Origin of the sequence: Aureimonas sp. Leaf427, from assembly GCF_001425485.1 — a bacterium.
Taxonomy (GTDB): domain Bacteria; phylum Pseudomonadota; class Alphaproteobacteria; order Rhizobiales; family Rhizobiaceae; genus Plantimonas.
In genome coordinates, this window is the sequence record NZ_LMQW01000034.1 from 1 (window position 1) to 113,533 (window position 113,533).

Genomic DNA, 113,533 nt, shown 5'->3' on the forward strand with positions numbered 1-113,533 from the left:
TGTTTGATCCCAGGCTTTGATGGTGCAGTCTTCACTCACGAGTGGAAGGAGGCACTATGGGCCAAGTTCACCACGGGAGCGCCACGACGACTGCGGCAGTCCGTCGAGCGATACAACATAGTCAAGAGAGCCTGAGAGCTCTGGCCAAGCGCTACGGGATCAACCCGAAGACCGTCGCGAAGTGGAAGAAGCGAACCTCGACAGCCGATCGCAAGACCGGACCGAGCGAGCCGCACTCCACGGTGCTGTCAGTCGAGGATGAGGCCGTCATCGTAGCCTTTCGGCGCCATACGCTCCTGCCGCTCGACGACTGCCTTTATGCGCTTCAGGCCACGATCCCGCATCTGACGAGGTCATCGCTGCACCGCTGTCTCCAGCGCCACGGCATCTCCCGGCTGCCCGACGTCGAGGGTGACAAGCCCAGGCGATCGAAGTTCAAACGGTATCCGATCGGGTACTTCCACATCGATATTGCCGAGGTGCGGACCGCAGAGGGCAAGCTCTATCTCCTCGTGGCCATCGACCGTACGACCAAGTTCGCCTTCGTCGAACTGCACGAGAAGGCGACTCGCCGTGTCGCCGGCGATTTCCTCCGAGCTCTTGCCGCCGCCGTTCCCTACAAGATCCACACGGTGCTGACCGACAATGGCACACACTTCACCGAGCCTTCCGGCGAAACCTGGACACCAGCCGAGATTAAGCAGATGCGCGCCGACAAGGTTCTCTTTCGTTGCCATGCCTTCGAGGGCGCCTGTGCCCACCTCGACATAGAGCACCGTCTGACCAAGCCGCGTCACCCTTGGACAAACGGCCAGGTCGAGCGGATGAACCGCACGATCAAGGACGCGACCGTCAAACGCTTCCACTACGACAGCCACGATCAGCTCCGGCAGCACCTCGGCGACTTCGTCGGCGCCTACAACTTCGCCCGCCGACTGAAGACCCTACGCGGCCTCACGCCGTACGAGGCGATCTGCAAAGCCTGGACGGAAGAGCCGGCCAGGTTCACCATCGATCCACACCACCAAATTCCGGGACCAAACATCTAGCCGGCCTCACGCCGTACGAGGCGATCTGCAAAGCCTGGACGGAAGAGCCGGCCAGGTTCACCATCGATCCACACCACCAAATTCCGGGACCAAACATCTAACGAACCGACGGCAAACGACAGTCGCCGACGCGCGATCGTATGAAATCGATCGAGCCATCGCTTTTGCCATTAAAACTGTGGCACCGCCGAACGGCTGCTACGGCTTTCGCTCAGTGTTGACACGGCGGCTCAAAACGAAGGTGCGAAAACCAATGGTCGAGCGGGAGACTTCGCCATAGTTGTTTAACGGAGATGCCTCAGCTGGCCATGGTTCTTTTGTCCACGGGTCCGCGTAGTATGCAATTGCATCCGGTGGTTCCTTAGTCAAAAACGCGGTCCATTTTGCACGCGCCTCTGGACCGGTCTCTCTGCTGGCGGGCCATGTCGAGATGCCGTGTGGAATGCCGTCCGTCAGAAGATAGAGACCCGCCACAGGTCCGAAGACCGTTACGGTCTCGTTGGTTGATACGTGCTGGGCAAATTCGTCCGACACGGTGTCGATGTATGCCTTCAAATCGGGCGACGTTCTGAGCCCAAGAAAGGGGCCGCTTTCCACCCGTTCCGCATCCGCGGATAAATAGCCAGTTGCCTCCCCGTAAATGCGGAACATCGTAAGGGTGCCTACGGTCGCGAGGCACAATGCGAGTGGAGCTATACGCCACAAAGTCGTGCGCTCGACAGGCCGTCCTGCGAACGAAGCCAACCCGATAGCGGCCGATACGAAGCCACCGATTGCTAGATTGTAGATACTGTACAGCGCTGTATACGCAGTGATCATGCTGCAGACCAATCCGCTCATTACGATCACTCGCACTAGGATAATCGCTGATGATCTGGCGTCTAATCCCGAAAAACAATGAAGCGAGAAGATAAAGCAGAGAATGATAACATCATGTGATTTGATGTAAGCAACAGGGCCAGCGGCCATAATGCAGCAAAAGCAAATTACAAAAAGCGCGCTCAAGCTTGAAACGAACCTCGCGGCTTCCAGCCGCAAGAGACCTAACGGTATCAAAGCCATTGCCGCAAAGGCCGTTGTAGCGAGCGGTTCGGCTGCCAAGCGTTCCAGAACGAAATCGATCTTCCAGGTGAACCTACCCCCGAGCTGCGCGGACTGGCTCGTATAGGCAAGCATCGAAAGCAGATGATCGATACCGAAAACGAGCAGCAGGACAGACGCTCCCACGACACCCCAGGCCGCAATGAGCCCCATATAGGTTATGATAAGGCGCCGTGTATGCGGGATACAGATGAAGGCCACGCCAGCGGACATCGCTGGCGCTATAACGAGTGTCGGATAGCATATCCCGACGACAACCCATATGAGAGCCGATAGATTGAGGCGCAGAAGAGCCGATCTCAACCTTGCATCTGCGGATGCGTTTAGGAGCGCGCTTCCCAGTAGGCATAGCGCCGACGCTGATCCCAGCATCGCGATCGTGTTGTAGGACGGCGCAGGCAACCCGAATGGAATGAAGGCTATGGCAAGCAGGCCCGCCGGCACTGCGATCGAACGAGGCCCGATGCGGCGTGTGAAGTCGTAGAGTGCGAGCGCCGTTCCCACCGCTAGCGCGGCATAAGTCCAACGAAGCGCGAGAATAATGCCCTCAAGCCCACCGTTCCACATCATCCAAAGGCGAACGACGGGAAAGGTTGGAAGAGCCGAGAGTTGTTGAATATTAAGGTTCGTACTGCCCGCAAAACCTTTGCGAATCCATTCGACGGCATGCGTGACGTAGTAAGCCTCATCGGTGATGTCGACGCCGCGCGGCAGCCGAACGGCGAAGTACAAGAGTCCGATTGCTACGATCGCAGATGCTGCTACGAGATCGAGCCGCCGGTCCGACCGAGGAATGGCTGACGAATCCGCCACGATTTAGGTCGACGCGCCCAGCGCGGTCAGAGCGACGCCAGCAAGGATAAACCCCATGCCAGCAATCTGTATTCCACTGATCGGCTCGCCCAAGAGTAGTCGTGCGGCGACCGGCACGATGACGAAGCTCAAAGCCATGAAGGGATAAGCAAAGGTAAGCCCCGCTTTCTCAAGTGCCAAAGTCCAGCAAACGCTTGCAAACAGCGCTGCGGCCATCGCCGACAGAACAGCAATGTCGGTGTACATGGCGAAGAGATAATCGATCTTACGACCCGACAGCATCGTGCTATGCTGAAGAGCGCGTGCTTTTACGATGAGCTGTCCGTATGCGGTCAGGCCGAGGGTGAGGGCAATGAAGAGATACTTGTCCATGAGACTCGCTAGCTTGTTCCAGCAAAGCCATTATCAGGCCCCATCCACCCGATCCACTCATGAAATCCGCCGCGACTGACAGCATGGGGAAGGTGTGCTATTTGAGCGTCGATAGCAGGTTCGGGTTGGAGTTGGCATGGTAGGACAAGCGGCGAAACAGTCGATCGTGATCTTCGGTGCGGGCGACATCGCAGAACTTGCCGATGTCTATTTTACCGAAGACTCTGCGTTCGAAGTTGCGGCCTTCGCGGTCGATGCGGCGTTCAAGTCGGGTGATACGTTTCGTGGCCGTCCGCTGGTCGAATTCGAGTCCGTGGAACAGAGCTATCCCGCCGATCGATTTCGTTTTTTTGTTGCTCTCAGTTACGTCAGGCTCAATGCGCTACGGACAGAGAAGGTCGCTGCCGCGCGAGCTAAGGGCTATGAACTCGTGAGCTATGTGAGCAGCCGCGCGACGATCTTTTCCGACTTTGAGATCGGAGAGAACTGCTTCATACTCGAAGACAACACGATCCAGCCGTTCGCTCGCGTGGGAAACAACGTGACCCTCTGGAGCGGCAACCATATCGGGCATCACTCCGTGATCGAGGACGACGTGTTCGTTGCGTCGCACGTGGTTGTGTCCGGTGGTGTTCGCATCGGCCGAGCAAGTTTTGTCGGGGTGAACGTGACCATCCGTGACCATGTCACCGTCGGCGAGCGCTGTGTCCTCGGGGCCGGGGCTTTGGTGCTGGAAGACCAACCCGATCTTGCGGTCGTTGCCCCTCGAGGAACGGAACGAGCCAAGGTTCCGAGCACTCGATTGAGAGGTATTTGAAACGTATGGGGTGGGATCGCCTTGGCGTTGCGTTCGCTCCATCGGGTCATCAGGCTTTCGCGATCAGTCACGCTGCTCTGCCCACTCCCGTTTCTCTAGGCGAAGATTTATTCCGCATTTTCTTCAGCAGTCGCGCCGCAGACAGCCGTTCTTCCGTTGCCTATGTCGACGTCTCGTTGGGTGGGGAGGTCAGGCTCCAGAGCGATGTTTGCCGGGCGGCGCTCGCGCCCGGCAGTGATGGCAGTTTCGACGATAATGGAGTTGGCATCGGGTCGATCGTGCCTTTCGACGATGGGCATCGCCTTTACTACATGGGCTGGAACCTCGGGGTGCGGGCTCCATGGCGCAATTCGATCGGCTTGGCTGGATCCGACGAGCAAGCTCCGACGCAGTTCCACCGCGTTTTCGCCGGCCCGCTCCTCGATCGATCGCCGGAGGACCCCTATACTCTATCTTATCCGTGGGTTCTTCGGTTGGCCGAAGATAACTGGCGCCTTTGGTATGGGTCAAACCTTAGCTGGGGTGCGAGCAGTGCTGACATGAGTCATGTCGTCAAGGTGGCTCGTTCTCGGGACGGAGTTCGATGGGAGCGAGACGGGCGAACCGTGATCGGTTTTGCCGACCGGGATGAGTATGCGATTGCTCGTCCTACGGTCGTGCCGATCGGCGGCGGTTTTTTGATGGCTTTTGCATGCCGCGGCGAGCGATATCGCATCGGTGCGGCAGTCAGTCTGGACGGCGAGACTTGGCAGCGCGCTGACGATGTCTATGGTCTTCTTCCCGATGGGGCGGGATGGGATGGAGATGCAACCTGCTATCCGGCGTTGTTTTGGCATCACGGTAGGCTATGGCTGGCGTATAACGGCAATGGATACGGCGCTACTGGTTTCGGCTTTGCAGTCTGGCGAGGCGAGGTTCCTCGCGTATCCTGAGTACCGTTTCACGCAGCAGATGGGGAAACGCCGCGACTTTCAGAGTTCGGGTGGACGATGCTCGTTCTTCGGAGGCATCGAAATCTTCACCAAGTCTACCGAAGAATGCCTATAGGTTTCGATCCATCCGTCGCTTTTGCCTATACCGATGGCGTCGATCGCTTTCCTTTGCGTTTATAACACGATGGCTGTGCAGGATTCCCATGGAACGCTCGAAACGGGAAAAATGGTCGGCAATGCTTCCGAACGCCGACCCAATCATTCCAATGGTGCCGGCGGTTTTAACGATGACAGTGAGCTTGCCCTAACCAAATCGTGCAAAAATCAGCCTGTGCCATGGCGCGAACAGCTTCAAATTCATCCAACGGAAACGTCGTTGCCCCAATGGTCCTTCCTATAAAGTCTGCCCGTCCGACGGGCTGCATCCGGAGGACCTGCGCCCCATGGACGCCCGCGTCATACACGTTGAACGGCCGATCTACGTCGATCTCGACGGGACGCTCATCAAGACGGATCTCCTCTGGGAGTCGCTGTTTCTGCTCGCGCGGCAGGCGCCGGCGTCTCTCTGGCGGGTGCCGTTCTGGGCGGCGAAGGGGAAGGCTTGTCTGAAGGCGGAGATCGCCAAGCGGGTGGAGTTCGAGGCGGAGCTTCTGCCCTACCGGGAGGAGGTCGTGCGCGAGCTCACGGCCGCGCGGGCCAGCGGGCGGCGGGTCGTGCTGGCGACGGGGGCGAACGAGCGGTTCGCCCATGCGGTGTCGGAGCATCTCGGACTGTTCGACGAGGTGATGGCGAGCTGTGACGACGTCAATCTGACGGCGTCGCGCAAGCTCGAGCGGATCGAAGCGCGGGGCGACCCGGGCGGGTTCGAATATTACGGCAATTCCCACGAGGACGTCTGCCTGCTCGCGGCCGCTGCCGAGGCGACGGTGGTCGCGCCCGACCGCACGGCTGCCCGCTGGCAGCGCAAGGCGGGGGCGCAGCTTCTGCCGGCGCCGAGGAACGGCCTTCTCAAGGGCTGCATCAAGGCGATGCGGCCGCATCAGTGGGTGAAGAACATCCTCGTCTTCGTGCCGCTGGTCCTGACGCACGAGTTCCTCGATCTCGATATGGTCGTGAAGGGGCTGACGGCCTTCTTCGCCTTCTCCTTCGCGGCCTCGTCCGTCTATATCCTCAACGATCTCCTCGATCTCTCCGCCGACCGGCGGCACAAGACCAAGCGCCGGAGGCCCTTCGCCTCCGGCCTCGTGCCGATCCCGACGGGCCTGATGCTGGGGCTCGGGCTTCTCGCGACCGCCGTGGGATTGGGGGCGACGCTGCCGGTCGAGTTCATGTGGGTGCTCGGCGGCTACATGCTGGCGACGACGGCCTATTCGTTCTTCCTCAAGCGAATGCTCCTCATCGACGTCCTGACGCTCGCCGGCCTCTACACGGTGCGCATCGTCGCGGGCGCCACGGCGGCCGATGTCGACGGGTCCTTCTGGCTCATGGCCTTCTCGGTCTTCTTCTTCCTCTCTCTCGCCCTCGTGAAGCGCTACACCGAGCTTATGGATTTCGGCATCGGCGCGGAGCGATCCACGACGGGGAGGGGGTATCTCGACGTCGACATCGACATGCTCGGCCAGTCCGGCATCGCATCCGGCTTCGCCTCGGTGCTGGTTCTCGCGCTCTACATCGACAGCGTCGAGGTCCGTAGGATGTACGATGTGCCCTGGCTTCTCTGGCCGCTCTGTCCGCTCGTCCTCTACATCGTCGTGCGCATCTGGATTCTGGCGCGCCGCAACCAGATGCACGAAGACCCCGTCGTCTTCATCCTGCAGGACTGGCGCAGCCAGATCATGATCGCCGCGGGCGCCGCTCTCTTCGCCGTCGCCGCCTTCGTCTGACGGCGGCTCTCGGAGCCCCAGGCTAAGGTCCGGTTGACTCTATCCGAACATCCTTGATGCGGCCGCTTTGTCATACCGACTTCCTTTACTCGCTACGCGTGTTTTGGAGCTAGACGTTTTCCCGGACCGACAGTTTGAAAGACCTCGAATGTCGAAATTTCTGCCGTTCATCTTGTTTACCGTGTTCACCAATGCGGCGGCTCAGCTGATGCTGAAGTACGGCATGATTCAGCTGGGGCCTCTGTCCTTCGCCGGGGTCAATCCGGTTCTGAAGATCCTGCAGATCGTCTTCAGCCCCTTCGTGTTTCTGGGCCTTTGCACCTTCGTCGTCTCGATGGCCTCGCATCTCTTCGTCCTGTCGAAGGTCGAGCTGTCCTACGCCTATCCCTTCCTGTCGCTCGCCTACGTCGCCGTCGCCGTCTTCGCGTACCTCCTCTTCAAGGAGGACCTCAACGCCTACCGCATCGGCGGCATCGCGTTGATCTGCGTCGGCACGGTCTTCATCGCGCAGGGCGGCTCCACCATCCATGGCGAGGACGACCTCGCCGCGCTCTCCTCCTCGAACGGTGAGGTTTCCCGATGAAACATGTGATCTTCGGCGGCGACGGTTTCGTCGGCCGTCATCTCGCAGCCCGGCTCGTCGCAGACGGCGAAGAGGTCGTCGTCGCCGACATCGCCAAGAGCGGGCTCGCCCACTACGCCGAGTGCCGCCACATCCACACCGACGTCACCGATCCGGCCGCCATCGCCGCCGTGCCGATCGCGCCCGACGATATGGTCTACAACCTCTCGGCCAAGATGCTCTCGCCGTTGCAGGTGCGGGCGAAGCGCCACGAGTTCTTCTTCCCCGTGAACTACGACGGCACGAAAAACATCATCGAGGCGATGGACCGGGCGGGCGCGAACCGGCTCGTGCACTTCACCACCGACATGATCTACGGCCACACGGTTGTCTTCCCGATGACCGAGGAGCACCCGGTCGCACCGCTCGGCGAGTACGGCCTGTCGAAATGGCGCACGGAGGAACTCGCCCACGACTGGCGCGAGCGCGGCATGAAGATCTCGCTCTTCCGCCCGCGCCTCATCATCGGGCCCGGCCGCCTCGGCATTCTGGAGAAGCTCTTCAAGCTGATCGACGCGAATCTGCCGGTGCCGATGATCGGCTCGGGCAAGAATCCCTATCAGTTCATCTCCGTCTTCGACTGCGCGGAGGCCGCGCGCCTCTCCTGGAAGGCGGGCGTTCCGAACGAAGCCTACAATCTCGGCTCGCTCAACCCGCCGCCGGTCCGCAAGCTGCTGGGCGATCTCATCCGCCATGCCGGCTCGCGGTCGATCCTGATCCCGACGCCTGGCTGGGCGGTGAAGAAGACGCTCGATCTCCTCGACGCGCTGAACCGGCCGCTGATGGACCCCGAGCAGTATCTCATCGCCGACGAGAACTGCGTGCTCGACGTGACCAAGGGCAAGCTCCAGCTCGGCTGGGTGCCCCAGTATCGCGACGAGGACATGCTGATCGCCGCCTATAGCGAATATCATGCCAAGAAGGGCGGCGCCGAGGGCGTCTCGACCTTCGCGCAAGCCGCGGAATAAGGAACCTCGCCATGCTGGACCGACCGACCGTTTCCGCGCCGCGTCTCGACGACGGCATCCGCCACGGGCCGCCGAAGCCGAACCTTCTCACCGTCGACGACGCCAAGGCGATGGACGTCTCGACGATGGCGGACCTCTTCAAGGACCACATCAACCCCGGTCAGTTCCATTTCATGAAGCTGCTCGGCTTTCACAAGGTGAAGGTCGAGCGCGCCGAGGGCATGTACTACATCGACCAGAACGGCCGGAAGATCCTCGACTTCTTCGGCGGCTTCGGCTCGCTCGCCTTCGGCCACAACCATCCGCGCATCACGGGCGCGCGCCGGCAGTTCCAGGAGGAGAAGCGCCACGAGATCGCGATCGCGTTCCTGTCGCAATACGCCTCGGCGCTCGCCAAGAACTTGGCAACGATCAGCCCCGGCGATCTCGACATGGTGTTCCTCGGCTCCTCCGGCTCGGAGGCCATGGAAGCCGCGATCAAGGTCGCCGAGCGCGCCTCCGGCCGGAAGAGTTGCAAGATCGTCCATGCCGAGAACTCCTTCCACGGCAAGACGAAGGGCGTTCTCTCGATCACCGACTCGCCGCTCTACCAGGGCGAGTTCAAGCTGGTGGAGAACCGCTACAAGGTGCCCTTCGGCGATCTGGAGGCGCTGACGGCCTGCATCGAGCGCGATCCCGAGATCGGTGTCGTGGTGCTCGAAACCGTCCAGGGCGGCGGCGGCATCATTGAGGCGTCCACCGACTACTGGAAGGGCGTGCGCGCCCTCTGCGACAAGCACAAGGTGATCTGGGTCGCCGACGAGGTCCAGTGCGGCTACGGCCGGACCGGCACGTTCTACGCCTTCGAGCGCCATGGCGTGATCCCGGACGTGACCGCGCTCGCCAAGAGCTTCGGCGGCGGCAAGGCGGCGATGGCGGCGATGATCGCGCGCCGCGAGGTCTACATGAAGGCCTATGGCACGCCGAAGACGGCCATGATCCACGCGGCCGCCACGTTCGGCGGCATCGGCGAGGGCTGCGTCACCGCCATCGAGGCGCTGAACACGCTCTACGACGAGGATCTGATCGGCAATTCCGAGATCGTCGGCACGCATCTCCTGACGCGCCTGAAGGCGCTCCAGCAGAAGTACCCGACGCTGGTCAAGGAGATCCGCGGACGCGGGCTGATGGTCGGCATCGAGTTCCAGGACTTCTCCCGCACGCTGCCCTTCGCGCTGCGCCCGATGGTGGCGCTGCTCGACGACAAGCTGAAGGGCTCGCTCTCCGGCTTCATCGGCGCGCTGATGCTGCGCGATCACGACATCCTCGTCGCCTTCACCGAGTACAATCGCAACGTCATCCGCCTGGAGCCGCCGCTGATCTGCACGGAGCAGCAGGTCGATCAGTTCGTCGATGCGCTCGACGAGCTGCTCGGGCGCGGCATCGTCGGCATCGTCAAGGATTTCATCAAGACGCAGCTCGGCTGAGGGCGGAGCCAGGGACGCGGCCGCCGACGAGGCCGGGTCACTGGATCGTCGGCTTCAGCCAGCTTTCGCCGAGGTTCGACAGGAGGCCGGGTGTCCAGGACGCCCGGCCTTCGTTCTGTTGCGTCCGCCGGCTCTGGCGCTCGGCTTTCAGGTAGCCGATCCAGCATTTCGAGATGCGGACTTCGCGGCGGCCTTCGAGGCCGGCCGCGTAGATGGTTCGAAGCGCGATGTTGGCGGTGGTGATGGGGCAGGTCGGGTAGAGGATGAGGTCGGCGGCCCGGACGCTCTCCAGCTCCTCGCCGTCCGGCGCAGGCACGGCGCGCGAGGGATCGGCCCCGATCGCGATGTGAAGGGGCGCCTGCCGATCGAGGAGATAGGGAAAGGGGTTCACGAAGTTCAGCGACATGATCGTCTGGAACCTCACCCCGTTCGCCGCCTCGTAGGCCAGGATGCCGGCCACGGCCTCGTCGATTTCCATCAGCCATCCCGCCTGGAAGTCGAGCTCCGAATAGATGGTGAAGGTCGGCAGGAGGTCCTTGGCCGCGATGGCCGCGAAGGTCTCCGGGAACTCGGTATAGATCGCGTTCATCTTTTCGGCGCGCTCGATGATCTCCCGCCGCTGCGTGACCGAGCCGAGATTGCGCAGATGCGTGTGCGGCAGGTCGACATATTGCATCTGCCCGATGATGGCGCGCGTGAAGCGGCCGAGAACGTCGACGAAGGGCGGCATCGCGGTCGCGGCAACCAGCGTGATGACGAGGACCGCCTGCCGCGCCCGGAGATGCGTCGCTGAGACCGTGATGTGGAGGAGGATCGGCCATAGGAGGATGAAGGCCTGGCCTCCGGTGTTCTGCGTTTCGAAGAAGAGGCCGACGAAGAGGGTGACGGCGAGCCAGACCATGTCGCGGTCGAGAAGCTTGGCGAGGGCGGAAAGGCGAGGGCGCTTCAGGAGATCCGTCGCGTCGCCGAGAGCCGGGCGAAGGCCGATCGCGGCGACGGCGGCGAGAAGGCAGAGGGCCGTGCCGAAGATGCCGAAATGGATGGAGGCGGCCTGGAGGAAGCGTGTGGCGAGCACGCCTTCGTTCATGGCGACGAGCTGCAGGATGCCGCCGACATAGGCGCTGACGAGGCCGAGCGAGGCTTCGAGGCCGCAGAGCACCGCCACGAAGAGCGCGAGCGCGGCAAGGGCCGTGCGCAGGGCGATCCGGCCGGCCGCGAAGGCGAAGGCGCAGAGAAGCCCGGCGCTGATGAAACCGGTGATCTTCAGGAAGAACAGGGCCGTCACGCACCAGGCGATGGCGAAGGCCAGGACCCGCTGCCGCCGCTCGAAGACCAGCACCGTCGTGAGGACGTAGAGCACCTCCGCGACCTGCCGGTTGTAGATGCCGTAGCCGTCGACGGACGGGTAGGTCGAATACTGTTCGACGTTCATCGGCAGCATCTGGAACACGGCGAAGGGCACGAGCAGCGCGAAGGCGAGGCAGCGCGACCGCGTCTCCACCGAGCGCAGCACCGGCAGGAGCGGCGGCAGGGTGACGACGAGAAGCATCCACTGCGCCAGAAGCAGCGGCTGCGCCTCGGGGAAGAGCTTGAGGCCGGCGGCGAAGAGCCAGTAGCCGAGCGCCCCGACGGGCGCGAAGAAATCGACCGAGGGGATCTGTCCGCTCAAGACCCGCTGCGCCCCGTCGAAGAAGACGACGAGGTCCCAGTACATCGGCCCGAGCGGCAGGGTCAGCTTCAGGCAGAGAAGAAGCGCGGCGAGGACGGGGAGGGCGAGCGCGAAGGTCGTCGGCGCGGCGAGACGGGCAAGACCCGAGAGCGCGGGCCTCCGGGAGGCTTCTGAAAGAGATGACACGGCGAGGACGCTTCCGGCTCGGGAGTTCGGCGGTCCCGCAGTCTTCTCCCAACAGGGTGAATCGACCTTTAATATTGGCTGCAATCGCAGGATGCGCAGCGGCATGGGCCCGAGATCGGCCCGACGGGCGATGTCGCAAAGAGACTGCGGGGCCGGCGAGGGCTCGACTAGTCTTCGCCCTGTCCGACGATCCGGGCGGCCGGCCCCGGCGGTCGGGCGCCCTCGCGTCGGCCGCTCTCGATCCTGCCTGCCCCGTCCCGCTTTCCCAGGAGTTTCCCATGCAGAGCCGTGCCCGTGCCGTCGTCGTCGGAGGCGGTGTCGTCGGTGTGTCGACGCTCTACCATCTGGCCAGGAAGGGCTGGACGGACAGCGTCCTCATCGAGCGCAAGGAGCTGACCTCGGGCTCCACCTGGCACGCCGCCGGTCTCCTGCCGCTCTTCAACATGAGCTATTCGGTCGGCCAGCTGCACCGCTATTCCGTGCGCTTCTACAAGGAGCTGCAGGAAGAGACCGGCATGAATGTCGGCTTCTCTAACGTCTCGAACATCCGTCTCGCCCGCACCAAGGATCGCTGGGACGAGTTCATGTACTATGCCGGCATCGCCGAGACGATCGGCGTCAAGGTCAAGCTCCTGACGCCGGGCGAGCTGAAGGAGATCTGGCCTCTCGCGGAGACCGACGGGATTCTCGGCGCGATCCAGCATCCCGAAGACGGCTATATCCAGCCCGCCGACCTCACCCAGGCGCTCGCGAAGGGCGCGCGGGATTTCGGCGCCAAGATCCATCGCAACACGACCGTCACCGCGATCGAGCAGCTCCCCTCCGGCGAGTGGAAGGTGTCCACCGACCAGGGCGACATCGTTTGCGACCACGTCGTGTCCTGCACCGGCAATTTCGCCCGCCGCACCGGGCGGATGGTCGGGCTCGACGTGCCCGTCATCCCCGTCGAGCACCAGTATATCGTGACCGAACCCCATCCCGCGATCGTGGAGCGCAAGCGCCAGGGGCTGCCGGAGATGGGCGTTCTGCGCGAGAGCGATTCCGCCTGGTACATGCGCGAGGAGAATGGCGGCCTGCTGCTCGGCCCGTACGAGAAGGGCGCGCCGTGCTGCTACATGGACGGGCCCGACGACGAGAGCGAGTACGAGCTGTTTCAGGAGGAGCTCGACCGGCTGATGCCCCATATCGAGACCGCCATCGAGCGCGTGCCAGCCTTCGGCGAGGTCGGCATCAAGAAGGTCTATAACGGCGCGATCGCCTATACGCCGGACGGATCGCCCATTGTCGGCCCCGCGCCGGGCCTCAAGGGCTTCTGGCTGAACGAGGGCCATTCCTTCGGCATCACGGCGGCCGGCGGCGCCGGCTGGCAACTGGCCGAGTGGATGGTGGACGGCGAGCCGACGGTCGACATGGCCGGCGTCGATCCCCGGAGGTTCGGCCCCTATGCCGGCGAGGGCTATCTCAAGGCCAAGAACGAGGAGGCCTATGCCAACGTCTTCACCTGCCACTATCCCGACGAGGAGCGCTCCGCCGCGCGCCCGCTGAAGACCTCGCCCTCCTACGAGCGGCAGAAGGCGCTGGGCGCCGTGTTCGGCTCGGTCTACGGCTGGGAACGCGCCAACTGGTATGCGCCCGCGGGCTACGAGGTGCCCGCCGCCGAGCTCGATCTCGGGGCCGACGTGCTTCTGAAGGACAATCATGCGCCGGCCGATCACACGGGCAAGATCCGCGAGAAGTGGTCCTTCCGCCGCTCCAACTATTTCGAGCATGTCGGGAACGAGGTGAAGGCGGTGACGGAGGGCGTCGGCCTTCTCGACATGAGCGCCTTCGCCAAGGCGCTCGTCACCGGCCCCGGCGCGCGCGCCTGGCTGGATTCGGTTCTCGCCAACCGCATCCCGAAGAATCGCGGCCGCGTCGCGCTCTGCCATCTCCTGACGCCGGCCGGCGGCGTGCGCTCGGAGTTCACCGTCTACGAGCGTCGCCCGAACGAGTTCTATCTCGTCTCCGGCGGCGCGCTGGAATCGGTCGATCACGACACGATGAAGAAGCTCCTGCCGGCCGATGGCAGCGTCTCCTTCCGCACGATCACGCAGTCGACCGGCGTGCTCGTTCTCGCCGGCCCGAAGTCGCGCGATGTCCTCGCCAAGCTGACGCGCGCCGACCTCTCCACCAAAGCCTTTCCCTGGCTGACGGGCCAGTCCATCTCGGTCGGCCCCGTCACGCTCGATGCGCTGCGCGTCAACTTCGTCGGCGAGCTCGGCTGGGAGCTGCATCATCCGATCGAGATGCAGAACGCGCTCTACGACCTCCTGATGGAGGCCGGCGCCGAGTTCGGCATCAAGCCCTTCGGCATCCGCGCCATGGGCGTCATGTCGATCGAGAAGTCCTATCGCCAGATGGGCCGTGAACTCTCCATCGAATACAATGCCTTTGGCTCCGGGCTCGATCGCTTCGTGCACCCGAACAAGGGCGCGTTCATCGGGCGCGACGCGGCAGCGGCCGGCCGGGCGGCGGGGCTTTCGGCGCTCTTCGCGACGATGGAGGTGCATGGCGTCACGGATGTCGACGCGCGCGGCTCTGAGCCGATCTATCTGGACGGCGCGCTGGTCGGGCGCGCCACGAACGGCGGCTACGGCTGGCGCGTCGGCAAGAGCCTGGCGCTCGCCATGCTGCGGCCGGATCTGGCCGTCGAGGGCACGCGGCTGCAGATCAAGATCCTCGGCAAGCTCTTCGATGCGACCGTCATCGGCGAGAGCCCGTTCGATCCGGAAAACGAGCGCCTGCGCGCCTGAGCGGCAGGCCTCCGCCGGCCCCCGCGCGCCAGATCGGCGCGCCTGTATCGGACTATGACGGGCTTGTGACTTGCGGCGGTGCGTGATCGGGGAAACGATCCCCTCATGCGCCGCCGGATCGTCTGGTTCCTCGCCTGTGTGCTGCCTTTCGCTCCCGGTTCCGTCCGGGCCGCGGAGGAGATGCCGGTCGATGTCGAGCTTGTGCTGGCGGTCGATGCGTCCTGGTCGATGGATTCCGGCGAGCAGCGAATTCAACGAGACGGCTATGTCGCCGCCTTCCGCAGCGCGGAGGTGCAGGAGGCCATTCTCGGCGGCGGCCACCAGAAGGTCGCCGTGACCTACGTCGAATGGGCCGGCGAGTTCTCGCAGAGCGTCATCGTTCCCTGGACGCTGATCGACTCCAAGGCCTCCGCCGAGGCCTTCGCCTATCGCCTCTCCGAAGAGGAGCCCGAGCGCGCGCGCCGAACCTCGATCTCGTCTGCGATCGACGTGGCCGCGCCGATGTTCGACGCGAACGGGTTCAAGGGCCTGCGCCGGGTCATCGACGTGTCCGGCGACGGTCCGAACAACCAGGGGCGCCTCGTGACGGAGGCCCGCGACGCCGCCGCCCGTCGCGGCATCACCATCAACGGCCTGCCGCTGATGACCTCCGGCGCCTCGGAGGGCGCTGCGTCCTGGGGCTCGATCCCCCATCTCGACCGCTACTACGCAACCTGCGTCATCGGCGGCCCCGGCGCCTTCATGATCCCGGTCAACGACTGGGCCCAGTTTCCCGAGGCCGTCCGACGCAAGCTGGTGATGGAACTCGCCGGCGGCTGGCCGCTGCCGAAGGTCGAGGACGGGGAGCGGCCGGTGCGGATCGCCGCCGATGCCGACGCGGTGGACTGCCTGATCGGCGAGCGGCAGTGGCAGGACCGGCAGTTCCGCTGGCCGACGGACCGCTGAGCGCCGCCGCCGCGGCCGCCATCCTCGAATGCCTCGCTTGGGGTTGAGGCACAGGAACCGTTGCCGCCCCGACGGATCATCGGGGCTCGGGAATGGAACTTCGAAGGCGGATTTTCGTCAGGCGGCGGCCGTGGTTCCGACCAATGCGCGGGCGGCGCGTTCCTGCTGCGGGGAGCGTCCGTAGAGTTCGCGGTAGCATTTGGAGAAATGCGACGCGGAGACGAAGCCGGAGGCGACCGCGATCTCGACGATGGGCAGCGAGGACTGGAGGAGGAGGTGCCGGGCCCGGTCGAGCCGGATCTCCAGATAGTAGCGCGCGGGCGAGCGGCCCATTTCCTTCTCGAACAGACGCTCCACCTGCCGGCGCGACAGCTGCACGCCCTTGGAAATCTCGACCAGCGAGAGCGGCTCGCCGAGATTGGCCTCCATGATCTCGATGATGGCGAGGACCTTGGTGTGCTGGACGCCCAGCCGGGCGCGCAGGGGCAGACGCTGCCGGTCGTGGCTCGCGCGGACGCGGTCGGTCAGCGCCTGTTCGCAGATCCGGTTCACGACGTCCTCGCCGTGATCCTCGCCGATCAGCGCCAGCATCATGTCGAGCGCGGCGGTGCCACCGGCGCAGGTGAAGATGTTGTGGTCGATCTCGAAGAGGTCGGCATGGACGTCGGCGCGCGGAAAGGCCTCGGCGAAGCCCGGCAGGTTCTCCCAATGGATCGCGCAGCGCCGGTCCGCCAGAAGTCCGGCGCGGGCGAGAATCCAGGCGCCTGTGCAGAGACCGCCGATCGAGACGCCGCGCCCATGCGCCTCGCGCAGGAAGGCGAAGCTCGACCGGTCGTTGAAATCCTCGACGTAGACGCCGGAGCAGACGAAGACCATGGACGGCCTGCGCTCGCCCTGAAGCTGCTTGCGCTCGTCCTCGACCGAGGAGCCCACCGCGATCTCGACGCCGTTGGAGGCGAAGATCGGGTTTCCGTCCGGCGAGACGAGGCGCCAGCGATAGGACTCGTAGCCGAGGATTCGATTGGCGATGCGAAGGGGCTCGATCGCCATCGCGAAGGCGATCATCGAAAAGTTCGGTGCGAGGAGGAACACGATGCTGCGCTTCAGCGCAGGCGTTTCCTTCGCGACGGGTCGAATGGCGGCATGATGCATGAACGCTCGGCTGGTTTCGCGTTACGGCCTTAGCGAACTTGCGCGTTTCCTGGAACGGTTTCAAGCTGAGATGGACGCCGCCCCACGGACTTCCTTCGTATTTCTGGTATCGGGGCGCGAAAACCTGTTCAGGTGGAAAGCCGCTTGCGGTTCGCCGTGACGCGCGAACTGTAGGGCTTCAGCGCTGCAGTCAGGATCGTGTCGACGTCGTTGTGCGTCTGGCGAACCGTGCCGGTCGCCGCTGCCGCCGCGCTCTGGATGGCCAGCCCCGTCACGGCCATGTTGACGGCCATCGCGCTCTCGCCGACCGCCTGCATCTTCTCGGTGACCATGCGAACGGTCTCGCGTCTGGACTTTGCGGTGGGGGAGGCGGCCGTCAACCAGAACTCCGTCATCCGGCTGGCGATGACCAGCGGAGACAGCATCACGAGGGTCGAAATCTCCACGGCAGCATTGTTCGTCGGCTTCTGCATGGCTGGCCTCGCTCGGGGCCCCCGGGAGCGGGGCCATGCGAACCTAGCACCGGCCGGTTGGTACAATCTTTCAAGTGTCTAACGTTTGAAAATTTCTTCACCGTCCTGTGACATCCGGCGGAACCATAGGGAAGGCTCGCCGTTTTTTGGCCACATGACGTCAACGGAGTAAGCCCATGTCCCGCCGTATCGCCGCTCTCTCGCTCGCCATCGCCGCTGCTATCACCCTTTCCGCCTGCGCCAACACGGTGCGCGGCGTCGGCCGCGATGTCGGCAACACGGTCGATGCGACCGGCGCAGCCGTCAACGACGTCGCCCGCTAAAGGCAGCGACGCGCCGGAGCGCTCGTTCCGTCGTCGAGACGGCGGCTTCTCCCCATCCGACAGAACGAACGGATCGGCCGTCATGACCGGTCCGTTCGTTTGCCTGAACGTTTAACCGGCTCTTAAGCCGGTTCCGACCATCATCCGCACCTGTCGACCGGGAGGGTGCCATTTGATCGGTTCATCGTTTTCCAGCCACCAGAGCGAGCATGAGCGCGAGATCGGCGCCGTCGCGGCGCTGGTGAAGCTCCTGGCCGATAGCGGCTTCAAGCCGAGCCGCATCGAGGCTGCTCTCGTAAAGCCCGCGACCGCCGCCAATCACGGTCACATCTCGGATTGCTACGCCGCGGCCTCGCCGCATGGGCGCGGTCGCCGGCCGCGCGCCGCCTGATCCTTCCGCATCTCCTTTTTCTTCCAGCAAAGAATGGCCGCCCGGTTCGCGTCGGGCGGCCTTCTCGTTCGCGTCTCGGCGTCCGGCGGGCTTAGTTGTCGAAGCGCTCCTTGCGCAGGCTGCCGTCGGTGTTGAGCTCCACGACGACCGTCTTGCCAGCCTTGTCTTTGGCCTCGACCTCGACATGCTCGCGCCGGGCCTCGAAGTCGCCTTCATAGGTGTAGCCGAGCTTCTCGACGGCGGACTTGGCTTCGGCCTCGGTCATCTCGGCCTTGTAGGGCTCGCGCTCGGCGATCTCGCCGTCGTCGTCGACCTTCACGCTCCACTCGGCACCGGCCGCATCCTTGGCGCGGAACTCGGCATGGCGAGGCCCGGTGTCGACGAGCGAGACGTCGCTGTAGCCGGCGTCCGTCACCGTCTTGGTGGCTGCGGCCTCGTCGACGCCGCCGGAGAACCAGCCGAGAACGCCGCCCTTTTCATCGTCCTTCTCGGCGCGCGGGCCGTCATGGTGCTTCTTGTGGTGGCCGGGGCCGCGCGGGCCGTCGCGACCGTCCGGTCCATCGCGGTCGGCGCGGCGGTCGCCATCCTCGCGCCCGTCGCGGCCGGGGCCGCGGGGATCGCGCAGGGCCTCGCGGCGGCCGTCCTCGTGGACGATGGCTGCCGCCTGGAACGTGCCTCGGCCGAAGCGTCCCTCGACGGTGACGGTCTCGCCCACGGCGACCTTCGCGCCGCCCTTGCGGCCAGGGCCGGTCTCGACCAGGGCGCGGCCGCTGGCATCCTCGACGATGAACGTGTCGCCGAAGACCTCCGCGACGCGGCCCTTGATGGCGATGCGGCTCATGTCGCGAAGCGCGCCGATCTCGAGCGTCTCGGGTGCATCGGCGGCCGGGGCCGGCGGCGTCGCGGCGGTGGCGAGCGGGGCCGCGGGAGCGGCCGGGGCAGGCGTGCCCTGAGCGAAGGAAAGCGAGGTTCCGGCCAGGATCGGCAGGGCGATCGCTGCGGCGGCGAGCGCCTTAGCGGTGCGGCGGGTGATGGAAAGCGTCATCGATCTGTCCTTTGTTGCGTCGATGACCGAGGTTCTAGCGATGGCCGCGCAACCTCCTCTGAATGGGTTGGTTCAGGTTCCGTTCAGCCGGGCGGCGTAGCCCGAAGCCCTCAAGCCGCGAGCGCGGAGACGGACCCCTTCATGCGCATTCTCCTTGTCGAGGACGACCTTTCCCTCAGCCGCGAGATCCAGGCGGCGCTCCGCGCGGAGAACTTCGCCGTCGACACCGCCTTCAACGGCGAAGATGCCGCCCATCTCGGCGAGACCGAAGCCTTCGATGCGGCCGTGCTCGATCTCGGCCTTCCCAAGATCGACGGCTTCGGCGTCCTGAAGGCCTGGCGCGTGGCGGGGAAGGGGCTTCCCGTGCTCATTCTCACCGCGCGCGACGGCTGGAGCGACAAGGTGCAGGGCTTCAAGGCGGGCGCCGACGACTATCTGGTGAAGCCCTTCCGCATCGAGGAGCTCGTCATGCGTCTGCGCGCGCTGGTGCGCCGATCGCGCGGCCATGGCGATGCGCGGATCGTCTGCGGTCCGATCGCCTTCGACGCGCAGATCGGCACGTTCGAGAAGGACGGCCTGCCGATAAAGCTGACGGCGCTCGAATGGCGCGTCCTCTCCTGTCTCATGCTGCGCAAAGAGATCGTCGTGCCGCGCGCCGATCTCATCGAGCGGGTCTACGAGGGCGATGCCGACGTCGATTCCAATTCCGTCGAGGTCATCATCGCGCGCCTGCGCCGCAAGATCGGGCATGCCATGATCGAGACCGTGCGGGGGCTGGGCTATCGCATCACCGCCTCGGCGGAGGCGGGCGCTTGAACCTTCGCCGAGCCTTCGCCGGCTTCTCGCGCTCGCTGCGCGGACGCCTCGTTCTCTCGGCGACGGTGTTCATTCTCCTCTCCATGCTCGTCGTCGGCCTCGTCGTCGGCAAGGTGTTCGAGCGCTTCGTGCGCGGCGAGGTCGAGGCGCGCCTCGAGACGCAGATCGCCGATATCCTGGCCACCCTGCCGCCCAACCGGCCGCCACGGCGCGAGCGTGGCGGCGAGCGCGAGGAGGATCGCCCGCCGCGGCCCCTGCATCCCTGGATCGAACGCGCGCGCGATCTCGACCGCCCGCCCTTCGACCGCAAGGGCTCGGGCTGGTACTGGCAGGTGGAGGGGGCGGACGGACCCATCGCGCGGGCCGCCTCGCTCGGCGACGAGATCCTGCCGGGCGATCTTGCCGCCGAAGAGGGCGGGCGACGGGGGCGGGGGCGTGCGCCATCGGCCGCGGCCGAGGAGGCGGGGCTGATCGTGCGCAGCCGACGGGTCGAGGCGGGCGGGCAGTCGCTTCTGATCCTGGCGACGGCGCCGAAGACGGCGGTCAGCCGCCCGCTCCGCGACGCGAGCCTTGCGGTCGCCCTGCCGATCGGGCTGTGCGGGCTGCTCCTCGTCGGCGCCATCGCGCTTCAGGTCCGCTTCGGCCTCGCGCCGCTGGAGGCGCTGCGGGCCTCGCTGGCGGCGGTGCGCTCGGGCGAGCGCGACCGGGTGCCGCCCGTCGAAGCCGCCGAGCTTCGGCCCCTGGTGGAGGAGCTGAATGCGCTGATCGAGCAGGATGCGGCCAACCTCAGGCAGGCGCGCCGCCATGTCGCCAATCTCGCCCATGGCCTGAAGACGCCGCTCGCCACACTCTCCGCAGCGCTCGAGCGCCTGCCCGGCGCGGCCGAGCGGCGTGACCTCAACGGTTCGATCGAACTCATGGATCGGCGTATCCGCCACCATCTGCGTCGGGCGAGGGCCGCCGCGCTCGATGGGCACGCGCGCTACCGCACGGACCTTGCCGCCCATGCCGAGGATCTCGGCGCCGTCATCGAGCGCCTCAGCGCCGGGCGCGGCCTTTCCGTTTCGATCGCCGTGCCGAGCGGGCTTCTCGTTGCTGTGGAGCCGGAGGATCTCGACGAGATGCTCGGCAATCTCCTCGACAATGCCAGCCGCTTCGCGGTCTCCTCCGTTCGCCTCACCGCCCTCCGCGAGGGCCGGATGGCCGTGGTCGCGATCGAAGACGACGGGCCCGGCCTGTCCGATCCGGACATCGAGGCGGTGATGCAGCCCGGCCGGCGGCTGGACGAGACTGCGCCCGGCCATGGCTTCGGCCTGCCCATCACGTCGGAACTCGCTGAACTCTATGCCGGGAGCCTCGTTCTCGAACGGGGCGCGAGCGGCGGCCTGCTTGCCCGGCTCAGCCTTCCCGCCGCGCCGCCGGCCGCGAGCTGAGCGGCGGTCAGGCGCCGACCGGCGCCTGCTCGTGCTCGGCCGGCGAAACCATGGCGGCGATCACGCCCTGGAGCGTCACGCGGCCGAGCGGCTTGCCCGCGGCGTCCACGATGCGGGCGGCGGAGACGCCGTGGCGGGTCATGGCGCGCGCGGCCTCCTCGATGACGGCGCCGGTTTCGATCGCGGGGCCGTCGATGCCGGCCTCGCCCGGCTCCATGATCGTCTGAACCTCGATGACGCGCCCCCGGTTCACCTCGCGCACGAAGGACTGGATGTAGTCGTCGGCCGGCTTCAGCACGATCTCCTGGCCCGTTCCCTGCTGCACGATCTCGCCGTCGCGCAGGATCGCGATGCGGTCGCCGAGCCGCAGGGCCTCGTCGAGGTCGTGGGTGATGAAGACGATCGTCTTCTGCAACTCCTCCTGCAGATCGAGGAGAACGCTCTGCATGTCGCTGCGGATCAGCGGATCGAGGGCGGAGAAGGCCTCGTCCATCAGGAGGATGTCCGCATTCGTCGCGAGCGCGCGGGCCAAGCCCACCCGCTGCTGCATGCCGCCCGAAAGCTGCGCGGGATAGCGGTCCTCGTAGCCTTTCAGGCCGACGCGTTCGATCCAGCGATGGGCGGAAGCGCGCTGCTTGTCGGCTGCGACGCCCTGGATGGCGAGGCCGTAGACGACATTGTCGTAGATCGTCTTGTGCGGCAGAAGGCCGAAGCGCTGGAAGACCATGGAGATCTTGTGGCGGCGCAGGTCGCGCAGCTTGCCCGGCGACATGGCGAGGACGTTCTCGCCGTCGATCACGATCTCGCCGCCGCTCGGCTCGATCAGCCGGTTGATGTGGCGGATCAGGGTCGACTTGCCGGAGCCGGACAGGCCCATGACGACCTGGATGCCGCCCTTCGGCATGTCGATGTTGATGTCCTTCAGGCCGAGGACATGGCGATGCTCCGACAGAAGCTCCGCCTTGCCCATGCCGGCGCGCACGGCCGCAACGAGCTCCCGGTCGCGGGCGCCGAAGATCTTGTAGAGCGAGCGGATGCGGATCGCGGGCTCAACCATGGGCGGCCTCTCGATGACGCTGGAGGCGCTTGCCGAAGGCCTGGCTGGCGCGGTCGAAGATGATGGCGATGGCGACGATGGCCATGCCGTTCATGACGCCTTGCGTGAAGTACTGGTTCTGGATCGCCTGGAGAACGGGCTGGCCGAGGCCGCGCACGCCGATCAGCGAGGCGACGACGACCATGGCGAGCGCCATCATGATCGTCTGGTTGATGCCGGCCATGATGGTCGGCAGCGAGAGCGGCAGCTGGACCTGGAAGAGGCGCTGGCTGCCGGAGGCGCCGAAGGCGTCGGCGGCCTCCATGACCTCCTTGTCGACCAGGCGGATGCCGAGATTGGTCAGACGGATGATCGGCGGCATCGCGTAGATCACGACGACGATCAGGCCCGGAATGATGCCGATGCCGAGCAGCATCACGATCGGGATGAGATAGACGAAGGAGGGCATGGTCTGCATCACGTCGAGGATCGGCGCGACCACGGCCTGCACCCGATCCGACTTCGCCATGACGATCCCGATGGGCAGGCCGACGACGATCGACATCAGCGTCGAGACCACGATGATCGACAGCGTCTGCATCGTCGGCTCCCACATGCCTAGAATGCCGATGGCGAGCATGGCCGCGAAGGTTCCGATCGTGATCCGGAGCGAGCGGCTCGCGAACCAGACGATGGCGGTGATGACGAGGAGGACGATGGGCCAGGGCGTGCCGAGAAGGAGCTTCTCGAACCAGAGAAGGAAATCGAGAAGCGGCCGGAAGATCGCTTCGATCGTATCACCCCAGCTGCGGGAGAACTGGCGATACTGCCCGTCGATGGTGCGGGCGACATCGCGCAGCGTGCCGCGGTCGATGGCGGGAAACCGCACCAGCCAGTCCGGCAACGAGGACCGGAAAAACTCCGTCAATGCGTTCAAGCGCCGCTTCCCCGATGCCGCCCCCGGCCGTTTCTATCGAGGTCCGCCCGGCCGCGAAGGGCAGGCGAACCGATGGTGCAGGATCTCGATTCAGCGGGGCATCAGAGCCCGGCCTTCACCTTTTCCGCGATCTCGGGCGAGACCCATTTCGTCCACATCTCGGGCTGGGTCTTCAGGAAGTGCTCGGCCGTGTCCTCGCCGTTCGGGTCCTGGTTCTCTTCCTTCCAGGCCAGCAGCTTGTTGACCGTGGCATTGTCCCAGGCGCGCGTCTTGAAATACTCGGCGGCGCCGGGCGAGCGCTCCGCCACGGCCGGGGTCAGCATGGTGAAGACCTCGGTCTTGGTCCAGGCATTGACCTTGGGATCGGTGCAGTCGGCGACCGAGGTGCAGCGCTTCCACTCCGCCTCGTCGAAGGTCGTGTCGAAGCCGAGGCGCGTCATGTCGTATTTGCCGAGGATCGGGGTCGGCGCCCAGTAGTAGCCGAGCCAGGACTTCTTGTCCTCGTAGGCCTTGGCGATGGAGCTGTCGAGGCCGGCGCCGGAGCCCGTATCGACCAGCGTGAAGCCCAGCTTGTCGCCGTCATAGGCCTTGTAGAAATTGGCCGTCGTGATCTGGCAGCCCCAGCCGGACGGGCAGTTGTGCACGGCGCCCTTCGAGGGATCTTCCGCGGAGGGGAAGAGCTCGGGATGGGCGAGGGCGTCCTTAATCGTCTTGATGTCGGGATGTTCCTTGGCGAAGTAGGTCGGCACCCACCAGCCCTCGACGCCGCCATCCGTCAGGCTTTCCGCGCCGTAGAGGATGCGGCCTTCCTTCACCGCCGCGTCGATCTGGTCGCGAAACTGGTTCACCCACATTTCCGGGGCAACGTCCGGCTGGGCCTTCTCGGTCATCGAGGCGAAGGTCGGCATCGTGTCGCCGGGAACGATCTCCGCTTCGCAGCCGAAGCCCTTTTCGAGGATGATCTGATCGACCCGTGCCAGTACCTGCGCCGAGGCCCAGTTCATGTCGGCGATGGTGAGCTTGCCGCAGCTGTCCTGGGCAGAGGCCGAGCCGGCGCCCGCAAGACACGCGGCAAAGATCACAGTGGAGGCAAGTAACGATTTCACGAGGCGCACCTTTCGAGTCTTCTCAACAGGGGAAAAGTCAAGTCGTACCGTCGCCGGCTGCGAGCCAGCGAAGTCTAGGGGATCGATTGGCGACCGGAGCCGAGGAATAAGCTCTGTCTGCACTCGTATCGGGAAAGCTAACCCGTTGCTAAAACGATTCCAACCACTTTCGGATGGAGCCCTGACGATGAGGCACTTCTGTCCAGACATTCGCGCAATCGCGACGCCTTCTGGTCCTTTCGCGACCTTGCCATGATGTTTGGATGAAATGTCGGGGAGAATTCGGGGCGTGGGCGCCAGAGGCGCGCCGGAGAACCGGGGCGGGGCACAAGAGGGTGTTATCCGCTCGGTAACCATTCCTTGCGATAAACGACATGCGACCTGCTGGCGCCCACCCCGGAAAAGGTTTTGCGTCCCGGGGTGACGCCATCGCGCCGAGCAAGACTGTTACGGTCGATCGAAACCGTGGAGCAAGATGCGGTCTAAGGATCGCCGCCGTCTGCAGCGGTCCTGTCACCCGACGCGTGCATGCAATGTAGCCCGCGGGTCACGCTTCTCCCACGTCACTCGCGTCAGTTGGCGGCCGGCAGCGCTTCCAGGATCTGCGACGGGCGAAACGGCTTGGCGACGAAGGGAATGCCGGCAAACGCCTTCGGCACCGCCCGCGACGTGCTGGACACGAAGCAGAAGGGCGTCTCGCGCTGCATCAGTTCCGCGGCGATCCCGTAGGACCGGTTGTGGTCGTGGCCGATATTGATGTCGAGCAGAGCGAAATCGACGCCGGTCTCCAGAAGCCGACGTGCCGAGTCGATCGAAGCCGCGAGGACGCACTCCACGCCAGCCTTGCCGGACGTCACGATATCTTCCAGGTCGATCGCGATGATCGGCTCGTCTTCCAGGATCAAGACACGCATGGGTGGCCCCTTCTCTCGCAAGATCAATGCGGAGCCGGGAACGAGGTTGCAATCTCGCCACAAAGTTTGAATCAAACAGCCTTCTAATGCGGCTCGCGGCGTTGCCGGTCGACGAGGCGGAGGCCGACGTCGTTCGTCCCGGCGGCCTGCCCTATCAGGCGGAAACGGATGTGCGATCGAGCGCGATTGCCGCCGGCGGTGCGGGCAGGCGAAAGCGGGTCAGGACCTCGGCCGCGATGCGATCGGCCGGCATCGGCTTGCCGAAATGGTAGCCCTGCAACTGGTCGCAGCCGAGATCGCTGAGGAAGGCGGCCTGCTCGGCGGTCTCCACGCCCTCCGCCGTGACCTTCATGTGCATCTGCTTGGCCAGCGAGACGATGGTGCCGACGATTTCACGGATGTTCGCCTCGCCCTGGTCGAAGGCGACCATGAAGGACTGGTCGATCTTCAGCTTGTCGAAGGGGAAGCGCCAGAGATAGCCGAGCGAGGAGTAGCCGGTGCCGAAATCGTCCATGTCGATGGAGATGCCCAGCGCCTTCAGGCCTTTCAGCTGGCCGAGGATATCGCCCGTCCGCTCCAGGAGAAGCGATTCCACGACCTCGATCTCGAGGCGGCTTCCCGGAATGCCGGCGGCTGCGAGCGCGTCTTCCACGGTTTTCACGAGCTGGCCGTCGCGGAACTGGACCGCGGACAGGTTGACGGAGACGAAGAGCTCCTTCGGCCAGAGCGCCGCCTGCCGGGCGGCTTCCTCGATGACCCAGCTGCCCATGGCCTTGATGTAGCCGCGGCTTTCGGCGATCGGCACGAAGGTGCCGGGCGAGATGTGGCCGCCCTTGCCGTCCGGCATTCGGATCAGCGCCTCGAAGCCGAGAAGGCGCGTGCCCCCGCCGTCCACGATCGGCTGATAGAAAAGCTCGAACCCGTCGTTTTCGACGGCGGCCCGAACCTTGCTCTCGATCTCGCGGCGATGATGCGTCGCCTCGTCCATATGCGGCTCGAACAGCGTGAAGCTGCCGGACTTCAGGTCCTTCTGATGCGAATGGGCGACTTCGGCATGTTTGGAAAGCTCGCCATAGGTCCGGCCGTCCTTCGGCAGGCAGGCGACGCCGATGGAGATCTGCGGCTGGATCGTCTTGCCCTTCAGCTCCAGCGGCTCCCGGACCGCTCGCTTCATCCGCTCGACGAGCTCGGCGAGCTCCTCCTGACCGCCCATGCGGCGGTGGAGGAGGAGGAAATCGTCGGCACCGATCCGGGCCAGGAGATCGGAGCGATCGACGACGGCCGACAGCCTCTGGGCGACGACGCGCAGAAGTTCGTCGCCCTGCGCGACGCCGACCTCGTCGTTGATGTCGGACAGCCCGTCGATATCGATGTAGCAGAAGGCCATGTCCTCGCGCGTGGCGCGGCTGGTGGCGATCACGCGCTCGCATTCCTGCTTCATCCGCGTGCGGTTCAGAAGATGCGTCAGCGGGTCCTGGTTGGCGAGAAAGGCGATGCGATCGTCGGCGTCCGCCATCCGGCGCTGGCGGCGGATGAAGAGAAGGGCGGGAAGGCCCGTCGCCGCCACCAGCGTCGCGATCAGCCAGAGCGAGGAATGCGCGAGGGCCGTCGTATAGGCGTTCCGGTCGGCGGTGAGGTCGGCGACGATGGACACGTAGCCCATCGTGCGGCCGTCGCGCACCAGCGGCGTCACGACCGAGGCGTTGGCCTTTCCGTCGTCGTAGACGATCTGCCAGTCCCCGGTCCGCTGCAGGATGGCGGGCGATAGACGGTCGCCGGCGCCGATACCGCCCGGCCGGTCGCGCAGGAGCCATTCATAGCGATCCGACCGCGTGCTGAAGGCGGTCTCGCCCTTGGCGTCGAAGATGATGAAGCTGTCGATATTGGCCAGGCTCGCGACGCGGCGCATCGTGACCTCGGCGTCGGGATCGCGCGAAATGCCCGTGATGAAGGCGCCGACGCGATCGCCGTCGAGGAGCAGGTCGGCGAAGTTCCGTCCCTTCGCCTTCATCGAATTCTCGACGAGGCTGCCCACCGTGTCGTGGCTGATGTTCAAGACGTTGAGCACGACGAAGCCGAGGATGACTCCGCCGCCGAGACATGTCGCCCAATATCGTTTCGCTGTGTTCAGCATGGCTACTTCGTCTTGGAACCCGCTCCACGACTAGGCCACGAAGGTAAATAAAGCATCTGATTCACAACGACTTGTCGACATCTAGTGCAGGTTGTGCGCGAAGGCGGATCGGTCGGTCCAGGTTGTCGTTGTCGCGATCGACGGCTTCGGCACCGCTCCGGGAGTCCGCGCTGGAGAATCGGACTGGGTTCGGTGTCCGCATCCTCGTCTCCGCTGGCCGTCGACCGCGTCGGTCGCTTCGCTTTAAGGTTTGATGAAAGTCGATCTTAGACTTCGCGGTCCGGTCGTAGCGAAATCATGGCATCTGCGTGGCATCCTCATCGAGCTTTCCCGAATGGCTGGAGATGTCGATGCGTAAAATGCTTGCCACGATCGCGATGACCGCCGCCCTCTTCACGGCCGGGCTCGGCGCCGCCGAGGCCAAGGCGGTTCTCGTCGCGGACGTGAACATCTCCACCCAGACGATGACCGTCTCCTACAGCGGCCGGGTCGTCGAGCGCTGGAAGGTCTCGACCGCCGGCCGTGGCTACTCGACGCCGACCGGCGCCTACAGCCCGACCCGCATGCACAAGATGTGGTACTCCAAGAAGTACGACAATTCGCCGATGCCCTATTCGATCTTCTTCCGCGGCGGCTACGCCATCCATGGAACGGGCTCGATCAAGCGTCTGGGCACGCCGGCCTCGCATGGCTGCGTGCGGCTGCATCCCTCGAACGCCGCCAAGCTCTTCGCGCTGGTCAAGCAGGCCGGCGAGGAGAACACGCGGATCGTCATCAACCGCTGAGGCGCGGCCGATCGGTCCTCACGGATCGAGGCGGCTGCTCACATCTGCCAGCGCCGGTGGAACCACATCCACTGCTCGGGATGCTCGCGGACCCAGCCTTCGACGACGTCGTTCAGCATCTGGCAGCTGGCCGCGACGTCGATCGCGCCCGCCGCGTCGCGCGGCAGCTCCAGCCTCGGCTTCAGTTCCAGGCGATAGCGTCCGTTCGGCAGCCGGATGGAGCGGGCGGGATAGATCTCGCAGTCGAACTGGCGGGCGAGCTTGGGCAGCAGCGGATTGGTCCGGCAGGGCCGGCCGAAGAAGGTCGTGGCGACGCCCTTCTTGAACTTCTGGTCGACCAGCATGCCGACCGCGCCGCCGCGCTCCAGCGTGCCGACCAGGGCCCAGGCGGCGCCGGCCTTGGAGGGTACGAGATGGCCGCCGCTCGTGCGGCGCGTCGCCAGAATCTCGCGCGCGATGTAGCGGTTGTTCGGCTGGCGGAAGAGGGCGGTGACCTCCAGCCCGAACGTCGCCGCGCAGATCGGCAGAAGCTCGAAACAGCCAAGATGGCCGGTGAAGAAGACGAAGGGCCCCTTGCGCTCGCGAAGCTCGGCGAAGATCTCTGCGCCCTCCACCTCGACGATCCCGGCATCGGGTCGTTCGGGATCGAAGTCGAAGATTTCGTCGAGATAGACGTATTCCGCCGCCAGCCGCGACATCTGCTCCCAGTTGGCGCGCGCGGTGGCGTCGATCCAGGCCGCGTCCTTTTCCGGATAGGCGAGGCGGAGGTTCTCGATCGCCAGCTTGTGGCGCGGCGTCAGCGGCCCGAGCGTGCGCCCGACGGCGGCGGCGATCGAAAGCCCCGCGCGCGCCGGGAAGAGGCGCAGAAGCCGCAGGAGAAGGAAGAGCGTCTGCGCGACGACGAAGTCGCTGGCCTTGCGCCAGCGCTTCCAGGCCTTGGCGTAGCGAAGGTTCATGCCACGGCTACGGCGTGCTCGGATGCCGCCGGCTTGTCGAGGTTCAGGATGATCTTGCCGAAGACCTGACGCCCTTCCATGCGCCGAAGCGCCACGTCGAGCCCGTCGAACCCGATCTCGGTGTCGATCACCGGCTTGACGAGGCCGCGCGCCATCTTCTGCATCGCGTCTGCCATGTTCTCCATCCGGCAGCCGAACGAGCCGATCAGGCGCAACTGCTGCTGGAAGAGCATCATCAGGTTGATCTCGGCGGAGACGCCGGAGGTCGAGCCGCAGGTGACGAGCCGGCCGCCGCGCTTCAGCGAGAACATGGAGCCGACGATCGTGTCCTTGCCGACATGCTCGAAGACGACGTCGACGCCGCGCTTCTTCGTGATCTTGCGCACGACGCCTTCGAAACGGTCGCTGCGGTAGTTGATGACGTGGTCGGCGCCGAGAGCGCGGGCGCCCTCGATCTTCTCGTCAGACCCGACCGTCGCGATCACCGTCGCGCCATGGCGTTTGGCGAGCTGGATCGCGGCCGTGCCGATGCCCGAACCGCCGGCATGGACGAGGATCGTCTCGCCGGGTTCCAGCTTGGCATTGTCGAACAGCATGTGCTCGACCGTGCCGAAGGTCACGGGCGCGAGCGCGGCGCCGACGGCGTCGCAGCCGGGCGGGGCCGGCACGAGCTGGCGCGCGGGCAGGTTCACGTAGTCCTGTGCGAAGCCGTCGAGATGGAACCCGTGGACCCCCGAGACGTGTTCGCAGAGATTGTCGCGCCCCTCGCGGCAGGGCTTGCAGAGCCCGCAGGTGCGCGCGCCGTAGATCGAGACGAGCTGGCCGGGCAGGACGTTCGCGACGCCGGGCCCGAGCGCCTCGACGACGCCGGAGGCTTCCGCGCCGATCGTCAGCGGCAGCTTGCGCTTGGCGAACGCCATGCCGCGCCAGCCCCAGACGTCGATATGATTGAGTGCCACGACCTTGATGCGCACGCGCGCCTCGCCGGGGCCCGGAGCCGGGGGCTCGGCAATATCGACTTGGCGAAGGTCGCGGTCGCCGAGAAGCTGCAATGCGCGCATGATGTCCGTCCTAAAAGTTCAGGCGCGCTCTTAGCGCGGTTCGCGCCCGAGGACGAGGCTGACATTCTGGCCGCCGAAGCCGAAGGAGTTCGACAGCACGGCCCGCACGTCCGCCTCGCGCTTCACGTTCGGCACGGTGTCGAGCGAGATGGCGGGGTCGGGGACCTCGTAGTTGATGGTGGGCGGCAGCAGGCCGTCGCGCATGGTGAGGATCGAGAACACCGCCTCGATCGCGCCCGCCGCCGTCAGCGTGTGGCCGATCATCGACTTGTTCGAGGAGATCGGGACGTTTCTGATGTGCTCGCCGAAGACGGCGGTGAGGCCGCCCGCCTCCATGCGGTCGTTTTCCGGCGTCGAAGTGCCGTGGGCGTTGACGTAGGAAATGTCCTCCGGCGTCAGGCCGGCATCGTCCAGGCCGCGCCGGATCGTCGCGATGATGGGCGAGCCGTCCGGCTTGGAGCGCGTGCGGTGGAAATCGTCCGCCTTCTCGCCGACGCCATGCACGATGCCGAGCACCGTCGCGCCGCGGGATCTGGCCGATTCCAGCGATTCCAGCACGAGCGCGGCGGCGCCTTCCGCAAGCACGAAGCCGTCGCGGTCCTTGGAGAAGGGGCGGGAGGCCCGGGTCGGGTCCTCGTTGTTCGTCGAGAGCGCCGAGAGCAGCGAAAAGCGGATCAGAGCCTCCGCCCCGACCGAGCCGTCGGTGCCGATGGACAGAGCGCGCTCGGTCTCGCCGCGGCGGATCGCCTCGACCCCGAGCTGGATCGCGCTCGCGCCCGAAGCGCAGGCCGTCGACAGCGTCACCGGCAGGCCGCGCGTGCCCAGGCGGTCGGCAAGCCGGTCCGAGATATTGCCGAAGAGCGTCTGGCGATACATGCCGGGATCGCGGTTCTGGCGCACGAGTTCGAGCAGGCGGTCGTAGCCGGCTTCCTCGCGCGCCTCGCCCGGCAGCTGGTCCAGCGCGAAACGGTGCTGCCATTCCAGCTCGACCGGCGGCGCGGCCAGAAAGAGCGGGCCGCCGAAGGCCGTGTCGTAGCCGGCCATGCGCACGGCCTCGAGCCCGGCCGATTCGGCGAGCGCATAGGACAGATCGATCGCCGAAGTCGCGGGATCGCCCATGAAATCGACCGTGCCGGCGATCGTCGTGCGCATGTTCTCGGTGGAGAAGCGCGTGATGCGGTGGATGCCGGAGCGCCCCGCCGTCAGCGCCGCCCAATTGTCCTCGACGCCTTGGCCGAGCGAGGAGACGAGCCCGATGCCCGTCACCGCGACGATCGGCCGGCCGTGCGTGTCGGTCATGCGCATGTCGTCAAACCTCCGAAGCGTGTCCGCCAAGAGCGCTGAGAACGCAGACGCCTTCGGCCTGAACGTGGCCGACCGTCGTGACGAGCGCCGTCTGCGGGGTGAAGCGGACCTGATTCTCGACGCGGCCGTCGAAGGGCGGCAGGCCCTGGCGCCGGGCGAGCGCGGCCGCCGCCAGCGCGACGCCCGCCGTGAACTGCGCCTCGAAGGACTGGCCGAGCAACGTTCCGTAGCTGCGCAGGGCCGCTTCCGGGAAATGCCGGCGCAGGACGTCGCGCTCGGTCTCCGACAGATCGGCGATGCCGGTCGCCCCGGACAGGATGAGGAGGTCGGTGTCGCTGAGGCCCGTATCCGCGATCAGCTGGTCGAGGCGGGCTTCGAGCGAGGCTCGGTCGCGCGCGCCGCGATCGCCGAAGACGCCGTCGAGCCGCGCATAGGCGGCCGAGCCGCGCGCGGCCGCGTGGCTGGCCGATTCCAGAACGAGGAAGGCGCCGACGCTCCCGACCGTGAAGCCGTCCGCCTCGGCCGTGCGGCCGAAGACCGGGCTCCAGGAATCCTTCAGGAGGAAGCCGCCCAGTTCGAAGTTCGTCAGGAGATCCTTGCGCTCGGCCGAGAAGGCGCCGCCCACGAGGCAGATGCCGCTTTGGCCGGAGCGGATGCGCGCCGCCGCGGTCGCCACCGCCGAGATGCCCGCGCCTTCTTCGCCCATGAAGGTGCGCGAGGAGCCCGTCACCTTGTGGACGATGGAGATGTTGCCGGCGAGAAGGTTGGAGAGCTGCGCGAGAAAGAGCGTCGGCCGCAATTCGGTCGAGAGCAGCTCGTTCACCACGGCCTGCGGGTCGGCGAGGCCCCGCGCGCGGCTCATCACCAGCGCGTCCACCGTCTGGTCGCGCTCGCCGCCGCCGGCGGCCACGATCATGTCGACCCCGGCTCGCGTCTCCTCGTCGGGCGCGACGCCGGCATCGGCAAGAGCCAGACCCGCGGCATAGGTGCCGAGCTTCTGCCAGGTCTCCATCTGGCGCTGATCGCCCTTCTTGGGGATCTGCTGCGACCAGTCGATCGGGGGCAGGGGATGCACGAAATAGGGGGCGAAGCGATCCGCCTCGATTTCCGGCTGCGGCACGGCGCTGCCGGTCAGGCGGTCGAGATGCGCCTCGATGCCCTCGCCCAGCGAGGACACGAGGCCGATCCCGGTGATAAGCACGTCCTCGACGCGGTCGGTCATGAAGCTTCCAGCGATGTGCGGGTGGCCGATGGGCGGCGAACCCTTTGCAAGACCGCCCCTTCGGCCGATCGGCGGACCGGTTCGGCGGGAACCGGCCTCTTCTTACGGATGGTCGTCAGAGCCGCCCGAACGTTCGTTCGACGCGAGCGGCCCCACGCCTCAAGGGGTGACGCCGGCCGTTTTGGCGGCGCGCAGCTCGTCGATCTGGGCGCAGAGGTTCTTGAGGACGAAGTATTCCTCCGTCGCCGCCTCGCCGTCGTTGACACGCTGGGTCCACTTTTCCAGCGGGATCTTGATGCCGAATTCCTTGTCGATCGCGAAGACGATGTCGAGGAAGTCGAGCGAGTCGATGCCGAGATCGTCGATCGTGTGGCTTTCCGGCGTGATCTGCTCGCGGTCGATTTCGCTCGTTTCGGCGATGATGTCGGCCACGCGGTCGAAGGTCGAAGACAATGGACGCCCCTTAAAACTCCGGCATCGCGGCCGGCTTGCCAGCGGACCACGATGCGTCTTATTTCCCGCACCTATAGGAGCTTGCCGACGAAAAGCAAATTGGCCTGTGCACTGCCGTCGTCCCGTCCCAACGTTCGACGGGGTGAAATCGGGGTCGATCTTCGGACGCCGTTTGCATAAGTCCAATGGCTTAAAGCCTCTTCGCTCCTCGGAGGGAAGAGGCTCGGCGCTCCATGGCCTCGAAGGACAGCCCGTGACGTTCTCCTCGCAGTCCCGCTTCGCCGTGGCGCCGATGATCGATTGGACCGATCGCCACTGTCGATTCTTCCACCGCCAGCTGACGGGCCGCGCGCTGCTCTACACCGAGATGGTCGTGGCCGATGCGATCCTTCACGGCGACCGCGACCGCCTGCTCGGCTTCGACCCGGCCGAGCATCCGATCGCCCTGCAGATCGGCGGTTCCGATCCCGACAAGCTCGCGCGCGCAGCGCGGATCGGCGCCGAATACGGCTATGACGAGATCAACCTCAACGTCGGCTGCCCGTCCGATCGGGTGCAGTCGGGAGCCTTCGGCGCCTGCCTGATGCGCGAGCCGCGCCTCGTCGGGGACTGCCTCCAGGCGATGCGCGAGGCGGTGTCGGTGCCGGTGACGGTGAAATGCCGGATCGGGGTGGACGAGCAGGACCCGGAGCCGGCCCTCGACGAGCTGGCCGACGCGGCCGTTTCCGCCGGCGTCTCCGGCATCTGGGTCCATGCGCGCAAGGCCTGGCTCCAGGGCCTCAGCCCGAAGGAGAATCGCGACATCCCGCCGCTCGACTACGGTCGCGTTTTCCGCCTGAAGGCGCGGTTGCCGGACATGTTCGTCGGCCTCAACGGCGGCCTTGCGACGCTGGACGAGGCCGTCGCCTGCCTCGACCGGGTGGATGGCGTGATGATGGGGCGGGGCGCCTACCAGATGCCGGGCCAGCTCGCAGAGGTCGATGCGCGCGTCTACGGCGAGCCGGAGGCACCCGTCGATCTCGTGGCCGTCGTCGAGCGGATGGCGGCCTATGCCGAGCGCCATATCGCGGCGGGCGGGCGGCTCGTCCATGTCGCGCGGCATATGACGGGGCTGTTCACCGGCCTTCCCGGCGCGCGGCGCTGGCGCCAGACGCTGTCCGATGCCGGAAGCCGGCGCGACGCGGGACCGGAGCTGTTCCGCGAGGCTCTCTCCTTCGTCGATCTTAGCGCCGAGCCGCGCGCGGCCTGAAAGCTCAGTCGGTCAGAATCAGCCGGTTGCCGCGAAACTCGAAGGAGGAGAGCTGGCCGAGGAAGCTCATGCCGAGCAGCCCGAGACCCTCGCCCTCCTGCTCCATGACGGCGGCCGGCACGTTGCGGCGAACGATCTCGCCGATGCGCACCTCGTCGAGCCGGATCATCGCGGCCCGCGCGATGCCGTTGGCTGTCGAGACGCGGGCCGTGAAGGCGCCGTCGCCGGGATCGAGGTTCATCGAGCGGGCGGTCGCCCGGTCGAGCGCGATCATGCTGGCGCCGGTGTCAACGAGGAAGGACAGAGACCGGCCGTTCACCTCCGCCTGGACGTGGAAGTGGTCGTCGCCGGCCCGCACGACGGCCACCTGCCGCCCGTCGGAGCCGGACAGAGCGATGGCATGGCCGGGGATCAGCTCGGCGATAATCCGGTCGCGCACTTCCCCGAACTCGCCGCGAAAGGCGTAGAGCCCGATGAGCACGACGAAGGCGAGCGCCCAGATCGCCGCGTTCCGCGCCATGCCGCGCGCGTCCCGGCGGAAGGCGAAGAGAGCGCCCGCCGCGATCACCGAACCCCAGATGCCGAGATAGAAGATCTGCCCGGCCTCGTCCGAACTCAGCCCGGCGATTCGGCCGCCGTCGTTCCAAAGGTCGTTGCCGACGAGGACGAGACCGGCGAGGGCGATGAGCCCGAGGACGACGAACAATCCGCCACTACCGCGCATCCGCGTCAGGCTCCTGCCATCGGAGAGGCCGCGAGTCGGCCGGGCAGGAGGTCCATCAGCGCCCGGCGCTCCGCGTCGCTATAGCCGAGCCAGCCCGCGATCTCCTCGCCCGTCCGCCCGCAGCCGATGCAGATGCCGCGCTTGGGATCGATGATGCAGGTCTTGTTGCAGGGCGAAAGGGTCGGCATGGGGCTCCGGTATCGGTCGGGGTCGAACCGGAGTTAGGTGGCCGCGCCGCCGGAGACAAGCGTCTTCGGCCTCAGTCCTCGCCCTGGAAGGCGTGCATGACTTCGAGCACGCGGGCATGGGGGAAGATCGCGAGCGCCTGCGTGCCGACGCGCAGCTTCGAGGTCAGGACGAACTCGCCGTCGTGCATCTCCATCAGCGCCTGCACGATGGGAAGGCCGAGGCCGGCGCCCTGTTCGGCGCTCTTGATGGCGATCGTGCCCTGGCCAAAGGAGGAGAGGACGATCGGGATCTCCTCCTCGGGAATGCCCGGACCATTATCGAAGACGCCGACATACTGCCCGCCGCCCGCCGTCCAGCCGACCTTGATGACGATCTCGCCGCCGGGCGGGGTGAACTTCACGGCGTTGGAGAGAAGGTTGAGAATGATCTGGCGCACGGAGCGCTCGTCGGCCCAGAGCTGAGGCAGGTTCTGCTCGAACTGCGCCTGGAGCTTGATCTCCTTGGCCTGCGCCTTCAGCTGCACGAGGCCGAGACATTCGCGCCCGAGCCGCGTCAGCTCCACCGCCTCCTCGTTCAGCGTATAGCGCCCGGCCTCGACGCGGCTGAGGTCGAGGATCTCGTTGATGAGGTTCAGGAGATGCTGGCCGGAGGAGTGGATGTCGCCGACATAGTCCTTGTAGGTGGGATTGCCGACGGGGCCGAGAATCTCGTTCGAGATAACCTCGGAGAAGCCGAGAATGGCGTTGAGCGGCGTGCGCAGCTCGTGGCTCATCGTCGCGAGAAAGCGGGACTTGGCGAGATTGGCCTCCTCGGCGCGATGCCGGGCCTCCTCGGAAATGATGCGCGCCGTGTCGAGTTCGGCGATCAGCTCGTCCTTTTCCGCCTGATGCGTCAGGCGCTCGGCGGCGATGCGGCGCAGATGCTCGGCGACGAGCGCGAAGAAGGGCACGGCGCCGACGATGATCGCATCCATCGCCATCGCCACGGGATCGGCGGTTCCGATCATGCGGTAGGCGAGGACGAGGACGAGCGGCGCGAAGGCGACGGCGACGACGCTGCGCAGCGTGAAGGAGACCATGGCCGTCAGCGCGACGGCGAGAAGCAGGGTCGAGAACTGGAAGACCTCGAAGCGCAGCGGTCCGCAATCGGCGCAGTCGAGCCCGGCGAAGACCGCCCAGCCGAGCCCCGCCGCCGCATGGCCGCCGAGAAAGACGCGGCGCCAGAGCTGCGAGTCGAACTCCGTCGGCCCGATTTCGGAAAAGCGCTTGGTCAGCGCGAAGAGGAAGATGTAGCAGGCCATGGCCACCGCGCCCCAGGCGACCGCGGTGTTCATGCCGACGAAGGTCGAAAGGCCGAAGCTCGTCAGGAAGAGCGGCAGCGGCATGGTGGCCGCCGCCATTCGGACGGCGAGCGCATGCTGGATCAGGAGCTCGCGATCGAAGCGCGGCAGCAGTCCACGCCGCGAGGTCAGCCGCTCGCGCGCACCTTGCAGCACCTTCGCGAGCTCGACATTGCGCTGTGGGCGCCGTCGCTCGACGATGGTCTTGTCGTAGGAGGATGGAGCGGCAAGCGACATGGACGAGCGATCGACGGCCTTTGGCGGGGGTACGGAACGCCGCGATCATGTTGCGAGAAGCTTAATGAATTGGCTTAAGGAAGAGGAAAAATCGAGACACCGCGCGCTGGGCCGAAGGCTTGCGGGACGTCGGAACGAACGGCAGACTCCGGCGAAAGGTCTGCTATAGGGGTGGACGAAGACCCTCGGAAGGCGACGAACAGATGGACCGTTTGGACAAGAAGATTCTCCGGCTCCTGCAGGAGGACGCGACGCTCGCCGTCGCCGATATCGCCAAGCGCGTCGGCCTGTCGACGACGCCCTGCTGGCGGCGCATCCAGAAGCTGGAGGAGGAGGGGGTCATCCGCGCGCGCGTCGCCGTGCTCGATCCCGCCCGGATCAACCTGCGCGTCACGGTCTTCGTCTCGATTCGCACCAACTCGCATTCCACCGAATGGCTGAAGCGCTTTTCGGAGGTGGTCGGCGACTTTCCCGAGGTCGTCGAGTTCTATCGGATGAGCGGGGACGTCGATTATCTCCTGCGCGTCGTCGTGCCCGACATCGGCGCCTACGACGCCTTCTACAAACGGCTGATCGCGCGGATCGAGATCCGCGACGTCTCTTCCTCCTTCGCGATGGAGCAGATCAAGTACACGACCGAAATGCCGCTCGACTACATCGTCCTGGAGAAGGAGCCGCGCGAGACCTGAGAGGGCTCGCGCGGCTTTGCGCCGTCAGCGCTCCAGTCGCGCCATGAGCGAGGACGTGTCCCAGCGCTTGCCGCCCATGGCCTCGATCTCGGCATAGAACTGGTCGACGAGCGCGGTGACGGGCAGCGAGGCGCCGTTGCGGCGGGCCTCGGCGAGGCAGATGCCGAGGTCCTTGCGCATCCATTCGACCGCGAAGCCGAAATCGTAGCGCTGCTCGATCATCGTCTTGTGGCGATTGTCCATCTGCCAGGAGCCGGCGGCGCCCTTGGAGATGACGCCGACGACCGTCTTGAGGTCGAGCCCGGCCTTGCGCCCGAAGCTCATGGCCTCCGAAAGACCCTGCACGAGCCCTGCGATGGCGATCTGGTTCATCATCTTGGCGAGCTGGCCGGACCCGGCCTCGCCCATGCGCCCGACCATCCGCGCATAGGCGGAGATCACCGGTTCGGCCCTATCGAAATCGCCTTGCGCGCCACCGACCATGACGGTGAGCTGCCCGTTCTCCGCGCCGGCCTGTCCGCCGGAGACGGGCGCGTCGAGAAAGGCGAGACCGCGCTCCCGGGCGGCCGCGTCCAGCTCGCGGGCGAGTTCGGCGGAGGCGGTCGTGTTGTCGATCAGCGTCGCGCCCGGCTTCATGCCAGCCATGGCGCCGTCCGGCCCGAGCACGACCTGGCGCACGTCGTCGTCGTTGCCGACGCAGGTGAAGACGAAGTCGGCGCCCTCCGCCGCCTCGCGCGGCGTCGCCGCGGCGCGCCCGCCGAAGGCCGCGGCCCATCGGTCGGCCTTTTCCGCCGAGCGGTTGAAGACCGAGACCTCGTGGCCGCCCTTGGTCTTCAGATGGCCCGCCATGGGATAGCCCATGACCCCGAGCCCGATGAATGCGACCTTCGCCATGCTCTCGTCTCCCGATGCGCTGCCGCTCCTCGCGGCGTCAGCGCTTGAGGTGACGGATCAGGCGGCGTTCGGCAAGGGCGGTAAGATTGCGCAGGACCTCGACGATCGCGAGATAGAAGAGCGCGGCGTAGATATAGGTCTGGAAGTCGAAGCTGCGCGAATAGGCCCGCCGCGTCTCGCCCATGAGATCGAAGACCGTGATGATGGCGACGATCGCGGAGGCCTTGATCATCAGGATGATCTCGTTGGCATAGGGGCGAAGCGCCACGATCATGGCCTGCGGCAGGATCACCTTCCAGAAGATCACCGGACGGGACAGGCCGAGCGAGCGGGCGCCTTCCCACTGGCCGCGCGGAACGCTCTCGATCGCGCCGCGCAGGATCTCGGCCTGATAGGCCGCCGTGTTCAGCGCCAGCGAGAAGACGGCGCAGTACCAGGCCTCGCGGAAGAACCACCAGAGCCCCACCGCCTCGAACTGCGGACGGAACTGGCCGAAGCCGTAATAGACGAGAAAGATCTGCGCGATCAGCGGCGTGCCGCGGAAGAAGTAGACGAAGACGAAGGACGCCCCGCGCGCGACCGCATTCTTCGACCGCCGCCCGATGGCGACCGGCAGCGACACGACGGCGCCGACGACGAAGGCGGTAAGCACCAGCGTCACCGTCGTTCCGAGGCCGCTGAGATAGGCGAACCCGTAGCGCTGGATCAGGGACGGGTTGAAGGAGGAGACGAGGTAGAAGACCAGCCCCGCGAAGACGAGCGCCCAGAAGCCGAGAGCGATGGCGCCGCCGGTCGAGACGCGTCGGCGGGCCACGGGCGGCGGGGCGAGGCTCATCGCACGGCTCCGCGCTTCGTCCAGCGGTCGATTCGGCCGATGACGACGGAGGAGAGCATGGTGAGGACGAGATAGAGTCCGCAGGCGACGCCGAAGAAGAGGAAGGGCTGGCGCGTCACGCGCGCGGCGACGTCGGCCTGCCGCAGCGTGTCGACGAGGCCGATCACGGAGACGAGCGCGGTGTCCTTCAGGAGGTTCATCCAGAGATTGGCGAGGCCCGGCAGCGCGATCCGGATGAGCTGCGGCACGATGACGAGCAGCATGATGCGCCAGCGCGACAGGCCAAGCGCCATGGCGCCTTCGGTCTGGCCGAGGGGGATCGCCCGAAAGGCGGAGAGGAAGACTTCGCTGGCGAAGGCGGAGAAGACGAAGCCGAGCGCGATCATGCCGGCGACGAAGGGCGGGATAGAAACGCCGGGCAGGCCGATCGCGCCAAGCGCCGCGTTGATGGCGGGCGGCGCGCCGTAATAGACGAGGAAGAGCGTCAGAAGCTCCGGCAGGCCGCGAAAGATCGTCGTGTAGATGTCGGCAGAGATGCTGAGCGCCCGGTCGCCGGACTGTTTGGCGAGCGCCATCAGGAAGCCGACGACGAGGCCGATCGGCAAGGTGGCGAGCGCGAGCGTGATCGTGACGAGAACGCCCGCCAGGATGTCGTCGCCCCATCCGGTCTCGCCGAAGCCGAGCAGGGTCAGATCCCCGCTCAACGGCCGGACCGTCCGATGGTGCGGAGCGTCGAGAGCGGGACGAAGCCGATAAGCGGTCGCCGGTGCGGGTTGAGGACGGCGGGAATGGCGGGCGACCCTTGATCGGAACAGGACGGCGTCTGGCCATCATCCCGCCGGGCCGAGCGCGGCGGGATGATGGATGCGGAGTTTATTTGCCGTAGACGTCGAAGTCGAAATACTTGTCCTGAATCGTCTTGTAGGTGCCGTTCGAGCGAATCGCGACGATCGCATCGTCGAAAAGCTTCTTCAGCTTGTCGTCGCCCTTGCGAAGGCCGACGCCGACGCCGCGGCCATAGATCACGGGATCGGCGGGGAGGGTGCCGAGGATCTTGCAGCAGGCGCCATCCGGGGATTTGACCCATTCCGTCAGAACGACGACGTCGTCCATCACGGCGTCGACGCGACCATTGCCGATGTCGAGCTTGTACTCCTCGGCGGTCGGATAGATCTTCACGTCGGAGTCCGGGAAGAGCGCCTCGGCGGCCTGCGAGTGCGTCGTGCCCGTCTGGGCGCCGATCGCCTTTCCGGCCAGGGCTTCCTTCGTCGCGGCCGTGATCGTGGAATCCTTCGGCACGGCGATGGCCGGGGGCGTCTGGTAGTATTTGTTGGAGAAGGCGATCTGCTCCTCGCGCTCGGGCGTGATCGACATGGAGGCGACGATCGCGTCGAAGTTGCCGTTCTGAAGCGCCGGGATGATGCCGTCCCAGTTCTGCGTGACGAAGGTGCATTCGACCTTCATCTCGGTGCAGAGCGCCTTGGCGATATCGACGTCGAAGCCCTGCAGCTCGCCGGAGGCGGAGAGGAAGTTGAAGGGCGGATAGGCGCCTTCGGTGCCGATGACCACTTTCGACCAGTCCTTGGACGAGTCGTCGGCAAGCGCCGGCCCGGAGGCGAGCGAAAGAGCCGCGACGGCAACGGCAAGGAATTGGGCTGGACGCATGAGGAACTCCGGGGGTTGGGCTGGCCGGCCATAACGCCTCAGCGTTGGGCATGCCTCTTATCCGAGCGATACTCACCCCGTTTCGCGTCGAAGCGCAACAGGAGTCCGGCTGGAAGCCGTTGTTTTCAACCGGATGCCAGACGGCGTTCGGCGTCGGCGAGATCGGCCGGCGTGTTCACGTTGAAGAACGGATCGTCGCCTTCGATCTCGACCGCCTCGAAGCCGGTGCGATCGAGATAGAGGCGGATCGCATGTTTCTCCGGCGCATCGAGAAAGGCGGAGAGACCTGCAAGGGATTCGACCGGCCAAAGCGCGACCGCCGGCTGAAGGCGACCTGCATGGCGGGCGACGCGCGGAAGGCCGCCCGGCGCTTCGAGAAGCGGCCGCAAAACGGCGGATGACAGGAAGGGCGTGTCTCCGGGCAGGACCAGGAGATGCGTCGCGTCTGCCGCTTCCAGGAGGCCCGAGCGAGCGGCCGCCTCGATGCCCGCGAGAGGCCCGGGAAATCCCGGCCGCGCATCGGGAACGAGCGGCAGGCCGAAAGGCTCGAAGCCGGTTCCCTCGCCGGCATTCAAGAGGGTCGGCCGCACACCCGCCGGGATGGCGTCGAGGACATGATCGAGCAGCATGCGTCCGCGAAGGGCGACGAGAGGCTTCGGAACCGAAGCGCCGAGCCGCGAACCGCGCCCGCCCGCGAGGATCAGCGCGGCGATCCTCATCGCCGTCCATCGCCTGCAAGGACAGTTCGTCCAACGATCGGGAAAAGCTTAACGAATGGCTTTAGGGAACACGAAGTCGGTACGTGCATCGTGCTACGACTAGCAGAGGAGAGCCGAGAGAGGGAGATGCCATGAGCGACCGACCCTATTTGGAAAGTATCGCAGCGGTGCGCGAGATCCGGCCGAGCGAGGATCTCTCGATGCTGGACGCCAATGAGCTGCGTCACGTCTTCGAGGCCGAGACCATCGCCTCGCTCGGCTTGATCGAGGAGCGGGTCGTCGCCGAGCCCGAGAGCTTCCGCCCCATCTCCGCGCCCCTGCCGAGCGAATCGCCGGAGCCAATCGTCTCGGCAGCGGATGATCCGATCAGTCCGCACCTCGCCTCGCGGGTCGAGCGGAGCGATGCGGAGAGGGTCGATCGCCAGCCGGAGAGCGCGAGCGTCGGCGAGGCGGAGGTGCCGCGGCGGGACTGGCTGCTCGATCCCGAGCCGATCGCCGCGCCATCCGAAGCGCAGCCCTACGGCGACGATCCCACGCGCATGCGCGAACTCGTGCAGTGGTTCGCAGGCGGGCAGGGGATCGCGGACGCGCGGGCAGCATCGGCCAGTGTCCTGGTGCAGAGGCCGGCCGGCGACCTCGTCGAGGGGCCGCCCGATACGCCGGAGCGTCCCCATCAGTTGCACGCGCTTGCCGCCGGCGAGCGGATCGTCTGATCGATTTCAGGACCGGTCGGCGCGCAGCGACTTGGCGATGGGGCCGACCAACCTGTCATAGGTGCGCCGCAGGCTCGGCGGATAGCGCATGGCGACGGAATGGATCACGTCGCCGCGAAAGATATAGCGCTCGTAGAAGATCTTGCCGTCGCGATAGCCGGAGACGACGACCCAGCTGTCGCCCGCCTTGCGATAGGTCACATCGTCGTCCCGGGCGCGGTCGCGGATGATCGATGCCGGCGTTTCGCGGCCGGCATTGGCGCGCGCATAGATGAAGAGTTCCGCGCCGTTCGGCGAGCGCCAGGCCCGGCCGTCGCCGTTGGTGGGCTCGGGCAAAGCCTCCACGAAGGCCTCGGACGGGAAGGTCGCAACGGTGCCGAAGCGGGCGTTGCGATAGGTGATGTCGTCCGCTGCCGCCGGAGCCGCGGCGCCGAGGAGCGCCCCGCCGAGCAGGACGAGAACCAGAGGCCGCATTCCGTCAGCCTCCCGTGACGCTCATGTGGCGGGAGACGGAGGGGCGCTGCGTGGTGCGGTCGATGATGAAGTCGTGGCCCTTCGGCTTGCGCAGGATGGCCGCGTCGATGGCGCGGGATAGGGCCTCGTCGCCTTCCGAGGCGCGCAAGGGCGCGCGCAGATCGGCGGCGTCCTCCTGGCCGAGGCACATGAAGAGCGTGCCCGTGCAGGTAACGCGGACGCGGTTGCAGCTCTCGCAGAAGTTATGGGTCATCGGCGTGATGAAACCGAGCCGCCCGCCCGTCTCCGCCACCTCGACGTATCGTGCGGGACCGCCCGTGCGATGCGGGCTGTCGATCAGCGTGAAGCGGCTGGCGAGATCGGCGCGCACTTCGCTCAGCGGCAGATAGCGGTCGGTCCGGTCCTCGTCGATCTCGCCCATTGGCATGGTCTCGATCAGCGTCAGCTCCATGCCCTCGCCATGCGCCCAGCGCATCATCTCGGGGATCTCGGCTTCGTTGAAGCCCTTCAGCGCGACGGCGTTCAGCTTGATCTTGATGCCGGCGTCCTGCGCCGCCCTGATGCCGGAGAGCACCCGGCCGAGATCGCCCCAGCGGGTGATCGTCTTGAACTTGTCGGCGTCGAGCGTGTCCAGCGAGACGTTCAGCCGCTTCACGCCGCAATCGGCGAGCTCGCGGGCGAAGCGCTGGAGCTGCGAGCCGTTGGTCGTCAGCGTCAACTCTTCGAGCTTTCCGGTGTCGAGATGGCGCGAGAGCGAGCGGATGAGGTGCATGATGTTCTTGCGAACCAGCGGCTCGCCGCCGGTGAGGCGCAGGCGCTTCACGCCCTTCTCGACAAAGGCGCTCGCCAGCCTGTCCAGCTCCTCCAGCGTCAGGAGATCGCGCTTGGGCAGGAAGGTCATGTCCTCCGCCATGCAGTAGACGCAGCGAAAGTCGCAGCGGTCGGTCACCGAGACGCGTAGATAGGTGATGCGCCGGCCGAACGGATCGGTCATGCTCGGGCCGCCGGCGAGGGCCGGTCCGCTCGGGCGCTCGGGAAGCCGGATGTCTCCGGACGGGGCGCCGAGATTGCGCAGGCCCGAGGCGTCGTTCATAGGGTCGATCATAGGGTTGAATGTGGAAGGCGCACCCGTCCGGGTCAAGCGCCGCCGCGAAGTTCGAGAGCCCTTCGTGCGAAGGCGGCTCGCCATCCCGTCCGCCTTCTGCGAACATCCCCCTTCCGCCGCCCAAGGACCGATGCGATGAGCCAAGCTTCCGCCACGCCCGAGGAGATCCGCGTCTCGCCGGATCGACGGACCCTGACGGTGCGCCTGCCCGACGGCGCCTCCGACAGTTTCCCCGCGGAGATGCTGCGCGTCATGTCGCCCTCCGCCGAGGTGCAGGGGCATGGGCCGGACCAGCGCGTCACGGTGGGCGGCAAGGCCGATGTCGCCATTCGCGACATCATCCCGGTCGGCCACTACGCGATCCGCATCGTCTTCGACGACGGCCACGATACCGGGCTCTTCACCTGGTCCTATCTGGCGACGCTCGGCCGCGAGCGCGACGGGCGCTGGGCCGCCTATCTGGCGGAGCTGCGCGCCAAGGGCCTTCGCCGGGAGCGGTAAGCCCAGCGGATGATCATAAAATCTGACGCTGCGTCAAAGCCTTGCGCGAGAGACCTCGACTTCGTAAGCGGGGGTCTCGCAGCACGTAGAAAAGGCCGATCATCATGACCGTCATCGTCAGAGACAGCAACGGAACCCAGCTCGGCGAGGGCGATTCCGTCACGCTGATCAAGGACCTGAAGGTGAAGGGAACCTCGGTCACGCTGAAGCGCGGAACGCTGGTGAAGAACATCCGCCTGACCGACGATCCCGCCGAGGTCGAGTGCAACGCCGAGAAGGTGAAGGGCCTCGTGCTGCGGACGGAGTTTCTCAAGAAGGCCTGAGACGTTTCGGAGTTCGTCAGGGATAAGCGGAAACCGGCTATCCCGAAACGACAAACGATAGAGACGGCATCCAGGGTTCGTCTGGTTCAGGACGAACCCGAAGAACCCTCGGCTCTCGGCGTCGTCCGCCGAGAGCATCGGACGCTGAGCCGAGCCGTTTCAGACGACGCGGCGCGGCCGGTCCAACTCGCCCCGGTCGTCTTCCGGCAGGTCTTCGGAGGTCGTCATGCCGATGCGGAAGGCCGGAAGCTGGTCGAAGGCCGTCTTCAGCGCGTCCGACCAACCTTCGGAGATCTGGCGGTAATAGGGATCGCGATGATCGAAGCGCTGGCGATGGCCGGCGGCGAGGCTGTCGGCATCGTAGAACTGCATGTCGATGGGCAGGCCCACCGACAGGTTCGAGCGGATCGTCGAGTCGAAGGAGACGAGCAGAAGCTTCGCCGCCTCTTCCAGCTGCATCTTGCGATCATAGGTCCGGATGATGATCGGGCGGCCGTATTTGTGCTCGCCGATCTGGAAGAACGGGTTGTCCGTGCCCGCCTCGATGAAGTTGCCCTCCGGGTAGATCATGAAGAGGCGGGGACGCCCGCCCTTGATCTGGCCGCCGAAGATGAAGGAGCCGGAGAAGCGGCTCTCCGAGGAGGGGCCGGAGGCCGCGCGCGTGTGCGCGATGACCTCGGCCAGCGTGTCGCCGACGAGCTTGGCCGTCTGGAACATCGACGGCTGGTTCAGGATCGCGGGCACGCGCTTGGCCGGCGCCTGTCCGCGCTCTTCCAGCAGCGAGACGGTCGCCTGCGTGGTCGCGAGATTGCCGGCGCTGAGGAGGCAGAGGAACCTCTCGCCCGGCACTTCCCACGTCTTCATCTTGGTGACGACCGAGATGTTGTCGATGCCCGCATTGGTGCGGGTGTCCGACATGAAGACGAGCCCCTTGTCGACGAGCAAGCCTACGCAATAGGTCATGGTCTGCACTCCCGAGAACCCACGCGGCCGCGATCGATGGCGCGAAGGGCATAGAGCCTTCCGCGCTTCGGAAAGCGCGGATCGGCGCGGCGACTGTTGCCGGAACGATGGCGGGCCGCAACCCCGAAACGACGATGCACCGCACCGAAGCGGCTTGCGACCGGTTCCGTACCCATTTTGAGCGGCCAAACCGCCGGTTCAAAGGTCTGCGGGCCGCAAGGGGCGCCTTCGAAGGAGCGCCGGCGGCGCGGGCTCCTTCGACTGATTCTAAGGGAAGCCTTGCCGGTCCGCGGAGACGTCAGGAATAGAAGCGGTAGCTCCGGGCGATCTCCAGCGCGAGGCGGTTGTGACCGACCATGAAGCTGGCGAGGAACTCGTGAAGCCCGGAATCGATGATGTCCCCGACGTCCCGTCCCGCGAAGGCGGCGTTCGTCGCGAGCGCCGTCGCATGGCAGTCGTGCTCCTCGCCATAGGTCCTGGCGAGGAAGCCGAGGCTTTCCTGGATCGAGCCGTAGCAATAGGCGAGCGAACGCGGCATGCGCTTGTTGAGGATGAGGAAGTCGATGATGTCCCGCGCGCGGTAGTCCGCATCGTATTCCCAGGTGTAGGAGCGGTGCGCCGACACCGAGCGCAGGATCGAGCCCCACTGGAAATTGTCGAGCGACGAGCCGATCGAGGAGTGCTTGGGCAGAAGCACCCAGTATTTCACGTCGAGGATGCGCGCGGTGTTGTCGGCGCGCTCGATGAACGTGCCGAGATTGCAGAAATCGAAGATCTCGTTTCGCAACATCGTGCCGTGGAACGTGCCGCGGATGAGGGCAGCCTGCTTCTTCACCAGCTCCAGCGTGCCCGGCAGCTCGCTGTCGCGCACGGGGCTTGCCAGACGCCGCTTCAGCGTCATCCAGGCCTCGTTCAGCGCCTCCCAGGTCTCTCGCGTCAGGGCCGTGCGCACCATGCGCCCGTTCATCCGCGCGGTGTCGATGGCCGAGAGCACGCTGGACGGGTTTTCCAGATCGCGCAGCAGGTAGTCGACAATGTGGGCGGGCTCGAAGTCGCTGTATTTCGACTTGTAGGCCGCTTCGACGCCGGCCGAGACCAGCACGGACTGCCACTCGTCGGGCTCGGCGGAGAGGTTGGTCAGGGACAGGCGCAGGCCTGCGTCGATCAGGCGGGCCATGTTCTCCGCCCGCTCGATATAGCGGTGCATCCAGAACAGGCCCTGGGCGGTGCGTCCGAGTAGCGCCATGGTCAGTCCTCCAGCACCCAGGTGTCCTTAGTCCCGCCGCCCTGGCTGGAGTTCACGACGAGCGAGCCCTCCTTCAGCGCGACGCGGGTGAGGCCGCCCGGGATGATCTTCACGTGGTCGGAGACGAGGACGAAGGGGCGCAGGTCGACATGCCGGGGGGCGAGGCCTTTTTCGAGGAGGATCGGGACGGTGGAGAGCGCGAGGGTCGGCTGGGCGATGTAGTTGGACGGCCGCTCGCGAAGCTTCTTGGCGAAAAGCTCCTGTTCGGCCCTGGTCGAGGTCGGGCCGACCAGCATGCCGTAGCCGCCGGACCCGTGCACCTCCTTCACGACGAGTTCGGCCAGATGCTCGAGCACGTAGGCGAGGCTGTCGGCCTCCGCGCAGCGATAGGTCGGCACGTTCTCGAGCTTGGCCTTCTCGCCCGTGTAGAACTCCACGATCTCGGGCATGTAGGAATAGATCGCCTTGTCGTCGGAAATGCCGGTGCCGGGGGCGTTGGCGATCGTGATGCCGCCGGCCTTGTAGACGTCCATGATGCCGGCCACGCCGAGGACGGAATCCGGCTTGAAGGCGAGGGGATCGAGATAGGCGTCGTCGACGCGGCGGTAGAGCACGTCGATCGTCTTGAAGCCTTGCGTCGTGCGCATCTTGATGCGCCCGTCCACAAGCTTCAGGTCCGCGCCTTCGACCAGTTCGACGCCCATCTGGTCGGCCAGGAAGGCGTGTTCGTAATAGGCCGAGTTGTGGATGCCGGGCGTCAGGACGGCGATCGTCGGGGGTCCCTCGCAGAGCGGCGGCGCGACGGCGGCGAGCGAGCGGCGCAGGTGGTGCGGATAGGTCTCGACCGGGCGCACGCGGTTTTCCGCGAAGAGCTCCGGGAACATCTGCATCATCGTCTCGCGGTTCTCGATCATGTACGAGACGCCGGACGGGGTGCGGGCATTGTCCTCGAGGACGTAGAACTGGTCCTCGCCGACGCGCACGATGTCGGTTCCGATGATGTGCGTGTAGACGCCGCCGGGCGGCGTGAAGCCGACCATTTCGGGCAGGAAGGTCTCGTTGCCCTCGATCAGCCGGGCCGGCAGCTTGCCGGCCTTCACGATCTCCTGATCATGGTAGATGTCGTGGAGAAAGGCGTTCAGCGCCTTCACGCGCTGCTCGATCCCTTCCGCGAGCTTGGCCCATTCGCGGCCGGAAATGATGCGGGGCACGAGATCGAACGGGATCAGCCGCTCCGCCGCCTCCGCGTCGCCGTAGACGGCGAAGGTGATGCCGGTCCGACGGAAAACGCTTTCGGCCTCGCCGGTCTTCTCGACGAGAAGTTCCGGGTCCTGTCGCGTATACCAGTCGTTGAAACGTTCGTAGGGCTGGCGTACGCCGGTTGCCCCGTCCAGCATCTCGTCAAACGGTTTGGCCAATAGAGTCTCCATTCCAACTCCGCCTAGAAGAGAAGCCGGGCGCCTGAAAATCAAGGGTCGGATGCCCTTAAAGCGGCAAAGCGCGACTCTTTCGAGACGAGAAGGAAGGGTTCGTCCGGCGATTGTGCAGCGACGCGCCGGATCTGCCTGTTTTCGCGCCGGGACGCGGCTCGCTTTCAGGCAGATCGCAACGAAGACGCGCAGGTGATCCTGAAAAAGACTGACGATCAGTCTTCAGAACCGTTTTCCCGACGGGTCTGCTGTCAGGCCTCGGCCAACGCCTCCCGCGCGGCCTTCATGATCGTGTCCTGCGTCGCCTCGTCGAGATAGGCGTGCATGGGCAGGCTGACGACCTCCTCCGCCAGCGTGTCCGTCACCGGCAGGACGCCGCCTGCGACCGGAAAGACGCCGTAGGCCGTCTGGCGATGGAGGGGCCGGGGATAGTAGATCACGGTCGGCACGCCGCGCGCCTTCATGCCGGCCATGAAGGCGTCCCGCCGGCCGCCGGAAACGCGCACGGTGTACTGCGCGAAGGTCGAGACGGCGCCGTTCGGCAGCATCTGAGGCGTCAGACCCTCCGGCAGGCCCTGTCGATAGCGCCGGCCGATCCGCATGCGGGACTCGATCTCCTCGGGGAAGATCGCGAGCTTCTCGATGACGACGGCGGCCTGGAGCGTGTCCATGCGCGCATTCATGCCGATGCGCACGTTGTCGTAGCGGTCGGTGCCGCCGCCATGGACGCGGAGCGAGCGCATGATGTCGGCGAGCGGCTTGTCGTTGGTCTGCACCGCGCCGCCGTCGCCGTAGCAGCCGAGCGGCTTGGCCGGATAGAAGCTCGTCGCCACCACGTCCGCCCAGGCGCTCGCCTGCCGGCCGTCGAGCGTCGAGCCGTAGCCCTGCGCCGCGTCGGAGAGAAGCTTCAGACCGTGCCGGTCGCAGATCTCGCGGATCGCCGGATAGTCGGCGGCAAGACCGAAGAGATCGACCGTGATGACCGCGCGGGGCTTCAGGCGGTCCGCGGCGATGGTTTCCTCGATCGCCGCTGCGAGACTGTCGGGGTCCATGTTGAACGTGTGCGGCAGGACGTCGACGAAGACCGCGCTGGCGCCCAGCATGGCGACGACTTCGGCCGTCGCGGCGAAGGTGAAGCTCGGGCAGAAGACCGCATCGCCCGGCCGGATGCCCCAGGCCGAGAGCGGCAGCAGCAGGGCGTCCGTGCCGGAGCCGCAGGACAACGTCTCGCTCATGCCGCCGAAGGCCGAGAGGGCGGCTTCGAGCTCGGCGACGTCGGGACCCATGATGAAGGAGCCGTCGTCGAGAATGCGCTTGAACCGCGCCTCCACCCGGTCGCGAACGCGGTCGCGCTGCGTGGCGAGGTCGATGAAGGCGATCGGTTTCGTCATGGAGGTCTCGTGTCCGGGTGGTGTCCGCGGACGCGCGCATGTCGCGCGGCCCTCGGTCGTCGAACCGGGCTAACGGTTTCGCTCCGCTTATCCAAGAGTCCCGCCCCGGCGGAGCCGTCAAGAATTGTCGCCGATCGGCGAGAGGGCGTGATAGCGGCGGCGTTTCAGGCAGGGAGCAGCGATGCGTAGAGCCGCTTCACAACTTCCATCACGTCGCGTTCGGTGTAGCCGTCGAGGACCCGCGCCCGCGCCGCCTCGCCCATGCGGGCCACCAGCGGACGGTCACGCGCCAGCGCCGAAATCGCGGAGGCGAGGGGCGCTGCGGCGGGCTGGACGACGCGCCCCTCGATGCCGTCGCGCACGAAGCTGCGGCAGCCGGGAACGTCCGTCGTCAGGAGCGCGCGGCCGCAGGCGGCGGCTTCGAGAAGCGTGCGCGGCAGGCCCTCGCCGCCGCGCGAGGGAAGGCAGGCGGCGTGGTGGTTCCGCCAGACGGCGGCGACGTCGCGCGTCGGCCCGTGCCAGGAGATTCCGTCCCGGCGCGACCACTCGTCGAGTTGCTCGGCCGGAATGGCTTTCGGGTTGGCGGGATCGGGCGCGCCGTAGAGCGACAGCTCGACATCGGCCCCGCCGGCCCGCGCCGCGCCGACGGCCTCCACGGCAAGGTCGATGCCCTTCGACCAGAGCATCCGCGCCACGAGAGCGATCCGCAGCGTCTCGCCGCCCGGCAGGGGCGCGGGATGCAGCGCTTCCGGATCGATGCCGGCGCCGCCGACGATCGTCATCGTCTCCGCGCCCGGATCGAGGCCGAGAAGACGGGGATCGTCCGGGTTCTCGAAGAGATAGCGGGTTCCCGGTGTCTCGAAGACCCTGCGGATCGCGGTGCGCACGCCGAGCCGGGCCGCGACGCCGACGAGGCCGCGCTTGGCGCCGAGAAAGCCGAGCCCGGTCAGCGCGAACACGAGCCGGCCGATGCCGGCCTGCCGCGCCGCCGCGCCGCCGATAAGGATCGAGCGGAGCGCGATGCAGTGGAGGATGTCGGGCTTCTCCCGGCGCAGGATCTCGGCGACCTGGCCGACCGCGCCGCCGATCGCGCGGGGATCGAGGCTGCGCCGATCCGCTTCCAGGGCGACCAGCCGCGCGCCGGTCGCCTCGATCGGCGCGCGCGCGTCTCGAACCCGCGCGACGACCACGACCTCCAGCCCCATCTCGCGCGCCGCGCGCGCCATGGGCAGGAAGTGGGAGGCGAAGAACCAGTCTTCGGTGGCGAGGAAGAGGATCTTGGGAGAGGCCGGCATGGATGTCGCTATAGAGCACCCTTTGCCGGATCGCACGTCTGCGACCGCTCGGCGGTCGACGAGCGCTTGACCCGGTGGGGCCGGTGGATGCAATGCGCCGCTGAAGATCAAGGGAGAGCCGAGAATGACGTTCGCGACCTATCCAAGCCTTCGCGATGTCGCGGTGATCGTGACGGGCGGCGCGTCGGGAATCGGGGCGGAGATGGTGCGGGCCTTTGCCGGGCAGGGCGCCCGCGTCGGCTTCGTCGATATCGATGCCGGCGCGGGGGAGTCGCTTGCCGCCGAGCTCGGCGGCGGGGTCCGCTTCGAGCGCTGCGATCTTCGCGACATCGAGGCCCTGAAGTCGGCGATCGGCCGGCTGCAGGCGGCGAACGGGGCGGCGGGCGTGCTCGTGAACAATGCCGCCCGGGACGACCGCCATGGCTGGGAGGAGGTCACGCCGGATTATTGGGACGAGCGGATGGCGACGAATCTCCGCCATATGTTCTTCGCGATCCAGGCGGTGGCGCCCGGCATGATCGCGGCCGGCAAGGGCTCGATCGTCAATCTCGGCTCGACCTCCTGGTGGCAGGGGCAGGGCGGCATGCCGGCCTATACGAGCGCCAAGGCCGCCGTGCACGGCATGACGCGATCCTTCGCCCGCGACCTCGGCCCGCATCGCATCCGCTGCAACACGGTCGTGCCGGGCTGGGTGATGACGGAGCGCCAGAAGGCGCTCTGGGTCACGCCCGAATCGATCGCTACCGCCTTGGAGCGACAGTGCCTTCCGGTCGCGATCGAGCCGGTCTACGTGGCGCGGATGGTGCTGTTCCTGGCCTCGGACGATTCGGCCCTCTGCACGTCGCAGAACTTCTTCGTCGAAGGCGGCATCGTCTGAACGATCAGCCGAGCCGCCGTCCGCCGGGGTCGCCGAGGCCGATGTCGAGTTCGTAGACGACATGCCGCTCCTGGAAGCCGGCGACGCCGTAGAGCGAGCGCATGGCCTCGTTGGAGGAGGCGGTGCGGCCGACGATGCGCGTGTAGCCGGCCTCCTTCGCATGGCCGAGGACGGCGCGCAGCAGCATCACGGCGGCGGCCGGTCCGGCACGCTTTCCGTCGACGTAGAAGGACCGGAAGTCGGCATAGCGGTCGCCGGTGATGAAGTTTTCCCGGGGGGCGACCCAGGCCCAGCCGAGAATGGCGTCGCCGCCGTCCTCGCCGGGCCGGGCGAGGATGGTCGTCCAGTCGCCGCCATATTTCAGGAGCTTTCCGAGCTTCTTGCGATAGTGCGCGAGATCGGTGACGGCCTCGTCTGCAAATGAGCGGATCGCGATCTCGGCTTCGAAGGCCGCGACCGTCTCGATATCGGCCGCTTGAAACCGGCGCAGCACCAGTCCGCCGCTGCGGCTCGCTCCACTCGTGTCGTCGCTCGCCATGGTGATGCCTGGAACCTCCGACGGCCGGTTGCTCGTCACGTTCGGGCCCGGCTCGCTCCGCCGATCGACCGGGAGGAGGCTTTAGCGCGGGGCCGGGCGCGGGCGCAAGCTTGCCCGGCCGGGACGCCGCCGCTATAGGCTCCGGCTTCAAGCGCCTGACGAAGCCCGGCCAGCCGGTCGGCCGGGATGTCGGCAGGCGCTGCCAAAGGCCCCGAGCGGCCCTCTCCAGCGGGATCGACACGATGAAGATCAGGCAGGTCCTGGCGGACATGCGCAATTGCGAGAGCCTGATCGAGGATGAGACGGCGCTTCGCGAAGCGGCTTACGCGGGCGCGGCGGCCGCGGGCGCCACCACGATCGGCGAGCATGCGATGCGCTACGTGCCGCACGGCATCACGCTCATCATCTTCCTCGCCGAAAGCCACATCATGCTGACGACCTGGCCGGAATACCGGATGGTGCTCGTCGATATCCTCCTCTGCAACCCCGACATGTCGGAGGATGCGGCGGTGGACGCCGTGGCCGCGCGGCTCTGCCCGAACGGCCTCGTCGAGCGCTCCTACGTGACGCGGCACATCGAGCCGCTGCCGGCTTGACGGACGGCGAGGACGCAGGCTGGCGCTTCCTGCCGGCCGAGGCGGAGCCATCGGGCGATCTCGACGCCGCCCTCCGCGAGGGCCCGGCCGCCTTCGCCCGCGCGCTGCGGGACGGCCGTGCGCGGATCGGCGCCGGCCGCATGGCGGCGCGGCTGCGCGAGATGCCGAGCCGGCCGGCACCCGCCCTTCGGCTGCTGCTCGCCGCGCCCATCCAGCCGCAGTCGCTTCAGGATGCTCTGGACATCGCCTTCGCCGCCGTCGGCTTGCCCGTCGCCATCGAATCCGTCGAAGGCTTCGCCGCGCTGAGCCGCCGCTCGCAGGCGGGCGATCCGCCCGACTTCGTTCTGATGATCGATCCCTCGCCGGGTGCGGAGCCGGACCCGGCGCTCGTCGCGCTGGCCGCCGATGGCGCGGGCGGGCTCGGGGCGCCGGTGGCGCTGGCGCGTTTCGGCGGGCCGCTCGCGCAAGCCTCCCTCGCGCGCGGCGTCGATCTCCTGACGGTCGGCGTGCCCGCCAAGACCGCGTTCGACCGCCGGTTTTCCGCAAGCTTCGGCACGATCCTGCGCCCGGCGGCTGCCGACGCCCTGGCCGATGCCGCGGGCGCCTGGGCCGCGCGCCTGAAGGGGCGGGCGCCGAAGCTCCTCGTCACCGACCTCGACGGGACGCTCTGGGCCGGCATTCTCGGCGAGCGCTCGACGGCCGAGACCGGCGGCGCCCCGCCGCTGCATCGCGCCTACACGCAGGCGCTGAAGGACCTGTCGGGCCGCGGCTTCGTCCTCGCCGTCGCCAGCCGCAACGAGCCCGCCGACGTGGATGCGGCCTTTAGGAGCGGGGCGATGCAGCCGCTTTCGCGCGAGAACGTCGCGGCGGTCGCGGCCGGCTGGGAGGACAAGGCGGCGCTGGTCGAGCGAGTTCTGGCGGACCTCGGCCTCGGGGCGGAGCATGCGATCCTGATCGACGACGATCCGGTCAACTGCGCCAAGGTCGCCGCGCGGTTTCCTGCGATGGACGTCCGCCTCTTCGCCGGCGACGAAGGCGCCTTCGCCGCGAAGCTGCTTGCCGATCCGCTGCTTCTCGGCGGCGGGGCCGAGGCGGGGCTTCGGGCCGGGCGCTACCGCGCCAAGGCCGGGGTGGACCGCCTGCGGGCCGAGACTCCTGATGTCGGGGCCTTTCTCGCCGCGCTCGGAACGCGGCTGACCTTCCAGCCGCTGGATGCCCCGAACATGGCGCGTGCGGCGGAGCTGGCGAGCCGGGTCAACCAGTTCGTGCTGCGCGACATCAGGCCGAACGTGCTCGATCTTTCCCGGCGCCGCTCGCCCTTCGACACGCTCGTCCGGCTGGACGATGCCTTTGGGTCGCATGGCATCGTCGGGCTGATGCTGGCTTCCGCCCGGGGCGAGACGCTCGTTCTCGACAATCTCTATCTCTCCTGCCGCGCGCTGGAGCGGGGCGTCGAGGATGCGATGCTGGCGGCGCTCGCCGATCGCGCCCGGGCCGCCGGGCTCGCCCGGATCGTCGGCCGGGTGGAGGATCTGCCGCGCAACGCGCCGGCCCGGGCCTTCGTCGCTCGCGTCGCAAGGCTCGCGGCGGACGGGAGCTTCGACTATTCTCCGCCCGAAGCGGGCGGGCCGGGAACGGGTGCGCCCGACATCCGGTGGCAGGACGAAGAAGGTGAGACGCGATGAGCCACGGACCCTCCGACGTCGTCCTCGCCAAGGTCGTCCATGCGCTCGCCGATGTTCTGAACGTGCCGAAGGAATCGATCGGCATCGAGACCCGCGCCGCCGATCTCGAAGCCTGGGACAGTTTCGGCCATGTGCGCATCGTGCTCGCGCTGGAACAGCTCTTCGGCATCGAGATGACCATGGCCGATATCGAGGCGGCCGACAGCGTCGCCGGGCTCTGTTCCGTCGTCGAGACCCGCACCGCCAGCGCCTGCGCGCCGGAAGCGCTGCTTCGCTGAAACCTGCTGCGCCGGGCGGACCCCAGTCAGTAGGCGGTCTTGACGTGCTGGCGCTGGAAGGTCGTGCCGCCGCAGGCCGGGCAGCCCTTTTCCTTCAGGGCCTCGACCGTCGCGAAGGCCTCGCCGGCACCGACCAGAACGATCGTGCCGCAGGCCTTGCAGCGGTAGCGCCGCTCGCGCGGGCGCACTTCGCCGGTGTAGATCGGCGCCGTGAAGCTGGCATCCGCCTCGGTCAGGGCGCGCGTCCGCTTCGTCGTGCGCAGTTCGATGAGCTGGCCGACCGAGCCGAGAATGGAAGCGCCGGCATAGGTGTTGAAGGACGGGCGGATGCGCGTCGCGACCAGCCCCATGTCCGTCAGCCGCGCCTGGATGTCGAGCATGTCGTCGGGCGCGAGATCGCCGAAGGAGAGGAAGCCGGGCAGGCCCGGCTCCCGGCGCAGGCCTTCGAGGCCCCGCGAGACGAAGAGGCTCATTCCGTCGACCGTATAGGGCGGGTCCGTCTGGAAGGTGTCGAAGCGCCGGTGAAGTTCCGGCGGCAGCGGCTCGCGCAGATCGTGGGGAACGATCTCGACGGGGTAGCCGTGGCGCTCGCCGGCGTCCTGCAGCTGGCGGATGCGGGCGGGGTCTAGCTCCAGCACGGTCAGGCGCTTCGGCTTGGCACCGATCGCCCGGCCGAGAAGCGATAGGGCGACGGATAGAGAATCGTCGTCGCCGAGAATCAGGATGTCGCGCCCCTCCAGAGCGCCGGCCTCGTGCATCGCCATCGCCCGCAGAACGGACGTTTCCGGCGTGCACGGCGCCTGATCCAGCGTCACGTCCACCGGGGGGCCGTCGGCGATATGGGCCGCCATCGCCGCGACGACGCTTTCCAGCGCCGCATCGAGAACGATGCCGCGGCCCGCGCAGCAGGAGCAGCGGGGATCGTGGCGCGCGGACAGGCCGAGCGTGTCGCGGCAGACGGCAAGCCCGGCTTCGCTGAGCTCGACGCCCTGGCCCCGATCGAGAAGCCCCCGCGTTTCCAGCTCCCGGCGGACGGCGCCGAGAACGGGCAGGGGCATGCGCACGAGTTTCGCCAGATCGCGCAGCGGCAGCGCGCCCGCGCGAAACGCCGTCCGCAGCACCAGCGCGACGCCCTCGCGGCCCTCCCGCAGGTCGGTGGCTTCTGCGACGTCGTCGAGAAGATCGCGAGTCCGCGGAGTCGCTTGGGGCCCGTCGTGAAAGTCGGTCATGAGCGGCTTAAAGCGCGGGCGGGGCGGGGAAGTCCAGAGCGGCGCGGAGGGAAAGAGCGAGTCGCCGGAGTCGGTTGGCGGGGTTTGTTGGGGTGGGGTGCGAAGCGGTTCATGGTTTGAATCAAGAGGGGCAGGCGTCTGCGGGAGGCACCCCCCTCTGGCCTGCCGGCCATCTCCCCCGCAAGGGTGGAGATCAGCTTGTCGCAAAGGGTGGAGGCTTTGATCCGCCGGTGAAGCTGCCGATCTCCCTCCTTGCGGGGGAGATGGCCGGCAGGCCAGAGGGGGGTGCCTTCGCATAAACGTCTTCCAATCCTCCCCCTCCGCCGCATCACTCTGCCGCCGGCTGCATCTCGTCCCGTCCCTCATCCCCCCGCGACCGATGCGGGAAGTCCGTGACCTGCTTGCGCTGTTCCGGCCGCTCGTCGGTGAGCCGTGGCCGCTCGGCCGGCGCGGGAAGCGCGGGCACGGCTTCGGGCGCCGCCAGAGCCGGCATGGTCCCGTCCATGCTCTCGGAGGGGTTCGGCTTCAGGAGCCGCCCGAAGACGCGGCCGACGCCGTGGCTGAGATCGTCCATCAGCGTGTAGACGGAGGGGATGAAGACGAGGCTCAGCACCGTCGAGACGAGGAGGCCGCCGATCACGGCGATGGCCATCGGCGCGCGGAACTCGCCGCCTTCGCCGGATGCCATCGCGGCCGGAACCATGCCGGCGGCCATGGCGAGCGTCGTCATGATGATGGGGCGGGCGCGCTTGCGGCCGGCATCGATGATCGCGTCGCGCTGGCTCATGCCGTGCTTCTCCTGCTCCACCGCGAAATCGACGAGCATGATCGAGTTCTTGGTAACGATGCCCATCAGCATGAGGATGCCGATGACGACGGGCATGGAGACCGCCGTGTTCGTCAGAAGCAGCGCGCCGACGACGCCGCCGACCGAGAGCGGCAGCGAGGCGAGGATGGTGATGGGCAGGAAGACGCTGCCGAAGAGGAGAATGAGGACGACGAGCACCATCATGATGCCCGCGCCCATCGCCGAGGCGAAGCCCGCGAAGACCTCCGCCTGAATCTCGGCGTCGCCGACCTCCTGCACGCGCACGCCCTCCGGCATGCCGGTGATGGCGGGCAGGGTCATGATGCGGGCGGAGCCTTCGCCCAGTTCATGGCCGGGCGCCATGTCCGTGCCGACCTTGACCAGTCGGTCGCGGTCGTAGCGGTCGATCGTCGAGGGGCCTTGGCCGAAGCCGATCTCGGCCACGGCCTCCAGCGGCACGGCCTTGCCCGAGGCGGTCGTGACGCGCAGGCTCCGCACGGTCGAGAGGTCCTCGCGTGCGGCTTCCTCGAGCTGCACGCGGATCGGCACTTGACGCGTGCCGACGTTGAACTTGGCGAGATTGGCGCCGACGTCGCCGATCGTGGCGACGCGTACCGTCTCGGAGATCGCGTCGGGCGCGATGCCGAGGTCGGAGGCCTCGTCGAGGCGCGGCCGGATGCGGATTTCCGGCCGGGCGAAGGAGGCCATGGCCGACGGATTGGCGAAGATCGGATCGCGCCGCATCTGGCTTTCCAGATTGGCCGCGACCTCGGCGACCTTGGCGCCGCCCTGCCCGAGAATGCCGACGGAAAGCTCCCGATCGCCGCGGTCGTTGACGTAGAAGGACCGGATGTCGGGAATGGCGGCGAGCCGTTCGGCGATCACGGGTTCCATTTGGCCCTGGCTGCGCGTGCGCTGGAACTTGCGCGTCAGGTTGATCGTCAGCGCGGCCCGGCGCACCTCCAGCGTGCCGGTCGGGCTGGCGCCGCCGATGACGAGCACGCTGCGCACCTCCGGCAGTTCGCGAATGCTGGCGACGGCCCGGTCCGTGACCTCCTCGGTGCGCGCCAGCGTCGAGCCCGGCGGCAGTTCGAGCGAGACGACGATGCGCGAGGCGTCCTCCTTCGGAATGAAGCCGGTCGGCAGGTTCTTCGTCAGGCCGAGGGAGAAGACGAAGAGGCCGATGCCGACGAAGAGCGTCACCCAGCGCATGCCGAAGGGAATGCGAAGGCGTCGGCGCAGGCCGTCGGGCCCCGTGCGATGGAAGGGCGTCCAGATGCGGAACGTGTGGATCGTGCCGCGCAGGAAGCCCGTATAGGCGCGCATGAGCGGGCCGTCGCGCTCTTCGTCGGCATGGGGCCGGTTGAGATAGGCGAAGAGGATCGCAAGGACGACGACCGACGCCATCACGCCGAGGAACAGCTCCGACGCGCGGTCGAAGGAGACCGGCGGCAGGCTCGCCGCATAGGGCGCGAGGAAGCTTGCGAGCGCATTGGCGGGATCGGCGGTGCTGAGGGCGGCCAGCCCGAAGAGGGCGCCGACGGCAAGGCCGCCGAGCGGGGCGAGGATCGTCAGGTAGCGCCGGAGCAGCCTGCGGAAGCCGGGCCCGGTGTGGCGATGCGGGCGGAAGAAGTAGGCGGCGAGCATCGGCGTGATCAGGCGGGCGACGAGCAGCGAGAAGAAGACCGCGACCGCCACGGTTAGGCCGAACTGCTTGAAATACTGGCCCGCGACGCCGCCCATGAAGGAGACCGGCGCGAAGACGGCCATGATCGTCAGCGTGATCGCGATGACGGCGAGGCCGATCTCGTCGGCCGCCTCCATCGAGGCGCGGTAGGGCGACTTCTTCATCGCCATATGGCGCTCGATGTTCTCGATCTCGACGATGGCGTCGTCGACGAGAATGCCCGTCACCAGCGTGATGGCGAGAAGGCTGACGAGGTTCAGCGAGAAGCCCATCATCGCCATGGCCCAGAAGGTGGGGATGGCGGCGAGCGGCAGCGTGATGGCGGCGACCGCCGTCGCGCGCCAGTCGCGCAGGAAGAGAAGCACGACGATGACGGCGAGCAGCGCGCCCTCGGCGAGCGTCTCCATCGCCGATTCGAAATTGCCGTAGGTGTAGGTGACGGAATTGTCGATGTTGGAGAAGGTGACGTCCGGATAGGCTTGGCCGAGTTCGGCGACCTTGGCGTCCGCGACATCGGCGACCGAGGCGTCGCTCGCGCCCTTGGAGCGATAGATCGAGAAGGCGACGACGGGCGCGCCGTCCAGCCGGGCGAAAGAGCGTGGCTCCTCCCAGGCGTCGACGACCGCGCCGAGTTCGGCCAGCCGCACCTGACGGCCACCCGGCAGCGAGATGCGCGTCGTCGCGAGGCCCTCGACGGTGGCGGCGGAGGAGAGGGTGCGGATCGCCTGTTCCTGCCCGCCGAACTCGCCGCGACCACCGGAGAGATCGACATTGGTCGAGCGGAGCTGGCGGTTCACCTCGGCCGCGGTGACGCCGAGCGCGGCCAGCCGGTCGGGATCGAGCCGGACCTGGATTTCGCGCTCGACGCCGCCCATGCGCTCGACCCGGCCGACGCCCTTCAGCCCCTGGAGCGCGCGCACGACGATGTCGTCCACGAACCAGGAGAGCTGCTCGGGCGTCTTGCCCGGCGAGGAGGCGGCATAGGTGACGATCGACTGGTTCTCGACCTCGATGCGCTGAACGATCGGCTCCTCCACCGTGCGCGGCAGGTCCGAGCGGATCTTGGCGATGGCGTCCTTCACGTCGTTCAGGGCGCGGTCGGTGTCGACCTCCAGCCGGAACTCGGCCGCCGTCACGGACTGGCCGTCGGTGATGGTGGAGGTGATGTGCTTGATGCCGGTGACGCCGGCCATGGCGTCCTCGATCCGCTTCGTCACCTGCGTCTCCAGCTCGGAGGGCGCCGAGCCCTGCTCGACGACGGTGACGGCGATGACGGGAACGTCGATGTTGGGAAAGCGCGTGATCGGCAGGTTGATGAAGCTGACGACGCCGAGCGCCACCAGAACCACGAAGAGAAGGATCGGCGGAACCGGGTTTCTGATCGCCCAGCCGGAGATGTTGAGGTTCACGTTCTCACCTCCGCGGCCCCAGCCGCTTCCTCGACAGGCGTGACGAGATCGCCGTCGCGCACGAAGGTGCCGGCCCGCGAGACGATGTCTTCGCCGCCGGACAGGCCCTTCACGATCTCGATCTCGCCGCCGGACTGGATGCCGGTCGCGACCGCGCGCGTCTCGACCTTGCCGTCCCGAACGACCTGCACGCGGGCGCCTCTCTCGTCGACCACGACGGCCGTCTGCGGCACGGCGAGACCGGTGGAGCGCGCCGTCTCGACGCTGCCCCGCGCGAAGGCGCCCGTGCGCAGCGCGTCGGACGGGGGCAGGGCGATGCGCACGCGGCCGAGGCGGGTCGTCTCGTCCACCTTCGGCGATACGAGCCGGATCTCGCCGGCCACCGCCTCGCCGCCGCCGGACAGGGTGACGGTCACCCGCTGGCCCTGCCGGAGCGTGTTCAGAACGGTCTCGCTGACCTCCGCGTCGAGTTCGATCAGCCCGTCCCGCGCCATTTCGAAGAGGCCGCCGGAGGCGACGGAGACGACCGAGCCGAGACGCGCGGCGCGCGAGAGGACGAGGCCGGCGGTCGGCGCCTTGATGTCGGTCTTGGCGCGCCGAAGCTCCTGCTCGCGGCGCTCGGCCAGCGCGATGGCGCGGTCGGCCTCCGCGGCGGTCGCGGCCTGCCTGGCGGAGGCGAGGCGCGCCCGCGCGCTGGCCGCGGCCGAAACGCGCTGGTCGAGCACGTCCTGGCCGACGATGCCCTTCTGCTGCAGCGGCTGCGTGCGGGCCAGCGCCGCTTCGGCCTCGATGCTGGCCGATTGCGCCTCTTCGATCTGGCTGCGGGCCTGCGCGATCGCGGCCTCCGTGCGGCTGATCTGCGACTGGTTGCGCGCCAGCTCGATCTCGATCGTATCGGTGGACAGCTTGGCCAGAACGGCGCCGGCTTCCACGCGGTCGCCTTCGTCGGCGAGCAGAGCCTCGATGCGCAGCCCCTCGATATCGGTGCCGACGACCACCGTCTCGCGGGGCACGAGCGTGCCGGTGACGGTGACGCGGGCGACCAGATCGCGGGAGACGACGGGCACGACGGTGACGCTCGGCGGTTTCGGCGCCGCGGTCGAGACGGGCGCCGGCTCCTCGGCCCGGACGGCCAGAACGGCGGCGAGCAGCGAGACGAGAAGGGCGAGCGGGCGGAGCAGCATGGACGGTCTCTGGAACGGCTGGAAGCGGCGGGTGCGAGCGGGGCGGGGGCCGGAAGGTCTCATGGCGAAGCCGGCTCCGAGAGAAGGACCGCCGTCACCATCCGCCGAAGATACGGCTCCATCGCGGCGAGATCGACGTCGCGCTCCAGCTGAAGGCGCATGACGAGACCGTCGGACATGGCAAAGAGCATGACGATCGCGATGTCGAGATCGACACCGGCTCCGATCTCGCCGCGCTCCTGCGCCTCGACCAGGGCCGCGCGGATGATGTCGCGGATTTCGGCCTCGATCGCGTGGAAGCGCTCGCCGATGGCCGTGTTGCGGATGCTCTCGGAGACGATCTCCACGAGCAGTCCGCCGGTGTGGGGGGCCACCGACTGCGCGAGATAGTCCATCGCCGCACCGACGATCCGATCGACGAGAGAGCCCGGGCGGAGGAACATCTGCATCGACGCGCCGGCGGAGTGACGCTCCTCCTCGGCGATCGCCTCGATGATGGCGTCCTTGCTGGGGAAGTAGCGGTAGAGCGCGCCGGGGCTCATCGCCGCCTCCGCGCAGATCTGTCCCATGGAGGCCCCGTGGAAGCCTGCTCTGGCGAAACAGGCGCGAGCGGCGTCGAGCACCTGCCGGCGACGCTGATCCTGAGCGCTCGACGGGGCGGCGCTTGCCTCCTCCAACACTGCGACAGACGAGGCCAAGCGGAGATCCCTAGCGAGAGCGAACGATCGTTCTCATACTGGATGCTGCAATGCACGTAAAGGCTCGTCCCGTCGCATCGGCGGGCCGCGTCGATCCGTCCGGGCCTACTCGTTGTTCCCGGCTGGCTCGAAGGCCGACGCGGCGGTCGGCCGGGCCGAGACCTCCGCGCGCACGTCCGCATCGGACGTGTCCGGCACGATCGACTGCAGCAGCGTCTCGCGGGCGGAACGCAGATGGCGGCGGCAGAAGAACTCGACCTCGGTCGAATCGCGGGAGGCGAGGGCGCGGATATAGTCGATATGCTCGGCGAGCGCCGTCCGGTTGCGCTCCTTTTCGCCGGTCTTGTTCCACTGGTAGTGGTAGTGGAAGATCATCGAGATGACGTCGTAGAAGTCGATCACGAAGCGATTGTGCGAGGCTTCGTGGATCAGGCGGTGAAAGCGCTCGTCGAGATCCGAGAACCGGTCGTAGCGCGTCTCGATCTCCGCCAGGAACTGCCGGTGCTCGGCTTCCATCTGCGCAAGGCGCGTCCAGGCGGCGTCGTCGGGGGGGAGGGCGGCAAAGCGCAGCGCGGCGCGCAGCTCGAACATCTCGCGCACTTCGGTGAGCTCCAGCGCGAACTCGCGCGTGAACCCTTTCAGCACCCACTGGCTGTTCCGCCGCTTCTCGATAAGACCGAAGCGGCTGAAGCGGATCAGGAATTCGCGGACGGCCGAAACCCCGACGCCGAGGTCGCGCGCGATGTCCGCCTCGCTGATCAGATCGCCGGCATGGGCGTCACCGGCCAGAATCCGGTGCATGAAGCCGCGCTCGATGACGCGCGAGATCGGGTCGGTCTCTTCGGTCGGGAAGTAGTCGGAGGCTTCGGGGCGCCGCAGCAGCGTCTTCTTGCGCTTGTCCCAGGCGATGAGCCCGACCTCTTCGAGGCGGGCCAGGATCGAGCGGACGGTGGTGCGGCTGATCTCCAGGGCCGCGCCGAGTTCGGTCTCCGAGGGAAGATCGTCCGCCGCCTCGAGAAGCTGCAGGCTGCGGTTGTAGGAGTCCTTGAAGAGTGTTTTCGGCTTGCTCACGCGAACTCGGGTCTGGGATCGTGACGAAGGCTTTCGCCGCCCTCGGCCGCTATAGCCGATGCGGATGTTTCTTGTCGATGAAAAGCCGTTCGGCTAGGTCTTGTCAGCCGACCTTATCGCAGATCGCCGGCCGATCGCAGCGCTGCCAGCCACCGGGACCCCCGCTCATGCTCCGCCACATCCATCCGCTTCTCGGACCTGAACTTCTCGGCGCGCTGCGGGCGCTCGGCCATGGGGACGAGGTGGTGATCGCCGACGCGAACTTCCCCTCCCATTCGGTCGGTCCAGAGGTCGTGCGGCTCGACGGGATCGACGCCGTCACCGCCGCCGAGGCGATTCTCACCCATCTGCCGCTCGACACGTTCGAGGACGCAGCCTTCCGCATGGCCGTCGTCGGCGATCCCGACGCGGTGCCGGAGGTCTGCCGGCTGTTCCAGGACTCGGTGAACCGGCTCGCCGGAGACTTCACCGTCCATGCCGTCGAGCGATTCGCCTTCTACGAACGCGCCAAGAAGGCGCAGCTGATCGTCGCCACCGGCGAGCGTCGCCTCTACGGCAATCTCATCCTCAAGACCGGCGTTCTTCCGGAGGACAACCGCTAATATGTTTGGAACGGATGTTGCAAACCGCTAACATGGCGGATAGCTTCATTCATGTCTTTTACTGGTTAAAGTACAGACCGGCCTTGAAGCCGGCATCCATGAAATCAGTTCTGGGAGGAACGTCCGCATGTCCATCGCAGCCCGAGCCATGTCCGCCACCCGCCGCTCGCTTCTGGCCGGCATCGCCCTGTCCGTCGGCGTCTTCGCCGCCGGCGTGCCCGCCGCCTTTGCACAGAACCCGACGATCCCGATCATCGTGAAGGACACGACCTCCTTCTACTGGCAGATCGTTCTGGCCGGCGCCCGTCAGGCTGGCAAGGATCTCGGCGTCACCGTTCCCGAGCTCGGCGCGCAGGCCGAAACTGACATCAACGGCCAGATCTCGATCCTTGAGAACGCCGTCTCCGGTTCGCCCGCCGCCATCGTCATCGCGCCGACCGAGCGCTCCGCCCTCGGCGCTCCGATCACGGAAGCCGCCAAGTCCGTTCCGGTCATCGGCATCGACTCCTCGGCGGAATCGGACGCCTTCACCTCGTTCCTGACGACCGACAACGTGCAGGGCGGCCGCATCGCGGCGGACGGCCTCGCGGCGGCCATCAAGGCCAAGACCGGCAAGGAAGAGGGCGACGTCGCGCTCATCACCAACTCGCCGAATGCTGGCTCGCTGGAAGAGCGCAAGAAGGGCTTCGTCGAGCAGCTCGCCGCCAAGCATCCGGGCCTAAAGCTCGTCGCGGACAAGTATGCCGACGGTCAGGCCGCGACTGGTCTCAACATCACGACCGACCTTCTGACCGCCAACCCGAACCTCGTCGGCATCTTCGCCTCGAACCTCATCATGGCCCAGGGCGCAGGGCAGGCGGTCGCCGAGAACGGCGTGAAGGACAAGGTCGCGCTGATCGGCTTCGACTCCGACGAGCGTCTCGTCGGTTTCCTGAAGGACGGCGTCATCTCCGCCCTCGTGGTCCAGGACCCCTACCGGATGGGCTACGACGGCATCAAGACGGCGCTCGCGGCCTCCAAGAAGGAGAGCGTCGAGAAGTTCGTCGACACCGGCGCGAACCTCATCACCACCGAGAACATGAACGAGGCTCGCTCGCAGGAGCTGCTGAACCCCAAGGTTCAGTAAGGCCCGCCGCCATCGGCGCGGCGCCCGCCCTGCGGGCGCCGATCCTTGAGCCTTCGCCCGCCGTCCGCCGCCATGCGGGGCGGGCGCGGGTCTTCGACAGTTAGGGGAGCCGAGCCGTGTCGAGCGCCACCGCATCCGCCGCGTCCAAGCCTGCCGCCGGCCTCGGCGTTCCCATCCTGGAGCTGCGTGGGCTCGAGAAGAGCTACGGCCCCGTTCTCGCGCTGAAACCCGCCTCGCTCGCCTTCGAGGAAGGCGAGGTCCATGCCATCGTCGGCGAGAACGGCGCGGGCAAGTCCACGCTGATCAAGCTCCTGACGGGCGTCATCCGGCGTTCGGGCGGCGACATTCTCTGGCAGGGCCAGACGGTGGCTCTGGCCGATCCGCAGGAGGCGATCGATCGCGGCATCAACGCCGTGCATCAGGAGGTCGTTCTCTGCCGGCACCTGACGGTCGCCGCGAACATCTTCCTCGGCGACGAGCGGACCAAGTTCGGACTTCTGAAGAAGCGCGAGATGACCCGCGCCGCGCAGCAGATCCTCGACGATCTCGGCTTCCAGCTTCCCGCCGACGCGCTGCTCGGCTCGCTCACCATCGGGCAGCAGCAACTCGTCGCGACGGCGCGCGCCTCGCTGCGCGGCACGCGCTTTCTCATCTTCGACGAGCCGACCGCCTACCTCACCCGCCAGGAGGCCGCGCAGCTCTTCGCGCTGATCCGGCGCCTGAAGGCCGAGGGCGTCACCATCGTCTATATCAGCCACCGGATGGAGGAGGTCTTCGAGCTCGCCGACCGCGTCTCGGTCCTGCGCGACGGAACGCTCGTCGGCACGCGCCTCATCGGCGAGACCGACGATGCCGAGCTCGTCGCCATGATGATCAACCGGACGCTGGAGCAGATCTACCACAAGGAGACGATCCCCTTCGGCAAGACGCTGATCGAGACGCGCGGGCTCTCCGGCCCCGGCTTCGAGGACGTCTCGATCACGGTTCGCGCCGGCGAGATCGTCGGGCTCTACGGCCTCATCGGCGCCGGCCGCTCCGAATTCGCGCTGAGCCTCTTCGGACGCCATCCGAAGACGGCCGGCGAGATTCTCTGGAAGGGCGAGCCGGTCGACATCCGCTCCGAGCGGCGGGCGATCGACCTCGGCATCGCGCTGGCGCCGGAAAGCCGCCGCGACCAGGGTCTGGCGCTGAACCTGCCGATCGGGCTGAACCTCAATCTTCCGATCTACGACCGGCTGACGCGGGGCCTGACGATCTCCGGCCGCCGCGAGAACGAGCATGCGGACCGGCAGATCAAGGATCTCGCGATCAAGACGCCGAGCCGCGCCTCGCTCGCCTCCTCCATGTCCGGCGGCAACCAGCAGAAGATCGTCATCGGCAAATGGCTGAACCACGGCGCGGAGATCTTCATCTTCGACGAGCCGACGGTCGGCGTCGATGTCGGCACCAAGGCCGAGATCTACCGCCTCTTCGGACGGCTCCTGAAGGACGGGGCGGGGATCCTCCTCATCTCCTCCTACCTGCCGGAGGTCTACGAGCTGGCGGACACGCTGCACGTCTTCCGCACCGGCCGCCTCGTCGCGACGCGCGAGCATCGCTCGGCCAGCCACGAAGACATTCTCGCCCAGGCCATCGGCGTCTGACGACCCCCGACCCATCCGGCCCGACCCATTCGGAAGGACACCATGACCCTTCAGTCATCGAACGCCAACGCGGCGGCGGCGGCCGCAAAGCCCCGGCGAAACTGGAATTTCCTCTTCGCGCTGACGCTGCTCGGCCTGCTTGTGCTGCTCTGGGTGGCGCTCGCCGCCGCGACGCCGAATTTCGCCAGCCAGAACAACATCTCGAACCTTCTGCGCCAGGGCTCGATGATCGCGATCCTGGCGCTCGGCCAGACCTTCGTCATCATCACCGCCGGCATCGATCTCTCGGTCGGCGCCATCGTCGGCTTCTCGACGACGGTCATCGCCTGGCTGCTCCAGGCGGGCGTGCCGGTTCCGGTGGCGATCCTCCTGACGCTGCTGATGGGCCTTGCGATCGGCATCTTCCATGGCTTCGGCATTGTGCGGATGGGCCTGCCGCCCTTCATCATCACGCTGGCCTCGCTGACCGCGCTTCGCGGCATCGGCCTCCTCATCACCAACGGCTCGACGATCTCGATCACCAATGCCGGCTTCAACGAGTTCTCGCGCAACAACTTCCTCGGCATCCCCAACCTCTTCTGGATGGTGATCGTGGTGGCGGTGCCGGCCTATTTCTTCCTGCATCGCTCGCGCTGGGGGCGCTATCTCTTCGCGGTCGGCTCCAACCCGGAGGCCGCGCGCCTCTCCGGCGTCAACGTTCCGCGCATGATCTATCTCGCCTACAGCCTCTCCGCGCTCTGCGCCGCCTTCGTCGGCGTGCTTCTGGCCGCGCGCATCGGCGTCGGCAACGCGACGCAGGCGGAAGGCTGGGAGCTTCAGGCCATCGCTTCCTCGGTCATCGGTGGCACCAGCCTCTTCGGCGCGGTCGGCTCGGTGCAGGGGCCGCTGATCGGCGCCTTCATCCTCGCCACGATCAACAACGGCGCGAACCTCCTGAACGTCAATTCCTTCTGGCAGCGCATCATCACGGGCGGGCTGATCATCGTGATCGTCTATTTCGACGGCCTGCGCCGGCGCGGCCGGTAAGATCTGAGGGCCGAGAACACGGGAAGGGCGGCGATCCGGGATCGCCGCCCTTTTTCATTCCTGGACCTGATAGAGCGTGACGCCGCCGCCCGCACCCGGCTCGATCGGCGGCAGTGCGCCCGGCGCCATCGGCGCGTCCTCCGGGGTGGGCAGGGCCTGGCCCGTCGCGACCGACGTCCATTCGTGCGAGAAGCTTCTGAGATCGGCGGCGGGCTGCGGCTCCTGCTGCCATGCCTCGCGGCGGCGGACGGGCTCGGCCATCGGCTCCAGCGTGCCGTAGCGGGCGGGATCGACGGCGCTCGCCTCGCGGCGCTGGGTCGGCACGTAGTCGAGCCGGGCCTGCTTGCGGCGCACCATGTCCTGCGTTGAGGAGGCGTCGCGGCGCTTCTCGTAGAAGGCGTTGCCGCCGAGAATCGCGACATAGTGCATGTTGTTGTAGGGGTAGGAGTAGCCGGCGGTGTGGAAGAACATCGCCTTGCCGACCTTCGGGTGGCGCTGGCCCTTCAGCACGACGCGCGCGGTCTTGTAGGCGAGGTCGCGACCCTTGCCCATCGGCTTGGAGAGAACGCCCGGCGCGAACTGCTTCTTCTGGCCGACGACGCCGCAGACGGAGTTCGGATATTTGCCCGACTTCAGCCGGTTCATCACGACCGTGCCGACGGCCATCATGCCTTCGGGGCTGGAACGGTTCGACTCGAAGTACATGGCGCGCGCCATGCAATCCTGCGCCGACAGGGTTGGCATGCGCGCACAGCCCGACATGAGGGCAAGCGCCAGCAGCGGAGCTGCCCGCAAGGCCGGATGTCCGAGCGGAAGGAGGCGTCGGGAGCGGGTGGACATGGGCTTCCCGTGTCATGGACAAGACGTCTCAATTTGAACCGCAACCCTTAACGATTCGTCGACGTCCAGCTTCCCGCAAGCTTTTCATGCGTGCGCGGATCGCAAAGCCGGGTACGCAGCCCGGTCCGACATGGCCTCGAGCGGGCTCGTGTCCGTCGCCGGACAAATGGAAAGGCCCCGAACCTTTCGGTTCGGAGCCTTTTCGTTTCGTCGTGATCCTGAAGGATCAGATCGTGGTGGCGCGGGCCGGGAGCACGCGGTCGGCATAGACCGGGTGGACGACGCCCGAGCGGCCGCCGAGCCAGCCGGCGACGGCGCCGAGAACCAGCGAGAAGAAGGCGATCAGGGCGCCGGTCGAGACGACGGAGGCAGCCGTGTCGGCGGCCTGGACGGCCTGTTCCTTGGCGGTCGCGACAGCCTGCGTGTAGCGGGCCTCGTAGGTCTGCACGTCCGTGCGAGCCTGCTCGATCGGGATGTTTCGGGCGCTGGCCAGCGCCGTGGCGGCACGCTCGCGCGCATCGGCCTTTTCGCTCTCGTCGCCGGTGACGACGGCGCGCATGGCGGAGACGGCCGCGGCGTTCAGCGCCTCGGGGTCCGTGCCGGTCGCGCGGATCTGCTGCTCGAGATCGTCCAGCGGGTTCATTTCGGAGATCGCGGGAGCCGCCGTCTGCGCGACGGTCTGGCCGATGCCGCCGACCGCCGAGGAGATGCCGCTGAAGGCGCCGCCGATGATGCCGCCGGCAGCGGTCGTCAGAAGGTAGATCACGAGGAGCGTGGTCGCCGCCCAGGTGGTGAGGCCGTGGAAGGCTCCGGTCGTCGGGATGGTCTTGCCGGACATGCGGGCCGCGACGTAGCCGCCGGCGAAGGAGGCGACGATGCCGGAGACGACGTACCAGACGCCGGCGGCGATCGAGAACGTGCTCGCCATCGGGCTGTCGCCGGTGGCCGGGTCGATCGTGGCGACACCGATGCCGATGCCGAGCATGGTCAGGAGCACCTGCACGACGATGGCGACGACGATGCCGGCGAAGATGGCGCCCCAGGACACCTTGTTCATCAGCGAAGCCTTGGCCTCCCCATCGAGCGATGTGCCCAGCGTTCCGTTGGAGCCGAGAACGGCCGATCTTGCTTCACTCATGGGATACACCTCGAAGACGCCGGTGCTGTTCGCAAGCCGGACAAATGACACTAGAGGCCTTCGAAACGTTCACTGCTCCATAAGGTTCGCCTGCGCCGCGAATTCTTTTCGGCAGCCGGCTTTCCTCGTTCTTGGCGCTGGCCGAGCGGTCTTCGCGCACCTATCTCGCCCCATTCCTTCTCGCACGGGCGTTCCATGAACCTTCGTTTCTCCGCCGAACCCTCCATCTCCGAACGCGCTTGCTCCACGGCGGACGAGGCCCTGGCGCTGAGCGCCGTGCCCTCGATCGTCGTCATCGGCGATCTAGTGGAGGGTTGGCCGCCGCGACAGGGACGAGGCCTCGATGTGGAGGAGGCGGAGCGATACTGGCGCGAAGCCCCGGTGGAGCAGTGCTTCGGACCGGTCGGCGATCCGATCGCGGCGCGCGAGACGCTCGCCGTCGTCGGCGGCTATCTGGAGCGGCTGCCGCTCGCCTGCGTCAGCGCCGGCCTCGTGGACCATGCCGAGATCTGGCATCATTGGCGCGGGGAGGGGCCGGGCCCCTTCCGCCGCGACGGACAGCTACTCGCCCGCCGCGCCTTCAGGATCGACGAAGAGGGCGCGCCCTTCGCCTCCAGCGACATGCTGGGCTTTCTGCGCGCCCATGGGGCGCCGCATATTCTCGTCGTCCTGGGTCTCGGCGTCGACGAAGCCGTTCTTCGCGCCTGCGGCCGGAGCTTCAAGATCTACAACTCGATCGACGCGCCCGCGCTCCGCGTGCCGCCGGAGGTCAGCCGGCATTTCGATCTCGTGCTGACCGGGGCGGAGTGGCAGTCGGAGGCGGTGCGCGCGCGTCATCCGGACATGGCGACCGAGATCATGCCGATCGGCCCGGAATTCGCCGATCCCGAGACTTTCCGCCCGCTCGGAACGGCAAAGGACTACGACCTCGTCTATGTCGCGGCGGCGCAGGGCTACAAGCGGCACGACATCCTCTTCGATGCGCTCGAGCGCCTGCCGCGCTCCATCCGCGCGCTCTGCGTCTTCGGCTATGGCGAAATGGCGGAGGATCTGAAGCGCCAGGCGGACGAGCGCGGGCTTTCCGTCGATGTCGTCGGCCCGCCCGGCGTGCCTTTCGCCGAGGTCAACGCGCTGATGAACCGGGCACGCATCGGCCTCGTCTGCGGCGTCGACGACGGGGCTCCGGCGATCATCACCGAATATATGCTGGCCGGTCTTCCCGTCCTCGCCAACGAGCGTCTGAGCTGCGGTCTCCAGTTCATCACGCCCGAAACGGGACGGACGGCACCAGCCGAGGGTTTCGCGGACGCGATCACGGACATGCTCGCCGATCTCGACCGTTTTCGGCCGCGGGAGATCTCGCTGGAACGATGGGTCTGGCCGCACACGGTGGCGCGCCTCACGGCGAGCGTAGGTCCGACTTGATAAAGACCTCCTGACGCGGTCGCCGCCGGAGAACGCAACGGTAAGTCTGACGTTCAGACTTACCGCATTGCACTTCGGAGATCGCCTTGCAGCAGCCCGCCGACGCACCGGACCCCGCTCAGGGCTCTCACCAGAGCGACGCCGTTCGGTTCGGCAGTGCGGAACCGCCGATCATCTGCTTCTCGCATCTGCGCTGGGACTTCGTCGTCCAGCGCCCGCAGCATCTGATGCGCCGCTTCGCGGCCGGGCGGCGCGTGTTCTTCTTCGAGGAGCATATCGGCTGCGACCATCCGCTGCCCTATCTCGAATACCATCCGTTTCCGGCCGACGGCGTGATCGCGATCCGTCCGCGCCTGCCCCATTGGTGGAGCGAGGCGGAGCGCGAGGCGGGGCTTCGCGACCTGCTCGCCATGCTGATCGAGACCAGCCTGCCGGCCCCGCCGGTCCTCTGGTTCTACACGCCGATGATGTTCGCCTTCGCGAAAGACGTTCCGGCAGCGGCGGTCGTCTACGACTGCATGGACGAACTCGCCAACTTCAAGTTCGCCGATCCCCGCCTCCTGATCGAAGAGGCCGCCCTTCTCGCGCGGGCAGACGTCGTGTTTACCGGCGGCTTCAGCCTCTACGAGGCCAAGCGCGACCGCCATCCGAACATCCACCCGTTTCCCTCGGCCGTCGATGCCGATCATTTCGCCAAGGCGCGGGCGTCCCGGGCGGTCGCGCCGGAGGATCAGCGCGCGCTGACGCGCCCGGTGCTCGGCTTCTTCGGCGTCGTGGACGAGCGGATCGATCTCGACCTTCTCGCCCATCTGGCGGCGGCGCGGCCGGGCTGGTCGATCGTGATGATCGGACCCGTCATGAAGATCGATCCGGCGCATCTGCCCCGGCCCGCGAACATTCACTGGCTCGGCGGCCGGCATTACAGCGAGCTGCCGGCGTATCTCTCGGGCTGGGACGTGGCACTCATGCCTTTCGCGCTGAACGAGGCGACACGCTTCATCAGTCCGACCAAGACGCCGGAATATCTGGCGGGCGGCGTGCCCGTCGTCTCCACGGCCATCACGGATGTCGTGCGCCATTACGGGGCGATCGAGGGCGTGCGGGTCGCCGATCGCGAAGGGTTCGTCGCGGCCTGCGAAGCGATGCTGGCTCTGCCGAAGGCGGGGCCCTGGCGCGAGGAGGCCGATGCGCTGCTCGCCGAGATTTCCTGGGAGCGCACGCAGCAGGCGATGGCGGCGCTCCTGACGGACGCGGTCGTGCAGGCACGCAGCACCCGCGCCCATCCGGCGAACGACGAGAAGCTGGCCGCGCCCGTCGCGCGGGCGGCGGGGCGGCGCAAGCCGGTGGACGTGCTCGTCGTCGGCGCGGGCTTTGCCGGGTCGGTGCTTGCCGAGCGGCTGGCGGAGGGCTCCGACCAGCGCGTCCTCGTCGTCGACCGGCGCGATCATATCGGCGGCAATGCCTATGACCATGTCGATGCCGCCGGCATTCTGGTCCATCGCTACGGGCCGCACATCTTCCACACCAACAGCCGTTCGATCGTCGACTATCTCTCCCGCTTCACCGAATGGCGCCCCTACGAGCACCGCGTCCTCGCGAGCGTCGCGGGCAAGCTTCTGCCCATCCCGATCAACCGGACGACGCTGAACGGGCTCTATGGCCTCGACCTCCAGAACGAGGCGGAGGCGGCGAGCTTCCTCGCGGCGCGCGCGGAGCCCGTGGCGGAGGTGCGCACGTCCGAGGACGTCGTGGTCGGAACGGTCGGGCGCGATCTCTACGAGACGTTCTTCCGCGGCTACACGCGCAAGCAATGGGGTCTCGACCCGTCCGAACTCGACCGATCCGTGACCTCGCGCGTGCCGACCCGCACCTCGACCGACGATCGCTACTTCCTCGACACGTTTCAGGCCATGCCGAAGGCGGGCTACACGGCCATGTTCGAGCGCATGCTGGATCACCGCAACATCGCGGTGGAGACGTCCGTCGAGTTTCGCGACGTGATGAAGGAGGTCGATGCCGAGCGGATCGTCTTCACCGGGCCGATCGACGAGTTCTTCGACCATCGCTTCGGGCCGCTGCCCTATCGCTGCCTGACCTTCCGCCACGAGACGCTGGACCGCGAGACGTTCCAGCCGGTGGCCGTCGTGAACTACCCGTCCGAGGACGTCTCCTTCACGCGCATCACGGAATACAAGCACCTGACCGGCCAGAGCCATCCGCGAACCAGCATCAGCTACGAGCACTCGTCCCCGACCGGAGACCCCTATTACCCGGTGCCGCGCGAGGAAAACCAGGCGATCTACCGGCAGTACGAGCGGCTGGCGGCGGAACGGCCGGACGTCTCCTTCGTCGGGCGCCTCGCGACCTATCGCTACTACAACATGGACCAGGTCGTCGGTCAGGCGCTCGCGGCCTATCGGCGGATGAGCGGGCTCGGCTCCGGCGCGCCCCAGGCCCTCGTCACGGCCAGCCCGACGCCTTGAGCCTTCGTCCCGACACCGGCCGGCCGCCGGAGCCGCCGCTGCGCATCTGTCTTGCGACCGACAGCCTGGAGCCCTCCGGCGTCGGCGAGCACATGATCCTGCTCGCCGAAGAGCTCGGCGCGCGGGCGGAGATCGTCATCGCCGCCGATCCGCGCTCCGGCCTTCTGGAGAAGGCGGCGCGGAAGGGCCTTGCCGTGAAGCGCCTCGGCGCCGATTTCGAGACTTGGCTCGCGCGGAGCGGGATCGAGGTGCTCCACGTCCATGCCGGTATCGGCTGGGAGGGGCATGATCTGGCGCGCCTTGGACGCAGCGCCGGCGTCGCCGCGATCCTGCGCACCGAGCATCTGCCGGATGTTCTCGTCGACGAGGCGCAACGGCTGGAGCACGCGGAGAACCTCGCTCATCTCGACCGGCTGATCTGCGTCTCCGAGGGCGCCGAGGCGACGTTTCGCGCTGCGGGCTGCCCGGACGATCTCCTCGCGACCGTGAGGAACGGCGTGCGCCGCCTTCCATCGACGGCTTCGCGCGAGGCCGTTCGCAAGGCGCTCGGCGTTGCGCCCGACGCTCTCCTTCTCCTGACGCTCGCCCGCTTCACCGAGCAGAAGGGGCATCGCCATCTCCTCGAGGCATGGCCCGCCGTTCTGGCGGCCCATCCCTCGGCCGAGCTTCTTCTTGCCGGGTCCGGTCCGCTGGAGGCGCCGATGCGGGCGGAGGTCGAGGCGGCGGGGCTCGGCGCGTCCGTCCGCTTCCTCGGAACCCGGACCGATGTCGGCGACCTCCTCGCGGCCGCCGATCTCTTCGTCCTGCCCTCGCTGTTCGAGGGCCTGCCGCTCGTCGTCCTCGAAGCCATGGCCGCGGGACTGCCGGTCGTGGCGACCCGCATTCCGGGCACGGCCGAGGCCGTGGAGGAGGGCGCGACCGGCTGGCTCGTCCCGCCCGCCGACAGCCCGGCTCTCTCTCGGGCGCTCGTCGCCGCGCTCGGCGACCTTAAGGCGCGCGCCGCGCGCGGCGCTGCAGGCCGGGAGCGTTTCGATCATCATTTCAACGCATCGCGCATGGCGGAGGAGACCTTCGGGCTCTACCGCGCGGCGATGCCCTCGCAAAGGCACGGATCGTCCATGACCAAGACCCGCATCGGCTTCATCGGCTCCGGCGGCATCGCGCAGCGCCATCTCGGCATTCTCGAAACCTTCGAGGACGTCACGATCGCCGCCTTCGCCGATGTCGATCGGGGCCGTGCCGAGGAGGCCGCCGCGCGCTTCGGCGCCCGCGCCTTCGCCGACCACGAGGAGATGCTGGCGGCGGTGGAGCTCGACGCGCTCTACATCTGCGTGCCGCCTTTCGCGCATGGGGCGCCGGAGCGCGCCGCCATCGAAAAGGGTCTGCCCTTCTTCGTGGAGAAGCCCGTGGGCCTCGATCTCGCGACGGCGGAGGCGATCTCGCGCGACGTGACCGCGGCCGGTCTCGTCACGGCGGTCGGCTACCACTGGCGCTATCTCGACACGGTGGACGAGGCGCGCCATCTGCTGGCGCGAAACCCGGCCCAGTTGTTGTCCGGCTACTGGCTGGACTCCACGCCGCCGCCGCAATGGTGGTGGCACGAGGACAAGTCGGGCGGCCAGATGGTCGAACAGACGACCCATCTCCTCGACCTCGCGCGTTTCCTCGTCGGCGAGGTGACGGAGGTCTACGGGCGGGCGGGCCACAAGGACCGGCCGGAGTTTCCCGGCCTCGACGTGCCGACGGTGACGACGGCGAACCTCACCTTCCAGTCCGGCGTCGTCGCCAACATCTCCTCCACCTGCCTTCTCGGCTGGAACCATCGCGTCGGGCTGCACATCTTCGCGGACAAGCTGGCGATCGAGCTGACCGACCGCGACATCATGGTCGATGTCGGCCGGGGCCGTCCCGTGCGCGGGGCGGACGGCGATCCGGTCTGGCGCGAGGATCGCGACTTCGTCGATGCCGTTCGCGGCGGCGAGAACCGCATCCGCTGCCCCTATGCCGACGCGCTGGAGACGCATCGTCTGGCGCTCGCCGTCGTCGAAAGCGCGCGCAGCGGCGAGCCCGTGCGTCTGGAACTGCCGGCGCTCGCGCGGGCGGAGCCGGCGCCCTTGCTCCCGCAGCCGCGCGCCGAGCCGCCGCAGGGTCTGCCGCCCGGCCACCGCCACATCCGCTCGCTCGGCTTCGAGCGGCCGGGCAAGGCCTATCATTTCCAGTACGAGGAGGGTCCTCCCGGCGAAGGCCAGGTCCGGCTCGACACGCTCTATACGGGCTTTTCCGCCGGCACGGAGCTGACCTTCTACAAGGACACCAATCCCTATCTCCATTCGCGCTGGGACGGCGGGCGCTCGGTCTTCGTGCCCGGCGAGGCGAGCCAGCATTTCCCCGTGCCTTTCCTCGGCTACATGGAGGTCGCGCGCGTGTCGGAGGCTCGCGCGCCGGGCTTTGCGCCGGGCGACGTCGTCGCCTCGACCTATGCCCACAAGTCCGGCCACACGGCCGACCCGTTCCACGATCTTCTCGTCAGGATGCCGGCCGGGATCGATCCGATGCTCGGCATCTACGTCGCGCAGATGGGGCCGATCGCGGCGAACGGCATTCTCCACGCCGATGCCGAGATGGCGGGCGTCAACGTCGCCAAGCTCGGCGAGGGCGTCGCGGGGCGTCCGGTCCTCGTGATCGGCGCCGGTGTCGTCGGCCTTCTGACGGCGCTCTTCGCCGCGCGTGCGGGCGCGGCCGAGATCGTCGTCGCCGATCCCTCGCCCTTCCGGCGCGAGAAGGCAGAGGCGCTCGGCTTCACCGCCATGGACGAGGAACAGGCCTGGGGCTACGCCAAAGCGTACTGGCATCATGGCGGCGGCGATCGCGGGGCGGATTTCGTCTTCCAGACGCGCGCCTCCTCGGCGAGCCTGCACGCCGCGCTCCGCGCCCTGCGGCCGCAGGGCACCGTCATCGATCTCGCCTTCTACCAGGGCGGCGCGGACCATGTGCGGCTCGGCGAGGAGTTCCACCACAACGGCCTCTCCATCCGCTGCGCGCAGATCAACCGTGTGCCCCGCGGCCTCGGCTTCGCCTGGACGAAGCGGCGTCTCGCCGCCGAGACGATCGGCCTGCTCGCCGCGCGCGGCGAGGATATCAAGGCGCAGATGATCACCCATGTCGTGCCCTTCGACGAGGCGCCTGCCTTCATCGACCGGCTCGTGGCGGAGCGGCCGGACTTCCTGCAGATCGTCTTCAAGGTTCACGCCTGATGGAGGACGAAGCGGAACCCGTCCGTATCCTCTTCGTCTTCGCCTGGCTCGTCGTCGGCGGGGAGGAGACGGAGGTCCGGCTTCTCGCCGAGCATCTGGACCCCGCCCGATACCGGATCGAGGTCGTCGCCTGCTTTCGCAAGGAGGGGATGCCCGAGCAGACGCATCGGCAGCTGGAAGCGCTCGGCGTTCCCGTCGACCGCACGCCCTATGCGCTCTCCTTCGAGGACACGGTCTCCTATCTCGCCGGCAAGCTCCCGGCCTACGACATCGTCGTCTCCTGCCAGAACGTCGCCGACATCTATCCGGCGCTGGAGCGCCTGCATTTCAGGCCGCCGCTGATCGAGCATGGCGGGCTCGTCTCCGAGGCGCTGGGCGGGCCGAAGCACCTGACGGCGCGCTATGTCGGCGTCTGCCGGACGATCCGCGACGCCGCCGCCGCGAGGATGCCCGGGCGGGAGGCCCATGCGCTCGAAATCCCCTCCATGGTCGATCTCGGTCCCTTCGACCGGGCGAGCCGGACTGCGGCCCGCCAAGCGCTCGGCCTCGCGCCGCAGACGCCGCTCGTCGGCTGGCTCGGGCGGCTCGATCCGAAGAAGCGGGTGGAGGACTTCATCGCCGCCGCCGCGCTCGTCCACGCCGCAAGGCCCGATGCGCGCTTCCTCGTCATCGGCGGGGCCGACGCCTTCCTGCCGCATTACGAGGCGGAGCTGAAGGCGCGGGCGAAGCTGCACGGTCTCGACGGCGCCCTCGTTTTCCTCGGCGACCGGGCCGACGTGCCGGAGCTTCTCGCAGCGCTCGACGTCTTCGTCTGGCTGTCGCGCGGCGAGGGCATGCCGCATGTCATCGCGGAGGCCGGCGCCGCGCGTCTGCCCGTCATCGCGACGCCCGACAACGGGGCGCTGGAGCAGATCGCGGACGGCGAGACGGGTCTTTTCGTGCCGCACGAAGACCCCGCCGCCACAGCCGCGGCGATCTCACGCCTTCTCGCCGACCCCGCTCTTCGCCGTCGGCTGGGCGAGGCCTTGCGCGCGAAAGTGGTTCGCGACTACGCGGTCGAGGCCGTCGTCCCGCAATGGGAGGCGCTCTTTGCGGACGTGCTGGCCGAACGCGGGTCGAACCGGTCGGCGCCGCGGCTCTTTTCCAGCTTCTTCCACGGCGGGTTCGAGTCCTCCTCGCATCGCCGGGCGCACGATCGCCGGCGGGTGGACATGATCGCGGCGACCGACCACGATCGCCATGCCGAAAGCGACTATCGCGCGTTGGCGGGCCACGGCATCCTGACCGTTCGCGACGGCCTTCGCTGGCATCTGATCGAGCGCAGCCCCGGCGTCTACGACTGGTCGAGCCTGATGGATCAGCTTCGCGCGGCCGAGGCGACGGGCACGGAGGTCGTCTGGGACATTCTCCATTATGGCTGGCCGGACGATCTCGACATCTGGCGGCCGGACTTCGTGACGCGGTTCGCGACCTTCGCGCGGGCGGCGGCCGAGGTGATCGCGGCGCGGACGAGCGGCGCGCCGATCTTCGCGCCCGTCAACGAGATCTCCTTCTTCGCCTGGGGCGGTGGAGATGCCGGCTATCTCAATCCCTTCGCGAACGGCCGGGGCCATGAGCTGAAGGTTCAGCTCTGCCGCGCGGCCATCGCGGCGATGGAGGCGATCCTGGCCGTGGTGCCGGGGGGGCGCTTCGTCCATGCCGACCCGGTCATCAACGTCATCTGCGATCCCGGCCGGCCGGGCGATGCGCCGCATGCGGAAGGGCACAGGCAGGCGCAGTTCCAGGCCTGGGACATGATCGCCGGGCGCTCCTGGCCGCAGATCGGCGGGTGCGAGGCGCTGCTCGATATCGTCGGGGTGAACTACTACTTCAACAATCAGTGGATCCACGGCGGCCCGCCGATCGATCTTGGCCATCCGCTCTACAAGCCCTTCCGTCGCATTCTCGCCGAGACCTACGCGCGCTACGGCCGCCCGATCTTCGTCGCGGAGACCGGCATCGAGGCGGAGCGCCGGCCCGCCTGGCTCGCCTATGTCTGCGCGGAGGTGCGCGCGGCCATGCGCTCGGGCGTGCCGGTCGAGGGCATCTGCCTCTATCCCGTGCTCGACCATCCCGGCTGGGACGACGAGCGCTACTGCCCGAACGGCCTGCTTCAGTTCGAGAAGGGCGAGGGCCGGCGAACCGCCTATGCGCCGCTCGCCGCCGAACTGCAGCGCCAGCGCCGGCTCTTCGAGGCAGAGACGGGGGCGGCGAAGCGCGGCGCCTGAGCGAGACGCGAAACGCAAAGAGCCGGGTTTCCCCGGCTCTTGCAGTCCTCGGCTGATACGTTGAATCCGCTACTTCGCGTAGGACTTCGCCATGACGGCGAGCGGCTTCACGCGGATCTTGTCGGCATTGCCGGCCGTGCCGAAGGAGACGAAGCGGTCGACGCAGACGGCCTTGGCGGCTTCCATCGCGGGTTTGAGATACTTGCGCGGATCGAACTCGCCGGGATCGTTCGCGAAGACCGTGCGGATCGCGCCGGTGATGGCGAGACGAAGGTCGGTGTCGATGTTGATCTTGCGCACGCCGTGGCGGATGCCGCGCTGGATCTCCTCGACCGGCACGCCCCAGGTCGGCTTGATCTCGCCGCCATGGGCATTGATGATCTCGCAGAGCTCCTGCGGCACGGACGAGGAGCCGTGCATCACGAGATGGGTGTTCGGCAGGCGCTTGTGGATCTCCTCGATCACGCCCATGGCCAGCACGTCGCCATCCGGCTTGCGCGTGAACTTGTAGGCGCCGTGGCTGGTGCCCATGGCGACGGCCAGCGCATCGACGCCGGTCTCGGCGACGAAGCGGGCGGCCTCTTCCGGATCGGTCAGGAGCTGGTGCTCCTCCAGCTTCTCCGTCGCGCCGTGTCCGTCTTCCTGGTCGCCCATCCCGCTTTCCAGCGAGCCGAGAACGCCGAGCTCGCCTTCCACGGACACGCCCGCGGCATGGGCCATCTCGACGACGGTCCGGGTGATGCCGGCATTGTAGGCGTAGTCGGCCGGCGTCGTGCCGTCCGCCTTCAGCGAGCCGTCCATCATGACGGAGGTGAAGCCGTTCTGGACGGCGGTGACGCAGGTGGCCAGCCCGTTGCCGTGGTCGAGATGCATGACGACAGGGATGTGCGGGTAGAGCTCCACGAGGCCGTCGATCAGCCGGGCGAGCACGATGTCGTTGGCATAGGCCCGGGCGCCCCGGCTGGCCTGGATGATGACCGGCGAGCCCGTCTGGTCGGCGGCGGCCATGACGGCGAGGCCCTGTTCCATGTTGTTGATGTTGAAGGCGGGGACGCCGTAATTGTTCTCGGCGGCGTGGTCGAGCAGCTGGCGGAGCGTGATGCGGGCCATGATGAAGGGTCTCCCGAAAAGGCTGAAACGTTGCCGTCGCCTGACGCAAGGGGCTGACGGTGCCCTCTGATGCCCCTGACCGCGACGGCCGAACTCGTCGGATGATTTGTTAGTACGGGGTCCTTCGCGTCACAATAGAATTTCTCAAAATCACATTTCTTATGTTGTAAAAATCGATTGAAATGTTAAATCCTCTGCATTGAGCGGCCCTCGGGCTGTGGAGAACCTAAGTCGTGAAGCGCGAACATCGTCGGCGAGACATCATCGATCTGCTCGCCGAAGGCGGTTCCGCCTCGCTCGACATGCTGGCCCATCACTTCGCCGTCTCGAAGATGACGATCCACCGCGATCTCGACGAGCTGGAGGCCGAGGGCCTTCTGCGCCGGACGCGCGGCGGCGCAACGATCGAGGCGAGCACGCAGTTCGAGAGCGACTTCCGCCACCGCACGCAGATCGCGGCGGACGAGAAGCGGGAGATCGCGCGGCGCGCGGCCGAGTTCATCGAGCCCGGCATGAGCGTCATGGTGGACGACGGCTCGACCTCGCAGACGATCCTGCCCTTCCTCATCGAGAAGCGGCCGCTCACCGTCATCACCAACAATATGGGCCTGATCACAGAGCTCGCGAGCGAGGCGGGAATCAACCTCATCGCCCTCGGCGGCACGTTCTCCCGCAAGTTCAACGGCTTCTTCGGCGCGGTGACGGAAGGCGCGCTGAACTCGCTGCGGGCCGATCTCGCCATCATCTCCAGTTCGGCCATCCAGGGGCGGACGGCCTTCCACCAGGACCAGGAGGTTCTGGAGGTGAAGCGACGGATGATCGGCTCCTCGGCGCGGCGCTATCTCCTGGTCGATCACGGCAAGTTCGGCCGCACCGCGCTGCATCTCCTGACCGATCTCGGCGTCTTCGACGGCGTCGTGACGTCGAGCGCGCTGGCCCTCGAGACCGCCGAAAGCCTGCGGCAGGGCGGTGTCACGTTGCATTTCGCGGAGGAACTGGAAGCATGACCGAGACACCGTCCGTCTTCATCGGCACGAGCTGGAAGATGAACAAGCTGCTGGCCGAGGCGCGGCACTTCGCCGAGCGGCTGGCCGAGGCCTCCGGCGACCCGCGCATTCAGCGCTTCGTCATTCCGCCCTTCACCTGCGTGCGCGAGGTGGCGTCGATCCTCGAGGGGAGCGACGTTCTCGTCGGCGCGCAGACCATGCATTGGGCCGATCAGGGCGCCTGGACCGGCGAGATATCGCCCCCGATGCTCAAGGATTGCGGCGCGAAGATCGTCGAACTCGGCCATTCCGAGCGGCGCGCGCATTTCGGCGAGACCGACGAGACGGTGGGCCTCAAGACCGAAGCCGCCGTCCGCCACGGGCTCGTTCCGCTGATCTGCATCGGCGAGAGCGGCGAGGACAAGACGGCGGGGCGGGCGGACGCTGTGCTGAAACGCGAGGTCGAGAGCGCGCTCGGCAGGCTGACGGGCGACCAGAAACAGGCGCCGATCCTCCTTGCCTACGAGCCGGTCTGGGCCATCGGCGAGGGCGGCACGCCGGCCTCGCCCGACTATGCCGACGAGCGGCAGGCCGGGATCGTCGAGGCGGCGGCCGGAATTCTCGGCCGGCGTGTTCCCTGCCTCTACGGTGGCAGCGTGAACCCCGGCAATGCCGCCGAGCTGATCGTGCGCCCCCATATCGACGGGCTCTTCATCGGCCGCTCCGCCTGGAGCGTCGAAGGCTATCTCAACATCCTCGCGCGCTGCGCCGAGGTGCTTTAAAACCAAGGGAGACGAAGCGTTCCGCGAGCCTCTTCCAAGGTCGGGCGCGGCGCTTCCCAGGAGAAGGAACAGTCCCATGAAGATCGCAATCGCCGGAGACAGCGCGGGCGCTCCGCTCGCCAAGGCCCTCGCCACCTATCTTGAAGGCCGCGACGGCCTGACCGTCTCGGAGGTCTCGACCCCGCCGACCGGCTCCGACGAGGCCTATGCCAACCTCTCCGAGCGCGTGGCGAGCGGCGTTCTCGACGGCACCTACGATCGCGCGATCCTGTGCTGCGGCACCGGCATCGGCGTCGCCCTGTCCGCCAACAAGGTGCCCGGCATCCGCGCCGCGCAGACCCACGACACCTATTCCGCCGAGCGCGCCGCTCTCTCCAACAACGCCCAGATCATCACCATGGGCGCCCGCGTGATCGGCACCGAACTCGCCAAGAGCATCGCCGACGCCTATCTCGCCGTCGAGTTCGACCCGAACGGTAAGTCGGCCGGCAACGTCCGCGCGATCGACGATCTCGACCGGAAGTATCACGGCGCCTGAGACTCTCGGCGCTTTCGCTGGTCGGATGATTCAAGGAGAGCGGGGGTCTCATCAACGCCCGCTCGATGGCCTCATACGTAGAGCACAGTGGAAGCCGTGCCCTGAAGCTCGCAGACCTCGACGGTGGCGACCAGCTTCTTCCCCCTGCGGGGAGAAGTGCCCGGCAGGGCGATGAGGCGCACCATCGCGGGCAGAATGCGGCGACGCGCTCGGGCGCCGCCCCCTCATCCGGCTGCCGCCACCTTCTCCCCGGAGGGGAGAAGACTGAAATTCCTTCGAGTCTGGCGCAACGCGCCGTCAACTCGCCGCCTGCGCCAGCCAGCGCGAGACGCTGTCCTGCGTGTGGTCGAACGAGCGGACGCCCGCGTCGGAGCCGAGGCCGCCGGCGACGAGGGCGGCGACGCCTTGGGCGAAGCGGACGGCGTCCTCGGGGTTCATGCGGTGGTGGAGGGCGGTGATGAAGCCGGCGTCGAAGGCATCGCCGCAGCCGGTCGTGTCCACGACCTCGATCGGATAGGCGGGCACGCGAAGGCGGGTGCCCTCGGCATCGGCATAGAAGGCGCCGTCGCCGCCGAGGGTGAAGACGCAGGTCTTGGCGCCCTTGTCGAGATAGAAGGCGGCGCAGTCTTCGGGGCCGGTGAGGCCCGACATGTCCTGCGCCTCTTCGATCGAGGGCATGAAGTAGTCGATATAGGGCAGGAGCGGCAGGACGAGACCGGCGGTCTCGGCGGAGGCGGCGATGAGGTCGAAGGTGACGGTCCGGCCCCGGCGCTTGGCCTCCTGGAGGAGCGTCACGCTCCGTTCGCCGTCGAGCTTGCGCAGAAGGCCCGTGCCGCCGAGATGGACGATCGGGGCCGAGAAGACCTGGTCGTAGAGATGCTCCGGCAGGTCGAAATGGTCGGAGGCGCCGCGCTGGTGCAGCGCGGGGCGCTCGCCGTTCGGGCGGATGTTGAGGATGGTCGCGGAGGTCGGCACGCCCGGCAGACTCTGCATGGCCGATGTGTCGATGCCGAGCCGGTCCATGGCGCCGATAACGAAATCGGCCTTCTCGTCCTGCCCGACCGCGCCGACGGCGAGGCTCTTCAGTCCGAGCTTGGCCGTGTTCACCACCACGCCGCCGGCAGTGCCTGCGACGGTCAGCTTGATCTCGTCGATGAACTCGACATTGCCCCGGTCGGGGATCTTCGTGACGGGACGGCCGAGAACGTCGAGAATGTAGAGGCCGATGACGGAGACGTCGTAGCGCATGGCTTTTTGGCCCTCAGCTGTCGAAGCGGATGCCGTCGGCGAAGAGCATGAGGCGCTCGCGCGGAACGGAGAGATGCACGGTGCCGCCGAGCGGGGCGGGCGGGCGGCGCTCGGTGTTGACCTTGATGTCGGTCTCGCCGATCCGGGCGCGCGTCAGATATCGCCCGGCAATGCCGATCGCCTGATCCATGAGCCGGGCAGGCACGCTGCCGGCGACCGGCTCGCCCGTCATGCGCACGCGCTCCGGGCGGATGCCGACCGTGATCTTGGCCGAGGTCGGCAGATTCGCGGGGGCGGGCAGGGGTTCGGCGAGGATGGGGGAGGCGACGAGGCCGTTCGAGAGGGTGGCCGCCACGAAGTTCATGCCGGGATTGCCGAGGAACCAGCCGCCGAACTCCGAGGTCGGCTCGTTGTAGAGCACCTGCGGCTTGTCGTATTGCAGGATGCGGCCGCTCTTCATGAGCGCGATCCGGTCGGCCAGCGTCATCGCCTCGGTCTGGTCGTGCGTCACGTAGACAATCGTCTGCCGCAGCCGCTGCGTCACCAGCTTGAAGGCGCGAATGAGCTGGAGCTTGGCGTTGACCTCCACGTTCGTCGTCGGTTCGTCGAAGAGCACGATCTCCGACTGGCGCGCGACCGCCCGGCCGACCGCCACCTTCTGGCGCGTGCCGGCGTCGAGATCCTCGATGAAGGCATTGCCGAGCGAGCGGATGTCGAGAACGTCCAGAACCTCGTCCACCCGGCGCTGCCGCTCGGCGGCGGAGACGTCGCGATCGTGGACCATCGGCAGGGCGATGTTCTCGGCGACGGACAGCGTCGGGTACATGACGGGATACTGGAAGACCATGCCGACATTGCGCTTCCTCGGCGGCAGGGCCGTGACGTCGCGTCCGCCGAAGAGGACGCGGCCCGTCGTCGGGCGTTCGAGCCCGGCGAGCATGCGCATCAGCGTCGTCTTCCCGCAGCCGGACGGCCCGAGAAGGCAGGCGACCTCGCCATCGGCGAAGCGCATGTCGATGTCGTCCACCGCCGTGAAGGCGCCGAAGCGCTTGGTGACATGCTCGATGGTGATCTCGGCCATCAGCGCAGCCCTCCGCTCAATCGCTTGTCCAGCCGGGCCCCGGTCGTCCGGTCGAAGAGCATGATGTCGGCGGGATCGATGGCGAGGCGGAGCTTGGCACCGAGCTCGGGCGGCAGCGCGCCGGACAGAGGCAGGGTCGCGGTCAGCGGATAGCCGGCGCTCTCCAGATAGACCACCGCCTCGCCGCCGAGGTTTTCGACCAGCGTCACCTCGGCGGGAAGGTCGAGAAGGGTGCCGGACGGGGAGAGCGTGTCGTCCGATCCGAGCCGCACCGCTTCGGGCCGAAGGCCCGCGACGATCTCGCCGTCGCGAATGCCGGAAAAGCCGCCGGCCGTCAGCGGCCCGGCCTGAAGCCGGCCTGCGGAAATCGTGCCGGGCACGAGATTGGCATGGGGGAAGCCGACGAGATCGAGCGAGCGGACATGGGCGGGCTCGTCGTAGACCGTGATCGCCTCGTCGTGCTGCACGACGCGGCCCTTGTCGAGCACGACGAGGCGCTGCGCCATGGTGAGCGCCTCGAGCGAGTCCGAGGTCGCATAGAGGAAGGTCGCCTTCAGCTCCTCGCGAAGGCTCTTTAGCTCGTCCATCAGGCGCTCGCGCAGCTTGTAGTCGAGCCCGACGAGCGGATCGTCGAGAACGAAGATCTCGGCATTCTTCAGAAGGCCGCGGGCGACGGCGACGCGCTGCTTCTCGCCGCCGGAGAGCTGGTCCGGCGTCTTCTTCAGAAGGTGGGTGATGGCGAGGATGCCGGCCGTGCGATCGACGCGCCGGGCGATCTCGTCCTTCGGCGCTTTGGCGAGCGTCAACGGATAGGCCATGTTCTGGGCGACCGTCTGGTGCGGATAGAGGGCGAAGCTCTGGGGCACGTAGCCGATTGGCCGCTCCGCCGGAGGCAGAGCCGTGATGTCGCGGCCCGATAGGAGGATGCGGCCGGAATCGGGCTTCTCCAGCCCGACGAGGATGCGGAAGAGCACGGATTTGCCGGAGGCCGGCGGGCCGCAGATGACGGTGAAGCTCTGCGGCTCGACGGTGAGATCGAAGCCGTCCAGCGCGCGCTTGGCGCCGAAGGTGCAGAAGAGGGACTGGAACTCGACGGACACTTCGGCTCAACGCCCCAATTGCGAGAAATAGGGCACGAGGACGATGCCGACGGAGAAGACGATCGCGACGATGCCGAGGACCATGGCGATGAAGCCGATGCTGTGTCCGGCCGAGGCGTCCTTGCGAAGATTGCCGACCGCGATCTGCAGAAGGGTCGAGACGACGAGGACGCAGAGGCCGATCTTGTAGAGCGTCAGGTTGTAGCGCTGCGCGATGAGGAGGATGCCGAGGACGAGACTGACGATCAGCGTCGTCTCCAGCCGTTCGGGGAACGAGCGAGCCTGCTTCATCGCCTCAGACCTCGCCGCGGACCGTGCCGAAGGTCATGCCGACGAGCAGGTATTTTTGGAAGATGTAGATGAAGGCGATCGGCGGGATGATGTAGATCGAGGTCATCGACGCGATGAAGGTCCAGTTCACGCCGCCGTCGGCATAAGTTCCGACGGCGAGCGCATAGGGAATGTTCTGCGTGGTGACACCGCCGATGATGAAATTGAACAGGAATTCGTTCCAGACGAAGATCAGGTTGAAGATGAAGGCGGCGATCAGGCCTGGCCGCACCTGCGGCAGCACGACCTTGAAGATGACGTGGAACCAGGACCCGCCGTTCACGATGCCGGTCTCGTCGAAGCGCGTGGAGACGCCGTCGAGAAAGCCCTTCAGGATCCAGACGGAGAAGGGGATCGAGAACATCGCGTAGAAGAGCATCAGCCAGAGATGCGAGTCCTTCCAGCCGAAGGCCACGTACATGAGGAAGACCGGCAGGATGACGGCCGGTCCCGGCAGCATGCGGATCGAAAGCAGCAGGAACATCAGGAAGTCCGTGCCCTTCGGCCGGAAGCGCGAGAAGCAGAAGGCCGCGAGGAACGAGACGAAGACCGCGATGACGACCGCGCCGAGCGACAGCACGATCGAGTTGCCGATCTGGAGAAACAGCGCATCGCGCTGGAAGAGGGCGACGTAGTTTTCCAGCGTCGGCGTGAAGATCAGCTTCGGCGGCATGGCGAGGATGTCGGTGCGCGTCTTGAAGGAAGCGAGCACGATCCAGGCGATGGGCGCGAAGAAGAGGAGCGAGATCGCCCAGAGGCCGGCATAGTAGAGGCCGTTGCGAAGACGGTTCATGGCGTCAGCCCTCCCGCCGGCGTCGAAGGTTGAGGACGAAGATGAAGACGCTCGTCATGGCGATCGAGATGAGGAGGAGGAGGACGGAATAGGCGGAGGACCAGCCCATGTTGAAGCTCTCGAAGGCTTGCTTGTTCAACTCGATGGCGACGAGGCGCGTCTGCTGGCCCGGCCCGCCCTTCGTCATCGGGATGATGAGGTCGAGCGTCTTGAAGCTGTCGATCGTGCGCAGGAGGATGCCGAGCATCAGGATGAACTTGCCGTGGTGCCAGATCACGAGGCTGAGGCGGCGGTGGAAGGGGATGCGGTCGATCTCGGCCGCTTCCAGCTCGGCTTTCGGCACCGAGCCGAGGGCGGCCAGCGTCATCAGCGTCATGAAGGGCGTCCACATCCAGCAATCGACGGCCAGCACCGCCCAGAAGGCGATGGCGGGATTGCCGAGAAAGTCGATCGGGCCGGTGTCGAAGAGGCCGCTCGACATGGCGTTGAGCACGCCGAAGGTCGGATCGTAGATGAAGCGGAAGAAGGTGCCGGTCGCGACCGGGGTCAGCACCATCGGCGCGAAGAGAAGCGTGAGGGCGAGCCGCCGGCCCGGCATGTCCTTGGAGCCCCAGAACAGGAAGCCCAGCGCCGCGCCGAGCACGGTCTGGATGCCGACGCCGAAGAGGACGAAGGTGAAGGTGCGCGACAGGTCGTACCAGATCGCGTTCTTGGAATTGAAGATCTGGATGAAGTTGCGAAAGCCGACGAAGTCGGGCGGCATGCCGCCGGTCAGCGAAAAATTGTAGAAGGACAGGCCGAGCAGCCAGAGCGTCGGGATCGTGTTGAAGACGACGAAGAAGACGATGACGGGCGCGAGCAGCACCGCGACCAGCGTCTTCCTGTTGTCGAGAAGGCGGGAAAGCCCGCGCCTCGGGGCAGCTGTCGTCGACATGGGTGTTCCGTGTTTCTCGAGGTCGAAGCTGCTTCTTCTCCCCTGCGGGGAGAAGGTCCCGCCCCTCGGCAGGCTCGGGAGGGGGATGAGGAGGCGAGCGTGGTGCCCGCCCCCTCATCCGGCCGCTTCGCGTCCACCTTCTCCCCCTGGGGGAGAAGAATGGCGCTTCATCCTGTCAGGCCGCGAGTTTCGCTCTCAGAGCGAGGTCATCGCGCACATGTCGGAGGGCGCGGTCTTGGCCGTGCCGCTGTCGTTCAGAATCTGCTGCTGGGCGCAGGCGATGTAGTCGAGCACGGCCTTCGGATCGCTCGACTGGCCGGTGACGAAGGAGGAATAGCCCTCCTGCTGGATCGCCAGCATCTCCGAATATTTCGGATCGTGCCAGAAATCGCGCGAGCGTCCGTCTTCCAGCATGAACTTGTAGGTGCGGTTCCACGGGTTGATCTCGTCGAAATCGTCGCGCGAAAGCGTCGCCTTGTCGGCGGGATTGCCGCCGCGCTTGGCGAATTCCAGCGCCGTGTCCGGCTGGTACCACCAGTTCATGAAGTCGAGCGCGACGCGCATCTTCGTCTCGTCGTTGAAGGCGTTGATCACCCAGGGCTGCCCGCCCATGGAATAGACGCGCTTGGCCTCCCCGCCCGTGCCGTGCTTGGGCGGCGGCACGACGAGGACCTTGCCCTTCAGCTCCTCGGTGATCATGGCGGGGCCGACGGCCGCCCACTGGATGGTCGCGAAGACCTTTCCTTGCGTGAAGACGTCGATGCCTTCCGCGATGCCGATATTGGTCGCGCCGGGCGGCGCGTATTTCAGCCAGTCCTTGTAGGCCTGGAGGGAGGCGGCGTTGTTGTCGGTGTTGAGGATGCCCTCGATCTGGCCGGTCTTCGGGTCCCATGTCTCGCCGCCGCGGCTCCACAGGAAGTTGTTGAAGGCGCAGGTCGCGAAGTCGTAGACGCGGCTGTACTGCTGGGCGAAGCCCCAGCGCTGCTGGTCCGGCCGGGTGAAGAACTCCGCGACCTTCTCGAACTCGTCCATGGTGAGGTTTTCGAAGTCTTCGAAGGTCTGCGGCAGAGGCTTGCCGTACTTCGCCTGGAAGGCCTCCATCTCCTTGGGATCGGAGAGCCAGTCCTTGCGCACGAAGAGCGCCTCCACGTCGCCCTCCTGCGGCAGGCCCCAGATGTCCTGGCTGCCGTCGGGATAGGTCATGTAGGTGTCGATGACGGTCTGCGAGTACCAGTCGACCTGCAGGCCCTTGTTGGCCGCGATCACGTCGTTCAGCTTCAAGATCCAGCCGGGCTGGGCGAGCGCGCCGAGCCACTGACTGTCCGAGATGATGATGTTGAACTCCTGGCTCTTCGTAACGAGCGAGGTCGCCGCCTTCTGGAAGAGGTCGGAGAAGGGCGCCTCCTGGAAGGCGAAGGAAACGTTGTAGCCGTACTTCTCCTTCACGAAATCGGCGAAGAGCGGCGACATCTTCACGCCGAGCGAGGAGGGCACCCAGCCGGCGATGCCGAGGATGTTCATCTCGATCGACTGGCCCTTCAGCGGATGCGCTTCCTGCGCCGCGAGCCGATTGATGAAGGGCGCGCTCAAAGCACTGGAGAGACCGAATGCTGCAGCGCCCTTCAAAAGTGTGCGCCGCGGCATGATGAGTCCGTGCCCGGACCGTGGGGTCTGCTTCATGGAATCCTCCCGATGCAGCCCAGGGCTGCCGACCGTTTCAACCGACTTCTTGACGAAGCTCTCGTTTCACGACCTTCTCCCGAAATCAGCGGTTCGTTTGCTGTTTTCGGGTGTCGCGAATATTGGTTGGCGACATTATTCAAATCGGATACAACAAAAGTCAATATGGCTCGCAGCGTTCGTTCCACGTCCCGACTATCGGTCGATGATACTTTAGGCTCGGTCCGCGCCCGCGCGGCCCGGACGAAGTCCGCGCGGGCCGCCAAGACGGCGGTCGCAGCCGCCGATCCCGATTCTGCGAACGAGCAGATTCCGCTGCATTTCCGCGACGATCCCCTGCTCTGGGCCGGATGGCTCTATGCCGAGGACGGGATGACGCAGAACGACATCGCCGCGGTGATGGGCGTCTCGCGCGGGACCGTGAACAACTATCTCTCCGAGGCCCGCAGCCGGGGCATCGTCTCGCTCTCCATGGATCCCGCGCGGCTTTCGGAGTTCGCGATCGCCCAGGGGCTGAAGCAGCATTTCGGCCTCGACGAGTGCATCGTCGTACCATCGGCCGAATCGGGGCCGCCGCTGCTCGACCGGCTCGGCGTCGCCGGCGCGCGCGTTCTGCGCGGCCTCGTCAAATCGGGCGATTCGATCGGCGTCGCCTGGGGGCGCACGGTCATGGCGGTCGCCCGGTCCATGGCGCCGGCGCGCATCCGCGACGTCTCGGTCGTGCAGATGACGGGCGGGCTGACCGCGACCTTCGACTTCTCGCCCGAACTCTGCGTCTCGCGCCTGGCGCAGGCCTTCGGTGCCCGCTCGATCAACATCACGGCGCCCGCTCTCGTCTCCAGCCGCGCGGTGCGCGACATCCTGATGGCGGAAGGAATCGTCGCCGACCAGTTCGCCCTGGCGCGCAAGGTCGACAAGGTGCTCTTCGGCATCTGCTCGACGCGGCCGGAAAGCCTGATCTACGAGAGCGCGCTCATTACCCCCGACGATCTGGCCGGCGGCGCCGCGAGCCGCGCGACGGCGGTGGTCGCCAGCCGCCTGATCGACGATCGCGGCCGGCCGATCGAGGGGGTGCTCGACGAGCGCACGATCGGCCTGACGCTGGCCGATCTGAAGACCATTCCCGTGCGGATCGCGGTGGCCGGCGGCGCGGACAAGGTGCCGGCGATCCTGTCGACCTTGCGCGGCCGCTACGCCACGATTCTGATCACGGATGCCGCGACCGGGCACGGCATCCTGGCGGCGGAGGGCGTCGCCGATGCGCTGGCGCCGCGGGGAACCCGCAAGCTACAAGTCCAGGGAGGGACTGCCGTGAAGACCAAGAAGCTCATCAACGACCCCAAGCACATCATCGAGGAGATGCTGGAGGGCATCGTCAAGGCGCATCCGAACCATGTGCGCCTTCTGGAGGGTAGCCCGCGCTCGCTGATCGCGGTGAACGGGCCGCGCGCGGGCAAGGTCGGCATCGTGATCGGCGGCGGCTCGGGCCACGAGCCGTCCTTCCTCGGCTTCGTCGGCAAGGGCATCGCGGATGGCTGCGCGGTCGGCAACGTCTTCGCCTCGCCCCCGCCGGACCCGATTGTGGAGTGCACCAAGGCCGTGAACGGCGGTGCGGGCGTTCTCTATCTCTACGGAAACTACGCCGGCGACGTCATGAACTTCGACATGGCCGCCGAATTGGCCGGCATGGAGGATATCGAGGTACGCACCGTGGTGACGACCGACGACGTCGCCTCCGCGCCGCGCGACCAGCAGGACCGGCGCCGGGGCGTCGCGGGCAATTTCTTCGTGTTCAAGATGGCCGGCGCCGCGGCGGACCGGATGATGCCGCTTGCCGAGGTCGAGCGCGTCGCCCGCAAGGCGAACGAGCGCACCTTCACGGTCGGCGTCGCCCTCTCGCCCTGTTCGCTGCCGCAGACGCTGAAGCATAATTTCGAGATCGGCGAGAACGAGATGGAGATCGGCATGGGCATCCATGGCGAGCCCGGCATCTCGCGCGAGCCGCTGCGCACGGCCGACGAGGTGACGGACGCCATGCTCGACCGCATCTTCGACGAGCTGAAGGCGGAGACGGGCGGCAAGGTCGCCGTGCTCGTCAATTCGCTGGGCTCGACGCCGCTGATGGAGCTCTACGTCGTCAACCGCCGCGTGCGCCAGCGCCTGGAAAAGCGCGGCATCGAGGTTCACGCGACCTGGGTCGGCGCCTATTGCACCTCGCTCGAAATGGCAGGCATGTCGGTGACGCTGGTCCATCTCGACGAGGAGCTGACCGAGCTTCTCGACCATCCGTGCGACTGCGCGATGTTCCGGGCCGGCTGAGGGGGGATATGGGGGATGAGCATGGGAGAGCGGTCGTGACCGATGTCACCGCCAGGGACCTGATCGCGATGTTCGACGCGATCGGGACGATGATCGAGACCAACAAGGGCCATCTCAGCGAACTCGACGGGGTCATCGGCGATGCCGACCACGGCGTGACGATGGATATCGGCTTTTCTGCCGTGCGGGAGGCGCTGGCGGCGCTCGACGCTTCCGCGTCGGACCCGACCACCGTGTTCAACACGGCGGCGAAGTCCTTCCTCAACGCGGTCGGCGCCTCGTCCGGGCCGCTCTATGCGACCGCCTTCATGCGCGCGGGCGCGGCGGTGAAGGGCAAGGCAAGCCTCGACCGCGACGCGATGGTCGATGCGGTCGCCGCAATGGCCAAGGGCATCCAGGATCGGGGCAAGGCGACGCGCGGCGAGAAGACGATGGTCGACGCCTGGCTGCCTGGCGCGGAAGCCGCCGAGGCGGCCCGCGATGCCGGCCGGCCGCTGAACGCCTGTCTCGCCGCCGCCGCCGCCGCGGCGGAAGAGGGCGCCGAGGCGACGAAGGCGATGATGGCGACGAAGGGTCGGGCCTCGCGCCTCGGCGAACGCGCGATCGGCCACATGGACCCCGGCGCGGCCTCGGCGGCGCTGATGCTGAAGACGATTGCGGAAACCTTCGCCGGGTAGGCAGAGGGCGGTTCTGGCGACGCCGCTCGCCCGGCGTCGCGGGATGGGAGGGGAACAGGTATGGCGGACACCGAGGCGGGTTTGCGCCGGCAGATCATCGATCTCTGCCTGGAGATGAACCGGAACGGGCTGAACCAGGGCACGGCCGGCAACATCTCCGCCCGGTGGGGCGACCGGATGCTGATCACGCCGAGCGCGACGCCCTACGAGGCGATGCGCCCCGAGATGATCGCCTCCATGCCGCTCGGCGGCGACGACGCGCCGACTTGGGACGGGCCGCTGAAGCCCTCCACCGAATGGCGCTTCCATCGCGACATCCTGCGCTCGCGGCCGGATGCGAAGGCGGTCGTCCACGCCCATCCGACCTTCGCCACGACGCTCGCCATCGCCCGCCGGTCGATCCCGGCCTGCCACTACATGATCGCGGCCTTCGGCGGCACGGACGTGCGCTGCTCGGATTTCGCGATCTTCGGAACGCCGGAGCTCTCCCGAACCGCATTGAGGGCGCTCGAGGGGCGCTCGGCCTGTCTTCTCGCCAATCACGGCACGATCGCCGTCGGACCGAGTCTCGAAAAGGCGATGTGGCTGGCGGTCGAATTGGAGACCATCGCCAAGCAGTACTATTACAGCCTCCAGATCGAGGGCGGGCCGGTCATCCTCTCGGATGCCGAAATCGCGGAGACGGCGAAGAGCTTTGCCTCCTACGGTCTCCGGGACGACCACAAGGCTATCGCCGGCTGATCCTCACATCCGTCAGTGCCCGATGCCGACGGCGGCCTCCGGCTCCTCGCCGGCGGCGGCCGGCTGGGCGGCGCCCGTCGCGGTGAGGCGCGGCACGAGGAGGGTGAGGAGGAGCGTCGCGACCGAGATCGCGAAGACGCCCCAGAAGGTGACGTGCAGCGAGCCGGCCAGGGCGTCGCGCGCCATCGTGTCCGCGGCCAGCGCGCCCGGCTTGTCCAGGAGCTCGCGGATGCGGTCGAAGCCGACGGCTCCGCCGTCGCGATGGGCAAGGCCGATGTTGAAGACCGCGCCGAGCGCGGCCGCGCCGAGGGTCGAGCCGAGATTGCGGGAGAAGATGTTCGACGCCGTCGCCGATCCGCGCTCCGCCCAGCCGACGCTTCCCTGGATGATGACGATCGCCGCCGTCGACAGGAAGCCCATGCCGAAACCCATGACGACCGAGCCCAGCGCCGCTGCGAGCGGCGACATGCCGGGCGACAGGAGGACGAAGGGAACGGCGCCGATCGGCAGGAGCGACGCGCCGAAGAGCATGACGCGGCGCAGCCCGAAGCGGCCGAAATTCTTGGCCGCGATCGTCGCGCCGATCGGCCAGCCGAGCACCATGGCGGTCAGCGTGAAGCCCGCGATCAGCGCGGACTGGCCGAGCACGCCCTGCACGTACATGGGCAGGAAGGTCGTGAGGCCGATTACCGACATGCCGGAAAGCAGCGTCGCGCCGTTGACGGTGAGGATCGTGCGGCGGGCCCAGAGCTTCAGATCCATCATCGGATCGCGCGCCCGGCGCTCCCGCACGAAGAAGCCGGCGGCGGCGATGATCGAGACGCCGAGCGCGGCGAGGACGACGAGCGAGCCCGACGTGCCGAGCTCCGTCAGCGAGATCATCAGGGCGGCGACGGCGAGGGTGAAGAGAGCGGCGCCCGCAAAATCCAGCGAGCGCTCGCGCGGCTCGATCTTCTCGCGCAGGAAGCGGACGAAGAAGACGGCGGCGAGAAGGCCGATCGGGATGTTGATCCAGAAGATCCAGGACCAGGAGAAATCCTCGATGATCAGCCCGCCCGCGAAGGGGCCGACGACCGACGAGACGCCCCAGACGCTGGCGAGATAGCCCTGGATCTTGCCGCGCTCCTCGACCGAGTAGAGATCGCCGATCACGGTGAGGCCCACCGGCTGGATCGCGCCGGCCCCGATACCCTGCATCAGCCGGAAGACGATGAGCGAGGGCATCGACCAGGCGAAACCGCACAGGATCGAGCCGACGAGAAAGATCGCGATGCCCGACAGCAGCACCGGCTTGCGGCCGAACGTGTCGGCGAGCTTGCCGAAGATCACCGTCGTCGCCGTCTGAGCCAGGAGGAAGGAGGCGAAGACCCAGGAATAGAGATGGAGATCGCCGAGCTGTCCCGCGATCTGCGGCATGGCGGTCGAGACGATCGTCGCCTCGATGGCGATCATCGCCATGGAGGCCATGACAGCCGCCAGGATCAGCGGACGGCGCGTTGCTGCGGATGGGGTCATGGGGGAGGCTCATCGCTTCTTCGAACGCGATGGCCGCGTCGATTTTGATAAGGTCTGCTGATATGGCGCCGTCTATCGGACCTTGCGTCCAACGGCCAGCCTCAAACGACACGCTCTACGTTCGCTCGCGGCAATCGGACGCGCCCGGTCCGGCACGATAAAGTGTGAGGATAGGGTCGGCGGCTTCGGAAACGAGGAGGCGTTCGCGCAAATGATAGAGGCCGGCCCGAAGGTCGCGACCGGAAAGCCAACCTCCACAAAGGGACCGCGCGGCCGTCGTCTTCCATGGCCTTGTCTTCAAACGCTAATCTTATCTTGAGGCTCTCTTCCTTTCCGGCCGGCGAGATCGGGGCGCCGGGCAGGCGGCTTCGCTCGCCTGACATCCTGCGAACGGAGGCGGTCCGGCTGGGGCCGGCGGCGCTTCCTCTCGGGCTTCCGGCCGCCGGCATAATCGTTAGATGGCTTCTTGACCTGTTGTAACCGGACGTGTTCGGAAGATACGAAAAGGGAACAGAGCGACGATCCGTTCTCGCGATCCGTCGATGGATCACGCGGCCGGTCGTCCTGACGACGATCCGTCGGTGGCCTCTCATGGGAATGAACCGCGTGCTGGACGACCATCAGGCCGACATCGATCTCGTCGCCGGCATCCCCGCCGTGCCGTCGATCCTCGATGTCGTCTGCCGCACGACGGGCATGGGATTTGCGGCCATCGCCCGCGTCACCGAGCAGCGCTGGATCGCCTGCTCGACGCGCGACGATATCGGCTTCGGCCTGATGCCGGGCGCCGAACTGCAGCTCGACACCACGATCTGCAACGAGATCCGGGGCAATCGCGAGCCCGTCATCATCGAGGACGTAGCGGAGGACGCGACCTGGTGCCGCCATCACACGCCGGCGCGCTACGGCTTTCGCAGCTACATTTCCTTCCCGATCGTCCTGGCCGACGGCTCCTTCTTCGGCACGCTCTGCGCCATCGATCCGGCGCCCCGCCAAGTCTCGTCGATCGAGATCACCAGCACGTTCAAGCTCTTCGCCGAGCTTTTGGCCTTCCACATCGACGCGACGCGCAAGCTGACGGAATCGCAACGGCTCCTGGACGAACGGCGCGAGGCGGATCGCCGCCAGCGCGTTCTCCAGCGCGAGCTGGCGCACCGGATGAAGAACACGCTCGCCATGGTGCAGGCGGTGGTCACGCAGAGCCTGCGCAACGCGGCCTCGCTGGAGGAGGCGGCCCATTCCGCCGGCGAGCGGATCGAGGCTCTCGGTCGCGCGCAGGACATGCTGACCGAGAGCAATTGGGAGACGGCCGACATTCGCGACGTCGTGAAGGCCGCGATCGGCCCGCATCTCGACGGCGGCTCGCGCTTCGAGGTGGCGGGGCCGGGCGTCGATCTGTCGGCGCAGCAGGGCATGGGCCTCGCCCTCGCGATCCACGAGCTCGCCACGAACGCCGCGAAATACGGCGCTCTGTCCAACGAGAACGGCCATATCCGCGTCACCTGGGACCTCAGTGCCGAGGGGGCCTTCGGCTTCCACTGGACCGAGGCGAACGGCCCGCCCGTCGCGCCGCCCACGCGGCGCGGCTTCGGCACGCGCCTCACCGAACGCGTCGTGCCGACCTATTTCCAGGGCAAGGCCAGCCTGAACTACGAGCCGGCGGGCGTTGTCTATCATCTGAGCGGCGTGCTCTGACGCCGCTCGGTCCGGCGTCAGCTGGCCTTTGCCCCGATCCCGACAGGACCGCTTTCGAACCGCTCGACCACCATCCGGCACAGCTCGGCCTCCGGCAGCGAGGCGTCGAGGACCAGCACGTTCGGGCCGGGCTCCGGCACTTCCAGCGCGGCGAACTGGCTGTCGACGAGCGAGGCCGGCATGTAGTGGTCGGGTCGCCCCGCCACGCGCCGGGTGACGTCGGCTCGCGAAATCTCGAGATGGACGAAGAGGACGGGGGTGCCGCTGCCGGACAGGACGTCGCGATAGCGTGCCTTGAGGGCCGAGCAGGCGAGAGCGGTGTCCTCGCCCTTTTCGCCGGCAGCTTGGAGAAGCGCGGCGAGGGCCGCCAGCCAGGGTGCGCGGTCGGCATCCGTCAGCGCGATTCCGGCGCGCATCTTCTCGACGTTTTCGGGCGGGTGGATGTCGTCGGCATCGATGTATCGAAAGCCGCATCGATCTCTCAGCGCTTCGCAAAGCGTCGATTTTCCACTGCCCGACACACCCATCACGACGGCGATCCGGGCGGGCTTTGCGGACATGGGGCGATCCTTTGGACGATGGCGGTGGGTTGAGGCCGACCCGCAGGATGCGCGTCGAGATGGGCGAGACAGAGGTCGGCCGCGCAAGGCTCAGAGCGTGGCGAGCACGCCTCCGTCGACATAGATGATCTGCCCGTTGACGAAGTCGGAGGCTGCGGAGGCGAGGAAGATCGCAGCCCCCTGCAGTTCCTCGACGCGGCCCCAGCGCCCGGTCGGCGTTCGCGTCTTCAGCCATTCGGTGAACTTCGGATCGTCGACGAGCGCCTGGTTCAGCGGCGTCTCGAAATAGCCGGGACCGATCGCGTTGATCTGCAGCCCATGCCGCGCCCAGTCGGTGCACATGCCCTTGGTGAGGTTCAGGACGGCGCCCTTGGTGGCGGTGTAGGGGGCGATCGAGTAGCGGGCGGCCTGCGCCTGAAGGCTCGCGATGTTGATGATCTTGCCGCGTCCCCGCGCGATCATCGGCCGGGCCACGGCCTGTCCGACGAAGAAGACGGAATCGACATTGGCCCGCATGATCTCGGACCAGGTCTCCGCCGCATAGGTCTCCAGCGGCGCGCGCCGCTGGATGCCGGCATTGTTGACGAGGATGTCGATCGGCCCGATCTCGGCCTCGATCCGCTCGATGCCGGACTGAACCTGACCGATCTCGGTCACGTCGAAGATCGCGGTCTCGACGGCCAAGCCCTCGGCACGCAGTCTCTCCGCCGCCGCCTCGACCGCCTCGGCCCGGCGCCCGTTGAGGACGATCCGCGCGCCGGCGCGCCCGAGCCCTTCTGCCAGGGCATATCCGATCCCCTGGCTCGAGCCCGTGACGAGCGCGATCTTCCCCGACAGATCGAAGAGCTTCAGCGACATGATCATCCTTCCCGATGCGTGTCTTCTCGGTTCCGACCGATTTCCCGGCGAGCGTTCGTACCCGCGTTTCGTTCAGATCACCGGCCAGACGTGGTGATGCGCCCCGTCCGCGTCGAAGCGGCGATAGGTGTGGGCGCCGAAGAAATCGCGCTGTCCCTGGACGAGGTTGGCCGTGCCGCGGGCGCGGCGGTAGTCGTCGAAATAGGAGAGGGCGGCGGAAAGCGCGGGGACGGGGAGGCCGGCGAGGACCGCGCGGGAGACGACGCGCCGCAGGGCCTCCTGGCCGGACGCGACCCGGGCCGAGAAGCTCGGCGCCTGAAGGAGGTTCACGATGCCGTCGCCGGCCTCGTAGACTTTGGCGATGTCGTCGAGGAAGACCGAGCGGATGATGCAGCCGGCGCGCCAGATGCGGGCGATGTCGCGCAGCGGCAGGTCCCAGCCGTACTCCTCGGAGGCCGATGCCAGCACGGCGTAGCCCTGGGCATAGGCGATGATCTTCGCGGTCTCCAGCGCCGATTCCAGCTCGGCGATGCTTGCGGCGTCGGCCGCCACCGCGCCCGACGTTTCGAGGGCGATGCCGTCGAAGATGCCGGCGGCGGCGATGCGCTCGTCGCGGCGGGAGGAGATGCCGCGCGCGGAGACGGCGGCTTCGAGCGTCGTCGCGCCGATGCCGAGCTTCTGCGCCTCGATGACGGACCAGCGGCCCGTGCCCTTCTGCCCGGCCTCGTCGATGATGAGATCGACCAGCGGACGCCCGGTCTTCTCGTCGGGCTCGGCGAGGACGGCGGCGGTGATCTCGATGAGGTAGGAGGAGAGACCGCGCGTGTTCCAGTCCGCGAAGATCGCGCCGATGGCGGGCGCCTCCAGCTTGGCGCCGTCGCGCAGCAGGCCGTAGATCTCGGCGATCATCTGCATGTCGGCATATTCGATGCCGTTGTGGATCGTCTTGACGAAATGGCCGGCGCCGTCCGGGCCGAGCCAGGCGACGCAGGGCTCGCCCTCATGCTTGGCGGAGATGGGCTCGAGGATCGGCTGAAGGCGCTGCCAGACATCCTTGGCGCCGCCGACCATGATCGAAGGGCCGTGGCGCGCGCCCTGTTCGCCGCCGGAGACGCCCATGCCGACGAAGTGGATGCCCGTGCCCTCGGCGGCCTTCGAGCGGCGCACCGTGTCGTTGAAGTCCGCATTGCCGCCGTCGATGATGATGTCGCCGGCCTCCAGCAGAGGCGTCAGATGGGCGATCTGCTCGTCCACCGGCGCGCCGGCATTGACCATGACGAGCACGACGCGCGGCGTCTTGAGGCCGGCCACGAAGGCTTCCAGGGTCTCTTCCGGATGAAGACGGGGGGCGAGGTCCGGATTGTCGGCGACGAGCCGGTGCGTCTTCTCGGCCGTGCGGTTGAAGATCGCGGTCTCGTTGCCTTTCTCGGCCAGATTGAGGGCGAGCATGCCGCCCATCGTGCCCATGCCGAGCACGCCGATATCCGCCTTGGTCTTCATCGTCTGATCTCCTGCGGGCCCGATCGTTCGCGGGCGTTTCGCCGGCCCGTCCGGCCGGCCTGTCTCGGAACCTTCTTGGGATCGTCATCCCGCCCGCCGAGCGTCGGACGCGCTCTAAATAGGCAAGAACCCATCCGGGAAACAGAGACGAGTCCATACGGGGGCGCAGGGACAGAGGCTCGATCGGATCGAATGTCGAAGGGGCCGCCGGCTCGTCGGACGCTGGTGCGCCCCATCGGCGTGTCGTCCCTTTCTCAATTCGGCCATTCTTGCGGTGCCCGTCCGGGCGGTCCAGAGCCCGTCAGGTTCATGCCGAACCGGACAGGCTCTCGATTCCTTTCTTGTCGTTTGTCTTTCGCGATGCCCGGTTCCCCCTTATCCCTGACAAACTCTGGCGGCCGCCGATTCCGGAGCGCTCAATGCCCATTCGTCCGCGCGGCCTCGGGCCGACGATGTCCACGGCTTTCGCCGCGCTCCTGATGGGGGCCTCGGCCGCAGCGGCTCATCCGCATGTCTTCGCGGAGGCGACGATGGAAATCGTCGCGGACAAGACGGGACATCTGGAAAAGCTGCACAATGCCTGGTGGATGGACGAGCTCTTCTCCTCCAGCGTCATCGTCGATTTCGACAAGAACGCGAACGGCAAGCTCGACAAGGGCGAACTCGCCGCGATCGGCAAGCAGGTGGCGTCCTCGATCCAGGAATGGTCGTTCTACACGTTCGTGCATCGTGGCGCCGACCTCGTCGCGATGAAGGCGCCGCCGACGCTCGACGTCGTCTACGACGAGACGCGCCGCAAGCTGCGCTTCTCCTTCGACATGCGACCGTCGAAGCCGCTCGACCTCGAAGGCGGGACGACGACCTTCTCGGCCTTCGACAACACCTATTTCGTCGCCTTCGACTTCGCCGGGGCGTCCAGCTTCGTCGCCAAGGGCCTGCCGAAGGACTGCCATGGCGACATGAGCACGCCGTCCCCGGACGAGGCGGCGAAGTCCTGGATGGCGACGATCTCCGCGCTCGGCAGCAACGACACCGTGCCGGAGGACGGGATCAAATTCTCCGAAGTGCTCTCGACCAAGTTCAAGATCGCCTGCGGGGCGGGCTGAGGTTCGGGTGCCGGCGGGTTCCGACTCGTCAAAGCCGCCGGCATCGTCCATGGGTGGATCGGCGTGAGGGGGCCCAAGTCCCCGTCGATGGCAGGGAGACGAGGCGATGGCGCGCAAGGCGATCTTCGACACCGATCCGGGGCAGGACGATGCGGTCGCGATCCTTTCGGCGCTCGGCTCGCCGGAGGAGATCGAGGTTCTCGGCATATCGGTCGTCGCGGGCAACGTGCCGCTGCATCACACGGTCGCCAATGCGCTGAAGCTCGTCGAACTGGCGGGCCGGCCGGACATTCCCGTTCATGCCGGGGCCGACCGGCCCTTCATGCGGCGTCTGAAGACGGCCGAGCATGTCCATGGCGAGACGGGGCTGAACGGTCCCGACCTGCCGGCGCCGACGATCGCAGCTGCTCCCCGGCATGGCGTGGACTTCATCATCGAGACCGTGCGCGCCCACGAGGCCGGCACCGTGTCGATCCTGGCTCTCGGCCCGCTGACGAATGTCGCGCTCGCCATCCTAAAGGCGCCGGACATCGCGGCCCGGCTGGAGGCGATCGTCCTCATGGGCGGGGCCTATTTCGAGGTCGGCAACATAACGCCGACCGCCGAGTTCAACATCTACGTGGACCCCGAAGCGGCCAAGATCGTCTTCGCCGCCGGCGTGCCGCTGACCATGCTGCCGCTCGACGTGACGCACCAGATGCGCGCGACCGAGGCGCGGATCGAGGCCTTCCGGGCGATCGGCAACCGGTCGGGCGATGCCGTCGCGGCCATGCTGTCCTTCTCGCAGGGGTTCGATCTCCAGAAATACGGCTGGGAGGGCGCGCCGCTGCACGACCCTTGCGTCACCGCCTTCCTGGTCCGGCCCGAGCTCTTCGAAGGGCGCCTGATCAATGTGGAGATCGAGACGGCGAGCGAGCTGACGCGCGGCATGACGGTCGCGGACTATTGGGGCGTCACGGACCGGCCGAAGAATGCCTTCTTCGTGCGTTCGGGCGATGCCGAGGGGTTCTACGCCTTCCTGGCCGAGCGGATCGCGCGCCTGCCGTGACGCGTTTCGGCTCGACTTTCCCTAAAGTGAGATCGGTGCGGCATTCGGCAATTGGCGGGTTGATTGTGACAGTGAGTTCAGTGATTTGCTGGATGACAGTTTGATGACGTAGGAAAACGAGTGATGTCGAAGATCGAAACCCTGGCCGCGGCCGTCAGCACCTGTGCCGTCCCGGGATCGAAACCGAAGGAGATCATCGCGGCCGTGCGCGAGCTTCATCCCGAGGCATCCAAGAAGGACGTGGTCCGTGCCGCCTTCTACGCCCTGACCGGCGGCACCCCGCTGGACGGCGAGAAGAGCCTGCAGATCCACGATCTCGCGATCAGCGAGCGCGTCGCCGACGAGGTTCCGGCCAAGCCCGCGACCAAGGTTCGCAAGGCCCGCGCCAAGAAGCCGACCGCCTGAAGCGTTCTATCTTGAGGGCGCGAGCGTGTGATAGAGCGCGCTCGCGCAAAGCCGTCGCTGCCGATCAGGCCGCGACCGCGCCGAGCGTTTCAGCGCCCGATGCTGGGGCGGTCCGGGCGCGTCGGGCGAGGTCTCGCGCAGCCGCGACGCATTCGGCGGATGCGTGGAGATAACGCGGGTTCAGCTCGATGTTGAAGACCGCGCCCTCCGGGAAGACGCAGGTTTCCACGATCGCGTCCCAGGGAATGTCGCCCCAGCCGATGGGCAGATGCAGGTCGCCGTGACCGTAGGCGAGGCGTTCGCCCTCCGTGTACATCCAGAGATCGTCCGGGCGGCCGAAACTGTCGTGCAGATGGAAATGGGGAGCGAAGGGGGCGAGGGTTCCGATCTCCTCGACCAAGCTGTCGCGCCGTCCCTCCGCATCGAGCTTCAGATAGCTGTGGCTGACGTCGATCGTCGCCTTGACCGCCGGATGGCCGATCGCCGCGAGTTCGCGGGCGAGCCGCGCCGGGCTCGGCGTATGCGTGAAGCCGTCGAACTCGAAGAGCGTTTCGACACAGAGGACGAGGCCGCGAGCGGCGGCGAGATCGCCCGCCGCGGCCAGCAGATCCCGCTGGCGGCCGTAGCCCTCTTCGATCGCGTCCATGCGCCGCTCCTTCGTCATGCCGGCGTGGACCACGTAATGCTCCGCGCCGACGGCGGCCGCGACGTCGAGCGAAGCCTCCAGCACCTCCATGTGCCGGGGAGACCGGATGGCGGGGTCCATCAGGTTGATCGCCAGCGGCCCGTGGACCGAATAGGCGACGGAGCGCCCCTCGCAGGCGCGTATCAGCGCGGCGAGCTGGGGCCGGCGGATGCGGCCGCCGACGACGAGATCGTAGTCGAAGGTCGGCAGTTCGATCAGGTCGACGCCGAGTGCCTCGATCCGGTCGAGTTCGGCCCCGAGATGGCCGAGACCGGGCTCGACCGAGCGGGCCGACATGCCGACCTTGCAGGCGATCGGCGCCATCCCGGGGCCGCCCTCCGTCCGCCTCTGCGGGATCATGCCTGCGCCTTTGCGGCAGAGCGGCGCCGGCGGGCGATCTCGACGGCGACCGCACCCGCGACGGCGAGGACCATCATGACGAGACCGAGCGCGTTGACCGCCGGCGTCAGGCCCGCCCGAACCTTGGAGGCGACGAAGATCGTAAGGGGCGTCTCGACGCCGCGCACGAAGAGGGTCGTGTTGTAGTTCTCGAAGGACTGGAGGAAGGCGATGCCGGCGGCCGCCCAGAGCGAAGGCCTGAGATAGGGCAGGAGAATGCGCCGGAAGACGAGAAGGCGCGAGGCTCCGAGGCCGAGGGCGGCGTCCTCCATCGTCCGGTCGAAGCGCTGAAGCCGCGCGGCGACCATCAGCATCACGAAGGAGATGATGAAGCTGGACTGGGCGAGGATGCTCAAGGCCAGGCCTCCGCCGACGCCGATCCGGCGCCAGAAGAGCAGCGTCGAAATGCCGATCACGACGCCGGGCGTCAGCAGCGGCGAGACCATCAGCGCGTAGAGGAAGCTCCGCGCCCGGCCGTTGAGGCTGGTCAGAACGAGAGCCGCCGCCGTGCCGACGGGCAGCGAGATGGCGATGACGCCGGCCGCGATCATCAGCGAACTCAGGAGCGCGCGGCCCATTTCCGCGTCGGTGAAGAGAGCCTCCAGCCATTTCGTCGTCGTGCCCAGCCAGGGCGAGATCGTGGGGAAGCTGCTGGCGTTGAACGTGGCAGCCGCCAGAATGCCAAGCGGCAGGAGGAGATAGGTGAAGAAGGTGGCGGCGTAGAGCCGGAAGGCCAGGCGCGGCATTCCGCGCCCGAGCCGCGAGGCGAGGCCATCGGCGGCGTTCGAGGCGGGGCCGGCGGGGGCGATCGTCGGGGTCTGAAGCACGGTCATTTCACCGCACTCGCCAGATCGACGCGGAAGAGGCGCAGCATGCCGAGCACGGCGGCGATGCAGAGGAGGAGCAGCGTCAGGCCGTAGGCCGCGCCCCTGTTCCAGTTTCCGCTCTCGAAGAACCAGTCGTAGATCAGCTGCGTGAACCAGCGGCTTCCCGGCGCGCCGAGAAGGGCGGGCGCGATGTAGCTGCCGGCGGCGAGCATGAAGGTGAAGACGCAGCCGGTCGCGATGCCGACCTTGGCATGGGGCAGCACGACGCGGCGATGGATGCGGATCGTGCCGGCGCCGAGATCGCGTGCGGCCTCGATCTGCGCGCGGTCGAGCGTGCCGATCGAGTTGTAGATCGGGAAGAGCATGAAGAGGAGATAGGCATAGGCCATGCCGGCGAGGACGCCGCCGTCGCCGTACCAGCGCATCGGCTCCGACAGGAGGCCGAGACCGGTCAGCATCTGGTTCAGCGGGCCTTCGAAGGCGAGGATGATGTACCAGGCGAGACCGCGCAGCACCTCGTTCATGAGGTAGGGAACGGCGAGGACGAGCAGCACCAGCCCGACCTGCCGCCGCGTCGCGGTCTGCGCCAGCCAGTAGGCGAGCGGATAGCAGAGGACGAGCGTGGCGAGCGTGACGACGGCGCTGCCCCAGACGGTCTTCAGGAAGATCCAGACATGGGCGGGGCGGTCGAGGAGATAGAGAAAGTTCGTGGCCGAGTAGACGTCCTTCGGCCCGCCCAGCTGTGCCGGCGGCAGGTTGGGGCGAAGCGCGAAGTCCAGCATGGTGAGGTTCGGCACGAGGACGAGCCCCGCGAGCCAGAGCGCCACGAGGAGAAGGAAGGTCGAGCCGAGCGGCCCGCCGAACCGGCGCAGGATCTCGCTCATGCGCGCGCATCCAAGGTGCCGAGGACGATCGCGTCCTGCCGGGAGAAGCCGGCGATGAAGGCCTCTCCGATGCCCGGCGCGTCGCCGAGCTGGCGATGCGGGATCGACACCTGGACGGCCAGCGGGTTCGCGCCCTGCGCGACGCGTCCATGGGCGGTGGCGAAGGCGCCTTCGAAATCGAAGCGGTCGGAGACGACGTTCAGCGTGTTGTCCGCGTCCCGCCGGTTCAGGCCGAGGGCTTCCGGGCGAACGTAAAGGCGCGCCTGCATCTGCGGCCGAAGCCCGGCGCCGGGCCGCCCGACGAAACGGCCATGGGGCGATTCGAGCACGGCGAAGCCACCCGCGATCTCGACGACCGTCCCGGTCAGGACGTTCGTCTCACCCACGAACTCGGCGACGAAGGGCGTCTGAGGATTGGCGTAGAGGTCGAGCGGGGCGCCCACCTGCTGGAGCGCGCCGGCGCTCATCACGGCGACGCGGTCGGACATGGCGAGCGCTTCGGACTGGTCGTGCGTGATGTAGATGAAGGTGACGCCCGTCCGCTTCTGCAGATCGCGCAGCTCGGCCCGCATATGCTGGCGCAGCTTCAGATCCAGTGCGGAGAGCGGCTCGTCGAGGAGCAGAACCTCTGGCTCGATGGCGAGCGCCCGGGCCACCGCGACGCGCTGGCGCTGGCCGCCGGACAGCTCGTGCGGCAGGCGGTCGCCATAGCCGGGCAGGGCGATGAGGTCGAGCAGGCGCTCGGCGGCCTTGCGGCGCTCGGCCTTGGGCACGCCCCGCGCCTCCAGCCCGAAAGCGATGTTTTCCCACACCGTCATCAGCGGAAAGAGCGCGAGCGACTGGAAGATCATCGCGGTCGGGCGCCGGTTGGCCGGCACGCCCGTCATGTCGACGCCGCTGAAGAGAACGCGCCCGGCGGTCGGCGCCAGGAAGCCGGATATCATGCGCAGAAGCGTCGTCTTCCCGCAGCCGGAAGGGCCGAGAATGGAGAAGAACTCGCCGGCGCGCACGTCGAGCGACATGCGCTTGACGGCCTGCGTCTGCGCAAAGCGCATTTCGATGTCGATGAGGCTGACCGCATTGGTCATGGGAGGCCGTTCGGAAAGAGGAAAGGCGAGGGGACCTCGCGACTGGCGCGAGGTCCCGGAATTGCGGCCGGTCAGGCGGCGAGGAACTTGTCCTGGTATTCCGTGCGCAGCTCGACGAACCAGCTTTCCTGGATCGGCCACCACCAGAGCTTGTCCAGCGCGTCGGCCGGATAGGCGTTCGCAAAGAAGGTCTTGCTCTCGGCGGGCAGCAGGGTCTCGGCACCCTTCGCGGTCGAGTTGACCTTAGCGTAGCTCGCATACATGGCGCCGCCCTCGGGGGTCAGCATCCAGTTGACGAAGGCATAGGCCTGTTCGAGATTGGCGGCGCCGATGGGGAGCGAGATGCCCTCCATCCAGGTCAGCGCGCCTTCCTTCGGCGCGAGATAGCCGATCGGCATGCCCTCGGCGGCAAGACCGGCGGCCGAGGAATCCCAGGTCTGGCCGATGACGCAGCCATTGGTGCGGAAGGCGCCCTGGGCCTCGTTCTGGTTCGACCAGAACTGCGCGACGTTGGCCTTGTGCGCCACCGCCTCGGCGAGGATCACGTCGTAATTGGCGCGCATCGCCTCTTCGTTCTTGAAGCTGTCGAGGAGGGGCTTGGGCAGCTTGCCCTCGGCTTCCAGCGCGAGGCCGAGGCCGACGAGACCGGAATGGCCGCGAACGGTCGCCTTGCCCGCCATTTCCGGCTTCCAGAGATCGCGATAGGAGGCCGTGCCGTAGGCGAGCGGCGCCTTCTCGGTGTTGTAGGCGATGGCCTCGGTGCCCCAGTCGGTCGGCACCTGATAGCGCTTGCCCTCGACGACGGCGCCGAACTTCTTGGAGCTTTCGATCGCGCTGTCGATGCAGCCGGACCAGTTCACCTTGGCCTCATCGATCGGCTGGACGAGCCCGGCCTCGACGAAGTTCGGCACGCGGTCGACGGCCGGCCAGATGATGTCGGCGCCCTGACCCTGGTTCACCTTCATGAGGTTCAGGATCTCGTCATTGGTGCCGTAGGGCATGTACGTCGTCTTGATCCCGGTCGCCTTCTCGAAGGCGGCCAGCATTTCGGGAGAGACGTAGCCGGCCCATGCATGAAGTTTCAGCTCGCCCGAGCTCGACTGCGCGAAGGCGCCGCGCGAGAGGAAGGGCATCGCCAGCGCGGTGGCGGCTGCCCCGCGCAGAACGCTGCGGCGGCTGATACCGGATGCGGTGATGGTCGCGCCATGGTCCATGGTCGCACTCTCCTCGAAACGGGACGCCGGCGACGGCCTGCGTCTTCCCGAATGAGGCGCCTAGCACTGGATCGTAACAGGGAGACGACGGCCGGCAGACGGCCGGAGAGCCGATGTCGCCGATCCCTTTCGGGCGTCGCGGTCTTGATAGGCACGAGTGATCGTCATCGGTGCAAAATGCGATGGTTCGGACGCGAGGGCGCGTGCCCGGCGGAGCGTTCGTGTAAAGAAGGGCCCGTGCCCCCGGCCGACGAGATCGCCGGGAAGGACCGCCCGGGAGGGGCGGCGGGAAGGGTGGAGGCCCTTCCGGCAAGAGGGAAGAACGGGAGGAACGACCATGAACAAGCTCGGAATCCATGCGCTCGTCTGGGAGGCCGGATGGAGCGAGGACGAGTGCGCACGCGCCATCGCGGCGACGGCCGAGACGGGCTACGACTTCATCGAGGCGCCGGCGCTCGATCCGAGCCTCATCGACCCCGTCTTCACCAGCCGGCAGCTGGAGAAGGCCGGTATCGGCATCAACTTCTCGCTCGGCCTCGATTTCGACAGCGACATCTCGTCGGGCGATCCCGACAAGCGCCGCCGGGGCCGGCGCAAGCTGGAGGACGCGGTGGCGGTCTGCCGCGACTGCGGCGGCGAGTATATCGGCGGCATTCTCTACTCCGCCTTCGGCAAGTACGATCGCCCGCCGACGGCCGACGGCATCGCGCAGTCGGCCGAAACGCTGAACGCGGTCGCCGACATCGCCGCCCGAAGCGGGATCACGCTCGTGCTGGAAGTGGTCAATCGCTACGAGACGAACATCTGCAACACGGCGGCGCAGGGCGTCGAGATGATGAAGCGCGTGGGCGCGCCGAACGTGAAGGTGCATCTCGACGTCTATCATATGAACATCGAGGAATCCGACATCGCCGCCGCGATCGTCGAGACCGGCGAGCATATCGGCTACTTCCACACCGGCGATTCGCATCGCGGCTACATCGGCTCCGGCACGATCGATCTCGCCGGCGTGTTCCGCGCGCTGGTTCGCGCCAAGTACAAGGGGCCGATCACCTTCGAGAGCTTTTCCTCGCGCGTCGTCGGGCAGCCGCTGGAGGGCATCCTCGGCATCTGGCGCAATCTCTGGGAGGACGGGCACGATCTGGCGGCCCATGCGCTGATGTACACGAAGGCGCAGCTGAAGGCGGCCGAGGAGGCGGAGCGGCAGGCGAGCCAGCGCAGCCGTCTGCCGTGAACGTCTAGCGAGGCCGCACGGGTGGGAGCGCAGCCGTCGCCGGGCGCGCGGATCGCTGGATCCGTGCGCCTGCCGGGGGGCGTCGCTTAGAGATTGGTAACCATAAGCGCTCATTGTGAGAACAGCCGATCGCGGCCCGGACCGGATGGTCCCGGAGGCGCGCGATCGGCCCGTTCGACACGAGACGAGGCGGCGCCCCATCCCATGACACAGGACATCCAGGCGCCAGCCTCGCGCAGATCTCGCCCGGCCAAGCATTCCAGCCGGCGCTCGAAGCCGGCGGGCACGAGCCTTGCGACGGGCCTCCTCATCGGGGGCGGACTACTCGGCTGCGTCGCGACAGCCTTCGCGCTCTATCTGCCGCATCCATCGCAGCCGAGCCTTGCGCCGGTCCTGTCGCAGCGCATCGTGCGGCCGGCGCCGATGCCGCGCGTCGTCTCGGCGCCGGATGTGCGCCGTTTCGACGGAGCCGCCGCGCAGAGCGCTTTGCCGGAAACGATCGCGGCGCTTCAGCATCGCGAGAGCCGGCTGGCGGCCGCGCGCCCCGTCTTCTCGCGGCCCGAGCAGAAGCGCGCCGCCGAAGCACGCTCCAGGCCGATCGTGGTGCAGAGTCACCGGTTCGATGCCGCCGACGTCGGCCAGTGGGCCGCTTTCGTGCCGGCCGCGCTGCCGGCGTCCATCGTTGTCGCGGCGGCTTCGAAGGCGCCCGTCGCCGAGGCCGAGCGCGTCCTTGCCGCCGCCGTGCCGGCGCCGAAGGCGGGCGCTGCCAAGCTTCCGGCAGCGGCCGTGCTTTCCGCCTCGCTGGAGCCGGATCATGTGGAGGTCGCGCTGCCGGATCTGCCGGTGGAGGCACTGGACCCGCCGCAGAGCGCGCGCGATGCGCTGGAGCGCGAGCTTGCCCTCGCCGTGCCGATGCCGACCGCGCGCCCGTTCCGCCAGGCGGCCGTGGCCGAGCCGGATCTGCGCAAGCGCAGCCGCGCGCCGGCCGGCCTCCTCGCCTATGCGCGGCCCGATGCCGGCGCGCTCGACGACGAGCCGGCGATGGGGCCGGAGCGGACCCGGCCGCTGTCGCCTGCCATCGGCGCCGGCACGGCCGTCTACGATATCTCCGCCTCGACGGTCTATCTGCCGAACGGCGAGCGGCTGGAGGCTCATTCGGGCCTCGGCTCGCTGCGCGACGACGTGCGCTACGTCCATGTGAAGAATCGCGGGCCGACGCCGCCGCACACCTACAATCTGACGATGCGCGAGAGCCTGTTCCACGGCGTGGCGGCGATCCGGCTGACGCCGATCGGCGGCGAGCGGAAGATCCACAACCGCAACGGCCTGCTCGCCCACACCTACATGCTCGGACCGCGCGGCGATTCCAACGGCTGCGTGTCCTTCAAGGACTACAAGCGCTTTCTCGCCGCCTTCAAGCGCGGCGAGATCCGAAAGCTGGTCGTCGTGCCGAGCTACAAGAACCCCGGCACGCCCCGCATCGCCTCGCTCTTCGGATTCGGCAAGAAGTAGATCGTCAATGCGCCGGCTGCGCCTGCCCCTTCCGGGTGGCGGAGAGGAGCAGGCGCTGTAGGACGATGAAGCCGAAGAGGAGGATGCCGATCACGATCTTCGTCCACCAGGAGGAGAGCGTTCCGTCGAAGGTGATGTAGGTCTGTATCAGGCCCTGGATCAGGACACCGACGAGCGTGCCCGCGACGAAGCCGGAGCCGCCGGTGAGCAGCGTTCCGCCGATGACGACGGCGGCGATCGTGTCGAGTTCGACGCCGACGGCCGCCAGCGAATAGCCGGCCGCCGTGTAGAGCGAGAAGACGATGCCCGCGATGCCGGCGCAGAGGCTGGACAGCATGTAGATGAGGATCGTCGTGCGGGCGACGGGAATGCCCATCAGCTCCGCCGAGACCGGATTGCCGCCGAGCGCATAGACGTTGCGCCCGAAGCGCGTGCGGTGCGCGATCAGGATGCCGACCGCGAAGACCGCGAGCATGATCATGGCCACCAGCGTCAGCCGACCCCGGCCCGGCAGCTGCAGGAACATGTCGTTCAGCTGGGCATAGAGCGGATGGTTGATCGGCACGGACTCGGTCGTGATGATCGAGGCGGCGCCGCGCGCGAGGAACATGCCGGCCAGCGTGATGATGAAGGCGGGGATCTCGAAATAGTGGATCAGCGCGCCCATCGCCGCGCCGAAGGCGGCGGAGACGATCAGCGCCAGGGCGAAGGCGGCATAGGGGTGGATGCCGTAGCGCTCGATGGCGATGGCGAGGAAGACGCCGACGAAGGCGATGACCGCGCCGACGGAAAGATCGATGCCGCCGGAAATGATGACGAAGGTCATGCCGACCGCGACGATGCCGAGAAAGGCGTTGTCGGTGAAGAGGTTGGCGATGACGCGCGTCGAGGCGATGGCCGGGAACTGCGCCGCGCAGAGCGCATAGGCGAGAAGGAAGATGACGACCGTCGTCGCCAGCGGCAGGAGTCTCGACGTCATGGCGCAGCCCGGCCTTTCCCGTTCGGCGTGAGGAAGCCGAGGATCGTCTTGGTCTTGGGGGACTGCGCGAGGAGGACGCAGAGGACGACCACGGCGCGCACGATGAGATTGAACTCCGGCTGGAAGCCCGAGAGGAGAATGCCGGTGTTCATCGCCTGGATGATCACCGCGCCGAGCACGCTGCGAAAGAGGCTGAAGCGCCCGCCGAGCAGCGAGCCGCCGCCGAGCACCACGGCGAGGATCGCGTCGAGCTCCAGCCAGAGACCGGCATTGTTGGCGTCCGCGCCCCTGATGTCGCCGGCGACGATGAGGCCGGCAATGGCCGCGCAGAGGCCGGAGAAGACGTAGGCGCCCATCGTGACGACGCGCGTCTCGACGCCGGCATAGCGACTGGCCTGCGCATTGGCGCCGGTCGCCTCCAGGAAGAGGCCGAGCGCCGTGCGGCGCACGATGAGCGTCGTCACGATCAGCACGGCCAGCGTAATGACGACGGGCAGGGGCAGGGCGAAGAGCGTTCCAGCGGAGAGGCCGATGAGGCCGGGATCGTCGAAGGTGACGATCTGCCCGCCGGTGATGAGCTGGGCGATGCCCCGGCCCGCGACCATCAGGATGAGGGTCGCGACGATCGGCTGGATGCGCAGGACCGCGACGAGAAACCCGTTCCAGAGGCCGCAGACGACGCCCGCGCCGAGCGCGGCGGCGATGCAGGTTCCCGTGCCGTAGCCTTCGTTGACGAGCACGCCCGCCGTCGCGCCGACGATCGCCATGATCGCGCCGACCGAGAGATCGATGCCGCGCGAGGCGATGACGAGGCACATGCCGATGGCGAGGATCGCGATCGGGGCGACGCGATAGAAGACGTCGACGATCGAGCCGAACATGCGCCCGTCCTGCAGGCGGATGGAGAAGAAGCTCGGCGAGACCAGCCAGCAGGCCAGAAAGATGAGGGCGAGGGCGACAATCTGCGGCGCGCTGGCCGCGAGGCCGGCGAGCCTCGGCCTTCGCCTCGCGGCCGGACCGGAGGACGGCGCGGCAAGGCCGGGACTTGCGGGAAGCGGGCTTCGCGTCATGGCCGGGCCTCGGCGGCGATCGTGCGGATGATCGTGTCGGCGCTGATCTCGTGCCCCGTCAGATCGCCGACATGGGAGCGGTCGCGCAGCACGCGGATGCGGCTGGAATAGGCGGTGATCTCCTCCAGCTCCGAGGAGATGACGAGCAGCGCCATGCCCGCCTCGCAGAGGCTCTCGATCAGCCGCACGATCTCGGCATGGGCGCCGATGTCGATGCCGCGCGTCGGCTCGTCGAGAATGAGGAATTCCGGCTCGGTGGCGAGCCAGCGGGCGAGCAGCGCCTTCTGCTGGTTGCCGCCGGAGAGAAGCCGGATCGGCGTTTCGGCGTCGCGCGTGCGGATGTCGAGGCTCTTGATGAAGTGATCGGCGAGCCGGTCTTCCTCCGCCCGGCCGAGTGGCTTCAGCCAGCCGCGCCGGGCCTGGAGGGCGAGCACGATGTTCTCGCGAACGGAGAGATCGCCGACGATCCCTTCCGTCTTGCGCTCCTCCGGGCAGAAGCCGAACCTCAGCGCGACGGCATCGCGCGGGCTCGCGAGGCGCACGCGACGGCCGTCGATCGTCGCCTCGCCGCTATCGGCCCGGTCGATGCCGAAGATCAGCTTGGCCGTCTCGCTGCGGCCGGAGCCGAGGAGGCCCGCGACGCCGACGACCTCGCCCCGGCCGATATCGAGATCGAACGGGTTGATCTGCCCGCGCCGGCCGTAGTCGCGAAAGGACAGGAAGGGTTCGGGCTCCGGCGCCGTCTCGGCGCGGCGCTCGTGCGTGGCTTCGGCGAGATCGCGGCCGAGCATCATGGAGACCAGCTCCAGCCGCGGCAGGCCGGCGGTCTCGCGCGTGCCGATGAGGCGGCCGTTGCGCAGGATCGTGATGCGATCGGCCAGTGCATAGACCTGATCGAGGAAGTGCGTGACGAAGACGATGCCGATGCCGCGGGCCTTCAGGCCCCGCACGGTTTGGAAGAGATGCTCGACCTCGCTGGCGTCGAGGCTCGCGGTCGGTTCGTCGAGGATGAGGACGCTGGCCGAGAAGTCCACCGCCCGCGCGATGGCGACGAGCTGCTGGATGGCGACGGAGAAGTCCGACAGCGACTTGCGGACGTCGATATCGACGCCGTAGCTTGCCATGATCTCGCGCGCCCGGCGCTGCATCGGCCCGTTGCGGATGAAGCCGAAGCGGCCGGGCTGGCGGCCCATGAAGAGGTTCTCGGCGACCGAGAGATTGGGGAGGAGATTGACCTCCTGGTAGACCGTGCCGATGCCGAGATTCAGCGCGTCGGCCGGGCTCTTGGCGTGGATCTCGGTCTGCCCGAGCAGCACCGAGCCGCCATTGCGCTGGAGCACGCCCGTCACGGTCTTGATCAGCGTCGACTTGCCCGCGCCGTTCTCGCCGAGCAGCGCATGGACCTCGCCGGCCCGAAGCGTGAAATCGACGCCGTCGAGCGCCTTCACGCCGGGAAAGGTCTTGGTGAGGCCGCGAATGGTCAGGACGTCGCGGGGCGCGGCGGGCGGCTGCACGGACGATGAGGCCGGTTCGATCGGGGACATGAGCTGCCTTCGGGCAAACCGCCGCCGGCATCGGGCTCCGCCGGGGGAGCTGCCGAGTTTCGGACGGACGGAACCGGGGGACGGATGCC

The 113,533-nt window shown here is 67.2% G+C and carries 102 protein-coding genes; 43 read left to right on the forward strand and 59 right to left on the reverse strand.

Translation table 11 applies throughout. The features are described 5' to 3' along the window. Positions 1-56: 56 nt before the first annotated feature. Positions 57-1,049, forward strand: a complete 993-nt coding sequence (locus ASG62_RS16110; RefSeq protein ID WP_056697837.1) for an IS481 family transposase — start codon at positions 57-59, stop codon at positions 1,047-1,049. Positions 1,050-1,247: 198 nt separating this feature from the next. Here ASG62_RS16110 and ASG62_RS16115 read toward each other — a convergent pair whose 3' ends face one another. Beyond that, positions 1,248-2,882, reverse strand: a complete 1,635-nt coding sequence (locus ASG62_RS16115; RefSeq protein WP_056693215.1) for a hypothetical protein — start codon at positions 2,880-2,882, stop codon at positions 1,248-1,250. An 84-nt stretch (positions 2,883-2,966) separates the two neighbouring features. After that, positions 2,967-3,335, reverse strand: a complete 369-nt coding sequence (locus ASG62_RS16120; protein WP_056693217.1) for an EamA family transporter — start codon at positions 3,333-3,335, stop codon at positions 2,967-2,969. Between the two features lie 136 nt (positions 3,336-3,471). Between ASG62_RS16120 and ASG62_RS16125 the strand changes: the two genes are divergently transcribed. The 6 genes from ASG62_RS16125 to ASG62_RS16150 all read left to right on the forward strand — a co-directional run bounded on the left by ASG62_RS16125 (position 3,472) and on the right by ASG62_RS16150 (position 10,023). After that, positions 3,472-4,152, forward strand: coding sequence for an acetyltransferase (locus tag ASG62_RS16125; protein WP_056693223.1), 681 nt, complete (start codon positions 3,472-3,474; stop codon positions 4,150-4,152). Between the two features lie 5 nt (positions 4,153-4,157). Then, positions 4,158-5,084, forward strand: a complete 927-nt coding sequence (locus tag ASG62_RS26625; protein ID WP_156382198.1) for a hypothetical protein — start codon at positions 4,158-4,160, stop codon at positions 5,082-5,084. 443 nt (positions 5,085-5,527) lie between these two features. Beyond that, positions 5,528-6,967, forward strand: coding sequence for a UbiA family prenyltransferase (locus ASG62_RS16135; protein WP_056693226.1), 1,440 nt, complete (start codon positions 5,528-5,530; stop codon positions 6,965-6,967). Positions 6,968-7,115: 148 nt separating this feature from the next. Next, the gene (locus ASG62_RS16140) at positions 7,116-7,550 is read left to right on the forward strand and encodes a transporter (RefSeq protein WP_056693227.1); all 435 of its coding nucleotides are present in this window, start codon (positions 7,116-7,118) and stop codon (positions 7,548-7,550) included. After that, positions 7,547-8,557 carry an NAD-dependent epimerase/dehydratase family protein gene (locus tag ASG62_RS16145; protein ID WP_056693231.1) on the forward strand — a complete coding sequence of 337 codons (1,011 nt, stop codon included), beginning with the start codon at positions 7,547-7,549 and terminating at the stop codon, positions 8,555-8,557. Before ASG62_RS16140 ends, ASG62_RS16145 begins: the two co-directional genes overlap by 4 nt. Before the next feature lie 11 nt (positions 8,558-8,568). Next, positions 8,569-10,023: an aspartate aminotransferase family protein gene (locus ASG62_RS16150; RefSeq protein ID WP_082537117.1), complete on the forward strand. Its 1,455-nt coding sequence runs from the start codon at positions 8,569-8,571 to the stop codon at positions 10,021-10,023. Between the two features lie 37 nt (positions 10,024-10,060). Here the strand turns inward: ASG62_RS16150 and ASG62_RS16155 are convergent, their stop codons facing one another. Next, positions 10,061-11,878, reverse strand: a complete 1,818-nt coding sequence (locus ASG62_RS16155; protein ID WP_156382199.1) for a hypothetical protein — start codon at positions 11,876-11,878, stop codon at positions 10,061-10,063. Between the two features lie 278 nt (positions 11,879-12,156). Here ASG62_RS16155 and ASG62_RS16160 point away from each other — a divergent pair, with 278 nt between their 5' ends. After that, positions 12,157-14,670: a GcvT family protein gene (locus tag ASG62_RS16160; protein WP_056693232.1), complete on the forward strand. Its 2,514-nt coding sequence runs from the start codon at positions 12,157-12,159 to the stop codon at positions 14,668-14,670. A gap of 105 nt (positions 14,671-14,775) precedes the next feature. Beyond that, positions 14,776-15,615, forward strand: coding sequence for a DUF1194 domain-containing protein (locus tag ASG62_RS16165; protein WP_056693233.1), 840 nt, complete (start codon positions 14,776-14,778; stop codon positions 15,613-15,615). 117 nt (positions 15,616-15,732) lie between these two features. Here ASG62_RS16165 and ASG62_RS16170 read toward each other — a convergent pair whose 3' ends face one another. Then, positions 15,733-16,767: a GlxA family transcriptional regulator gene (locus ASG62_RS16170; RefSeq protein ID WP_056693234.1), complete on the reverse strand. Its 1,035-nt coding sequence runs from the start codon at positions 16,765-16,767 to the stop codon at positions 15,733-15,735. 128 nt (positions 16,768-16,895) lie between these two features. Next, positions 16,896-17,240, reverse strand: a complete 345-nt coding sequence (locus ASG62_RS16175; RefSeq protein WP_056693236.1) for a hypothetical protein — start codon at positions 17,238-17,240, stop codon at positions 16,896-16,898. Between the two features lie 176 nt (positions 17,241-17,416). On the opposite strand from ASG62_RS16175, the gene ASG62_RS27270 reads away from it, so the two are divergent. Together ASG62_RS27270 and ASG62_RS16180 are read left to right on the forward strand one after the other, a co-directional pair. Then, entirely contained in the window at positions 17,417-17,563 is a 147-nt protein-coding gene (locus ASG62_RS27270; RefSeq protein WP_164470476.1) for a hypothetical protein, read from the forward strand. 172 nt (positions 17,564-17,735) lie between these two features. Beyond that, a complete protein-coding gene (locus ASG62_RS16180) occupies positions 17,736-17,954 on the forward strand; it encodes a hypothetical protein (protein ID WP_056693240.1) in 219 nt (72 codons plus the stop codon). 91 nt (positions 17,955-18,045) lie between these two features. Here ASG62_RS16180 and ASG62_RS16185 read toward each other — a convergent pair whose 3' ends face one another. After that, on the reverse strand, positions 18,046-18,999 hold the full coding sequence (locus ASG62_RS16185) for a hypothetical protein (RefSeq protein ID WP_056693243.1): 954 nt from the start codon (positions 18,997-18,999) through the stop codon (positions 18,046-18,048). A gap of 141 nt (positions 19,000-19,140) precedes the next feature. Between ASG62_RS16185 and ASG62_RS16190 the strand changes: the two genes are divergently transcribed. Both ASG62_RS16190 and ASG62_RS16195 read left to right on the forward strand, forming a co-directional pair. After that, a complete protein-coding gene (locus ASG62_RS16190; RefSeq protein ID WP_056693246.1) occupies positions 19,141-19,815 on the forward strand; it encodes a response regulator transcription factor in 675 nt (224 codons plus the stop codon). Next, positions 19,812-21,248: a sensor histidine kinase gene (locus ASG62_RS16195; RefSeq protein ID WP_056693249.1), complete on the forward strand. Its 1,437-nt coding sequence runs from the start codon at positions 19,812-19,814 to the stop codon at positions 21,246-21,248. The genes ASG62_RS16190 and ASG62_RS16195 overlap by 4 nt, the downstream gene beginning before the upstream one ends. A 7-nt stretch (positions 21,249-21,255) precedes the next feature. On the opposite strand, the gene ASG62_RS16200 is transcribed toward ASG62_RS16195, so the two are convergent. From ASG62_RS16200 to ASG62_RS16220, 5 genes are all read right to left on the reverse strand, one after another. Continuing rightward, positions 21,256-22,305 carry a quaternary amine ABC transporter ATP-binding protein gene (locus tag ASG62_RS16200; RefSeq protein ID WP_056693252.1) on the reverse strand — a complete coding sequence of 350 codons (1,050 nt, stop codon included), beginning with the start codon at positions 22,303-22,305 and terminating at the stop codon, positions 21,256-21,258. Beyond that, positions 22,298-23,188, reverse strand: coding sequence for an ABC transporter permease (locus tag ASG62_RS16205; protein WP_056693941.1), 891 nt, complete (start codon positions 23,186-23,188; stop codon positions 22,298-22,300). Before ASG62_RS16205 ends, ASG62_RS16200 begins: the two co-directional genes overlap by 8 nt. Positions 23,189-23,322: 134 nt before the next feature. Beyond that, on the reverse strand, positions 23,323-24,327 hold the full coding sequence (locus ASG62_RS16210; RefSeq protein ID WP_056693943.1) for an ABC transporter substrate-binding protein: 1,005 nt from the start codon (positions 24,325-24,327) through the stop codon (positions 23,323-23,325). 572 nt (positions 24,328-24,899) lie between these two features. Continuing rightward, positions 24,900-25,241, reverse strand: a complete 342-nt coding sequence (locus ASG62_RS16215) for a response regulator (RefSeq protein WP_056693254.1) — start codon at positions 25,239-25,241, stop codon at positions 24,900-24,902. A gap of 154 nt (positions 25,242-25,395) precedes the next feature. After that, positions 25,396-27,375, reverse strand: coding sequence for a putative bifunctional diguanylate cyclase/phosphodiesterase (locus ASG62_RS16220; protein WP_244487536.1), 1,980 nt, complete (start codon positions 27,373-27,375; stop codon positions 25,396-25,398). A gap of 350 nt (positions 27,376-27,725) precedes the next feature. Here ASG62_RS16220 and ASG62_RS16225 point away from each other — a divergent pair, with 350 nt between their 5' ends. After that, positions 27,726-28,160 (forward strand): L,D-transpeptidase, encoded by a 435-nt coding sequence (locus tag ASG62_RS16225; RefSeq protein WP_056693949.1) that lies wholly within the window; start codon positions 27,726-27,728, stop codon positions 28,158-28,160. A gap of 38 nt (positions 28,161-28,198) precedes the next feature. Here ASG62_RS16225 and ASG62_RS16230 read toward each other — a convergent pair whose 3' ends face one another. The 5 genes from ASG62_RS16230 to ASG62_RS16250 form a co-directional block, all read right to left on the reverse strand. Further along, positions 28,199-29,116, reverse strand: a complete 918-nt coding sequence (locus ASG62_RS16230) for a lipid A biosynthesis lauroyl acyltransferase (RefSeq protein ID WP_056693256.1) — start codon at positions 29,114-29,116, stop codon at positions 28,199-28,201. Further along, positions 29,113-30,177: a zinc-binding dehydrogenase gene (locus tag ASG62_RS16235; RefSeq protein ID WP_056693259.1), complete on the reverse strand. Its 1,065-nt coding sequence runs from the start codon at positions 30,175-30,177 to the stop codon at positions 29,113-29,115. Before ASG62_RS16235 ends, ASG62_RS16230 begins: the two co-directional genes overlap by 4 nt. Positions 30,178-30,207: 30 nt before the next feature. Further along, positions 30,208-31,482 (reverse strand): beta-ketoacyl-ACP synthase, encoded by a 1,275-nt coding sequence (locus tag ASG62_RS16240; RefSeq protein ID WP_156382201.1) that lies wholly within the window; start codon positions 31,480-31,482, stop codon positions 30,208-30,210. Positions 31,483-31,486: 4 nt separating this feature from the next. Next, positions 31,487-32,704, reverse strand: a complete 1,218-nt coding sequence (locus tag ASG62_RS16245) for a beta-ketoacyl-ACP synthase (protein ID WP_056693261.1) — start codon at positions 32,702-32,704, stop codon at positions 31,487-31,489. Positions 32,705-32,863: 159 nt separating this feature from the next. After that, positions 32,864-33,157, reverse strand: coding sequence for an acyl carrier protein (locus tag ASG62_RS16250; RefSeq protein ID WP_056693264.1), 294 nt, complete (start codon positions 33,155-33,157; stop codon positions 32,864-32,866). A 292-nt stretch (positions 33,158-33,449) separates the two neighbouring features. On the opposite strand from ASG62_RS16250, the gene dusA reads away from it, so the two are divergent. Next, on the forward strand, positions 33,450-34,406 hold the full coding sequence (gene dusA, locus ASG62_RS16255; protein ID WP_056693954.1) for a tRNA dihydrouridine(20/20a) synthase DusA: 957 nt from the start codon (positions 33,450-33,452) through the stop codon (positions 34,404-34,406). A 4-nt stretch (positions 34,407-34,410) separates the two neighbouring features. On the opposite strand, the gene ASG62_RS16260 is transcribed toward dusA, so the two are convergent. The 3 genes from ASG62_RS16260 to ASG62_RS16270 all read right to left on the reverse strand — a co-directional run bounded on the left by ASG62_RS16260 (position 34,411) and on the right by ASG62_RS16270 (position 36,895). Next, positions 34,411-35,130 (reverse strand): TIGR02281 family clan AA aspartic protease, encoded by a 720-nt coding sequence (locus ASG62_RS16260; RefSeq protein WP_156382202.1) that lies wholly within the window; start codon positions 35,128-35,130, stop codon positions 34,411-34,413. A gap of 5 nt (positions 35,131-35,135) precedes the next feature. Continuing rightward, the gene (locus tag ASG62_RS26630) at positions 35,136-35,318 is read right to left on the reverse strand and encodes a DUF1289 domain-containing protein (protein WP_056693270.1); all 183 of its coding nucleotides are present in this window, start codon (positions 35,316-35,318) and stop codon (positions 35,136-35,138) included. 71 nt (positions 35,319-35,389) lie between these two features. Continuing rightward, entirely contained in the window at positions 35,390-36,895 is a 1,506-nt protein-coding gene (locus ASG62_RS16270) for an ATP-binding protein (protein WP_056693271.1), read from the reverse strand. A gap of 203 nt (positions 36,896-37,098) precedes the next feature. On the opposite strand from ASG62_RS16270, the gene ASG62_RS16275 reads away from it, so the two are divergent. After that, a complete protein-coding gene (locus ASG62_RS16275; RefSeq protein ID WP_056693272.1) occupies positions 37,099-37,584 on the forward strand; it encodes an Lrp/AsnC family transcriptional regulator in 486 nt (161 codons plus the stop codon). Positions 37,585-37,608: 24 nt separating this feature from the next. Here ASG62_RS16275 and ASG62_RS16280 read toward each other — a convergent pair whose 3' ends face one another. The 5 genes from ASG62_RS16280 to ASG62_RS16300 all read right to left on the reverse strand — a co-directional run bounded on the left by ASG62_RS16280 (position 37,609) and on the right by ASG62_RS16300 (position 41,697). Further along, entirely contained in the window at positions 37,609-38,478 is an 870-nt protein-coding gene (locus ASG62_RS16280; protein ID WP_056693281.1) for an NAD(P)-dependent oxidoreductase, read from the reverse strand. 37 nt (positions 38,479-38,515) lie between these two features. Next, entirely contained in the window at positions 38,516-39,313 is a 798-nt protein-coding gene (locus ASG62_RS16285) for an ABC transporter permease (RefSeq protein ID WP_082537120.1), read from the reverse strand. Beyond that, entirely contained in the window at positions 39,310-40,017 is a 708-nt protein-coding gene (locus ASG62_RS16290; protein WP_056693284.1) for an ABC transporter permease, read from the reverse strand. Before ASG62_RS16290 ends, ASG62_RS16285 begins: the two co-directional genes overlap by 4 nt. A 169-nt stretch (positions 40,018-40,186) precedes the next feature. Beyond that, on the reverse strand, positions 40,187-40,978 hold the full coding sequence (locus ASG62_RS16295) for a lysine/arginine/ornithine ABC transporter substrate-binding protein (protein ID WP_056693287.1): 792 nt from the start codon (positions 40,976-40,978) through the stop codon (positions 40,187-40,189). Between the two features lie 125 nt (positions 40,979-41,103). After that, positions 41,104-41,697, reverse strand: a complete 594-nt coding sequence (locus tag ASG62_RS16300; RefSeq protein ID WP_056693288.1) for a molybdenum cofactor guanylyltransferase — start codon at positions 41,695-41,697, stop codon at positions 41,104-41,106. Positions 41,698-41,828: 131 nt separating this feature from the next. Between ASG62_RS16300 and ASG62_RS16305 the strand changes: the two genes are divergently transcribed. After that, positions 41,829-42,410 carry a hypothetical protein gene (locus ASG62_RS16305; RefSeq protein ID WP_156382203.1) on the forward strand — a complete coding sequence of 194 codons (582 nt, stop codon included), beginning with the start codon at positions 41,829-41,831 and terminating at the stop codon, positions 42,408-42,410. Between the two features lie 6 nt (positions 42,411-42,416). On the opposite strand, the gene ASG62_RS16310 is transcribed toward ASG62_RS16305, so the two are convergent. Continuing rightward, positions 42,417-42,884 (reverse strand): hypothetical protein, encoded by a 468-nt coding sequence (locus ASG62_RS16310; RefSeq protein ID WP_056693292.1) that lies wholly within the window; start codon positions 42,882-42,884, stop codon positions 42,417-42,419. Between the two features lie 4 nt (positions 42,885-42,888). Beyond that, complete coding sequence (gene moaA, locus ASG62_RS16315) at positions 42,889-43,878, reverse strand: GTP 3',8-cyclase MoaA (RefSeq protein WP_056693959.1); 990 nt, start codon at positions 43,876-43,878, stop codon at positions 42,889-42,891. A 246-nt stretch (positions 43,879-44,124) separates the two neighbouring features. Between moaA and ASG62_RS16320 the strand changes: the two genes are divergently transcribed. Continuing rightward, complete coding sequence (locus ASG62_RS16320; protein WP_056693295.1) at positions 44,125-44,490, forward strand: gamma-butyrobetaine hydroxylase-like domain-containing protein; 366 nt, start codon at positions 44,125-44,127, stop codon at positions 44,488-44,490. Positions 44,491-44,594: 104 nt separating this feature from the next. After that, on the forward strand, positions 44,595-44,813 hold the full coding sequence (locus ASG62_RS16325) for an alkylphosphonate utilization protein (protein WP_056693297.1): 219 nt from the start codon (positions 44,595-44,597) through the stop codon (positions 44,811-44,813). A 159-nt stretch (positions 44,814-44,972) separates the two neighbouring features. On the opposite strand, the gene ASG62_RS16330 is transcribed toward ASG62_RS16325, so the two are convergent. The 5 genes from ASG62_RS16330 to ASG62_RS16350 form a co-directional block, all read right to left on the reverse strand. Next, a complete protein-coding gene (locus tag ASG62_RS16330) occupies positions 44,973-45,776 on the reverse strand; it encodes a peptidase (RefSeq protein WP_156382204.1) in 804 nt (267 codons plus the stop codon). Positions 45,777-46,074: 298 nt separating this feature from the next. After that, positions 46,075-47,022 carry an alpha-E domain-containing protein gene (locus ASG62_RS16335; RefSeq protein WP_056693300.1) on the reverse strand — a complete coding sequence of 316 codons (948 nt, stop codon included), beginning with the start codon at positions 47,020-47,022 and terminating at the stop codon, positions 46,075-46,077. A 2-nt stretch (positions 47,023-47,024) separates the two neighbouring features. Next, positions 47,025-48,452, reverse strand: coding sequence for a circularly permuted type 2 ATP-grasp protein (locus ASG62_RS16340; protein WP_082537121.1), 1,428 nt, complete (start codon positions 48,450-48,452; stop codon positions 47,025-47,027). A 251-nt stretch (positions 48,453-48,703) separates the two neighbouring features. Continuing rightward, positions 48,704-49,843, reverse strand: a complete 1,140-nt coding sequence (locus tag ASG62_RS16345) for a DegT/DnrJ/EryC1/StrS family aminotransferase (protein WP_056693306.1) — start codon at positions 49,841-49,843, stop codon at positions 48,704-48,706. A gap of 164 nt (positions 49,844-50,007) precedes the next feature. Further along, entirely contained in the window at positions 50,008-51,138 is a 1,131-nt protein-coding gene (locus tag ASG62_RS16350) for a glycosyltransferase family 4 protein (protein ID WP_056693308.1), read from the reverse strand. A gap of 124 nt (positions 51,139-51,262) precedes the next feature. On the opposite strand from ASG62_RS16350, the gene ASG62_RS16355 reads away from it, so the two are divergent. Further along, positions 51,263-52,015, forward strand: coding sequence for an SDR family NAD(P)-dependent oxidoreductase (locus ASG62_RS16355; protein ID WP_056693312.1), 753 nt, complete (start codon positions 51,263-51,265; stop codon positions 52,013-52,015). A gap of 4 nt (positions 52,016-52,019) precedes the next feature. On the opposite strand, the gene ASG62_RS16360 is transcribed toward ASG62_RS16355, so the two are convergent. Continuing rightward, the gene (locus tag ASG62_RS16360; RefSeq protein ID WP_056693315.1) at positions 52,020-52,553 is read right to left on the reverse strand and encodes a GNAT family N-acetyltransferase; all 534 of its coding nucleotides are present in this window, start codon (positions 52,551-52,553) and stop codon (positions 52,020-52,022) included. A 242-nt stretch (positions 52,554-52,795) separates the two neighbouring features. Between ASG62_RS16360 and ASG62_RS16365 the strand changes: the two genes are divergently transcribed. The 3 genes from ASG62_RS16365 to ASG62_RS16375 are packed head-to-tail and all read left to right on the forward strand — an operon-like array spanning position 52,796 to position 55,112. Next, entirely contained in the window at positions 52,796-53,149 is a 354-nt protein-coding gene (locus tag ASG62_RS16365; protein WP_156382205.1) for an S-adenosylmethionine decarboxylase family protein, read from the forward strand. Next, a complete protein-coding gene (locus ASG62_RS16370; RefSeq protein ID WP_056693319.1) occupies positions 53,146-54,834 on the forward strand; it encodes an HAD-IIIC family phosphatase in 1,689 nt (562 codons plus the stop codon). Before ASG62_RS16365 ends, ASG62_RS16370 begins: the two co-directional genes overlap by 4 nt. Then, on the forward strand, positions 54,831-55,112 hold the full coding sequence (locus ASG62_RS16375; RefSeq protein WP_056693320.1) for an acyl carrier protein: 282 nt from the start codon (positions 54,831-54,833) through the stop codon (positions 55,110-55,112). The genes ASG62_RS16370 and ASG62_RS16375 overlap by 4 nt, the downstream gene beginning before the upstream one ends. Before the next feature lie 26 nt (positions 55,113-55,138). Here the strand turns inward: ASG62_RS16375 and ASG62_RS16380 are convergent, their stop codons facing one another. The 5 genes from ASG62_RS16380 to ASG62_RS16400 all read right to left on the reverse strand — a co-directional run bounded on the left by ASG62_RS16380 (position 55,139) and on the right by ASG62_RS16400 (position 63,198). Further along, positions 55,139-56,341, reverse strand: coding sequence for a bis-aminopropyl spermidine synthase family protein (locus ASG62_RS16380; protein ID WP_057180510.1), 1,203 nt, complete (start codon positions 56,339-56,341; stop codon positions 55,139-55,141). A 328-nt stretch (positions 56,342-56,669) separates the two neighbouring features. Beyond that, positions 56,670-60,245 (reverse strand): efflux RND transporter permease subunit, encoded by a 3,576-nt coding sequence (locus ASG62_RS16385; RefSeq protein ID WP_057180512.1) that lies wholly within the window; start codon positions 60,243-60,245, stop codon positions 56,670-56,672. Beyond that, a complete protein-coding gene (locus tag ASG62_RS16390; RefSeq protein WP_082537122.1) occupies positions 60,242-61,429 on the reverse strand; it encodes an efflux RND transporter periplasmic adaptor subunit in 1,188 nt (395 codons plus the stop codon). The genes ASG62_RS16385 and ASG62_RS16390 overlap by 4 nt, the downstream gene beginning before the upstream one ends. Before the next feature lie 59 nt (positions 61,430-61,488). Continuing rightward, entirely contained in the window at positions 61,489-61,998 is a 510-nt protein-coding gene (locus ASG62_RS16395) for a TetR/AcrR family transcriptional regulator (protein ID WP_244487537.1), read from the reverse strand. Positions 61,999-62,232: 234 nt separating this feature from the next. Further along, on the reverse strand, positions 62,233-63,198 hold the full coding sequence (locus ASG62_RS16400) for a GntR family transcriptional regulator (protein WP_082537123.1): 966 nt from the start codon (positions 63,196-63,198) through the stop codon (positions 62,233-62,235). A 167-nt stretch (positions 63,199-63,365) separates the two neighbouring features. On the opposite strand from ASG62_RS16400, the gene ASG62_RS16405 reads away from it, so the two are divergent. The 4 genes from ASG62_RS16405 to ASG62_RS16420 all read left to right on the forward strand — a co-directional run bounded on the left by ASG62_RS16405 (position 63,366) and on the right by ASG62_RS16420 (position 67,595). Then, a complete protein-coding gene (locus ASG62_RS16405; protein WP_056693325.1) occupies positions 63,366-63,800 on the forward strand; it encodes an RbsD/FucU family protein in 435 nt (144 codons plus the stop codon). Between the two features lie 127 nt (positions 63,801-63,927). Further along, positions 63,928-64,926: an ABC transporter substrate-binding protein gene (locus ASG62_RS16410; protein WP_056693329.1), complete on the forward strand. Its 999-nt coding sequence runs from the start codon at positions 63,928-63,930 to the stop codon at positions 64,924-64,926. Between the two features lie 116 nt (positions 64,927-65,042). After that, positions 65,043-66,569, forward strand: coding sequence for a sugar ABC transporter ATP-binding protein (locus ASG62_RS16415; protein WP_056693331.1), 1,527 nt, complete (start codon positions 65,043-65,045; stop codon positions 66,567-66,569). A 42-nt stretch (positions 66,570-66,611) separates the two neighbouring features. Beyond that, positions 66,612-67,595, forward strand: coding sequence for an ABC transporter permease (locus ASG62_RS16420; RefSeq protein WP_056693334.1), 984 nt, complete (start codon positions 66,612-66,614; stop codon positions 67,593-67,595). Between the two features lie 54 nt (positions 67,596-67,649). Here ASG62_RS16420 and ASG62_RS25790 read toward each other — a convergent pair whose 3' ends face one another. Further along, entirely contained in the window at positions 67,650-68,435 is a 786-nt protein-coding gene (locus ASG62_RS25790) for a cell wall hydrolase (RefSeq protein WP_082537124.1), read from the reverse strand. Between the two features lie 226 nt (positions 68,436-68,661). Further along, the gene (locus ASG62_RS16430; protein ID WP_056693966.1) at positions 68,662-69,573 is read right to left on the reverse strand and encodes a hypothetical protein; all 912 of its coding nucleotides are present in this window, start codon (positions 69,571-69,573) and stop codon (positions 68,662-68,664) included. Between the two features lie 195 nt (positions 69,574-69,768). Between ASG62_RS16430 and ASG62_RS16435 the strand changes: the two genes are divergently transcribed. From ASG62_RS16435 to ASG62_RS16450, 4 genes are all read left to right on the forward strand, one after another. Further along, on the forward strand, positions 69,769-70,998 hold the full coding sequence (locus ASG62_RS16435; protein WP_082537125.1) for a glycosyltransferase: 1,230 nt from the start codon (positions 69,769-69,771) through the stop codon (positions 70,996-70,998). A 227-nt stretch (positions 70,999-71,225) separates the two neighbouring features. Further along, a complete protein-coding gene (gene glf / locus ASG62_RS16440; protein ID WP_082537150.1) occupies positions 71,226-73,481 on the forward strand; it encodes a UDP-galactopyranose mutase in 2,256 nt (751 codons plus the stop codon). A gap of 92 nt (positions 73,482-73,573) precedes the next feature. Further along, complete coding sequence (locus ASG62_RS16445; RefSeq protein WP_082537151.1) at positions 73,574-76,735, forward strand: glycosyltransferase; 3,162 nt, start codon at positions 73,574-73,576, stop codon at positions 76,733-76,735. Further along, positions 76,735-79,002, forward strand: a complete 2,268-nt coding sequence (locus tag ASG62_RS16450; RefSeq protein WP_056693336.1) for a glycosyltransferase family 4 protein — start codon at positions 76,735-76,737, stop codon at positions 79,000-79,002. The genes ASG62_RS16445 and ASG62_RS16450 overlap by 1 nt, the downstream gene beginning before the upstream one ends. Before the next feature lie 69 nt (positions 79,003-79,071). On the opposite strand, the gene fba is transcribed toward ASG62_RS16450, so the two are convergent. Continuing rightward, the gene (fba, locus tag ASG62_RS16455; protein WP_056693339.1) at positions 79,072-80,112 is read right to left on the reverse strand and encodes a class II fructose-bisphosphate aldolase; all 1,041 of its coding nucleotides are present in this window, start codon (positions 80,110-80,112) and stop codon (positions 79,072-79,074) included. A 233-nt stretch (positions 80,113-80,345) separates the two neighbouring features. On the opposite strand from fba, the gene ASG62_RS16460 reads away from it, so the two are divergent. The 3 genes from ASG62_RS16460 to ASG62_RS16470 all read left to right on the forward strand — a co-directional run bounded on the left by ASG62_RS16460 (position 80,346) and on the right by ASG62_RS16470 (position 82,418). Next, a complete protein-coding gene (locus ASG62_RS16460; RefSeq protein WP_056693342.1) occupies positions 80,346-81,119 on the forward strand; it encodes a DeoR/GlpR family DNA-binding transcription regulator in 774 nt (257 codons plus the stop codon). Next, on the forward strand, positions 81,116-81,880 hold the full coding sequence (locus tag ASG62_RS16465) for a triose-phosphate isomerase (RefSeq protein ID WP_056693345.1): 765 nt from the start codon (positions 81,116-81,118) through the stop codon (positions 81,878-81,880). Before ASG62_RS16460 ends, ASG62_RS16465 begins: the two co-directional genes overlap by 4 nt. A 76-nt stretch (positions 81,881-81,956) precedes the next feature. After that, a complete protein-coding gene (locus ASG62_RS16470) occupies positions 81,957-82,418 on the forward strand; it encodes an RpiB/LacA/LacB family sugar-phosphate isomerase (RefSeq protein WP_056693349.1) in 462 nt (153 codons plus the stop codon). Between the two features lie 297 nt (positions 82,419-82,715). Here ASG62_RS16470 and ASG62_RS16475 read toward each other — a convergent pair whose 3' ends face one another. From ASG62_RS16475 to ASG62_RS16505, 7 genes are all read right to left on the reverse strand, one after another. Further along, positions 82,716-83,666 carry a carbohydrate kinase family protein gene (locus tag ASG62_RS16475; RefSeq protein WP_056693352.1) on the reverse strand — a complete coding sequence of 317 codons (951 nt, stop codon included), beginning with the start codon at positions 83,664-83,666 and terminating at the stop codon, positions 82,716-82,718. A 13-nt stretch (positions 83,667-83,679) separates the two neighbouring features. After that, a complete protein-coding gene (locus ASG62_RS16480; protein ID WP_056693353.1) occupies positions 83,680-84,747 on the reverse strand; it encodes an ABC transporter ATP-binding protein in 1,068 nt (355 codons plus the stop codon). Then, positions 84,747-85,847, reverse strand: a complete 1,101-nt coding sequence (locus tag ASG62_RS16485) for an ABC transporter ATP-binding protein (RefSeq protein ID WP_056693354.1) — start codon at positions 85,845-85,847, stop codon at positions 84,747-84,749. Before ASG62_RS16485 ends, ASG62_RS16480 begins: the two co-directional genes overlap by 1 nt. A gap of 6 nt (positions 85,848-85,853) precedes the next feature. Continuing rightward, complete coding sequence (locus tag ASG62_RS16490) at positions 85,854-86,138, reverse strand: hypothetical protein (RefSeq protein WP_056693355.1); 285 nt, start codon at positions 86,136-86,138, stop codon at positions 85,854-85,856. A 4-nt stretch (positions 86,139-86,142) separates the two neighbouring features. Beyond that, positions 86,143-86,970: a carbohydrate ABC transporter permease gene (locus ASG62_RS16495; RefSeq protein WP_056693359.1), complete on the reverse strand. Its 828-nt coding sequence runs from the start codon at positions 86,968-86,970 to the stop codon at positions 86,143-86,145. 4 nt (positions 86,971-86,974) lie between these two features. Continuing rightward, positions 86,975-87,904, reverse strand: coding sequence for a carbohydrate ABC transporter permease (locus ASG62_RS16500; RefSeq protein WP_056693366.1), 930 nt, complete (start codon positions 87,902-87,904; stop codon positions 86,975-86,977). A gap of 195 nt (positions 87,905-88,099) precedes the next feature. Beyond that, positions 88,100-89,548, reverse strand: coding sequence for an ABC transporter substrate-binding protein (locus ASG62_RS16505; RefSeq protein ID WP_244488606.1), 1,449 nt, complete (start codon positions 89,546-89,548; stop codon positions 88,100-88,102). Between the two features lie 201 nt (positions 89,549-89,749). On the opposite strand from ASG62_RS16505, the gene ASG62_RS25795 reads away from it, so the two are divergent. Genes ASG62_RS25795 through ASG62_RS16520 form a run of 3 tightly spaced genes read left to right on the forward strand, consistent with a single transcriptional unit; the run spans position 89,750 to position 93,321 of the window. Beyond that, entirely contained in the window at positions 89,750-91,903 is a 2,154-nt protein-coding gene (locus ASG62_RS25795) for a bifunctional sugar-binding transcriptional regulator/dihydroxyacetone kinase subunit DhaK (protein ID WP_082537126.1), read from the forward strand. Positions 91,904-91,938: 35 nt separating this feature from the next. Next, positions 91,939-92,580: a dihydroxyacetone kinase subunit DhaL gene (dhaL, locus tag ASG62_RS16515; RefSeq protein ID WP_413814217.1), complete on the forward strand. Its 642-nt coding sequence runs from the start codon at positions 91,939-91,941 to the stop codon at positions 92,578-92,580. 60 nt (positions 92,581-92,640) lie between these two features. After that, positions 92,641-93,321 (forward strand): class II aldolase/adducin family protein, encoded by a 681-nt coding sequence (locus tag ASG62_RS16520; protein WP_056693372.1) that lies wholly within the window; start codon positions 92,641-92,643, stop codon positions 93,319-93,321. A 12-nt stretch (positions 93,322-93,333) separates the two neighbouring features. Here ASG62_RS16520 and ASG62_RS16525 read toward each other — a convergent pair whose 3' ends face one another. After that, complete coding sequence (locus tag ASG62_RS16525; RefSeq protein ID WP_056693374.1) at positions 93,334-94,836, reverse strand: MDR family MFS transporter; 1,503 nt, start codon at positions 94,834-94,836, stop codon at positions 93,334-93,336. Positions 94,837-95,442: 606 nt separating this feature from the next. Between ASG62_RS16525 and ASG62_RS16530 the strand changes: the two genes are divergently transcribed. Continuing rightward, positions 95,443-96,531 carry an HWE histidine kinase domain-containing protein gene (locus ASG62_RS16530; protein WP_244487539.1) on the forward strand — a complete coding sequence of 363 codons (1,089 nt, stop codon included), beginning with the start codon at positions 95,443-95,445 and terminating at the stop codon, positions 96,529-96,531. A gap of 17 nt (positions 96,532-96,548) precedes the next feature. On the opposite strand, the gene ASG62_RS16535 is transcribed toward ASG62_RS16530, so the two are convergent. The 3 genes from ASG62_RS16535 to gndA all read right to left on the reverse strand — a co-directional run bounded on the left by ASG62_RS16535 (position 96,549) and on the right by gndA (position 99,449). Then, complete coding sequence (locus ASG62_RS16535; protein WP_056693381.1) at positions 96,549-97,091, reverse strand: gluconokinase; 543 nt, start codon at positions 97,089-97,091, stop codon at positions 96,549-96,551. A 90-nt stretch (positions 97,092-97,181) separates the two neighbouring features. After that, on the reverse strand, positions 97,182-97,949 hold the full coding sequence (locus tag ASG62_RS16540; RefSeq protein ID WP_200944660.1) for an SDR family oxidoreductase: 768 nt from the start codon (positions 97,947-97,949) through the stop codon (positions 97,182-97,184). Positions 97,950-98,021: 72 nt separating this feature from the next. Beyond that, positions 98,022-99,449 carry an NADP-dependent phosphogluconate dehydrogenase gene (gene gndA, locus ASG62_RS16545; protein ID WP_056693385.1) on the reverse strand — a complete coding sequence of 476 codons (1,428 nt, stop codon included), beginning with the start codon at positions 99,447-99,449 and terminating at the stop codon, positions 98,022-98,024. Between the two features lie 452 nt (positions 99,450-99,901). Between gndA and ASG62_RS16550 the strand changes: the two genes are divergently transcribed. The 3 genes from ASG62_RS16550 (at position 99,902) to ASG62_RS16560 (ending at position 102,008) form a co-directional block, all read left to right on the forward strand. After that, positions 99,902-100,555, forward strand: a complete 654-nt coding sequence (locus ASG62_RS16550; protein ID WP_162246007.1) for a DUF1007 family protein — start codon at positions 99,902-99,904, stop codon at positions 100,553-100,555. Positions 100,556-100,661: 106 nt separating this feature from the next. Next, entirely contained in the window at positions 100,662-101,603 is a 942-nt protein-coding gene (locus tag ASG62_RS16555) for a nucleoside hydrolase (protein ID WP_056693387.1), read from the forward strand. A gap of 123 nt (positions 101,604-101,726) precedes the next feature. Continuing rightward, the gene (locus ASG62_RS16560) at positions 101,727-102,008 is read left to right on the forward strand and encodes a hypothetical protein (RefSeq protein WP_056693388.1); all 282 of its coding nucleotides are present in this window, start codon (positions 101,727-101,729) and stop codon (positions 102,006-102,008) included. 64 nt (positions 102,009-102,072) lie between these two features. Here ASG62_RS16560 and ASG62_RS16565 read toward each other — a convergent pair whose 3' ends face one another. From ASG62_RS16565 to ASG62_RS16585, 5 genes are all read right to left on the reverse strand, one after another. Beyond that, positions 102,073-103,053, reverse strand: coding sequence for a sugar phosphate isomerase/epimerase family protein (locus ASG62_RS16565; protein WP_082537128.1), 981 nt, complete (start codon positions 103,051-103,053; stop codon positions 102,073-102,075). Further along, positions 103,050-103,919, reverse strand: a complete 870-nt coding sequence (locus tag ASG62_RS16570) for an ABC transporter permease (RefSeq protein ID WP_244487540.1) — start codon at positions 103,917-103,919, stop codon at positions 103,050-103,052. Before ASG62_RS16570 ends, ASG62_RS16565 begins: the two co-directional genes overlap by 4 nt. A gap of 2 nt (positions 103,920-103,921) precedes the next feature. Then, positions 103,922-104,803: an ABC transporter permease gene (locus ASG62_RS16575; protein WP_056693395.1), complete on the reverse strand. Its 882-nt coding sequence runs from the start codon at positions 104,801-104,803 to the stop codon at positions 103,922-103,924. Continuing rightward, positions 104,800-105,891, reverse strand: a complete 1,092-nt coding sequence (locus ASG62_RS28100; RefSeq protein ID WP_056693396.1) for an ABC transporter ATP-binding protein — start codon at positions 105,889-105,891, stop codon at positions 104,800-104,802. The genes ASG62_RS16575 and ASG62_RS28100 overlap by 4 nt, the downstream gene beginning before the upstream one ends. Positions 105,892-105,962: 71 nt before the next feature. Further along, positions 105,963-107,105: an extracellular solute-binding protein gene (locus tag ASG62_RS16585; protein ID WP_056693397.1), complete on the reverse strand. Its 1,143-nt coding sequence runs from the start codon at positions 107,103-107,105 to the stop codon at positions 105,963-105,965. A 337-nt stretch (positions 107,106-107,442) separates the two neighbouring features. Here ASG62_RS16585 and ASG62_RS16590 point away from each other — a divergent pair, with 337 nt between their 5' ends. Then, positions 107,443-108,339, forward strand: a complete 897-nt coding sequence (locus ASG62_RS16590; RefSeq protein ID WP_056693400.1) for a sugar phosphate isomerase/epimerase family protein — start codon at positions 107,443-107,445, stop codon at positions 108,337-108,339. A 204-nt stretch (positions 108,340-108,543) separates the two neighbouring features. Further along, a complete protein-coding gene (locus ASG62_RS16595; protein ID WP_056693402.1) occupies positions 108,544-109,851 on the forward strand; it encodes a tlde1 domain-containing protein in 1,308 nt (435 codons plus the stop codon). A gap of 4 nt (positions 109,852-109,855) precedes the next feature. Here ASG62_RS16595 and yjfF read toward each other — a convergent pair whose 3' ends face one another. From yjfF to ASG62_RS16610, 3 genes are read right to left on the reverse strand one after another with little or no spacing between them, the layout of a single operon-like run. After that, on the reverse strand, positions 109,856-110,830 hold the full coding sequence (gene yjfF / locus ASG62_RS16600) for a galactofuranose ABC transporter, permease protein YjfF (RefSeq protein WP_056693404.1): 975 nt from the start codon (positions 110,828-110,830) through the stop codon (positions 109,856-109,858). Continuing rightward, positions 110,827-111,900 (reverse strand): ABC transporter permease, encoded by a 1,074-nt coding sequence (locus ASG62_RS16605; RefSeq protein ID WP_082537129.1) that lies wholly within the window; start codon positions 111,898-111,900, stop codon positions 110,827-110,829. The genes yjfF and ASG62_RS16605 overlap by 4 nt, the downstream gene beginning before the upstream one ends. Continuing rightward, entirely contained in the window at positions 111,897-113,444 is a 1,548-nt protein-coding gene (locus ASG62_RS16610) for a sugar ABC transporter ATP-binding protein (RefSeq protein WP_056693408.1), read from the reverse strand. The genes ASG62_RS16605 and ASG62_RS16610 overlap by 4 nt, the downstream gene beginning before the upstream one ends. Positions 113,445-113,533: the final 89 nt, after the last annotated feature.

Coding starts and splice junctions, on each gene's coding strand:
- ASG62_RS16110 (WP_056697837.1), top strand. CDS start 57: ATGGGCCAAGTTCACCACGGGAGCGCCACGACGACTGCGGCAGTCCGT.
- ASG62_RS16120 (WP_056693217.1), bottom strand. CDS start 3,335: ATGGACAAGTATCTCTTCATTGCCCTCACCCTCGGCCTGACCGCATAC.
- ASG62_RS16125 (WP_056693223.1), top strand. CDS start 3,472: ATGGTAGGACAAGCGGCGAAACAGTCGATCGTGATCTTCGGTGCGGGC.
- ASG62_RS26625 (WP_156382198.1), top strand. CDS start 4,158: ATGGGGTGGGATCGCCTTGGCGTTGCGTTCGCTCCATCGGGTCATCAG.
- ASG62_RS16135 (WP_056693226.1), top strand. CDS start 5,528: ATGGACGCCCGCGTCATACACGTTGAACGGCCGATCTACGTCGATCTC.
- ASG62_RS16140 (WP_056693227.1), top strand. CDS start 7,116: ATGTCGAAATTTCTGCCGTTCATCTTGTTTACCGTGTTCACCAATGCG.
- ASG62_RS16145 (WP_056693231.1), top strand. CDS start 7,547: ATGAAACATGTGATCTTCGGCGGCGACGGTTTCGTCGGCCGTCATCTC.
- ASG62_RS16150 (WP_082537117.1), top strand. CDS start 8,569: ATGCTGGACCGACCGACCGTTTCCGCGCCGCGTCTCGACGACGGCATC.
- ASG62_RS16160 (WP_056693232.1), top strand. CDS start 12,157: ATGCAGAGCCGTGCCCGTGCCGTCGTCGTCGGAGGCGGTGTCGTCGGT.
- ASG62_RS16165 (WP_056693233.1), top strand. CDS start 14,776: ATGCGCCGCCGGATCGTCTGGTTCCTCGCCTGTGTGCTGCCTTTCGCT.
- ASG62_RS16170 (WP_056693234.1), bottom strand. CDS start 16,767: ATGCATCATGCCGCCATTCGACCCGTCGCGAAGGAAACGCCTGCGCTG.
- ASG62_RS16175 (WP_056693236.1), bottom strand. CDS start 17,240: ATGCAGAAGCCGACGAACAATGCTGCCGTGGAGATTTCGACCCTCGTG.
- ASG62_RS27270 (WP_164470476.1), top strand. CDS start 17,417: ATGTCCCGCCGTATCGCCGCTCTCTCGCTCGCCATCGCCGCTGCTATC.
- ASG62_RS16185 (WP_056693243.1), bottom strand. CDS start 18,999: ATGACGCTTTCCATCACCCGCCGCACCGCTAAGGCGCTCGCCGCCGCA.
- ASG62_RS16190 (WP_056693246.1), top strand. CDS start 19,141: ATGCGCATTCTCCTTGTCGAGGACGACCTTTCCCTCAGCCGCGAGATC.
- ASG62_RS16200 (WP_056693252.1), bottom strand. CDS start 22,305: ATGGTTGAGCCCGCGATCCGCATCCGCTCGCTCTACAAGATCTTCGGC.
- ASG62_RS16215 (WP_056693254.1), bottom strand. CDS start 25,241: ATGCGTGTCTTGATCCTGGAAGACGAGCCGATCATCGCGATCGACCTG.
- ASG62_RS16220 (WP_244487536.1), bottom strand. CDS start 27,375: ATGCTGAACACAGCGAAACGATATTGGGCGACATGTCTCGGCGGCGGA.
- ASG62_RS16225 (WP_056693949.1), top strand. CDS start 27,726: ATGCGTAAAATGCTTGCCACGATCGCGATGACCGCCGCCCTCTTCACG.
- ASG62_RS16230 (WP_056693256.1), bottom strand. CDS start 29,116: ATGAACCTTCGCTACGCCAAGGCCTGGAAGCGCTGGCGCAAGGCCAGC.
- ASG62_RS16235 (WP_056693259.1), bottom strand. CDS start 30,177: ATGCGCGCATTGCAGCTTCTCGGCGACCGCGACCTTCGCCAAGTCGAT.
- ASG62_RS16240 (WP_156382201.1), bottom strand. CDS start 31,482: ATGCGCATGACCGACACGCACGGCCGGCCGATCGTCGCGGTGACGGGC.
- ASG62_RS16245 (WP_056693261.1), bottom strand. CDS start 32,704: ATGACCGACCGCGTCGAGGACGTGCTTATCACCGGGATCGGCCTCGTG.
- dusA (WP_056693954.1), top strand. CDS start 33,450: ATGATCGATTGGACCGATCGCCACTGTCGATTCTTCCACCGCCAGCTG.
- ASG62_RS16260 (WP_156382202.1), bottom strand. CDS start 35,130: ATGCGCGGTAGTGGCGGATTGTTCGTCGTCCTCGGGCTCATCGCCCTC.
- ASG62_RS26630 (WP_056693270.1), bottom strand. CDS start 35,318: ATGCCGACCCTTTCGCCCTGCAACAAGACCTGCATCATCGATCCCAAG.
- ASG62_RS16270 (WP_056693271.1), bottom strand. CDS start 36,895: ATGTCGCTTGCCGCTCCATCCTCCTACGACAAGACCATCGTCGAGCGA.
- ASG62_RS16275 (WP_056693272.1), top strand. CDS start 37,099: ATGGACCGTTTGGACAAGAAGATTCTCCGGCTCCTGCAGGAGGACGCG.
- ASG62_RS16280 (WP_056693281.1), bottom strand. CDS start 38,478: ATGGCGAAGGTCGCATTCATCGGGCTCGGGGTCATGGGCTATCCCATG.
- ASG62_RS16285 (WP_082537120.1), bottom strand. CDS start 39,313: ATGAGCCTCGCCCCGCCGCCCGTGGCCCGCCGACGCGTCTCGACCGGC.
- ASG62_RS16295 (WP_056693287.1), bottom strand. CDS start 40,978: ATGCGTCCAGCCCAATTCCTTGCCGTTGCCGTCGCGGCTCTTTCGCTC.
- ASG62_RS16300 (WP_056693288.1), bottom strand. CDS start 41,697: ATGAGGATCGCCGCGCTGATCCTCGCGGGCGGGCGCGGTTCGCGGCTC.
- ASG62_RS16305 (WP_156382203.1), top strand. CDS start 41,829: ATGAGCGACCGACCCTATTTGGAAAGTATCGCAGCGGTGCGCGAGATC.
- ASG62_RS16310 (WP_056693292.1), bottom strand. CDS start 42,884: ATGCGGCCTCTGGTTCTCGTCCTGCTCGGCGGGGCGCTCCTCGGCGCC.
- moaA (WP_056693959.1), bottom strand. CDS start 43,878: ATGACCGATCCGTTCGGCCGGCGCATCACCTATCTACGCGTCTCGGTG.
- ASG62_RS16320 (WP_056693295.1), top strand. CDS start 44,125: ATGAGCCAAGCTTCCGCCACGCCCGAGGAGATCCGCGTCTCGCCGGAT.
- ASG62_RS16325 (WP_056693297.1), top strand. CDS start 44,595: ATGACCGTCATCGTCAGAGACAGCAACGGAACCCAGCTCGGCGAGGGC.
- ASG62_RS16330 (WP_156382204.1), bottom strand. CDS start 45,776: ATGACCTATTGCGTAGGCTTGCTCGTCGACAAGGGGCTCGTCTTCATG.
- ASG62_RS16335 (WP_056693300.1), bottom strand. CDS start 47,022: ATGGCGCTACTCGGACGCACCGCCCAGGGCCTGTTCTGGATGCACCGC.
- ASG62_RS16340 (WP_082537121.1), bottom strand. CDS start 48,452: ATGGAGACTCTATTGGCCAAACCGTTTGACGAGATGCTGGACGGGGCA.
- ASG62_RS16345 (WP_056693306.1), bottom strand. CDS start 49,843: ATGACGAAACCGATCGCCTTCATCGACCTCGCCACGCAGCGCGACCGC.
- ASG62_RS16350 (WP_056693308.1), bottom strand. CDS start 51,138: ATGCCGGCCTCTCCCAAGATCCTCTTCCTCGCCACCGAAGACTGGTTC.
- ASG62_RS16355 (WP_056693312.1), top strand. CDS start 51,263: ATGACGTTCGCGACCTATCCAAGCCTTCGCGATGTCGCGGTGATCGTG.
- ASG62_RS16360 (WP_056693315.1), bottom strand. CDS start 52,553: ATGGCGAGCGACGACACGAGTGGAGCGAGCCGCAGCGGCGGACTGGTG.
- ASG62_RS16365 (WP_156382205.1), top strand. CDS start 52,796: ATGAAGATCAGGCAGGTCCTGGCGGACATGCGCAATTGCGAGAGCCTG.
- ASG62_RS16375 (WP_056693320.1), top strand. CDS start 54,831: ATGAGCCACGGACCCTCCGACGTCGTCCTCGCCAAGGTCGTCCATGCG.
- ASG62_RS16380 (WP_057180510.1), bottom strand. CDS start 56,341: ATGACCGACTTTCACGACGGGCCCCAAGCGACTCCGCGGACTCGCGAT.
- ASG62_RS16390 (WP_082537122.1), bottom strand. CDS start 61,429: ATGCTGCTCCGCCCGCTCGCCCTTCTCGTCTCGCTGCTCGCCGCCGTT.
- ASG62_RS16395 (WP_244487537.1), bottom strand. CDS start 61,998: ATGGGACAGATCTGCGCGGAGGCGGCGATGAGCCCCGGCGCGCTCTAC.
- ASG62_RS16405 (WP_056693325.1), top strand. CDS start 63,366: ATGCTCCGCCACATCCATCCGCTTCTCGGACCTGAACTTCTCGGCGCG.
- ASG62_RS16410 (WP_056693329.1), top strand. CDS start 63,928: ATGTCCATCGCAGCCCGAGCCATGTCCGCCACCCGCCGCTCGCTTCTG.
- ASG62_RS16420 (WP_056693334.1), top strand. CDS start 66,612: ATGACCCTTCAGTCATCGAACGCCAACGCGGCGGCGGCGGCCGCAAAG.
- ASG62_RS25790 (WP_082537124.1), bottom strand. CDS start 68,435: ATGTCCACCCGCTCCCGACGCCTCCTTCCGCTCGGACATCCGGCCTTG.
- ASG62_RS16430 (WP_056693966.1), bottom strand. CDS start 69,573: ATGAGTGAAGCAAGATCGGCCGTTCTCGGCTCCAACGGAACGCTGGGC.
- ASG62_RS16435 (WP_082537125.1), top strand. CDS start 69,769: ATGAACCTTCGTTTCTCCGCCGAACCCTCCATCTCCGAACGCGCTTGC.
- glf (WP_082537150.1), top strand. CDS start 71,226: ATGCGCCGCTTCGCGGCCGGGCGGCGCGTGTTCTTCTTCGAGGAGCAT.
- ASG62_RS16445 (WP_082537151.1), top strand. CDS start 73,574: ATGATCCTGCTCGCCGAAGAGCTCGGCGCGCGGGCGGAGATCGTCATC.
- ASG62_RS16450 (WP_056693336.1), top strand. CDS start 76,735: ATGGAGGACGAAGCGGAACCCGTCCGTATCCTCTTCGTCTTCGCCTGG.
- fba (WP_056693339.1), bottom strand. CDS start 80,112: ATGGCCCGCATCACGCTCCGCCAGCTGCTCGACCACGCCGCCGAGAAC.
- ASG62_RS16465 (WP_056693345.1), top strand. CDS start 81,116: ATGACCGAGACACCGTCCGTCTTCATCGGCACGAGCTGGAAGATGAAC.
- ASG62_RS16470 (WP_056693349.1), top strand. CDS start 81,957: ATGAAGATCGCAATCGCCGGAGACAGCGCGGGCGCTCCGCTCGCCAAG.
- ASG62_RS16475 (WP_056693352.1), bottom strand. CDS start 83,666: ATGCGCTACGACGTCTCCGTCATCGGCCTCTACATTCTCGACGTTCTC.
- ASG62_RS16480 (WP_056693353.1), bottom strand. CDS start 84,747: ATGGCCGAGATCACCATCGAGCATGTCACCAAGCGCTTCGGCGCCTTC.
- ASG62_RS16490 (WP_056693355.1), bottom strand. CDS start 86,138: ATGAAGCAGGCTCGCTCGTTCCCCGAACGGCTGGAGACGACGCTGATC.
- ASG62_RS16495 (WP_056693359.1), bottom strand. CDS start 86,970: ATGAACCGTCTTCGCAACGGCCTCTACTATGCCGGCCTCTGGGCGATC.
- ASG62_RS16500 (WP_056693366.1), bottom strand. CDS start 87,904: ATGTCGACGACAGCTGCCCCGAGGCGCGGGCTTTCCCGCCTTCTCGAC.
- ASG62_RS16505 (WP_244488606.1), bottom strand. CDS start 89,548: ATGCCGCGGCGCACACTTTTGAAGGGCGCTGCAGCATTCGGTCTCTCC.
- ASG62_RS25795 (WP_082537126.1), top strand. CDS start 89,750: ATGGCTCGCAGCGTTCGTTCCACGTCCCGACTATCGGTCGATGATACT.
- ASG62_RS16520 (WP_056693372.1), top strand. CDS start 92,641: ATGGCGGACACCGAGGCGGGTTTGCGCCGGCAGATCATCGATCTCTGC.
- ASG62_RS16525 (WP_056693374.1), bottom strand. CDS start 94,836: ATGACCCCATCCGCAGCAACGCGCCGTCCGCTGATCCTGGCGGCTGTC.
- ASG62_RS16535 (WP_056693381.1), bottom strand. CDS start 97,091: ATGTCCGCAAAGCCCGCCCGGATCGCCGTCGTGATGGGTGTGTCGGGC.
- ASG62_RS16540 (WP_200944660.1), bottom strand. CDS start 97,949: ATGTCGCTGAAGCTCTTCGATCTGTCGGGGAAGATCGCGCTCGTCACG.
- gndA (WP_056693385.1), bottom strand. CDS start 99,449: ATGAAGACCAAGGCGGATATCGGCGTGCTCGGCATGGGCACGATGGGC.
- ASG62_RS16550 (WP_162246007.1), top strand. CDS start 99,902: ATGTCCACGGCTTTCGCCGCGCTCCTGATGGGGGCCTCGGCCGCAGCG.
- ASG62_RS16555 (WP_056693387.1), top strand. CDS start 100,662: ATGGCGCGCAAGGCGATCTTCGACACCGATCCGGGGCAGGACGATGCG.
- ASG62_RS16560 (WP_056693388.1), top strand. CDS start 101,727: ATGTCGAAGATCGAAACCCTGGCCGCGGCCGTCAGCACCTGTGCCGTC.
- ASG62_RS16565 (WP_082537128.1), bottom strand. CDS start 103,053: ATGATCCCGCAGAGGCGGACGGAGGGCGGCCCCGGGATGGCGCCGATC.
- ASG62_RS16575 (WP_056693395.1), bottom strand. CDS start 104,803: ATGAGCGAGATCCTGCGCCGGTTCGGCGGGCCGCTCGGCTCGACCTTC.
- ASG62_RS28100 (WP_056693396.1), bottom strand. CDS start 105,891: ATGACCAATGCGGTCAGCCTCATCGACATCGAAATGCGCTTTGCGCAG.
- ASG62_RS16585 (WP_056693397.1), bottom strand. CDS start 107,105: ATGGACCATGGCGCGACCATCACCGCATCCGGTATCAGCCGCCGCAGC.
- ASG62_RS16590 (WP_056693400.1), top strand. CDS start 107,443: ATGAACAAGCTCGGAATCCATGCGCTCGTCTGGGAGGCCGGATGGAGC.
- ASG62_RS16595 (WP_056693402.1), top strand. CDS start 108,544: ATGACACAGGACATCCAGGCGCCAGCCTCGCGCAGATCTCGCCCGGCC.
- yjfF (WP_056693404.1), bottom strand. CDS start 110,830: ATGACGTCGAGACTCCTGCCGCTGGCGACGACGGTCGTCATCTTCCTT.
- ASG62_RS16605 (WP_082537129.1), bottom strand. CDS start 111,900: ATGACGCGAAGCCCGCTTCCCGCAAGTCCCGGCCTTGCCGCGCCGTCC.
- ASG62_RS16610 (WP_056693408.1), bottom strand. CDS start 113,444: ATGTCCCCGATCGAACCGGCCTCATCGTCCGTGCAGCCGCCCGCCGCG.